Source organism: Streptomyces sp. NPDC004752 (assembly GCF_053601275.1).
In genome coordinates this window covers 56,403-171,745 of sequence record NZ_JBSGBN010000001.1, presented here as the reverse complement: position 1 = coordinate 171,745, position 115,343 = coordinate 56,403, and the positions used below count along the sequence as shown (strand labels likewise).

At 70.5% G+C, this 115,343-nt stretch carries 86 protein-coding genes and 5 pseudogenes (1 of these 91 only partly in view); 51 read left to right on the top strand and 40 right to left on the bottom strand.

Annotated elements, in window-relative coordinates; genetic code table 11:
• From ACWEKM_RS00720 to ACWEKM_RS00710, 3 genes are all read right to left on the bottom strand, one after another.
• On the bottom strand, window positions 1–576 hold the 5' portion of the coding sequence (locus tag ACWEKM_RS00720; protein ID WP_451618952.1) for a CoA transferase. It extends 1,725 nt beyond the left edge of the window; 576 of the gene's 2,301 nt are visible here — the first part of the coding sequence; the start codon lies at window positions 574–576; the stop codon falls past the left edge of the window.
• A 78-nt stretch (window positions 577–654) separates the two neighbouring features.
• On the bottom strand, window positions 655–1,446 hold the full coding sequence (locus ACWEKM_RS00715) for an IclR family transcriptional regulator (protein ID WP_451618951.1): 792 nt from the start codon (window positions 1,444–1,446) through the stop codon (window positions 655–657).
• A 376-nt stretch (window positions 1,447–1,822) separates the two neighbouring features.
• Window positions 1,823–3,796 carry a BTAD domain-containing putative transcriptional regulator gene (locus ACWEKM_RS00710; protein ID WP_451618950.1) on the bottom strand — a complete coding sequence of 658 codons (1,974 nt, stop codon included), beginning with the start codon at window positions 3,794–3,796 and terminating at the stop codon, window positions 1,823–1,825.
• A gap of 119 nt (window positions 3,797–3,915) precedes the next feature.
• Between ACWEKM_RS00710 and ACWEKM_RS00705 the strand changes: the two genes are divergently transcribed.
• From ACWEKM_RS00705 to ACWEKM_RS00670, 8 genes and pseudogenes are all read left to right on the top strand, one after another.
• Complete coding sequence (locus tag ACWEKM_RS00705; protein ID WP_451618949.1) at window positions 3,916–4,794, top strand: alpha/beta fold hydrolase; 879 nt, start codon at window positions 3,916–3,918, stop codon at window positions 4,792–4,794.
• A 267-nt stretch (window positions 4,795–5,061) separates the two neighbouring features.
• Entirely contained in the window at window positions 5,062–6,570 is a 1,509-nt protein-coding gene (locus ACWEKM_RS00700; protein ID WP_451618948.1) for an AMP-binding protein, read from the top strand.
• A 100-nt stretch (window positions 6,571–6,670) separates the two neighbouring features.
• Window positions 6,671–7,696: a TauD/TfdA family dioxygenase gene (locus ACWEKM_RS00695; protein WP_451618947.1), complete on the top strand. Its 1,026-nt coding sequence runs from the start codon at window positions 6,671–6,673 to the stop codon at window positions 7,694–7,696.
• Window positions 7,697–8,014: 318 nt separating this feature from the next.
• Window positions 8,015–8,137, top strand: a pseudogene (locus ACWEKM_RS00690) (hypothetical protein); the annotation flags it as partial.
• Window positions 8,138–8,441: 304 nt separating this feature from the next.
• Complete coding sequence (locus ACWEKM_RS00685; protein ID WP_451618946.1) at window positions 8,442–8,780, top strand: hypothetical protein; 339 nt, start codon at window positions 8,442–8,444, stop codon at window positions 8,778–8,780.
• A 19-nt stretch (window positions 8,781–8,799) separates the two neighbouring features.
• Window positions 8,800–10,551, top strand: coding sequence for an amino acid adenylation domain-containing protein (locus tag ACWEKM_RS00680; RefSeq protein ID WP_451618945.1), 1,752 nt, complete (start codon window positions 8,800–8,802; stop codon window positions 10,549–10,551).
• 167 nt (window positions 10,552–10,718) lie between these two features.
• The gene (locus ACWEKM_RS00675; protein ID WP_451618944.1) at window positions 10,719–12,461 is read left to right on the top strand and encodes an ABC transporter transmembrane domain-containing protein; all 1,743 of its coding nucleotides are present in this window, start codon (window positions 10,719–10,721) and stop codon (window positions 12,459–12,461) included.
• Window positions 12,458–14,269, top strand: a complete 1,812-nt coding sequence (locus ACWEKM_RS00670) for an ABC transporter ATP-binding protein (protein WP_451618943.1) — start codon at window positions 12,458–12,460, stop codon at window positions 14,267–14,269. The genes ACWEKM_RS00675 and ACWEKM_RS00670 overlap by 4 nt, the downstream gene beginning before the upstream one ends.
• A gap of 106 nt (window positions 14,270–14,375) precedes the next feature.
• On the opposite strand, the gene ACWEKM_RS00665 is transcribed toward ACWEKM_RS00670, so the two are convergent.
• Window positions 14,376–15,182 carry a TrmH family RNA methyltransferase gene (locus ACWEKM_RS00665; protein ID WP_451618942.1) on the bottom strand — a complete coding sequence of 269 codons (807 nt, stop codon included), beginning with the start codon at window positions 15,180–15,182 and terminating at the stop codon, window positions 14,376–14,378.
• Between the two features lie 227 nt (window positions 15,183–15,409).
• Here ACWEKM_RS00665 and ACWEKM_RS00660 point away from each other — a divergent pair, with 227 nt between their 5' ends.
• The 5 genes from ACWEKM_RS00660 (at window position 15,410) to ACWEKM_RS00640 (ending at window position 26,722) form a co-directional block, all read left to right on the top strand.
• Window positions 15,410–15,655, top strand: coding sequence for an acyl carrier protein (locus ACWEKM_RS00660; protein ID WP_451618941.1), 246 nt, complete (start codon window positions 15,410–15,412; stop codon window positions 15,653–15,655).
• Between the two features lie 96 nt (window positions 15,656–15,751).
• Window positions 15,752–17,533 (top strand): non-ribosomal peptide synthetase, encoded by a 1,782-nt coding sequence (locus tag ACWEKM_RS00655; protein WP_451618940.1) that lies wholly within the window; start codon window positions 15,752–15,754, stop codon window positions 17,531–17,533.
• Window positions 17,530–19,197 (top strand): condensation domain-containing protein, encoded by a 1,668-nt coding sequence (locus tag ACWEKM_RS00650; protein WP_451618939.1) that lies wholly within the window; start codon window positions 17,530–17,532, stop codon window positions 19,195–19,197. The genes ACWEKM_RS00655 and ACWEKM_RS00650 overlap by 4 nt, the downstream gene beginning before the upstream one ends.
• Window positions 19,194–25,022, top strand: a complete 5,829-nt coding sequence (locus ACWEKM_RS00645; protein WP_451618938.1) for an aminotransferase class III-fold pyridoxal phosphate-dependent enzyme — start codon at window positions 19,194–19,196, stop codon at window positions 25,020–25,022. The genes ACWEKM_RS00650 and ACWEKM_RS00645 overlap by 4 nt, the downstream gene beginning before the upstream one ends.
• 74 nt (window positions 25,023–25,096) lie before the next feature.
• Window positions 25,097–26,722 (top strand): amino acid adenylation domain-containing protein, encoded by a 1,626-nt coding sequence (locus tag ACWEKM_RS00640; protein WP_451618937.1) that lies wholly within the window; start codon window positions 25,097–25,099, stop codon window positions 26,720–26,722.
• Window positions 26,723–26,838: 116 nt separating this feature from the next.
• Here ACWEKM_RS00640 and ACWEKM_RS00635 read toward each other — a convergent pair whose 3' ends face one another.
• The 6 genes from ACWEKM_RS00635 to ACWEKM_RS00610 all read right to left on the bottom strand — a co-directional run bounded on the left by ACWEKM_RS00635 (window position 26,839) and on the right by ACWEKM_RS00610 (window position 33,587).
• Window positions 26,839–27,627, bottom strand: coding sequence for a thioesterase II family protein (locus tag ACWEKM_RS00635; RefSeq protein WP_451618936.1), 789 nt, complete (start codon window positions 27,625–27,627; stop codon window positions 26,839–26,841).
• 43 nt (window positions 27,628–27,670) lie between these two features.
• Window positions 27,671–27,916: an MbtH family protein gene (locus ACWEKM_RS00630; protein WP_451619017.1), complete on the bottom strand. Its 246-nt coding sequence runs from the start codon at window positions 27,914–27,916 to the stop codon at window positions 27,671–27,673.
• A 2-nt stretch (window positions 27,917–27,918) separates the two neighbouring features.
• The gene (locus ACWEKM_RS00625; RefSeq protein WP_451618935.1) at window positions 27,919–31,179 is read right to left on the bottom strand and encodes an amino acid adenylation domain-containing protein; all 3,261 of its coding nucleotides are present in this window, start codon (window positions 31,177–31,179) and stop codon (window positions 27,919–27,921) included.
• Between the two features lie 49 nt (window positions 31,180–31,228).
• Window positions 31,229–32,311 (bottom strand): amidinotransferase, encoded by a 1,083-nt coding sequence (locus ACWEKM_RS00620; RefSeq protein ID WP_451618934.1) that lies wholly within the window; start codon window positions 32,309–32,311, stop codon window positions 31,229–31,231.
• A gap of 67 nt (window positions 32,312–32,378) precedes the next feature.
• Window positions 32,379–32,582, bottom strand: a complete 204-nt coding sequence (locus ACWEKM_RS00615; RefSeq protein WP_451618933.1) for an MbtH family protein — start codon at window positions 32,580–32,582, stop codon at window positions 32,379–32,381.
• Between the two features lie 24 nt (window positions 32,583–32,606).
• Window positions 32,607–33,587 (bottom strand): fatty acid desaturase family protein, encoded by a 981-nt coding sequence (locus ACWEKM_RS00610; protein ID WP_451618932.1) that lies wholly within the window; start codon window positions 33,585–33,587, stop codon window positions 32,607–32,609.
• Between the two features lie 663 nt (window positions 33,588–34,250).
• Between ACWEKM_RS00610 and ACWEKM_RS00605 the strand changes: the two genes are divergently transcribed.
• A complete protein-coding gene (locus ACWEKM_RS00605; RefSeq protein ID WP_451618931.1) occupies window positions 34,251–35,276 on the top strand; it encodes a fatty acid desaturase in 1,026 nt (341 codons plus the stop codon).
• A 28-nt stretch (window positions 35,277–35,304) separates the two neighbouring features.
• Complete coding sequence (locus ACWEKM_RS00600; RefSeq protein WP_451618930.1) at window positions 35,305–37,746, top strand: condensation domain-containing protein; 2,442 nt, start codon at window positions 35,305–35,307, stop codon at window positions 37,744–37,746.
• Between the two features lie 88 nt (window positions 37,747–37,834).
• Here ACWEKM_RS00600 and ACWEKM_RS00595 read toward each other — a convergent pair whose 3' ends face one another.
• The 4 genes from ACWEKM_RS00595 to ACWEKM_RS00580 all read right to left on the bottom strand — a co-directional run bounded on the left by ACWEKM_RS00595 (window position 37,835) and on the right by ACWEKM_RS00580 (window position 44,794).
• Window positions 37,835–40,738 carry an FAD-binding and (Fe-S)-binding domain-containing protein gene (locus ACWEKM_RS00595; protein ID WP_451618929.1) on the bottom strand — a complete coding sequence of 968 codons (2,904 nt, stop codon included), beginning with the start codon at window positions 40,736–40,738 and terminating at the stop codon, window positions 37,835–37,837.
• A 35-nt stretch (window positions 40,739–40,773) separates the two neighbouring features.
• Window positions 40,774–41,988, bottom strand: coding sequence for an anhydro-N-acetylmuramic acid kinase (locus ACWEKM_RS00590; protein ID WP_451618928.1), 1,215 nt, complete (start codon window positions 41,986–41,988; stop codon window positions 40,774–40,776).
• 79 nt (window positions 41,989–42,067) lie between these two features.
• Window positions 42,068–43,651, bottom strand: coding sequence for a sodium:solute symporter (locus tag ACWEKM_RS00585; protein WP_451618927.1), 1,584 nt, complete (start codon window positions 43,649–43,651; stop codon window positions 42,068–42,070).
• Between the two features lie 171 nt (window positions 43,652–43,822).
• Window positions 43,823–44,794 (bottom strand): N-acetylglucosamine kinase, encoded by a 972-nt coding sequence (locus ACWEKM_RS00580; RefSeq protein ID WP_451618926.1) that lies wholly within the window; start codon window positions 44,792–44,794, stop codon window positions 43,823–43,825.
• A 199-nt stretch (window positions 44,795–44,993) separates the two neighbouring features.
• Between ACWEKM_RS00580 and ACWEKM_RS00575 the strand changes: the two genes are divergently transcribed.
• Both ACWEKM_RS00575 and murQ read left to right on the top strand, forming a co-directional pair.
• The gene (locus tag ACWEKM_RS00575; RefSeq protein WP_451618925.1) at window positions 44,994–45,938 is read left to right on the top strand and encodes a MurR/RpiR family transcriptional regulator; all 945 of its coding nucleotides are present in this window, start codon (window positions 44,994–44,996) and stop codon (window positions 45,936–45,938) included.
• Between the two features lie 36 nt (window positions 45,939–45,974).
• Window positions 45,975–46,898, top strand: coding sequence for an N-acetylmuramic acid 6-phosphate etherase (murQ, locus tag ACWEKM_RS00570; RefSeq protein ID WP_451618924.1), 924 nt, complete (start codon window positions 45,975–45,977; stop codon window positions 46,896–46,898).
• A gap of 121 nt (window positions 46,899–47,019) precedes the next feature.
• Here murQ and ACWEKM_RS00565 read toward each other — a convergent pair whose 3' ends face one another.
• From ACWEKM_RS00565 to ACWEKM_RS00555, 3 genes are all read right to left on the bottom strand, one after another.
• Complete coding sequence (locus tag ACWEKM_RS00565) at window positions 47,020–47,409, bottom strand: RidA family protein (RefSeq protein WP_451618923.1); 390 nt, start codon at window positions 47,407–47,409, stop codon at window positions 47,020–47,022.
• Window positions 47,406–48,533 (bottom strand): mandelate racemase/muconate lactonizing enzyme family protein, encoded by a 1,128-nt coding sequence (locus ACWEKM_RS00560; RefSeq protein ID WP_451618922.1) that lies wholly within the window; start codon window positions 48,531–48,533, stop codon window positions 47,406–47,408. The genes ACWEKM_RS00565 and ACWEKM_RS00560 overlap by 4 nt, the downstream gene beginning before the upstream one ends.
• Window positions 48,534–48,702: 169 nt before the next feature.
• Window positions 48,703–49,467 carry a creatininase family protein gene (locus tag ACWEKM_RS00555; protein ID WP_451618921.1) on the bottom strand — a complete coding sequence of 255 codons (765 nt, stop codon included), beginning with the start codon at window positions 49,465–49,467 and terminating at the stop codon, window positions 48,703–48,705.
• A 41-nt stretch (window positions 49,468–49,508) separates the two neighbouring features.
• Between ACWEKM_RS00555 and ACWEKM_RS00550 the strand changes: the two genes are divergently transcribed.
• The gene (locus tag ACWEKM_RS00550) at window positions 49,509–50,468 is read left to right on the top strand and encodes an ROK family protein (protein ID WP_451618920.1); all 960 of its coding nucleotides are present in this window, start codon (window positions 49,509–49,511) and stop codon (window positions 50,466–50,468) included.
• A gap of 38 nt (window positions 50,469–50,506) precedes the next feature.
• Here the strand turns inward: ACWEKM_RS00550 and ACWEKM_RS00545 are convergent, their stop codons facing one another.
• From ACWEKM_RS00545 to ACWEKM_RS00525, 5 genes are read right to left on the bottom strand one after another with little or no spacing between them, the layout of a single operon-like run.
• Window positions 50,507–51,439, bottom strand: coding sequence for an ATP-binding cassette domain-containing protein (locus tag ACWEKM_RS00545; RefSeq protein WP_451618919.1), 933 nt, complete (start codon window positions 51,437–51,439; stop codon window positions 50,507–50,509).
• Window positions 51,436–52,275 carry an ATP-binding cassette domain-containing protein gene (locus ACWEKM_RS00540; protein ID WP_451618918.1) on the bottom strand — a complete coding sequence of 280 codons (840 nt, stop codon included), beginning with the start codon at window positions 52,273–52,275 and terminating at the stop codon, window positions 51,436–51,438. The genes ACWEKM_RS00545 and ACWEKM_RS00540 overlap by 4 nt, the downstream gene beginning before the upstream one ends.
• The gene (locus ACWEKM_RS00535; protein ID WP_451618917.1) at window positions 52,272–53,186 is read right to left on the bottom strand and encodes an ABC transporter permease; all 915 of its coding nucleotides are present in this window, start codon (window positions 53,184–53,186) and stop codon (window positions 52,272–52,274) included. The genes ACWEKM_RS00540 and ACWEKM_RS00535 overlap by 4 nt, the downstream gene beginning before the upstream one ends.
• Window positions 53,183–54,175: an ABC transporter permease gene (locus ACWEKM_RS00530; protein WP_451618916.1), complete on the bottom strand. Its 993-nt coding sequence runs from the start codon at window positions 54,173–54,175 to the stop codon at window positions 53,183–53,185. The genes ACWEKM_RS00535 and ACWEKM_RS00530 overlap by 4 nt, the downstream gene beginning before the upstream one ends.
• A complete protein-coding gene (locus ACWEKM_RS00525) occupies window positions 54,172–55,710 on the bottom strand; it encodes an ABC transporter substrate-binding protein (RefSeq protein WP_451618915.1) in 1,539 nt (512 codons plus the stop codon). The genes ACWEKM_RS00530 and ACWEKM_RS00525 overlap by 4 nt, the downstream gene beginning before the upstream one ends.
• 87 nt (window positions 55,711–55,797) lie before the next feature.
• On the opposite strand from ACWEKM_RS00525, the gene ACWEKM_RS00520 reads away from it, so the two are divergent.
• From ACWEKM_RS00520 to ACWEKM_RS00500, 5 genes are all read left to right on the top strand, one after another.
• Window positions 55,798–56,721 carry an IclR family transcriptional regulator gene (locus ACWEKM_RS00520; RefSeq protein ID WP_451618914.1) on the top strand — a complete coding sequence of 308 codons (924 nt, stop codon included), beginning with the start codon at window positions 55,798–55,800 and terminating at the stop codon, window positions 56,719–56,721.
• Entirely contained in the window at window positions 56,718–57,776 is a 1,059-nt protein-coding gene (locus tag ACWEKM_RS00515) for a serine hydrolase domain-containing protein (RefSeq protein ID WP_451618913.1), read from the top strand. The genes ACWEKM_RS00520 and ACWEKM_RS00515 overlap by 4 nt, the downstream gene beginning before the upstream one ends.
• Before the next feature lie 232 nt (window positions 57,777–58,008).
• The gene (locus tag ACWEKM_RS00510; RefSeq protein ID WP_451618912.1) at window positions 58,009–59,610 is read left to right on the top strand and encodes an FAD-binding oxidoreductase; all 1,602 of its coding nucleotides are present in this window, start codon (window positions 58,009–58,011) and stop codon (window positions 59,608–59,610) included.
• Between the two features lie 200 nt (window positions 59,611–59,810).
• The gene (locus ACWEKM_RS00505; protein ID WP_451618911.1) at window positions 59,811–61,019 is read left to right on the top strand and encodes a serine hydrolase domain-containing protein; all 1,209 of its coding nucleotides are present in this window, start codon (window positions 59,811–59,813) and stop codon (window positions 61,017–61,019) included.
• Window positions 61,016–62,596, top strand: coding sequence for an alpha/beta hydrolase (locus tag ACWEKM_RS00500; RefSeq protein ID WP_451618910.1), 1,581 nt, complete (start codon window positions 61,016–61,018; stop codon window positions 62,594–62,596). The genes ACWEKM_RS00505 and ACWEKM_RS00500 overlap by 4 nt, the downstream gene beginning before the upstream one ends.
• Window positions 62,597–62,839: 243 nt before the next feature.
• Here ACWEKM_RS00500 and ACWEKM_RS00495 read toward each other — a convergent pair whose 3' ends face one another.
• Together ACWEKM_RS00495 and ACWEKM_RS00490 are read right to left on the bottom strand one after the other, a co-directional pair.
• Entirely contained in the window at window positions 62,840–63,667 is an 828-nt protein-coding gene (locus tag ACWEKM_RS00495; protein ID WP_451618909.1) for a 3-hydroxybutyrate dehydrogenase, read from the bottom strand.
• Window positions 63,668–63,671: 4 nt separating this feature from the next.
• Window positions 63,672–64,406 (bottom strand): acetoacetate decarboxylase, encoded by a 735-nt coding sequence (locus tag ACWEKM_RS00490; protein ID WP_451618908.1) that lies wholly within the window; start codon window positions 64,404–64,406, stop codon window positions 63,672–63,674.
• 143 nt (window positions 64,407–64,549) lie between these two features.
• Here ACWEKM_RS00490 and ACWEKM_RS00485 point away from each other — a divergent pair, with 143 nt between their 5' ends.
• Both ACWEKM_RS00485 and ACWEKM_RS00480 read left to right on the top strand, forming a co-directional pair.
• The gene (locus ACWEKM_RS00485) at window positions 64,550–65,530 is read left to right on the top strand and encodes a LysR family transcriptional regulator (RefSeq protein WP_451618907.1); all 981 of its coding nucleotides are present in this window, start codon (window positions 64,550–64,552) and stop codon (window positions 65,528–65,530) included.
• Window positions 65,531–65,637: 107 nt separating this feature from the next.
• Window positions 65,638–66,894 carry an exo-beta-N-acetylmuramidase NamZ family protein gene (locus ACWEKM_RS00480; RefSeq protein ID WP_451618906.1) on the top strand — a complete coding sequence of 419 codons (1,257 nt, stop codon included), beginning with the start codon at window positions 65,638–65,640 and terminating at the stop codon, window positions 66,892–66,894.
• Between the two features lie 471 nt (window positions 66,895–67,365).
• Here the strand turns inward: ACWEKM_RS00480 and ACWEKM_RS00475 are convergent, their stop codons facing one another.
• Together ACWEKM_RS00475 and ACWEKM_RS00470 are read right to left on the bottom strand one after the other, a co-directional pair.
• Complete coding sequence (locus ACWEKM_RS00475) at window positions 67,366–67,569, bottom strand: winged helix-turn-helix transcriptional regulator (protein ID WP_451619016.1); 204 nt, start codon at window positions 67,567–67,569, stop codon at window positions 67,366–67,368.
• A 30-nt stretch (window positions 67,570–67,599) separates the two neighbouring features.
• A pseudogene (locus ACWEKM_RS00470) lies at window positions 67,600–67,962 on the bottom strand (LysR family transcriptional regulator); the annotation flags it as partial.
• A 72-nt stretch (window positions 67,963–68,034) separates the two neighbouring features.
• Between ACWEKM_RS00470 and ACWEKM_RS00465 the strand changes: the two are divergent.
• On the top strand, window positions 68,035–68,424 hold the full coding sequence (locus ACWEKM_RS00465) for a RidA family protein (RefSeq protein WP_451618905.1): 390 nt from the start codon (window positions 68,035–68,037) through the stop codon (window positions 68,422–68,424).
• 311 nt (window positions 68,425–68,735) lie between these two features.
• Here ACWEKM_RS00465 and ACWEKM_RS00460 read toward each other — a convergent pair whose 3' ends face one another.
• On the bottom strand, window positions 68,736–69,362 hold the full coding sequence (locus ACWEKM_RS00460; protein ID WP_451618904.1) for a TetR/AcrR family transcriptional regulator: 627 nt from the start codon (window positions 69,360–69,362) through the stop codon (window positions 68,736–68,738).
• A gap of 32 nt (window positions 69,363–69,394) precedes the next feature.
• Here ACWEKM_RS00460 and ACWEKM_RS00455 point away from each other — a divergent pair.
• The 10 genes and pseudogenes from ACWEKM_RS00455 to ACWEKM_RS00410 all read left to right on the top strand — a co-directional run.
• Window positions 69,395–70,183: pseudogene (locus tag ACWEKM_RS00455) on the top strand (xanthine dehydrogenase family protein molybdopterin-binding subunit); the annotation flags it as partial.
• A gap of 100 nt (window positions 70,184–70,283) precedes the next feature.
• Window positions 70,284–71,399 carry an FAD binding domain-containing protein gene (locus ACWEKM_RS00450; RefSeq protein WP_451619015.1) on the top strand — a complete coding sequence of 372 codons (1,116 nt, stop codon included), beginning with the start codon at window positions 70,284–70,286 and terminating at the stop codon, window positions 71,397–71,399.
• Entirely contained in the window at window positions 71,393–72,649 is a 1,257-nt protein-coding gene (locus ACWEKM_RS00445; protein ID WP_451618903.1) for an amidohydrolase family protein, read from the top strand. Before ACWEKM_RS00450 ends, ACWEKM_RS00445 begins: the two co-directional genes overlap by 7 nt.
• A 630-nt stretch (window positions 72,650–73,279) precedes the next feature.
• Window positions 73,280–74,128, top strand: a complete 849-nt coding sequence (locus ACWEKM_RS00440; RefSeq protein WP_451619014.1) for an NAD(P)H-binding protein — start codon at window positions 73,280–73,282, stop codon at window positions 74,126–74,128.
• Between the two features lie 122 nt (window positions 74,129–74,250).
• Window positions 74,251–74,823: a helix-turn-helix domain-containing protein gene (locus ACWEKM_RS00435; protein ID WP_451618902.1), complete on the top strand. Its 573-nt coding sequence runs from the start codon at window positions 74,251–74,253 to the stop codon at window positions 74,821–74,823.
• Between the two features lie 45 nt (window positions 74,824–74,868).
• Window positions 74,869–76,314, top strand: coding sequence for an NAD(P)/FAD-dependent oxidoreductase (locus ACWEKM_RS00430; RefSeq protein ID WP_451618901.1), 1,446 nt, complete (start codon window positions 74,869–74,871; stop codon window positions 76,312–76,314).
• A complete protein-coding gene (locus tag ACWEKM_RS00425) occupies window positions 76,311–77,819 on the top strand; it encodes a peptide MFS transporter (RefSeq protein ID WP_451618900.1) in 1,509 nt (502 codons plus the stop codon). The genes ACWEKM_RS00430 and ACWEKM_RS00425 overlap by 4 nt, the downstream gene beginning before the upstream one ends.
• 290 nt (window positions 77,820–78,109) lie before the next feature.
• The gene (locus ACWEKM_RS00420; protein ID WP_451618899.1) at window positions 78,110–78,874 is read left to right on the top strand and encodes a class I SAM-dependent methyltransferase; all 765 of its coding nucleotides are present in this window, start codon (window positions 78,110–78,112) and stop codon (window positions 78,872–78,874) included.
• 149 nt (window positions 78,875–79,023) lie between these two features.
• Window positions 79,024–79,713 (top strand): GntR family transcriptional regulator, encoded by a 690-nt coding sequence (locus ACWEKM_RS00415; protein WP_451618898.1) that lies wholly within the window; start codon window positions 79,024–79,026, stop codon window positions 79,711–79,713.
• 105 nt (window positions 79,714–79,818) lie between these two features.
• Window positions 79,819–82,782 carry an aminotransferase class III-fold pyridoxal phosphate-dependent enzyme gene (locus ACWEKM_RS00410; RefSeq protein ID WP_451618897.1) on the top strand — a complete coding sequence of 988 codons (2,964 nt, stop codon included), beginning with the start codon at window positions 79,819–79,821 and terminating at the stop codon, window positions 82,780–82,782.
• A 14-nt stretch (window positions 82,783–82,796) separates the two neighbouring features.
• Here the strand turns inward: ACWEKM_RS00410 and ACWEKM_RS00405 are convergent, their stop codons facing one another.
• Entirely contained in the window at window positions 82,797–84,680 is a 1,884-nt protein-coding gene (locus tag ACWEKM_RS00405) for a hypothetical protein (RefSeq protein ID WP_451618896.1), read from the bottom strand.
• Between the two features lie 257 nt (window positions 84,681–84,937).
• Window positions 84,938–86,947, bottom strand: a complete 2,010-nt coding sequence (locus tag ACWEKM_RS00400) for a beta-galactosidase (protein ID WP_451618895.1) — start codon at window positions 86,945–86,947, stop codon at window positions 84,938–84,940.
• 688 nt (window positions 86,948–87,635) lie between these two features.
• Between ACWEKM_RS00400 and ACWEKM_RS00395 the strand changes: the two genes are divergently transcribed.
• From ACWEKM_RS00395 to ACWEKM_RS00360, 8 genes are all read left to right on the top strand, one after another.
• Window positions 87,636–89,297 carry an ABC transporter substrate-binding protein gene (locus ACWEKM_RS00395; protein ID WP_451618894.1) on the top strand — a complete coding sequence of 554 codons (1,662 nt, stop codon included), beginning with the start codon at window positions 87,636–87,638 and terminating at the stop codon, window positions 89,295–89,297.
• Window positions 89,298–89,302: 5 nt separating this feature from the next.
• Window positions 89,303–90,346 carry an ABC transporter permease gene (locus tag ACWEKM_RS00390; protein WP_451619013.1) on the top strand — a complete coding sequence of 348 codons (1,044 nt, stop codon included), beginning with the start codon at window positions 89,303–89,305 and terminating at the stop codon, window positions 90,344–90,346.
• A gap of 6 nt (window positions 90,347–90,352) precedes the next feature.
• Complete coding sequence (locus tag ACWEKM_RS00385; protein ID WP_451618893.1) at window positions 90,353–91,252, top strand: ABC transporter permease; 900 nt, start codon at window positions 90,353–90,355, stop codon at window positions 91,250–91,252.
• Between the two features lie 58 nt (window positions 91,253–91,310).
• Entirely contained in the window at window positions 91,311–92,378 is a 1,068-nt protein-coding gene (locus ACWEKM_RS00380; protein ID WP_451618892.1) for an ABC transporter ATP-binding protein, read from the top strand.
• Window positions 92,375–93,481, top strand: coding sequence for an ABC transporter ATP-binding protein (locus tag ACWEKM_RS00375; protein WP_451618891.1), 1,107 nt, complete (start codon window positions 92,375–92,377; stop codon window positions 93,479–93,481). The genes ACWEKM_RS00380 and ACWEKM_RS00375 overlap by 4 nt, the downstream gene beginning before the upstream one ends.
• A complete protein-coding gene (locus ACWEKM_RS00370; RefSeq protein WP_451618890.1) occupies window positions 93,478–94,515 on the top strand; it encodes a LacI family DNA-binding transcriptional regulator in 1,038 nt (345 codons plus the stop codon). The genes ACWEKM_RS00375 and ACWEKM_RS00370 overlap by 4 nt, the downstream gene beginning before the upstream one ends.
• A 294-nt stretch (window positions 94,516–94,809) precedes the next feature.
• Entirely contained in the window at window positions 94,810–96,411 is a 1,602-nt protein-coding gene (locus ACWEKM_RS00365; protein WP_451618889.1) for an FAD-dependent oxidoreductase, read from the top strand.
• A 261-nt stretch (window positions 96,412–96,672) separates the two neighbouring features.
• Entirely contained in the window at window positions 96,673–98,376 is a 1,704-nt protein-coding gene (locus ACWEKM_RS00360; protein WP_451618888.1) for a right-handed parallel beta-helix repeat-containing protein, read from the top strand.
• Between the two features lie 152 nt (window positions 98,377–98,528).
• Here ACWEKM_RS00360 and ACWEKM_RS00355 read toward each other — a convergent pair whose 3' ends face one another.
• Complete coding sequence (locus ACWEKM_RS00355; RefSeq protein WP_451618887.1) at window positions 98,529–99,254, bottom strand: dienelactone hydrolase family protein; 726 nt, start codon at window positions 99,252–99,254, stop codon at window positions 98,529–98,531.
• Between the two features lie 156 nt (window positions 99,255–99,410).
• A pseudogene (locus ACWEKM_RS00350) lies at window positions 99,411–99,938 on the bottom strand (sigma factor-like helix-turn-helix DNA-binding protein); the annotation flags it as partial.
• A 128-nt stretch (window positions 99,939–100,066) separates the two neighbouring features.
• On the opposite strand from ACWEKM_RS00350, the gene ACWEKM_RS00345 reads away from it, so the two are divergent.
• A complete protein-coding gene (locus tag ACWEKM_RS00345; RefSeq protein ID WP_451618886.1) occupies window positions 100,067–100,948 on the top strand; it encodes an MFS transporter in 882 nt (293 codons plus the stop codon).
• A 175-nt stretch (window positions 100,949–101,123) separates the two neighbouring features.
• On the opposite strand, the gene ACWEKM_RS00340 is transcribed toward ACWEKM_RS00345, so the two are convergent.
• The gene (locus ACWEKM_RS00340) at window positions 101,124–101,966 is read right to left on the bottom strand and encodes an alpha/beta fold hydrolase (RefSeq protein WP_451618885.1); all 843 of its coding nucleotides are present in this window, start codon (window positions 101,964–101,966) and stop codon (window positions 101,124–101,126) included.
• 52 nt (window positions 101,967–102,018) lie between these two features.
• On the opposite strand from ACWEKM_RS00340, the gene ACWEKM_RS00335 reads away from it, so the two are divergent.
• The gene (locus tag ACWEKM_RS00335) at window positions 102,019–102,606 is read left to right on the top strand and encodes a TetR/AcrR family transcriptional regulator (protein WP_451618884.1); all 588 of its coding nucleotides are present in this window, start codon (window positions 102,019–102,021) and stop codon (window positions 102,604–102,606) included.
• Window positions 102,607–102,821: 215 nt separating this feature from the next.
• Here the strand turns inward: ACWEKM_RS00335 and ACWEKM_RS00330 are convergent, their stop codons facing one another.
• The 4 genes from ACWEKM_RS00330 to ACWEKM_RS00315 form a co-directional block, all read right to left on the bottom strand.
• Entirely contained in the window at window positions 102,822–103,241 is a 420-nt protein-coding gene (locus tag ACWEKM_RS00330; protein ID WP_451618883.1) for a hypothetical protein, read from the bottom strand.
• A 205-nt stretch (window positions 103,242–103,446) separates the two neighbouring features.
• Entirely contained in the window at window positions 103,447–103,815 is a 369-nt protein-coding gene (locus ACWEKM_RS00325) for a hypothetical protein (protein WP_451618882.1), read from the bottom strand.
• Between the two features lie 152 nt (window positions 103,816–103,967).
• The gene (locus tag ACWEKM_RS00320; protein ID WP_451618881.1) at window positions 103,968–104,750 is read right to left on the bottom strand and encodes a hypothetical protein; all 783 of its coding nucleotides are present in this window, start codon (window positions 104,748–104,750) and stop codon (window positions 103,968–103,970) included.
• Window positions 104,728–105,912, bottom strand: coding sequence for a hypothetical protein (locus ACWEKM_RS00315; RefSeq protein ID WP_451618880.1), 1,185 nt, complete (start codon window positions 105,910–105,912; stop codon window positions 104,728–104,730). Before ACWEKM_RS00315 ends, ACWEKM_RS00320 begins: the two co-directional genes overlap by 23 nt.
• 525 nt (window positions 105,913–106,437) lie before the next feature.
• Here ACWEKM_RS00315 and ACWEKM_RS00310 point away from each other — a divergent pair.
• Window positions 106,438–108,336 carry an NAD(P)-binding protein gene (locus ACWEKM_RS00310; RefSeq protein WP_451618879.1) on the top strand — a complete coding sequence of 633 codons (1,899 nt, stop codon included), beginning with the start codon at window positions 106,438–106,440 and terminating at the stop codon, window positions 108,334–108,336.
• Window positions 108,337–108,714: 378 nt separating this feature from the next.
• Entirely contained in the window at window positions 108,715–109,029 is a 315-nt protein-coding gene (locus tag ACWEKM_RS00305; protein WP_451618878.1) for a hypothetical protein, read from the top strand.
• 39 nt (window positions 109,030–109,068) lie between these two features.
• Here the strand turns inward: ACWEKM_RS00305 and ACWEKM_RS00300 are convergent, their stop codons facing one another.
• Genes ACWEKM_RS00300 through ACWEKM_RS00285 form a run of 4 tightly spaced genes read right to left on the bottom strand, consistent with a single transcriptional unit; the run spans window position 109,069 to window position 111,936 of the window.
• Entirely contained in the window at window positions 109,069–109,326 is a 258-nt protein-coding gene (locus ACWEKM_RS00300) for a nuclear transport factor 2 family protein (RefSeq protein WP_451618877.1), read from the bottom strand.
• Window positions 109,323–110,210, bottom strand: coding sequence for an NAD-dependent protein deacetylase of SIR2 family (locus ACWEKM_RS00295; protein WP_451618876.1), 888 nt, complete (start codon window positions 110,208–110,210; stop codon window positions 109,323–109,325). The genes ACWEKM_RS00300 and ACWEKM_RS00295 overlap by 4 nt, the downstream gene beginning before the upstream one ends.
• The gene (locus ACWEKM_RS00290) at window positions 110,207–111,142 is read right to left on the bottom strand and encodes a protein-ADP-ribose hydrolase (RefSeq protein WP_451618875.1); all 936 of its coding nucleotides are present in this window, start codon (window positions 111,140–111,142) and stop codon (window positions 110,207–110,209) included. Before ACWEKM_RS00290 ends, ACWEKM_RS00295 begins: the two co-directional genes overlap by 4 nt.
• A gap of 32 nt (window positions 111,143–111,174) precedes the next feature.
• The gene (locus ACWEKM_RS00285; protein WP_451618874.1) at window positions 111,175–111,936 is read right to left on the bottom strand and encodes a nuclear transport factor 2 family protein; all 762 of its coding nucleotides are present in this window, start codon (window positions 111,934–111,936) and stop codon (window positions 111,175–111,177) included.
• Between the two features lie 233 nt (window positions 111,937–112,169).
• Between ACWEKM_RS00285 and ACWEKM_RS00280 the strand changes: the two genes are divergently transcribed.
• The 3 genes and pseudogenes from ACWEKM_RS00280 to ACWEKM_RS00270 all read left to right on the top strand — a co-directional run bounded on the left by ACWEKM_RS00280 (window position 112,170) and on the right by ACWEKM_RS00270 (window position 115,291).
• Window positions 112,170–113,063: a helix-turn-helix transcriptional regulator gene (locus tag ACWEKM_RS00280; protein ID WP_451618873.1), complete on the top strand. Its 894-nt coding sequence runs from the start codon at window positions 112,170–112,172 to the stop codon at window positions 113,061–113,063.
• Window positions 113,064–113,326: 263 nt separating this feature from the next.
• Window positions 113,327–113,527 (top strand): annotated as a pseudogene (locus ACWEKM_RS00275) (Lrp/AsnC family transcriptional regulator); the annotation flags it as partial.
• A 315-nt stretch (window positions 113,528–113,842) separates the two neighbouring features.
• Window positions 113,843–115,291 (top strand): flavin monoamine oxidase family protein, encoded by a 1,449-nt coding sequence (locus ACWEKM_RS00270; protein ID WP_451619012.1) that lies wholly within the window; start codon window positions 113,843–113,845, stop codon window positions 115,289–115,291.
• Window positions 115,292–115,343 lie beyond the last annotated feature (52 nt).

Here is a 115,343-nt window from a genome sequence, read left to right as displayed (position 1 = left end):
GTGGATCCAGGCGAGGGCGGCGGTCTCAAGGGTGGCGGCGACGGCCTCCTGAACGGAGAGGTCGACCAGCTGTCCCCGCCCCGACACGACGCCGAGCAGCGCCCCGATCGCCGCCTGCGCTCCGGCCGTCTGCAGTGCCTGCTCGCGTGGCGGCGGCTTCGGCTGTCCGTCGGGCCGCCCGCCGAGCCAGGTCATCCCGCCCGCCGACGCCAGAACGAGGTCGTCGCCGACCCAGTCGCGCCGCGGGCCGGTCAGGCCGAAGGGTGTCACCACCACGTGCACGGCATGCGGCCACCGGGACGTGCCGTCGTCAGCACGCAGCCCGCGCAACCGTGCGGCGGGTCCGCTTTCGAGAATGACGTCGGCGCCTCGCGCCAGCTCGTCGAGCCCGTCCTCCCCGCACACCTCCACCCAGCGTTTCCCCGCGTGCCAGTGCACCTCGGCCGCGGGATCCAAGTCCGCGCCCGGCTCGATCCGTACCACGTCCGCTCCCAGGCCCACCAGCAACCGTGCACCCTGGTAGGCCAGTTCATCGGTCAGATCGAGCACGCGCAGCGGCGACGGGTCTGTTCCCACTTCGGCTCCTTCCCCTCCTCTGCGGGCGGAGCCTCACGATCACCTCCCCGGGGCCGGGCGGCCAGATACGTGTTCCGCTCACCGAACCCGCGGCTCCGGGTCTTGGGTGAGCCCCCTGGCGATGCCGGCCGCCGTAGTACGCAGCATGGGCAGCAGGCGCTCCACCGAGACCTCGGACACCGGCCCGGTGGCCGACACCGCCGCGTGCACGCCCCCATCGGGGTGCACCACGGGCACGGCGAGACTGGCGTACCCGGTCCTGACCTCCCCGACCTCGTGGGCGAAGCCCTGGCGCCGCACAGCGATCAACTGCCGGTCGAGCGCGCCCGCGGACTTCACCGACCGGTCGGTCAGCGTGGGAAGGTCGGCGCCGGCGGCGAGTCGCCCGATGTGCCGGTGGCCGTCCGGGCACAGGGCGAGCAGCACCTTTCCCGTCGCCGTGCAGGACGCCGGCAACCTGCCGCCGAGCTGCGAATGCGTGTGCACGTTCGCCCCTCCGGCGATCTTTTCGAGGAAGAGAACATGGGTTCCGTCGAGCACCGCGAGATGGATCGTGGCCCGGGTGCGGGTGAACAGGTCGGTGAGCAGTGGGCGCGCCACGGAGCGCAGCACCGCGGAGGCGGGAACGCGCTGGCCGAGCTGGAACAGCCGCATACCGAGCTGGTACGTCTCCTCCTGCCGGTCGAGCAGACCCCATTGCACCAGTTCCTGAGCGAGGCGGTAGGCCGACGCCTTCGGCACCCCCGACCGCCGGCTCAGCTCGCTCAGGCGCAGCCGGACCGCACCCGATTCGAACGCGGCGAGCAGCAGTTGTGCCTTGCCCAGCACGGAATTGGGAAGTGTGACGTCCTCGTCGGCGTACAACCCCATCAGCGTGCCTCCTTCTCCTGGCTAGGTGCCATTGGAAAGGCAGCATGGGCACGTTGCATAGAGGGATGACAGCGTGAACATCGGGAAACGGCACCGGCCGCCACCACCTGCCGGAGGCGTCCCTAGTGCCCCGGCAGGCAACGTTTGCCCGTTGAGGAGCGGCGTCTGGTGCGTGCTCTCGGCGTGCCGGGTGCAAGCCCTCGTACTGGACGTACTTGGGCTTGTGCCCGGTGCGGCGAGTGGGGGTGCCCCCTGCTCGAAGAGCTCGGGGGAGCGTGCCGGGCGTCGTGACGAAGCGAATGTTGCCTGTTGGGGCACTAGCACGCCGGGGCCGTGCGGCGGGCGCCACGGGCTCGGGGTTCGCGCATCGCTGTCGCTATCCCGCTCCGGCGCATGCCTCCGCCTCCGCCAGGTACCGCGCCACCGGGCCCAGGGTCAGCATTCCGCCGGCGGCGCCTGCGTGTTCTGCATGGGCATCGCGCAGGGCGGCCCCGGCGCGTGCGGCGATTTTGGGCTCGCCGAGGCGCACGGCGGCGCGGACGGTCAGGCACCACAGCGCCTCCTGCATATGGTCACGCGGTGGTTCGGGCACCGCGGCGAGGGCGGCACGGGCCTCCTCGCCCCGGTCCTGGGCGAGCAGCACGAGGGGTCGGGCCCAAGGGCGGTACGGGCCCCAGTCGAGGTGCGGGTCGGTGGGCGCGGGCCGGTCGTGCAGCAGGCGCAGCCCCAGCAGAGCGAGCGGGAACAGGCCACGGTGCAGCCCCGGCATTCCGGCCGTCCGCAGGGCGTCCTCGGCCGCGCGGTAGTGCGCTGCCGCCGTGGCGGCACTCGGTCCGCCGGGTTCGGTGCTGCGGGCGGCCGTGGCCCGGGCCCAAAACCACCCGGTGAGAACGGAGACAAGGGGCGCCTCGATGGTGGCGGCGAGCTGTTCGGCGGCCCGGGCGTGCGCGGTCGCGGCGTCGAGGTCGCCGAGGGCCGAGGCGGATTGCAGGCGGACGAGCCGGCCGAGTACGGCGAAGTTCGGCAGCTCGTGCCGGGTGGCCAGGTCGAGGATCTCGGCGCCGGTCCTGTCCCGTACCGCCGCGAGCCCGGGGCGGGTGAAGGAGTGCAGAAACACCCCGTTGAGGGCGAACGCCAGCAGCGCGGGTTCGGCCAGGTCCCGGGCCAGCGCCTCGGCCTGCCGTGCCGCCTGCTGCGCGCGCCTCAGCTCGGTCCCGGCCAGATCGGCGCTGCGGCTCTCGACGGCGACCGTGGCCAGGAGCCGGGCGCGTAGGTCGGCGGGGGCGTCGGGGCCGAGCGCGGTGAGCGTGCGCTCGGCAGCCGCGACGACGGCGCGGGACTGCTCGGGGTCGTCGGCCCGGCTCCAGAGAGCGGGCACGTCGTAGGCGCCGATGATCCGGGCGGTCAGGGAGAGGTCTCCCGTGCGTTCCGCCGCCCGGACCGCGGCGAGGCGATCGCGCCGCGAGTGGACGAGGGCGTCGCCACCCGCGAGCGCGAGGGTGCGGGCCAGATCCACGGTGGTGCGCGGGCCGAGCCGGACACCAGGGCCGGTCCACGCGGTACGTGCGCCTTCGCGGGGCGCGGACCTGTCGAGGACGGCGGACCCGCCCAGGATGTCCGTCTCCAGGCGCTGAAGGTCCGCGCCGGGGTCGAGCCCGAGTTGATCGGCGAGCATCGCGCGGGCGCGGCGGAGGGTGGCCAGCGCGTCGGCCTGGCGGCCCGCCCGGTACAGCGCGCGGGTAAGCAGCCCCCAGGCCGGCTCGCGCCACGGATGGTCGGCGACGTGGGCACCCAGTTCGGCGACGAGATCGGCCCCCTTCCCGGAGTCGAGGAGGATACGGGCGCGCAGCTCCACCCCCTCCAGCCTCAACTCCTCCAGCCGGGTCCGCTCGCGCTGCGCCCATGCGGAGCCGGGCACATCGGCGTAGGCGGGGCCGCGCCAGGCCGCGAGCGCCGCGCCGAGGTCGGTCGCCGCGTCGGGGTCGGTCGCCGCGTCGGGGGTGCGCCGGGCGCGGGCCAGGGTGTCCTGGAACCGATGGACGTCCACGTCCTCGCGCGGCAGGCGCAGCGCGTAGCCGGGACCTTCGGTGACGATGACGCGCGGCGGATCGCGAGGCGGCCGGTCGGGTTCGAGGGCACGGCGCAGCGCGGCGACGAACGTGCGCAAAGCGCCCACGGCGCGGGCCGGCGGATCGGTCCACAGGTCGTCCACAAGGGTGTCGGTGGTGACCATCCGTCCCTCGGCGGCGACGAGCCGGGCGAGTACCTCGCGATGGCGGGGCCCGCCCAGGTCAACCGGGCTGCCGTCGTCGCGGAGGGCCCGCACGGCACCGAGCACGTCGATTCGCATGCCCCCATCCTCCGTGCCGGAGGTCGGCTGCGCCCAACCGTACTGATCGGCTGCTGATCGCCGTCGCCCAGGCTGATCCCGTCAGTTCCCCACTCCCCACCCGACAAGGACGGCCTTTCATGACGCTCACCCTTCCCGGCTTCGATCACATCCGGCTGCCCGTCGCTGACGGTGTGGAGCTGGCCGCCGCTGTCGGTGGCGGCGGCAGTCCGGTCGTGCTGTTGCACGGTTTCCCCCAGACCCACCTGATGTGGCGACACGTCGCCGAGCGGCTCGCCGACGAGCACACGGTGATCTGTCCTGACCTGCGGGGCTACGGCGCCAGCGACAAGCCGGCGGCCACCGACCCCGCTGTGTACGCCAAGCGCACCATGGCCGCCGACATCGTGACCCTGGCGGCGGCGCTCGGCCACGAGCGCTTCGCCCTCGTCGGCCACGACCGGGGCGCCCTGGTCGCCTTCCGGGCGGGATTGGACCACCCCGAGACCATCACGCATCTGGGCATCCTCGACATCGTGCCGACGCTCGACATGTGGAACGTCCTGCACGGCACCTCGGCGGCGGTCGGCTACCACCTCTTCCTCATGGCGCAGCCGCCGGGCCTGCCGGAGGCGATGATCGCGGGCAGCGCGGACGCGTTCTTCGGCTCGTTCCTCGACGCCTGGGCCGACGATCCGACCACCATGCCGCAGGAGGTGCGTGCCGAGTACCTGCGAGCGAGCGCCGCGGCGGTGACATCGATCGTCGCGGACTACCGGGCCTCGGCGGGCATCGACGTCCTGCACGACCAAGCGGACCTGGACGCCGGGTCGCAGCTGGCCATGCCCGTGACGGTCGTCCAGCAGGACTGGGGCGCACAGCTGGGCTACGACGCCGCCGGGGTGTGGCAGGCGTGGGCGCCGGACCTGGACCACCGGCTGACCCGAGCGGGGCACTTCATGGCCGAGGAGGCACCCGACGAGATCGCGGCGGCGCTCCAGGACCTGCTGGCCCGCTGAGCCCGAGAGGCAGCCGCTGCCCGCATCGGGTGGAACCCGGGGCGCCCCGGACCATCACCCACCGACACGTCCCACACCTGTTTCCGGACTTCTCGGCGCCCGATCTGACGCGTATGTATCAGCCACCAACTCCCGTGGCTGCACGATACTTTGACGATCTGTATCATTTCGCAGTCTGTACGATCGGCACCTGGATCGCCTGACTGAACGTCATCTGCTGGCCGCTTCGGACGCCGCGGGTCATGCCCGCGGAGGGAGGGTGATTCCTTGCCCGCGAAGACCCTGCACTCCTGGTTCGCCGACACCGCCCGCCGCGTCCCCGATCAGGACGCGCTGGTCGTCGCCGGGCAACGGCTGAGCTACGGCCAACTGGACGCCGCTTCCAGTGCGCTGGCCGCCCGCGTGGTCGCGGCGACCGGGCCGCGGCCGGCCCGAGTGGGGCTACTCGCCGCAGGCAGCGTGGCCGCCTACGCCGGCTACCTCGGCGTGCTGCGTGGCGGTGGCACCGTGGTCCCGTTGAGCGAGGACTACCCGGCCGCCAGAAGCCGTGAGATCCTCGAACTCGCCCGGCTGGACGCCGTGCTGGCCGACGACGGCAAGGACACCTCGCTCGCGGACGGCACCGGAGTGCCGGTGATCACCGTCGGCGAGGACGACGTGCGGCGGGCCCTGCGGGCCGCTCCCACCACCCTCACCGCCCCGGCCGACGACGCGCTCGACCCGGACGGAGTCGCGTACATCCTCTTCACCTCGGGCTCCACCGGTGTTCCGAAGGGCGTGCCGATTCGGCACCGGAACCTGGACGCCTTCCTCCGCTTCAACCTCGACCGGTACCGGATCGGGCCCGGCTGCCGGATGTCCCAGAACTTCGGCCTGACCTTCGACCCGTCGGTCTTCGACATGTTCACCGCCTGGGGCGGCGGCGCGACGCTCGTGGTGCCCTCGCGCGGCGAACTGGTCGACCCGGTCGGCTTTGTGAACGACCACGCCCTGACCCACTGGTTCTCCGTGCCCTCGATCATCTCCATGGCGCGCGGCACCGGCTCGCTCGACCCCGGCAGCCTGCCGACGCTGCGCCGCAGCCTCTTCGCCGGGGACCGGCTGACCGTGGAACAGGCCCGGGTCTGGTCGGCCGCCGCCCCGGGGAGCATGGTGGAGAACCTGTACGGGCCCACCGAGATCGTCATCACGATGACGGCCTACCGCCTCCCGGCCGACCACTCCGCGTGGCCGAAGACCTCCAACGGCACGGTCCCGATCGGCCGCGTCTACCCGCATCTCGACCACCGGATCGATCCACGCACCGGCGAGCTGCAGGTCCGCGGACCGCAGCGGTTCGACGGCTATCTCGACCCGGCGGACAACGAGGGGCACTTTCAAGAGCCCGAGCCGAACGCCGGCCCGGCTCCCAGTACGCAGGCGTGGTACCGGACCGGCGACCGAGTGGCGGTCGAGGACGGCGAACTCGTGCACCTCGACCGGCTCGACCAGCAAGTCAAGATCATGGGCCGACGGCTCGAACTGGGCGACGTGGAGTCCGCGATCCGCCGGTGGGGCGGCCTGGACGAGGCGGTGGTCATCGCCGCGCCGGGTCCGGGCGGCGAGCTGTTGCTCACCGCGGTCTACAGCGGCGAGCGGGCCGCGCCCGCCGAACTCCGCGACCGGCTGTGCCCCCATCTGCCCCGCCATATGATCCCGACCCGATTCGTGCACCTCGACGCCCTGCCGCTCAACGCGAACGGCAAGGTGGACCGCAAAGCCTGCGGCGGGCTTTGACCAGCCGTTCGGACAGCCGTTCAGATCGTGGCAGGCCGTCGCCCCGCCCATGGCGACGTGAACCTGACAGCCTCAGTTGCGCGCGCGTGGAGGAGGAGCAATGAGTGCACCTACAGACGGACACACAGGACCGCTCGCCTGGCGACTGGCCCCGGGGAAGCCGGCCACGACACGAATCGACGGTGTGCGGGACATCGACGGGGCCTGCCGCCGGCTGACCGCGCTTCACCCTGACATCATCGACGCACTTCACGAACACGGCGCCCTGTACATTCGCGGTCTTCCCGTGCGCGGCGTGGACGATTTCGCCCGGGTGCGCGACGTGCTCATTCCCAGCAGTACTCCGTATCGGGAGAAGGCGACACCACGCAGCGACTACGGGGACGGGGTGTTCTCGTCCACCGACCTTCCACCGTCGCAATCCATCGCCATGCACAACGAGAACAGCTACACCCTTCGCTTTCCGGGGCTGTTGCTCTTCGGTTGTCTCCTCGCTCCGGCGGTCGGCGGGGCGACACCCGTCGCCGACTGCCGAAAGGTCCTCAGCAGTCTGCCGCCGCATCTCGCGGACAGGATGCGGTCCGTCGGCTGGCAGCTGAAGCGGTCGTACTCCGACCTGATATCGACCGACTGGCGCACCGCGTTCTCGGCCGAGACCGCGAAGGACGTGGAGCGGTACTGCGACGACAACCTCATCGCCTATGAATGGCAGCAGGACGGAAACCTCCGCACCAGCCAGCTGCGCCCCGGCGTCATCCGGCACCCGTCCACGGGGGCCGAGGTCTGGTTCAACCACCTGGCCTTCTGGAACGAATGGTCGCTGGACGACGAACTCCGGGAAACCCTGCTTGACGAGTTCGGACCGGACGGGCTGCCTTTCAACTCGGCCTTCGGGGACGGCGAACCGCCGGCGAGGGAGGACGTTCAGGCCGTCCGAGCCGCCTACGAGGCCGCCACCGTACGGGAGCGATGGGAGGCGGGCGATCTGCTGCTCGTCGACAACATCCTGGCCGCTCACGGACGTGACCCGTTCCGAGGAGAGCGGAAGATCGTCGTGGCGATGGGCAACCCCGTGGAGATCGACGCCTGTCGGCCGAGCATCCGACCCGCCGCGACCTCGGCGTAGACGAGAGGAACCGGACCGTGCGTCCCACCCCACAAGTGGAACGTTGCCGCTCCACGGGCGCTGCGACCGGCGCGTCGGCCGATCCGCCGAGCCGCTTCCAGCGGGCCGTGCGCGAACACGCCACCGTCCTTGAGGAGAACCTGGTGACGGTCCTGGATGTGACCCCCTCGCACGGGGAGCTGCTCCGCGGCCGTCTGCTGGCCCCCCTGTCCCACGGTCGCCGCCTCAGACTCCTCATCGGCGGCGAACCGGTGCCGGGGCACGTCTGGCGCGAGCTGGCAGCGGCGGCGGCCCGGAGGCGGCCCGGAGGCGGTAAATCTGTACGGGCCCACGGAATGCACCGTGGACTCGACCGCCGGGGGCGTCACCGGCGGCGGCCCACACCTGGGAACGGCCCTGCCGGGGACCGAACTGTACGTCCTCGACGCGGCGTTGCGGCCGACCCCGCGAGGAGAGGTGGGGGAACTGTTCATCGCCGGTCCCGGACTGGCGCACGGGTACGCGAACCGGCCCTCCCTGACGGCGTCGTGCTTCGTACCCGATCCCTTCGGCGAAGCCGGGGCCCGGATGTATCGCACGGGGGACCTGGTGCGCCGGTGCTCCGGTGACGTCCTCGAGTTCGTCGGCCGAGTCGACCGGCAGGTCGAACTCCGCGGCTTCCGCGTCGAACTCGGCGAAATCGAGGCCGTGTTGACCAGCCACCCGGGAGTCGACCACGCAGTGGTCGTCATCCACGGGACGGCCTTTGGCCGGCAGGCGGTCGCGTACTACCTCGCGGCCGGGGACACCGCCCCGACCCCAGAGCACCTCCCTCGCGCACGTCGATGCGTTCTTCCGGCAGCGCCCCGACGCCTTCGCCTGGCAGCCCCCGCGCGCCGGCACGGTCGCCTTCCCACGGCTGACGCTGCCCGTTCCGGCCGAGGAGTTCGTGAGCGACCTCGCCCGCGAGGAGAGCGTCCTGCTGCTGCCCGACAGCGTCTTCGACACCGACGACAACCGATTCCGCATCGGCCTCGGCCGCACCTCGCTCCCGCTCGCCCTGGACCGCCTGGACACGTTCCTCACCCGGCGAGCAGCCGGATGAGGCGGAAGGAGAGTCCGCAGTGACCCATGATGAGCCCGACCGGCTCGCGGCCCTGTTCCTGAAGTCCGCGCACGAGACACCCGACCGCGTGGCGATCCGGGACGGCGGCGGCTCGTGGACCTACGCCGAGACCGCCGCGGCGGCGGCGCAGCTGGCCGGCCGGCTCGCCGCCGAAGTGGCGCCCGGCGACCGGGTCGGCGTCATGGCGGCGCGCCGGGCCGGCGGCCCGGCGGCGATCCTGGGCGTGCTGTGGAGCGGGGCCACCTACGTGCCGGTCGACCCGGGCTGGCCGGCCGTGCGGCGGGCGGCGGTGCTGCGGGGCGCACAGGCGCGGATGGTGGTGGCCGTGGACACCGTGAACGACACGCCCGAGGACGTGCCGCGCCTGGACCTGACGACGCCCGAGCTGCTGCGGGCCCCGAGCGCCCCGCCGTCCTCCCCTCGCCCCCGCCCACACCCGGGCGCCGCCTACGTCATCTACACCTCCGGATCGACCGGCACGCCCAAGGGCGTCGAGATCCGGTCCGCCGCCGCGGCCGGGCTGGTCGAGTCGGTGGCGTCGCTGATCGGGATGGGCCCGGACTCCGTGTTCGTAGCCCTGTCCTCCTTCGCCTTCGACGTCTCGGTGTTCGAGATCTTCGCCCCGTGGTCGGTGGGCGGGGAACTGGTCGTCGTCGCCGAGCTGCAGATCCTGGCGAACCGGCTGGGAGCGCTGTTGGACACGCCTGGCCGGCGCACCTTCCTCCAGACGACACCGACCGTCCTGGAGCATCTCCTCCAGGCCGGGCTGGAGCTGCCGGCCCCTACCGTCCTGCTGCTCGCCGGGGAGCGCCTGCGGCGGTCGCTGGTGGCCCAGGTTGCGCACGTCGAGCAGCTGTGGAACCTGTACGGCCCCACCGAAGCCACTATCTACACGACCGCGCACCGCTGCCTTCCGCTGGCCCCCGACGACCCGGATCCGGACCTGCCGATCGGGGCCCCGGTCAACGGCGCGATACCGGAGATCCGGCCGCTCAAGGACACCACCGAAAAGGACACCACCGAAGACGTCGGCGAACTCCTGATCGGCGGACCCGGTGTCGCTCTCGGCTACCTGGGCCGGCCGGACCTGACCGCGGAGCGTTTCCTGGACGGCGGATCGCGCTACGCCACCGGTGACGTGGTACGGCGCAGGGCCGACGGCCTGCTGGTGCACGCCGGGCGGCTCGACCGCCAGGTGAAGGTCCGCGGCAACCGGGTCGAACTGGACGAGGTGGAGGCCGCGCTCGTCGACCTGGTCGGCCACGGCCGCGTCGTGGTCCGGATGGACGCACACCGTCTGGTGGGCCCGTACCTCGCGGCGTTCGTCGCCGATCCGCACTGCGACGTCGTGGAACTGCGGCGCCGACTGTCCGGCCGAATCCCGGCCTACATGGTGCCCACCCGGATCTACCGGGTACCGGAGATCCCGATGACCAGCAGCGGGAAGACGGACCACAGCGCCCTGCGGGCCCCGGAGGAAACCCGGGTCTGGGACGAAGCGGTGTTCGAGACGCTGTCGAAGCTGTGGGAGCAGCATTTGGGCGCGACGGCCGCGCCTGACGGCAACTTCTATGCGCTCGGCGGGAATCCGCACACCGCTCAGGAGATCGCGACCGGACTGGCACAGGCCCATGGCATCGAGGTGTATGTCGCGATGATCGAGCGGAACCCGGTGCTGTCCGACCTCGCCGCCGCGGTGACCGAAATTCTACGAACGTCGAAGCCACGTGACCAGAAACCATGTGACTAGCGGCGTGATCAGGCCACTCGGCCACAAAATCGAAAAGCGGCCAACACCGGTGAGCGACTTCAACTTCGTTGCAGCGCCGGACGGTTCGTCGTTACGCTGACCGGTGCCGTCCGACGGCTTCTCATGGATTCGACGTTTCGGCTATCGAAGGGATCGAACTCTCGATCATGCAACGGATTCCCGCGGTCGGCCCAGGAGAACTTGACCATCGAACGGCGGCCGGATTCATTCTCGCGCTCGTCGGCAAACAAAAGGCGGCCACGCTCTGGGGTGCGTTCACTTCCGCCGTATGGATGACCAGCCAGGCCCTGATCCCGTTCGCGATCGGCCGCGCGATCGACCAGGGCATCGCGCGTGACGACAGCGGCGCGGTGGTCCGCTGGTCGGTGGCCGTCCTACTGCTCGGCATCATCAGGGCGGCCACCGGTATCGCGTTCTACCGGCATTCGATCATCACGCGCACGGTGTCGGCGTCCTTGACGATCCGCGCGGTGACGCGACACGTCACGCGGCTCGGGGCTTCGCTCTCGCGACGACAGGACGCCGACGACCTGATCGCGACCAGCACGTCGGACGGCGCCACGATCGGAGTCGGCCTGCTCTACGCCGGCCGGATCCTGGGGGCCGTCGCGGCCGTCACGGCCGTCACCGTGGCCATGCTCACGGTCTCGGTCCCGCTGGGACTTCTCGTCCTTGTGATCGTCCCCGTCCTCAGCGGACTCAGCAGCCTGCTGCTGCGCCCACTGCACCGCCACCAGGACGACTACCGGTCGCAGCAGGGGCGACTGGCGGGACGCGCCGTCGACATCGCGTCGGGGCTGAGGGTGCTCCGAGGGGTGGGCGGCGAGCGCCAGTTCGCGGCGCGCTTCCGCTCCGATTCGGCACGGTTGCGGGTCGCGGACGTCGCTGTGGCGCGCGCCGAAGCGGACTTCGAGGTGACGCGGGTCCTCGTACCGGGTCTGGTCACCGTGATCGTCACATACGTGGCGGCCCTCCTCGCGCTCGATCAGCGGCTGACGATCGGCCAGGTCATCGCGTTCTACGGGTTCGCGACCTTCCTCGCCATGCCGCTCACCGACTTCATGGAAGGCATGAGCCAGGTGACCCGGGCGTTGGTGGCCGCCCGCCGGGTGACCAAGCTGCTGAACGTCGAACCGCGGACCGGGGACACACCCGCGGACGCCGCCGCCGTGCCGCCGACCCGGGGCAAGGTTCACCTGGCCGACAGCGCGTCGGGGCTGTCCGTTCCCCCGTCGACGTTCATGGCGGTCGCCTGTGCCGACCCCGCCGACGCCGATGCCCTGGCCCGACGCCTGACGCGCTTCGAGGACTCCGGCGATCCGACACTCGGCGGCGAGTCGCTGGCGGCGCTGCCGGTCGCGGAGGTGCGGTCACGGGTCCTGCTGGGTCTGAACAGCGACCGGTTCTTCGCGGGCACGATCCGAGAGGAGATCGCACCGGCCGGCCCGGTCGACACGGCGGACATCACCACCGCACTGCGGATTGCATGTGCGACGGACATCATCGACGCTCTGCCCGCCGGCGTCGACACCCGGATGTCAGGCCGCGGCCGGACCTTCTCGGGCGGTCAGCTGCAACGCCTGCGGCTCGCCCGGGCGCTGCTGGCGGATGCCGAGTTCACCGTGCTCGTGGAGCCGACCAACGCGGTCGACGCGTACACCGAGCACCGCGTGGCGGAGAATCTCGACCGGTTCCACAAGACCCTTGCCGAGGGACGGAGCACCGTCGTGCTCACCCTCAGTCCGCTCTTGCTGCAACGCGCGCACCGGGTCGCGTACGTGACGGACGGGCGGGTGGTCGCCGCAGGAACTCACGAGGAATTGCTGGAAAGTCACTCGACATACCGGATGCTGGTGGCGCGTGACGACGTTTCACGGGTGAGGAAATGACGGTTCGTACACTCCCGGTCGCCGATGTGAAGTTCGTACGCCGCTTTCTTCGGCAGACGGCGCGCGGACACAAGAAGGAATTGGCTCAGGTGCTGGCCCTGTACGGCGTCGCCGTGGCCAGCGGCCTGGTCGGCCCCCGACTGCTCGGCGCCCTCGTAGAGGACGTGCGGGACGGCACGACCGCAGGCCATGTGACGGTCATCGCGGCCGCGCTGGGCGGATTCATCCTGGTCCAGGCATTCCTGACCCGGGTCGCCTTCCGGGCGTCGGGCCGGCTTGCCGCGACGGTGCAGAGCGAGATCCGCGAGAAGTTCGTGGACGACGTGCTGGAGCTTCCGCTGGCCGTCGTCGAAGGGTCCGACGACGGCGACCTGGTGACGCGTGCCTCACAGGACGTGGACACGCTGCGGCGCGCCCTGCAACTGGCGGTACCCCAGGTCACCGAGGCACTGGTGTGGATCGTCCTCAGCTTCGTCGCCCTCGTCCTGGTGTCACCGTTGCTGTCGCTCGCCCTCCTGATCGTCCTGCCGCCTCTCGTGATGGTGAACCGGTGGTACCTGGCCCGGGCGCGCGACGCCTTTCTGCGTGAGGCCGCGGCCTCCTCCGGCATCACCGAGGGCCTGGACGCGACCATCCAGGGCGCGGCCACCGTCGAGGCGTACGGCCTGGAGGAGCACCGGGTCCGCCGCGTGGAGCGCGACACACAGACCGGGTACGAGGCGATGGGGAACACCCTGCGTCTGCGGACGGTCCTCTACTCCACCGAGGAGTTCCTCTTCACCCTGCCACTGGCCGTCGCCCTCCTCCTGGGCGGATACGCCTACACCCGGGGCTGGGTCGATCTGGGCCAGGTGACCGCGGCGACCCTGTACATCCTTCAGCTGATGTTTCCGCTGGAAACGCTGCTCGACTGGGTGGGAACGCTCCAGCAGGGCAGCGCGTCACTGGCCCGCCTGCTCGGTGTCGCGAACCAGTCCGAGCAGACGGGCGACCAGTCCGAGCGCAAGGACGACCGGCCCGGGTACAAGCCCGTCGAGCCCGTCGAGCGCGACGTCATCGCCTCCCCGGACCTCTGCGCTCGCGAGGTCCGGTTCGCGTACGACGGCGGGCCGGACGTCCTGCACGGCGTCGACCTGGAGGTGCGCCCCGGTGAGCGGCTCGCCGTCGTCGGGCCGACGGGGAGCGGCAAGTCGACGCTCGCCCGGATGCTGTCCGGGACCCACCCACCGCGCGAGGGCGACATAAGGCTGGCGGGCATCCCCCTCCACGAGCTGCCCCACCACGAACTGCGCAAGCACGTCGTGCTGGTGAGCCAGGACCAGTACGTCTTCGGCGGCACGCTTCGGCAGAACCTCGAACTGGCCGCCTCCGACGTCAAAGAGGACGCACCGGCCGAGGGCGACGACGCGGCACTCTGGAGAGCCCTGGAGACGGTCGGCGCGCACGCATGGGCCGATGCTCTCCCCGAGAAGCTGGACACCACGGTGGGCGTCGGTGGGGAGGAACTGACCGATGCGCAGACCCAGCAGCTCGCGCTGGCCCGGCTGCTGCTGGCGGATCCGAGCGTGCTGATCCTCGACGAGGCGACCTCCCAGATGGATCCGGGTTCCGCCCGCGAGCTGGAGCGGTCGTTCGCGGCCGTACTGGAGGGACGGACCGTGATCTCGATCGCACACCGGCTGCACACGGCCCGGGACGCGGATCGGATCGCCGTCGTGGAAGGCGGACGCATCGTCGAGGTCGGCTCCCACCAGGAACTGATCGACCAGAACGGCGCCTACGCCCGGCTCTGGTCCAGCTGGGTGTGAGCCGCCGCTCGTGGGCCGGGACGGGCCGGGCGGGGTGGAGCGGAGCGGGAACCTCCGCCGTCCGCCCCGACGGCTCGGTCCGCGGGCTGCTGCCCGGTACGGGGATCTACCAGCCGTTCTTGTGCGCCCGGGCCTCGTACAGCAGGACCGACGCGGACACCGACACGTTCAGCGAGTCCGCCGAGCCCAGCATCGGTATGCCCACCCGCTGGAATCCGGCGTCGTACCACGGCTGCGACACACCGAAGCGCTCACTGCCGACCACCAGGGCCGTCCGGTCGCGGTAGTCCAGCTTCCGGTAGTTGGTGCTGTCATCGGTATCCGCGATATAGATGCGGAACCGATTCCGTTCGAGCCACGTTATGGCGTCGCCGACCTCGTCGAACCCGAGGGACGGCACTTTGACGCTCATTCCCTGGCTGCTGCGAAGGACCTTCGGGTGCGTCATGCGCGTGCGCCGGTTCGTCATCACCAGACAGTCCGCATCGCAGGCGTCCAGGGTGCGCAGCAGTGTGCCCAGGTTTCCGGGGATCTCCAGCGCGTCCGCGACCAGCACCAGGGCGTCGTCACCGAACGGGAAGGTCGCGGGATCCCAGTCCGGTAACCGGGCGATCGAGACCAGCCCGTTCGAGCCCGGCCGCTCGCTCAGTCGCGCCAAGGTCTTCTCGGATATCTGATAGGCGTGCCGAGCGCGCTCCGCGAGCTGGGCCGCACGCTTCTTCGCCTCGTCCGAGTAAACCGCCGCGGGACACCAGAGGAAGGTGTCCACCTGGACGCCGGCTTCGAGGACGATGTTGTTCTCGAATAAACCTTCCACGACGAAAACGCGGCGAGGGATTCCGGTTCGGTTGTGCTGGATGTCCCGAACGAGGTGCGCCGCCGGATGCTGAAGCCCGATCTGCTGAAGTTCCATGCCACCGTCCGCATTTCTCCCGGTGAAAGTGTCGCCCCACGATACCGGGGTAACGGGCGTGTCAGGACAAGATTCTCCCGCACTTGAGGTCGCACCCTTGCGGCGGGTGCACTCCGCTCGCTATCGTCCAACTGCGGTTGTCTCAATGGGTCTTGTGCCGCGCAGAAACGCCTGTGTACGATTACGCGGACTCAGCGAACTGCCGAGACACGCGGAAGGTTTCCACCATGCCGGTGCACGTGCAGGACATCGCTCAGATATGGGCCGATGTGATCGGAATCCCGGAAGCGGACGTCGATACCAATTTCTTCGACCTCGGCGGTCATTCACTACAACTGATGGAACTCGCCAGTCGGCTCAACGAGCAACTGGGCATCGATACGGATGTCCTCACGTTGATGGAATATCCGACGGTGGCGGAGTTCACGGCTCATTGGATCAGCAGAGAAGCGCTCGTCGAGGGTGACGGCTGACGCCAGGCCGACTTCCGCGCCTGAGCATTTCCGCACGTATTCCCGGCCTTGCCGACGAGGTCGCGGTCCGCCCGGCTTGAGGAGGATGGACGGCTCATGGGCAGAGTGCAGGTACTCGAACGGATCCGCGACCTCGCCCGGCGCGAACCGGACCGGCCCGCGTTACGCGCCGACGGCCGGACGATCGCCTACGGCGAGTTGGTCGCGGCTGCCACGGACATCGGCGACCGACTGCGCCACGCGCACCGGGTCGGACCTGAAGACGTGGTAGCCACCCTCCTGCCGCGCGGCGGCAACGCGATCATCGCCATCCTCGGCATCTGGATGTCCGGAGCGGCCTATCTGCCCATCGACACGAGATGGCCCGAGCGCCGGCGCGATCTCGTCCTCGCCGCGTCGGCCACCCACCTCCTCCAGGTGGCGGACGCGGGCGACGCCGAGGTCGTCATGCCGGACGGCGCGGGGCTGCGGTTCAAGCGGCTGACGAGCGGGCCGACGCACTCCCAGGCCCCCGGTTCGGGCGCGCGTAACCTCGCCTACGTCCTCTACACCTCCGGATCGACGGGTACACCCAACGCGGTCGGCGTCGACTTCGGCGCGCTGGACAACTACGGCAACTACCTGCACGCACTGGTGCGGCAGCCGGGCCTGAACGCCGACGGGCCGATGACCGTGCTGCTGTCCGCGAACCTGGGCTTCGACGCCTCGCTCAGGCCGGTCCTCCTGCTCACCGCAGGGGCCACGCTCGTCGTCGCTCCGGACCTCATGGACGGGTCGTGGCACGAGCAGATCGACTGCATCGGCGACAACGGAGTCACCGTCCTCAGCGGAGTGTCCACCTGGTACTCCGGTCTGCTCGGCGCGGGCTACCGGCCGCGCGACTCCGGTCTCCGGCTCGCCTTCATCGGCGGTGAGGCGGTGCCCAACGGCGTGGTGCGAGAGCTGACCTCCCACGGGTGCGCCGTCGTGGTGCAGTACGGCCCCACGGAGACGGCGATCGCGGCGACAGGAGCCGTCCTGACCGGCGACGACTTCGCCGAACCGCCGATCGGTGAGGCCATACCCGGAGTCGGCGCCTACCTGTACCGGGACGAGAGTCTGGCGCGGACGGTCGAGGGCGAGCCCGGACAGCTGTACCTCGGCGGGGCGGGCGTCGCCCGCGGATACCTGGGCAATCCCCGCCTGACCGCCGAGCGATTCGTCCCGGACCCGGCCGGGCCGCCCGGCTCACGCATGTTCCGCAGCGGTGACCTCGCGCGCAGGCTTCCGCAGAAGGGATACAGCTTCCTCGGACGGCTCGACGGCCAGGTGAAGATCGGCGGTCGGCGCATCGAGCTGGGCGAGGTCTCCTCGGTCCTCAACCGGCACCGGGCCGTCGCCCAGTCGGTCGCCTTCGTCCAGCGAAGGGGCGCCCACCCTCGCCTGCTCGCCTGCTACGTGGCCGGCGGCGCGGCAGAGGAACGGGATACCGCCGACAGCATCCGGGCCCACCTGGCGGCCGAGTTGCCCGAGTATCTGGTCCCGGCCCTGATGCGGCAGGTGGAGCAGCTGCCGGTCACGGATCACGGCAAGGCCGACATCGCCGCGTTGGAGGAGTACATGCGTGTGGCCGAGGCCGAAGCGCAGCAGGACGACGTCACTGACGACGACGCCACTGTCGACGACATCGAACGGCGCCTGATCCTCATCGTGCGCGAGAAGCTGGCAGCCCCCTGCGCGCTCGACGACAACTTCTTCGCGCTCGGCGGCGGCTCCCTCGACGCGCTCGACGTCCTCGCCCGCATGCGCGAGGAGTTCGGGGTCCGCGTGAAACTGCGTGACTTCTTCCGGGCGGGCACCATGCGGGAAGTGCGCCGGCTGATCGGAGACGCGAGTTGACGACCGACAGCGCGGACCCGATACCGGACACGCTCCCGATCGGCCCGCTCCAGGAGGGCATCTGGCTCTTCTGGCGGCTGAATCCGACGAGCCCCGCCTACAGCATGCCGGAGATCTTCCACTACGACGGCGACTTCGACCTCAAGGCGGCGGAGTTCGCGTTCAACGAGGTCATCCGCCGCCACGAGGCCCTGCGTACGACGTTCCACGAAACGGACTCCGGCGTCGTCCAGGTCATCGACCCGGATCCGGACCCCGTCTCGGCCGACGTGGTGGACCTGCGCGAGCTGTCGGAGGCCGGGCGAGCCGAACGGCTGCGAACGGCCCTCGACACCGCGTCGAACCAGCCGTTCGACCTGTCGGCCGAGCCGGCGATCAGACTCACCGTCATCCAGGTGTCCGAAAGCCGTACCACGCTGGTCCTGGTCGCTCACCACATCGTGTGCGACGGCATCTCGATGACCGTCGTCCTGGACGAGTTCGGTCAGCTCTACCGCTCCGCGCGACGGGGAACTCCGCCCGAACCAGGGCCGGTTCCACCCGGCTACAGCACGTTCGTGAGAGGACAACTGGCCGCACTCGCCGACGGCACTCTCAGCGACGAGGCGGCCTACTGGCGGGAACGGCTCGCGGGAGTCACCGGCAGCGCGCTGCCCGGAGCCGACCGCGCCGCCACCCGGGCCCCGGGGGCGCTGGACACCCACATGGTGTCCCGCACCCTCGACGACGGGCTGACCGAGGCGCTCTCGGAGCACGCGCGCCATGCCGGTGCGACACCGTTCTCCATCCTGCTGTGCGCGATGAACGTCATGCTCGCGGCCGTCACCGGGAACGGCGACGGAGCGCTCGGCATGGCCACCAGCGGCCGCACGCCCCACTTCGCACGCACCGTGGGGATGCTCGCGAACATGATCGTCGTCCGCTCGCGGATCGACCTGTCCCAGACCTTCGCCGCCACGCTCGAAGAGGTGTCCCTGGACCTCATGGACGCCATCGACCACCAGGACCTGCCGTTCAGCAGGGTGGTCGCCGACCTGCACGACGCCGGACTGCAACCCGGCGCCGAATTCGTACGGACGCTGTTCTCCGCAGGGGCCATCGGTGGCCTGAAACTCGGCGAGGGGCGCCTGTCGGAGGTCGTGGCGCGCACCGTGCAGGGGCCCTTCGACCTGGTCGTGGACTGCGACATCAGCCCGTCCGGAATCGCCCTCGACTGGGAGTACGCGCTGCGCACGTACTCGCACGAGGTCGTACAGGGCTACAGCGCCGCGTACCAGGAGATCCTGGCGGCCCTGCTGCACCGGCCCGGTGTGCCGATGGACTCACTCGGCCTGACCGGAATACTGGCCCGAGTCGCCCCGCCGCCGTGCGGCGACGCACCTGCCCCCGGTGCCGTGTCCTTCGCCGCGGAGCCGGACCGAGCCGCGGACGCCCGGCTCACCGCGGTCGAGGAAGCGGTCGCCGCCATCTGGAGCGAGGTGATCGGCGTACCCGTCGCTTCGCCGCACGACGACTTCTTCCGACTGGGCGGTCACTCGCTGCTGGCGACCGAGGCCGTCGCAACGGTGCGCCAGCGGATCTCGCGCACCGCCTCCCTGCGCCTGCTCTTCGACCACCCGCGGTTGCGCGATTTCGCCTCCCGGCTGGATGCCGGAGCGGCATGACGGCGATCCCCGACAGCGGATGGCGGGTGCGGCGACACGACGACGCGCGCAGTGAGGAGCAGCAGATGCAGGAGCCGTTGGCCATCGTGGGCATGGCGTGCAGGGTTCCGGGTGCGGCCGACTACCGCGCACTGTGGGCCGACGCCGAGGCCGGGGCGACGGGCATGGTCGAAGTCGGCGAGCAGGACCGCCGACGTGAGGGTATCCGTCTGGACCCGGCGGTCCGCAACCGCTATGTGCCCGTCGCCGCACCGCTGGACGGATACGACGCGTTCGACAGCGCCGCGTTCGGTCTCAGCGCCGGCGAAGCCGACGGGCTCAACCTCAACCACCGCGTCATGATGGAAGTCGTGCTCGAAGCGCTGGAGGACGCCGGCTGCGACCCCCTGCGGTATCCCAAGAACATCGGGTTGTTCGCCGCAGGCGGGGGCGCCTCGCCGGTCTCGGTCGTCCAGCGCACCGGGGACGCCCGGTACGGGGACGCCGCCAGGCCCCTCAAACTGTCGGAAGCGATCAACTGGGTGGCGCTCCTCGACAACGACTTCCTGGCCACGCGGATCGCCTACCCGCTCGACCTGCGGGGGCCGTGCCTGACCGTCCAGAGCGCGTGCTCCAGCTCCCTCGTCGCCCTGCATCTCGCGAGCCGGAGCGTGCTCTGCGACGAGTCCGACATGGCCGTCGCCGGAGGTGTGAACATCGAACTCCCGCACCGGGCGGGCTACTACCACCAGGAGGGAAGCGTCTGGTCCCCCGACGGCTACTGCCGGCCGTTCGACAGTGCCGCCGACGGCACCATCACCGCGAGCGGCGCGGGCGCGGTGGTGATCAAGCGGCTGGACCGGGCGCTCGCCGACGGTGACGCCGTCCACGCCGTGATCCGCGGAAGCGCGATCAACAACGACGGCAACCGGAAGGTCGGCTTCACGGCGCCGAGCGTGAACCAGCAGAGCCTGGTCATCGGCGCGGCGCTGGCCGCCGCTGGAGTCGACAAGCGCGACATCGGCTACCTGGAGGCGCACGGCACCGCCACCGCGATCGGGGACGTCGTCGAATGGGCGGCCATCGAACGTGCCCTGGGCGCGGACGGTGTGCGGTGCGCGATCGGCGCGACCAAGGCGAACCTCGGTCATCTCGGCGCCGCCGCCGGCATCGTCGGCCTCATCAAGGCCGCACTCGTCGTCTCCCAGGGCCGGATTCCTCCGGTCGCGAACTTCGTGGAACTCAATCCGCGGATCAAACCGGCCGGTGACAGGCTCTTCGTGCCCGACCGCGGCAGCGTGTGGGAGGACGACGGGAGGCCGCGGCGGGCCGGGGTGAGTTCGATGGGGATCGGCGGAACCAATGCGCACGTCGTGCTGGAGCAGGCGCCGGTCGCCGAGCCGGCCGACGAACCGGGCGAGCAGGTCTGCATCCTGCCGGTGACCGCCGCCTCCCGGCGCAGCGTCGAGGACACCGCCGACCGCGTGGCGGAGTTCGCCGCGGAGCATCCGCAGCGTCTGCGGAGCCTCGCCCACACGATGAGGACGGGCCGGCGCGTCCTTCCGCACCGGGAGGCGATCGTCGTCGCCAGGTGCAACGGCGACGTCGCCACGTGGCGAACCGGCAGCCGACGCGCGAAGCGGAACCACACCAGCACCTTCGTCTTTCCCGGCCAGGGGAGGCCGGCGGGAGATCTGACGGCGGCCGAAGCCGGGATCGACGGTTTCGCGGACCTGCTCTCCGAGGCGCTTCAGTGCCTGTCGGCCGAGGACCGCCCGCTGGTACGAGAGCTCCTCACGGGGACCGCCGACACCGCGCCCGAACCACGGCTCACCGAACTCGCGGTGCTCGTGCAGTCCGTGACGATCGCCAGGTCGCTGCTCGCCGACGGCTTGCGGCCCCGCTCCCTGTGCGGCTTCAGCCTGGGCGAGGTCGCCGCCGGCGTGGTCGCCGGCGTGTTCGACCTGACCGAGGCCGCCGCGATCCTGACGGACCGGGCCCGGATCCTGAAGGACGCCCCGGCGGGCGGGATGATCCGCGTCCGGCTCTCGGCGGCGTCCATCACCCCGTACCTCGGCGCCGATATGTCGCCGGCGATCGTGCCCGGCGGCAGGGACTGCATGATCAGCGGTGCGCAGGACGCCGTCGACGCGCTCGCCGCCCGGCTGCGCGGCGACGGCATCGCCGGCGTCCGGGTCCCCGTCGCGCATCCGTACCACAGCGCGGTCCTTGAGGACGCCGTCCCCAAGTACACGGCGACCTGGTCCCAGGTCGGTCTGCGACCGCCGAGCATCCGGCTGATGTCACCGACGGCGGGCGACTGGCTGGACGAGGAGACGGCCTGTGACCCCGCGTTCTGGGCGAGCCACCTGGTCCGGACGGTCCGGTTCGGCGACGCCGTGAACGGGCTCCGCGCGGACGGTACGGACCTCGCCCATGTCCTGGACTCCGAGGCCGGTGTGACACCGTTCGTCAGGGAGGTGTTCGGCACGGACGCGGTGGCCATGACCACCGGCAAACAGGCGGGCTACGACGCGTTCTCCCGGGCCCGGCTGCTGGCGTCCGCATGGTCGGCCGACCAGGACCAGGTCGCGGTGGCGACCGACGAGACCGGCCGGGGGAGTGGCACGAACACCCCCGCCATGCTCGTCCACGCCCCCACCTATGCGTTCGACCGCAGTGCTCACCACGAGCAGCCGCCCCTGCGGACGGAAGCACAGCCGACTCCCGGTTCCGGCCGGCCGAGTACGACGACGGCGGATCCGGTGCCGGCGCAGTCTCCGGTGCCGACCCAGCCTCCGGCCCCGACCCAGCCGCCCGCCGACGGGGCGAGGATCGAGGCCGGGGTCCGGCAGATCGTCGCGCAGCTGGTGGGGTGCGCGCCGCACGAGGTGGATGCGGGCGCCTCCTTCATCGAGCTGGGCTACGACTCGTTCCTGCTCATCCAGCTCGCGGACGCCCTGTCGGCCGAGTTCCGGACCGACATCGACGTGCGCCTGCTGTTCTTCGACCTGGATTCGTGTGCCGGCGTGAGCGAGCACCTCAAAGGCGTTGTTCCGCCCAGCGACCACTCGGCGCCCGTCGGCCACACGGTGCCCGTCGGCGCCCCGGCGCCCAGCGCTCCCTCGGTGCCCGTCGCCGCCGCGGCAACGGAGCCGCTCCGAATCCCCGAACCCGCCCCGTCGCCTCCTCGGACACCCGAGGAACCCGCCGACGGCACGGAGCTGTTCCAGGCGGAGGTCGAGTGGGCCCGGCGGACCACGCTGTCGAAACGCATCACCGAGGAGGACCGGTTCGCACTGGCGGACCAGCGGAACCTGATCTCCTCCCGCAAAGGACGCCGTGAGGCGAGCTACCCGGTGGTCGGGGTCCGTGGTGCGGGCGCCCGCTTCACCGACGTCGACGGCCGGGAGTTCCTCGACCTCTGTATGGGCTTCGGCGTGGTCATGCTGGGCCACGCCGCGGAGCCGCTCAGCGCGGCCCTGCGCGGCTTCGACCCCTCCGACCTGCTGATCGGTCCGCAGTCGTGCACGGCAGGCGACGTCGCCCGCGGCATCGCGTCGATGACCGGCGTCGACCGGGTCGCCTTCACCTCTTCGGGGACCGAGGCGGTGATGGGCGCCGTGCGCGCCGCCCGCGCGAAGACCGGAAGGACGCTCGTCGCGCAGTTCGCCGGCTCGTACCACGGCACGTTCGACGGCGTGCTGGTCGCGCCCCGGGCGGGCGGTGAGCGGGGCGAGACGACACCCCTCGGCCGGGGCACGCCGGCCTCGATGGTGCAGGACGTCATCGTCCTGCCGTACGACGACTCCGCGATCCCCGTCCTGGAGTCCTACGGCGACCGACTGGCCGCGGTGCTGGTCGAGCCCGTCCAGAGCCGACGTCCGGGGCATCAGCCCGTCGAACTGCTGCACCGTCTGCGCGCGCTCACCGGCGCACACGGCGCCGCCCTCATCTTCGACGAGATCATCACCGGCTTCCGGTGCCACCCCGGCGGCGCGGCCGCGTACTTCGGCATCCGTCCCGACCTGGTGACCTACGGCAAGGTGATTGCCGGAGGGATGCCCATCGGGGTCATCGCGGGCGACGCGGAGTTCATGGCGCCCATCGACGGCGGGCGCTGGCGGGAGGGCGACATCGGGTTCCCGCAACGGCCGAGCATGGTGTTCGCCGGAACGTTCAGCAAACACCCGCTGACCATGGCGGTGACGCAACAGATGATCCGGCATCTCAAGAAGGAATCGCCCCGGCTGCAGAACACGCTGGCGGACCGCACCGCCGACGTGGCCAGGAGGATCAACGCCCACGCGTCGGCCAACGGACACCCCCTGGAAGTCGAGCACTTCTCCTCGCTCTTCCGCATCGACGTCGACGGCTCCCCGCTGGCCGAGGACATGTTCTTCCTCGGCCTCCTCAACCGTGGCATCTACGTGTGGGAGGGGCGCAGCTGCTTCCTCAGCGCCGCGCACACCGAGGCGGACTGTACGCGGATCGTGGAGGCCGTGGCCGACACAGCGGCGGAAGTCGCCTCGCGGGGCCTGTGGGAGAAGGCCCGCGCGCCACGCGTACCGGCTCCCGTGCTCCGGCCGTCGCCGCCGGCCGTCGTCGGCGAGGCCCCGTTGACCGACGGTCAGAAACTGCTGTGGCTGGCCGCCGAGCTGGGCGGTGAACTCGGTCAGTCGTATCAGATGTCCGAGGCGCTTCGTATCGAGGGCACCCTGGACGCGGAGCGGCTGCGGCGCGCTGTCGAGCGGGTCGCGGAGCGGCATGAGGTGATGAGGACCGGACTGGACGAGGACGGGGAATCCCAGACCTGCGTCGCACACGCCGTGCCGAGGCTGACCGTCAGCACCCTGAGCGACGCGTCGGCGGGCGATGTGGAGGCGCTGCTCAGCCGGTTCGCCCTCAGACCGGCGGACATGTCGGTGCCCTCGCTGTTCCGGTTCCACCTGGTCCAGACGGACGATGCCGCGTTCTTGCAGGCCACCGCGCCGCACGCGGTCGTCGACGGCTGGTCGTTCGAGGTCCTGTGGTCGGAGCTGTCCGCCTGCTACCTGGGCGGTGAGGCGGGCGACGCCCTGCCCGAACCGGCCGGCTTCCTGGAGTACGCGCGGTGGAAGCGCAAGGACGAGGACGCACGGTTCGAGGCACACGACGCGCTGTGGCGGGACCGGCTCGACTCGGTCTGGGAATCGGCCCGGCCGGTCACGGGCGCGGGGCCCTGGAAACCCGTCACCTGCGTGGAGCCCCTTCCTCCGGAGAGTCTCGCGGGCCTGCACGAGGTGGCCCGGTCCGGCGGATGCACGAAGCACACCGCGGCCCTGGCGACGCTGGCGGTGGCGTCGTCGCTGCTCACCGCCGACAGCCGGACCCTCATGATGGCCCACAGGACCGGACAGCCCCGGCACACCGGCAAGCCGCTCATGGGTTTCTGCGTGGACCTGCTGCCGCTGATCGTCGACCTCCCCGACGACAGCACCCTGATCGACGTGGCCAAAGCCGTCCAGGCGCAGCTCCTGGACGGCTCGGAGACCACCTCCGGCCTGTACCGCGTACTCCAGCACAAGCGGTACCGCCGACTGCCGAGCGGCCTCATCGCGTTCAACTACGAGGTTCAGGGCTCCGGACCGCTGTTCGGCACCACCGCCGCGCCGATGGTGCTGCCGCGCGAGACCACGCCGTGGCCCGCGATCGTGACCATCGAGGAATACGGCGACAAGGTCGAGATGATCACCGAGATCTCCGAGGCCAGCGACCTCGCACCGCTGAAGTCCCAGCTGGCGGACCGGGTCGGACAGGTCCTCTCCGCTCCCGCCGCGACGCTCGGGGAACTGCGCCGGCCGTGAGCGGGGCCGGTCGGCCCGGTCCGTTGCATCGCCGTCGGGGACAGCGCCCCGCTTTCGAACACGACAGGTGGGTCATGGAATCTCTTGTCCAACTCCTGCGCTCCCGGGTGTCCGCGACCCCCGACGCGACCGCCCTGCTCGCGGACGGCGTACGGCTGAGCTACGCCGACCTGGACCGGGCCGCCGATCTGGCCGCCGACCGTCTCGCCGCGGCCGGTGTGCGCTCGGGCGACCTGACCGGACTGCTGGTCGAACGGGACGCGGAGACGGTCGTCTGGCTGCTCGCGATCCTCAAGCGCGGCGCCGCCTACGTACCCCTGGACCCCGACTATCCGCCGGAACGGACCCGGTTCATCGCCGAGGACGCCCGGCTCTCCCGCATCGTCGGAGCGCGCTCCACCGCCGAGCGCCTCGGACTCTCGGACCATCGCCTCATCGACCCGGCGACGCCGACCACCGATCCCGTGCCCACCGCCGATCCCGTGCCCAATGCCGATCCCGTGTCCACCGCCGGGCGTGGGCCGGCGTCGGCGACGCCCGCGGACAGCCCGGCCTACGTCATCTACACCAGCGGCTCGACCGGCAGGCCCAAGGGGTGTGTGATCACGCACGGCAACGTGCTCGCGCTGCTGGACGGAGCCCTGCCGCTGTTCGCCTTCACGGCCGACGACCGGTGGGCGATCTTCCACTCCCTGTGCTTCGACTTCTCGGTCTGGGAGCTCTGGGGCGCGCTGGCGACCGGCGCGACCGCGGTCGTCGTCCCGCGGCAGACCGCCATGCTCTCCGCCGATCTCATCGACTTCCTGCGGGAGCAGCGGATCACCGTCCTGAACCAGGTGCCGTCGGTCTTCCGCTACACCGCCCAGGCGCACGCCGAAAGCGGTCGTCCCGAACTCCCCCTGCGCTACGTCGTGTTCGGCGGCGAGAGCGTGAACCTCGACGCCGTCAGGGATTTCGTCGCCGGGGCCGGACCGCGCGGCCCGCAGATGGTCAACATGTACGGGATCACCGAGAACACGGTGCACTCCACGTTCAAGGTGCTCGACGCCGAGACGCTTCGGTCGGGCCCCGCCGCCTCGCCCATCGGGCGTCCGCTCCCGCACGTCGGCGCCCACGTTCTCACCCCCGAGCGGACGCCGGTGACGGACGGCGCGGCAGGAGAACTGTGGCTGTCCGGTGCGAGCGTGTCCGCGGGCTATCTCCACCGTGACGACCTCACCAAAGAGCGGTTCGCCGAGTTGCCGGTGGGACCGGGCTCCGCGGCGGTCCGCTGCTATCGCACGGGAGACCTGGTACAGCGGCTGCCCGACGGCGAGTTCGGGTACCTGGGCCGCGACGACGACCAGGTCAAGCTCCGCGGCTTCCGGATCGAGCTGCGCGAGATCGAGACCGTCCTCGGCTCACACCCCGGCGTACGCGACGCCGCCGTCTGCGTGGTGGACACCGCTCTGGGGCCGGCGCTCGCCGCCTGCCTGGTGGCGGTGGACGCCGCTTCCGATGGCGACGCACTCACCCGGTCGGTCAAGGAGCTGCTGACGGCTTCGCTCCCCGCCTACATGGTGCCCCGGACGTATCTGACGGTCGAACGGCTGCCCCTGACGCCCTCGGGAAAGCTCGACCGGGCCGCCGTGGCGGGGCTGCTCTCCCACCGGAGGGCGGGACGGGCAAGCTCCACGTGGGGATCCACGTCCACCGGATGACGAGGGACGCTCCACCCGACCGGGAGCGCCGACGCGCCTCGTAGCACACGATCGCCGCGGCCACCCCAATGTTCAGCGCATCCACGGCGCCGACCACAGCAGGTCGGCGGCGCTGCTCATCGGGTCTGCCGGGAGGGCTCCCACTCGATGATCGCCCGCAGCGGGAGGTCCGACTCCAGCGGGAAGAAGTGTCCGCCGGCGTACGACCTGACCGCGAAACCGGAATCCGTGTAGTCGCGCCAGGCCGCGACCCTCTCCCTCGGGACCGCCGGGTCCAGCGCACCGGCCTGGGCCAGGATCGGGGAGGCGACCTTTCCCGCCCCGAAGGAGTCGAGGTACCGGGTACTGGCGCGGCAGTCCGCGCTCAGCGGGGGCAGGACGACAGCCGCCACCCTGTCGCCGAGCGGACCGCTGAAGTTCAGGCCGCCGAGGTTGCGGAGCGCCTCGGCGATCTCCCTGGGCGCCATCTCGTCGAAACGTACGGCCTGCGGCAGGTGTGGAGCGGCGCAGGCCGCGACCGCCAGCAGCGCCGGGGCCGGCGCGTGCATCCGGTCCAGCCTGCGCGCCGTTTCCAGCGCCACCAGGGCGCCGAAGCTGTGCCCGTACAGGGCGTAGTTGTCGACCCCCTCCTCGGCGATGGCCTCCGCGATGAGCGCGGCCATCTCCACAATGTCGTCCAGGCAGGGTTCGTCGAGCCGGTCCTCACGCCCCGGCAACTGCACCACCCGCAGGTTCGCGCGCAGCGACGAGCGTGCGAAGGGCACCAGGAAGCTCCGCGCCCCCGTGCCGGCCGCCGGTACGCAGTACACCGTCCGGCTCGGCGGAACCGATTCGTCCGTCCCGCTCGCGACCTTGCGGAAGCCTCTGAGGACCATGGGGTCCCCGAGACCGCCCCGGTCGTTCATTCAGCCCCTCCGTCGTACATCAGGACACCCGGGCGGAAGGCCGCTACTGGCTCGGGGGCCGGGCCAGGGCCCGGCGGACGCTCAAGGGCGTGATATCCGTCCACGCCTTCTCGATGTGGTCCAGCGCCTCTGACTTCGAGCCCCGGACACCCACGGTCGTCCATCCCGCCGGTACGGGCCGGCCCACCGGCCAGATCGAGTACTGCTCCTCGTGGTTGATCACCACGTCGTAGAGGAGATCCGCCTCGCCTTCGCCTTTGCCTTCGTCTAAGGATCCATCGACCAGCATGCTCACGAGCCTCCTGTTTTCTGCTTCGTGGACGAGCCTTCGGGGACGTCGTCCGCTGACCCGGGCTCAGCGGCCTCTTCGCCGGCCGGCATCGGCAGCTCGTCGATCCGCGCGCCGGGGTCGGCCAGGCCGCCGGTGAGCAGGGTCAACAGAGTGTGCTGCCAGATGCGCGCCGAGTCCGGGTCGAACCGGTCGGCGGCATACTCGACCTCGCCGACCAGCCCGGCGGCGTCCTGCCGTACGGACCAGGTCAGCGCGGCCTTCGCGGTGCCCTGGTGGATGAACTGCTCGGCGATGTCGAGCCCTTCGATGTCGCCGCCGTCGTCCAGCGGAGTGGACTGCAACGAGAAGATCGCGTGGAACAGCGAGTGCTGCCCCCCGTCGCGCCGCGGCAGGGATGCCACCAGGTCGGCCAGCGGCAGTTCCTGGTGGGTCAGGGCCTGTGCCAGCGCCTCGTCGGTGTCCGCGATCAGCTCGCGGAAGCTCATGCCCGTGGTGAAGCGCATCCGCAGCGGGACCGTGTTGACCAGATAGCCGATCAGATCCTCGGTGCCCGGCCGGTTCCGGCAGGCCACCGGCACCCCGACCACTGCTTGGTCGACGCCGCCCGTGCGGCGCAGCGTCGCGAAGAGGGCCGCGAGCAGCACGGCGGGGGCGGTGGTCGTGCAGGCGCGGGCGACGCGCTCGACGGCGGCCGGATCGACGGCGTCGGGCGGCATCCGGACGGCGAACCCCTCGGTGCCGAGCCGTCCCCCCGATCCGCGTGGGGACCTCGGTCCGCGCGGGGACCCCGGTCCGGTGGTCGGCAGGTCGCCGGCGAGCCGTGCGCGCCAGTAGGCCCGCTGCCCGTCCGCCTCCGCCCCGCGCAGCCAGCGTTCCTGCCAGGCGCAGTAGTCGGCGTACTGGGTGGTCGGCTCGGGCAGCGAACGACCGGTGTAGAGGATGGCGAACTCACGCCAGAACACGGCCAGGGACCAGGCGTCGAACACCGCGTGGTGCACAGTGAGCAGCCACAGGTGCTCCTCGGCGCCGACCCGGTAGACGGCCGAGCGCAGCAGCGGGCCGGTGCCCAGATCGAACGGGTGCCCGGCCTCCGCCTCGGCCCGGCGGGCCGCCTCGTCGGCATCGGCGACGGCCGTAACCTCCGTCCGTACCGGGCCGGCCGGCCGGATCCGCTGCCAGACCTTGCCGCTGTGCTCCTCGAAAACGGTACGCAGCGCCTCGTGACGGGCGACGATCCCGGTCAGTGCCGTGTCCAGGCGGTCGAGGTCGAGCGGACCCCTGATCCGATAGCCGACCGGTACCGCGTACGTCGGCGCCCCCCGGTGCACCCGGTCCAGGAACCACAGGGCCTGCTGCCCGCGCGAGGCGAGACGCCTCTCGCCGTGGTCGTGCGCCGGTAGGACCGCCCCCTCCGACGCGCCGCGGCCGTGTGCCTCCGCCACCAGGGCCGCGATCCCGGCCACTTGCGGAGCCGTCCGCAGCTGCGCGAACGACAGTGCCACGCCGGTCACTTCGGCGACCCGGCTGAGCAGTTGCAGACCCCGCAGGGAGTCGCCGCCGGCCGCGAAGAAGTCCTCGTCACGGGACGGGGGCGGGCCGTCGAGCACATCGCCGACGAGGGTGGCGACGACGCGCTCCAGCGTCGTCATGCCCGCCTTGCCGGTGCGGTCGGTGCGGTCGGTGCGGTCGGTGCGGTCGGTTCGGCCGGTGTGCTCGGTGTGGCCGGCTCGCGTGGGTGCGACCGGCGGAAGGGCCGAGCGGGTCACTTTGCCGTTCAGCGGCGAACGCGGGATGCGATCCAGCAGCAGGATGGTCTGGGGCACCATGGCCGCGGACAGCCGAGCGGCGACGTCGGCGCGGATCGCCGTCTCGGACACCCCCTCCTCGGCCTCCACGTAGGCGACGAGACGCGATCCGAACGGCGGATCGTCGACGCTGACGACCACCGTGTCCCGGACCCCGGCGCAGCGGTGCAGGGCGCTCTCCACCTGGCCGGGCTCGACGCGTTGCCCGCGGACCTTGACCTGGCGGTCGGAACGTCCGAGGAAAAGGAGGGTCCCGTCGCTCCGCCGGCTGCCGCGGTCGCCGGTGCGGTACATGCGCGCGCCGGGCGGCCCCTGGGGATCGGGAAGGAAGCGGTCGGCGGTGGCGGACGGGGCGCCGTGGTAACCGCGGGCGAGCGGCGGCCCGGCGAGCCAGATGTCACCCGGGGTACCGCTCGGCACCGGCCGCAGATCGCCGTCCAGGATGTGGACCACGGCCTTCGCGAACGGATGGCCGAGGGGCACCAGCGCGTAGTCGGACCGGTCGGGGCCGGACAGGTCGGCGTGGTCCGCACGGTGCAGCGCCACACTGATGGTGGCTTCGGTCGGCCCGTAGTCGCAGACCCAGTCGATGGACTCCGCTCCGGGTATCCGCGACCAGGCGGCGAGCTTGTCGACGAGAATCTTGTCGCCGCCGATGAACACGACGCGCAGGGCGGCGGGCAGGGCGACCAGTTCGGCGGTCAGATCGTTCACCCACTGGTGCCAGTAGGCGCTGGGCAGACTCACCACCGTCACCCCGAGGCGGTTGACGAGCGCGCTGAACTCCAGGCTGGTGAAGTGGCGTCGATCGGGCATGACGACAGCGGCCCCGGCGACCCACGCGGGGATGATCTCCTCCAGCGCGGAGTCGAAGGCGATCGCCGTGAACTGCAGGAACCGGTCGCTCGGCACCAGTTTGAGCTCGTCCCGGAGGGACACGGCATGGTTGGCGAGGCTGGCGTGCGCGACGGCGACGGGCTTGGGCTTGCCGGTGGAGCCGGAGGTGAAGACGCAGTAGGCGAGGTTGGCCGGGTCGACGGCGGTCCTCAAAGCGGTCTTCGGCCGGCTCGACGGGTCGACCCGGTCCACGTCGACCACCTGGACGCCGGAGGGCGTCAGGGCGACCGATCCGTCGCGGACGAGCAGGGCGGCACCGGCGTCGGTGAGCATCGCCTCCGCGACGCCACCGGGGAGTGACGGATCCACGGGCAGGTACACCCCGCCGGCCTTCCACACCGCCAGCATCGTGACCAACAGGTGCGGCGACGGCTCCATGACGACGCCTACCAGACGCTCGGGCCGGATACCGGCGTCGGCCAGCAGATGGGCGAATCGGTTGGCCCGTTCGTCGAGTTCGCGGTAGGTGAGGGTGCCGCCGTCCCAGACGACCGCGACGGCATGGGGCGCCAGCGCAGCTTGCGCCTCGAACAGGTGGTGAACGCAGGGACCGGGCATGAAACTCCTACCTACGGATCCGACGGTACGGGTCTGGCCATGCGCGCGTTCAGAAATAGGAGCGGAGCCCGCCGCGCCGTCGCACATCGACCGTCGCACAGTGGAAGGAGCCGCCGAAGCTGTTGAAATTCCGGAAGGGGCACGGGATCGCGGCCATCCCCCAGCTCTCGGCGAGGCGGCGCATCGGCTCGTCCTCCGCCTCCACGACCATCCTCTCCTCGTCGATCATGAGCACGTTCATATTGATCCACTTGCTGGTCATGTACAGCGGGTGCCCGTCGGGAATCACCGGCTGCGGCGCCGTGCGCACTTCCCAGTCCTTGAAGATCTCCGGCGCCTGGGGCACCCGGTCCGGGTGGATCAGCAGCTTGCCCGGGGCCAGCGGCATGAGGCTGGCGTCGATGTGCATGGGGTGGTCGTCGGCCAGTGTCAGCTCATGAACCCGGTACGCCTCGCCCAGGTGCCGGCGCAGCCACTCGATGCCCATCGCGTTGGTGACATGGCTGCGTTGGGCGAAGATGTCGCGGCCGCACCGGATGAAGTCGGCCGCGTCGAAGGTGGGCTCGAACTCGGTGATCACCGAGCGGAACGGCTCGCCTTCCGGCTGGTCGGTCCAGCCGTCGACGTACAGCTCGTTGGGGAGTTCGGGCTTGGGCGGAGAGTTCCAGCGGGCTCCCTGCTGGAAGTACTCCTTGAGGAGCGGCCGGTAGGCCGACGCCGCGTGGTGGCGCGAACGCCAGGCCATCGGCGCCTCGATGATGTCGTCGCCGACGACCAGCAGCAGGTCCCGGGGCATCGCGTCGTACAGGCCCGTGCTCGACCAGCCCGGCGCGCCGTAGGACCGGCCGTGGTCCCGTGGCTCGGGCCGGCGGACCTTGACTCCTTCGCCGGCCAGGATGTCGACCAGCTGGTCGAGTTCGTCGCGCGCGGCCGCGACGCGGTCCGCGGGGAACGGCTGCCCGGCGCGTTCCTGGAACACGGCCCGCTGCTCCGGGGAGAGCGGCGCGCCGACCGCGACATGCCACGGAGGGAAGTGAGCACCGTCGACGGCGCCGACGATCACTTCCTCCAGCGGATCCCACTCGTTGTAGGCGCTGACGGGGCACTCGGCCGGGGCCTCTGACTCACTCACTTCGCGTCCTTCGCTGGTCGGTGTCAAGGATGCTGTCGGGTCACACGCACGGCATGCGGCCCCGCCGTCAGCCGTCTCGGTCCATGAGCGCGCGCAGGCTCGCCGGACGCATGTCCGTCCAGAGCTCGTCGATCCGGTCCAGACAGGCGGGCCGCGCGGCCGGGGCGCCGACCGGCTCCCAGCCGGCGGGGATCTCTCGCCCCGCGGGCCAGACCGCGTACTGCTGCTCGTGGTTGCGCACAATGGTGTAGAGGTCGTCGGCCTCGGTCATGACTGCCTTCCGTCGTCGGGTCGGTCAACACGCCTCCGGCTCACCGGGCGTCCGCTCGACCGCCGGCGGCACGGCCATGCGGTGGATGTCCAGGAACCCGACCATCGCCGGGACCGGCGAGACGACGCGACCGTCCTCGCCGAACGCCTCGCCGTACTCCTCGGCGACCCGTGGCAGCCGGCTCCAGTGCGTGGCCGGGCGCAGGTGGTGCTCCTGGTGGTAACCGTCGTTGAAAGTCAGCCAGTTGTACACGCGACCGTAGTGGCTGACCGAGTTCGCGTACCGGCTCTCGGGGCGGGCGCCGTAGTGCCGGTAGTAGTTCTGCACGTTGACCATCGTGAAAGCCACCGCAATCGCCGGCAGGTAGCAGATCAGGAGCCACTGCCAGGACAGCACGGCGAGCAGGGCGATCAGCGCGAGATGGGCGAGGCGGTCGGCCTGCACCTGACGCAGTTCGGCCTTGCGTCGCTCGGGGTTGCGGGTGGCGAGCTCCAGCAACAGGGTCTCGTTCGCGCCGACCCGGCAGCCCCGGCGCAGGGCGGCGAAGGTGTCGAGGAACTCGCGGACCGATCCGGCGAGGCTGAAGAGCAGATAGCGCCACAGCGGCGCGTGTCCGTCGTCCCGGCTGTAGCGGAAGGTGGAGGTCACATCGCGCGTCGTGCCGTCCGGGCCCTTGCGATCATTGTTGTAGCGGTGGTGGTTGCGCACATGGCTGAGGCGGTACGCCTCGGTCGACTGGGCGATGTTCAGCGAGTTGATCAGCGACATGATCGCATTGAGGCGCGGTGAGACGAACCAGGGCTGGTGCACGAACAGATGCGACACAATGATCACGCTGTATGTCGTCAGGAAAGCCACCAGCGTGAACGACCCTAATTTCGGCCATAATCCGATGGGATCGGCCGCGGCGAGCGAGATCGTCACGGTGAACTGAGCGATGCTGAACAGAATCAGAACGGCGTCGGCAGGGCCGTGCCGAAACACCCGGGGCTGTCGAGTTTCCATGAGTTACACACCTCTGCTCGTCGTGTGCGCTGAACGCAGACGTGTCAGCGCACCCAGGTTCACCCCGGTCGTTTCACGATCACATGAGCGCGCGCCCGAGGACTCCGGAAACACGTGCGTATTCGCATGGCCGTCGAGTCGGCGTTCCGGGAGATGACGGCTCGTTTCCCGCGCAGTGACCTGGCCGGGGCCCCCGTGCGCTCTCGCACGCCGAGCGGGTCTTCCGATAGCAACGAGTTGACAGGCAACATCGAAACCGCATTCAACAGCGTCCGCTGTGACCGGTCAAGTCCTCACCATCCGTCCCCAGTTGAACGAATCGGCTGGTGGGAGGAGAGGGGCGGAAGTCGGCCACGAAGAAGTCCGAATCTACCCAGGTCGCCTCTTGACAGTGCAATTCCCACTCGAAAATACTGGCGGCCAGCCATGGGGTGGAGTGGCCGGAGACTCGGATCTCCCCGGGGTGCCGATAGCCGCCTCCTCCCAACCGCCGTCGACAGTGACCATTTCCATGTGGTGGAGCACGAAGCCGAGCGGGTCGCCGACATTGTGGAGCGGCAGTTCCATTCCGCCGGCACAGCAAGCGCATCGCTGGTAACCGGACCGTGGCGCAATGCCGGCGGAGTCTTGGCGTTCAGGATTCGCAGGGGGAGGGACAGGACTGTGGCCAGCGCTGATCGCGCCGAACGGTATCGGTTCTCGCCGGAGATCCTCGCGGCGGTGCGGGCCGCGTCGCGTCCGGACAACTGGCACGGACCGCTCGAAGCGGCCGAGCACTGGTTATGGATCGCGGTCTGGTGCGCGGCGTCCGTGCTGGCGTTTCAGCGCGCCCCGCTCTGGGCCGCGATCCTCGTGTACATCGTCGCCGTGTTCTTCATCGGCGGGCGCCAACGAGCCCTCGCCGGAGTGCTGCACATGGCCACCCACCGCGCGTTCATGACGCACCACCGCATCGGCGACGTCATCGGGGCGCTGCTCGGCGGATACCCGGTGCTCCAGAGCTTCACCGGCTACCGGGCCTCGCACCTCGGCGAACACCACGGCCGGCTGGGCGATCCGGACCGGGACCCCGACTACAAGCAGTACCAGGACAACGCGCTGTGCGGGGACAACCTCAGTCGGGCCGCGCTGCGCCGGTATCTGTGGACGGCCTTGAGCCCACGCGCCACCGCCTCGTACATCCTCTATCTGCTGCGGCACCGGATCGTGGCGGGCGGCGAGCGGACGTCCGAGCGGTGGCTGCGGGTCACCCTCCTCGCCGCGGTGCTGGCGTGGGCGGTGCTCGGCGGCTGGTGGGGCTGGCTTCTGCTGCTCTGGTTCGTGCCGCTGATCACCACGCAGGTGTGGATCGGCGCCGTAGCCGAACTCATGGAACACTTCCCGCTGATCGAGACCGCGCCGCGCGTGGACCTCTACATGTCCTGGAATCGGGTGTACGGCCTCGGATGGCGCTTCCTGCTCGGGGAGAAGGACGGCGAGGGCTTCCACCTGGTCCACCATCTGTTCCCGCGGACGCCGATATGGCGGTTGCGTGAGGTCGACGCCATCCTGCGGCGCGATCCGGTGTACGCGGCGCTGCCCCGCCTGGACGGTGTGCTCGGCGGGATGGGACACATCTACCGCTCGCTCCCGGCCACCGGCCGTGGGACCACGGACACGGCCCCGGCCACCCCGGTGCCCGGAACGTGACCATCCACTCACGAACGCGGGGAACGCGATGACTTCCGGCGCTGACGTCGACCACCACGCCCGAACGCGGCCCCAGGGGGCGCCCGTTGCGCCGACGGGGCTGGTGCCGACGTCGGTGGGACAGGAGGGGCTGTGGTTCGTCGATCAACTGGAGGGCGGGTCGCCCCAGTACTCGATGGTGTTCGCCTTCCGCTTCCGCGGGGAACTGGCCGTGCCCGCTCTGGAGTGGGCGATGAATCAGGTGGTGGCCCGGCACGGGGCGCTGCGCACGACCTTCGTGGACGCGGAGGGAAAACCTTTGCAGCGGATCGCCGACGAACTGCCCGTGCGCTGGGACATCGAGGACGTGTCGGGAAACGACGCGCTGCGACAGCGGCTGCTCCGGGCGGAGGAGCACGTTTTCGACCTGGAGACGGGCCCGTTATTCAGGTCGGGTCTGCTGAGACTGGCCGCGCGTGAGCATGTGTTGCTGCTGGTGGTGCACCACGCGGTCTTCGACGGTCAGTCACTCGATGTCCTGATGGACGAGCTGCGCGAGTTCTATACGGCGGCGGTCGACGACCGTGCGCCGGCCGTCGAGCCGTCGGTGGCGCAGTACGCGGACTTCGCGGTGGCGGAGCGCCGGTGGTTGCGGACCGGCGGGTGCCGGGAGCAACTGGATTACTGGCGGCGCACGCTGGACGGCGCCGAGCCGCTGAGGCTGCCGGCCGACCGACCGCGTCCGGCGGCCACGTCGGTCGCCGGCGACGTGGTCCTTTTCGAGGTGGATCAGGAGGCCACCGCCGGTCTGGAGCGCCTGCTGGCCGAGGAGCGGGCCACGCCGTACATGTTCCTGCTCGCGGTGCACCACCTGGCGTTCGCGCGCCTTGCCGGGCAGCGGGACGGGGTTGTCGGCAGTCCCATGGCGAACCGGCACGAAGCGGGGATGCGGGAAGCCATCGGCTACTTCGTCAACATGGTGCCGTTGCGCATCGATTCGAGGGGCGCCCGCAGTTTCCGGGACCTGTTGCGACGCGTACGGGGCGTGTCGCTGGACGCGTACGAGAACCAGGACTATCCGTTCGCGCAGCTGGTGGCCCAACTGGGCTCAGGACGTGGCGGGCGCCGGACGGAACTGTTCGAGACCGCCCTCGCATGGGAATACGGCTCATCGGATCCGGACGGGTGGCCCGGTGTCGAGGTAGAACCCGTGGACACCGGGGCCGGCACCGCGAAATTCGATGTGATGTTCTCGCTCTACTCGGCGGGCCGTGGCTTCGAGGGGGAGATCAGTTACCGCACCGCTGTGTTCGACCGGTCGACGGTCAAGTCGCTCGCCGAGGACTTCGTGGCGACTCTGGGCCGGGCCGTCGCGCATCCGGACATGGAGCTGGACGAGCTGCTGCGGCGGTCCGGCGAACGGCCGGACGGGCCGGATGTGTTGGCGGCCGAGGACCGGACCGACGGCTCGACCCCCGGGCTGCCCGACCGGCCGGCTTCGACGGCTCCAGGGACTGACCGACCGGTACCCGGCAGGCCGCCGCGCAACGCCCGGGAAGAGGTCCTGTGCGGGTTGTTCGCCGAGGTGCTCGAAGTCGAGGGCGTCGGGATCGACGACGACTTCTTCGACCTGGGCGGACACTCACTGTTGGCCGGACGGCTGGCGTCGCGGGTGCGATCGGTGCTCGGCGTGGAACTGGCCATGCAGCGGTTGTTCGAGTCTCCGACGGTGGCGGGTCTGGTCGGCCGACTGGACGACGGAACGCTCGATTCACTGGCCGCCCTGCTGCCGCTGCGCGCGGAGGGGAACCTCGCCCCGGTCTTCCTCCTGCCTCCGATCGGTGGGCTGAGCTGGTCCTATGCGAGATTCCTGCCGTACCTCCCGAAGGGAAGCCCGGTGTACGGCTTGCAGGCCACCCAGTTTGCCGGGGAAGCCGCTAGGCCGGCGTCGGTTCGAGAGCTGGCCGAAACATATCTCGAACAGATCAGGTCGGTGTGTCCGCAAGGCCGGTACTCCCTGATGGGGTGGTCGTTCGGCGGTGTCGTCGCGCAGGAGATCGCCGTGATGTCGGAGGCCGCCGGAATCAATGTCCGCAACCTGGTGTTGCTCGACGCGGTCCCCGCGGTGCACAGGCCGAAGGTGAGTCAGGAACTGTCCGAGGAAGAACTCGAGGCCATCACGGAATCGATCCATGGATCCGGCGGCGGTGCGTCCGGCGAACTGACGGAGTCCGTGTTCCGCGAACTGTCCGCGGTCGCGGAACACTGCCTCGGCCTCCTGCGCTGCCATCGCTCGCGGGTGTACGGCGGGAGTGCGGTGAGTTTCGAGACCGAGGAGACGGGACCGGAACGCGACCGGGTCGGGGTCCGCTGGGGCGATCTCGCCGGCCGCGGCGTCGAGACGCACCTGCTGGATTGCAGGCACGAGGAAGTCATGGATGCCGCAGTGGTTCGACGGACGGGACCCGTCATCGCAGAAGCCATGAAATGAGGCAAGCAGGGGGTCCGGTCCCTCATTCACGCCACAATGATTCACGCCACGATCCCGGACCTCCTGTTCGCGCTTTTCCGACGCACTGTCAGTCGACGGCGTCCGCGAGGATCTCCAGGATGTGGCGGTAGGGCTTGCCCGTCGCCCGGCTCATGCCGATCTCGCAGGTGAGGTTGCATGACGCGTAGGCGTCGTGGGAACTGCGGTTGATCTCGGCCGCCTGCGCGGACGTCGCCGATTCGGTGACCTCCGGGTGCAGCAGCCCGCGGTCTCCCGCGAACGCGCAGCAGCCCCAGGAGTCGGGCACGGTCACCTCGGCGGCCACCGCGTCGGCGAGTGCGCGCAGGTCGTCGGCGATCTGGAGGTGCACGGTGGAGCACGTCGGGTGCAGCGCCAGGGACTTCACCCGGCGCGGCTCGGGCAGCGACGGCAGCACATGCTCACGGGTGAAGGTCACGCTGTCCATGAACCGCAGCGCCTCGTAGCGTGCCCGGTCCTCCTCGGGCAGCGCCCCCGCCAGCTGCTCCAGGCCGTGTGTGCAGGAGGAGGCGTCGCAGACCACGGGGAGCCGCCCGTGATCTGCCACCTCCCACAGCACCTCCAGCGTCCGGGACGCCATCGCGCGGTGCCCCTGCGTGTAGCCCTTGGACTGCCACGGCGTACCGCAGCACAGACCGGACAGGCCCTCCGGGACGGTCACCGGCACGCCCGCGCGGTCGCACAGGTGCAGGAAGGCGGCGGCGGAACCAGCGGGCCTGGAACCGGCGCGGGCGCCGGTGTGCCCGCCGGTGAAGACGCTGCCGATGCACGCGGCGAAGAACACCGCTCGCGCCTCGGGCGCCTGCCGTGGCGCGGGCCGCGCCACGCCGGGACGGGGCACACCGGCAGCCCAGTCAGGGACGAGTTCACCGGCGCCGAGCCGACGCGCCGCCAAGGTGGCGGCGCGTACCACCGGTGCGGGCGTCGCGTGGGCCGCGCTCAGCCCGAGCCGTACGCCCTTGACGGCGGCGCCCCAATGGCGGGCGGTGGCGCGCCCCGCGGCCTGGGCGAATGCGCTGTGCCGGTCGCCGCGCAGCCGCTTCATCACCGCGCCGGTGTCGATGGTGACCGGGCAGGCGGTGACGCACAGGCTGTCGGCGGCGCAACTGTCGACGCCCGCGTACGCGTAGTCCTCCTCCAGCACCTTGCGCCGCTCGTCGTCGCCCGCGGCGACCGCCAGCGCGATCTCCCGCTGCAGGGCGATGCGCTGCCGCGGGGTGGTGGTGACATCGGCCGTCGGGCAGACCGGTTCGCAGTAGCCGCACTCCACGCAGCGGTCCACGGCCGCGTCCACGGCGGGTACGTCCTTGAGCCGCCGCAGATGGACGGCCGGGTCGTCGTCCAGCAGCACGCCGGGGTTGAGCACGCCCGACGGGTCGCACAGCCGTTTGAGCTCGCGCATCACCTCGTACAGGTCATCGCCGTACTGGCGGCGGACGAAGGGCGCCATGGCGCGGCCGGTGCCGTGCTCGGCCTTGAGTGTGCCGCCCTCCCGCAGCACGAGGTCGACCATGTCGTCGGTGAAGCGCGCGTAGCGGTCGACCTCCGCGGAGGTGTCGAACCGCTGGGTGAGCATGAAGTGCAGATTGCCGTCGCGGGCGTGACCGAAGATCACCGCGTCCTGGTAGTCGTGCCGGTCGAACAGGCCGGTCAACCCCTCGCAGGTCCCGGTGAGTCGCTCCATGGGGACGGCGATGTCCTCGAGCAGCGCGGTCGTTCCCACCGGGCGCGCCCCGGCCACGGCGGTGTACAGGCCCTTGCGGGCGTGCCACAGCGCGGCCCGCTCCCGGGCGTCGCGGGTCAGCGCCGTCCCCGTCACCGCGGGCAGCGCATCGAGCACCGGGCGGGCCGCGGCCAGGACCCGCTCCAGCTCCTCGGCCCGGTCCTCGGCGAACTCGACCAGCAGGGCGGCGTGTTCATCGACCCGCAGACCGCGCAGTGCGGGGCTCGCGTCGGGCGCGACCTGCGCCACGCGCAGCGAGGCCGCATCCAGCAGCTCCGCGGTGCGGGCGCCCGCGGCGAGCAGGGCGGGCAGGGCGTCGGTCGCCTCGGCAAGCCCGGGAAGGATCAGCAGCCCGGTCGCGGAGTGCGCAAGCACCGGGACGGTACGGAACACCGCCTCGCCCACGAAGCCGAGCGTGCCCTCGCTGCCCACCATCAGATGGGCGAGCACGTCGACGGGCGAGGAGTGGTCGAGGAAGGAGTTCAGGCCGTACCCCATGGTGTTCTTCATGGCGAACAGCCGCTCCACGGTCGCCCTGGCCCGCGGCGAGGACCGGATCCTCTCGCGCAGCCGCAGCAGGCCCGCGTGCAAGTCGGGCTCACGGTCGCGCAGCCGGTCGTCGGCGTCGCGGTCGGCCGAGTCGACCACGGTGCCGGACGGCAGCACGAACTGCAGGGACTCCAGGGTCCGGTAGGCGTTGTCCCGGGTCCCGCAGTTCATGCCGCTGGAGTTGTTGGCCACCATCCCGCCGACGGTGCACGCCGACTCGCTGGCCGGGTCCGGGCCGAGCCTGCGCCCGTACCGGGCCAGCCGCGCGTTGGCCTGACGGATCGTCAGTCCTGGTTGCAGGCGGATGCGGTGGCCGTCGTCGAGCACCTCCGCCTCACGCCAGTCGGTGCGCACGTCGACCAGCACGCCGTCGCCGCCGGCCTGGCCGGAGAGGCTGGTGCCACCAGAGCGCAGGGTGAGCGGTACGCCCGCCTCCCGGGCGCCGGCCATCAGCGCCGCCACCTCCTGGGCGGACGCCGCCCGGACCACGGCCTGCGGGGTCAGCAGGTACGGGGAGGCGTCGTGGGCCAGCGCGGCCCGGCGGGGCAACTCGGCCGAGACCCGCGCCGGGTCGGCGACACACGAGCGCAGCAGCGCCACCAGGCCGGCCGCGCCCTCGCCGTCCGCTGCGGCACCTCCAGGGGTGTGGGTGGCGGACGTATGTGCGGTGGGGCGGCTCATGCGGCTTCTCCGGGACGGCGTCGTGGGCGAGGGGTTCAGGAGGTTGCGTGGCCGGCCGCGCGGCCGTCGCCGGGGGCGCCGGGACCGGGCACCCGCAGGGCACGCGGCGGCACCTTCGCCGGTTCGGGGAGCCGGAGCGGGCCGCGGCCGGGTGTGATGCTGCCCAGCAGCGAGGCATGTCGGGCGCCGGTCGCCGACGGCAGGGTCCCCGGCAGGCCGTGCACGGTGAGGAAGCCCAGCACGGCGAACGCCAGCGCCTCCTTCGCGTCGGACGGCACCCCGAGGTCGTCGCTGGACAGCAGCCGCACGCCCGGCAGTTCCTCGGCGATCATGCGCATCATGACGGGATTGTGCGCACCGCCGCCGGAGACGGCCAGCTGCGTCACGCCGCGGTCCCGGCACGCGTCGGCCACGGTGACCGCGGTCAGCCGGGTGAGCGTGGCGAGCACGTCGTGCTGGTCGAGCGCGGGCACGTCGGCGAGCGCGGCCAGCAGGTACGGCAGATGGAACAGCTCCTTGCCGGTGCTCTTGGGCGCGGGCAGCCGGTAATAGGGCTCGTCCAGCAGCCTGCGCAGCAGGGCGGGGGAGACGGTGCCGGCCGCGGCGCCGCGGCCGGACTCGTCGTACGCGGCGGCGCCCGACGTGAAGTGCCGGACGGCCGCGTCGAGCAGGGCGTTGGCGGGCCCGGTGTCGAAGGCGACCGGGTCGGCGTCGGGGGCGACCACCGTGATGTTGGCGATGCCGCCCAGATTGAGGGCCGCCGGGATTCCGGGCAGCCCGCGCAGCAGCAGCGTGTCGGTCAGACCGACCAGCGGGGCGCCCTGCCCGCCCGCGGCCACGTCACGGCTGCGCAGGTCGGACACGACCGGCAGCCCGGTGGCCTCCGCGATCCAGGCGGGCTGGCCGAGTTGCAGGGTGCCGCGCACCACGCCGTCCTGCACCCAGTGGTGCATGGTCTGGCCGTGCGAGACGACGAGGTCGGCCCGGCCGTCGCACAGCTCGGTCCGGGCGCGTACGGCGGCGTCGGCGAACGCCTGCCCGATGCCGGTGTCCAGGGCGCAGACCGCCTCCGTCGCCGTCGTCGACGGAGGCAGGGCCGCGGTGATCGCGCCGCGCAGCGCCTCGGAGTACTGCGTGCTGACCCTGCCCAGGGGCCGCATCACGAGGACATCTGCCTCCAGCGTGATGTCGGCCGCCGCGGCCTCGATCGCGTCGTAGGAAGTGCCGGACATCAGGCCGATGACACGCATGGTGCTCCAGTAGTTGGGAGGGGACGGACGTGGAACCGGGCGGGGCACGCCGGATCGCGGCGGCCCCGCCCGGAGTCGGTCAGGACCTGTCGGCCGCCGCGTCGACCGGGTCGGCGCCGACGCCGGGGTCCTTGGCGGGACCGGTACCCGGATCCACGGCGGGGGCCGCGGCCGGGGCGCCGTGGAACAGGCTCATCACACCGCCGACGGCGAGCGTCACCACGACGCCGATCGGCACCAGCCATTGCGCGGCGATCGCGGTGGGCACGGTCGCTCCCGCCACGGTCACGTCGATCTTCACGCCGCGCACGATGTACGTCATGACGGCCACGGTCACCACGAACGCGACCACCGCGTCGATCTCGTTGGCCCGCTTGACCAGTCGGCCCAGCAGGAACGCGCCGAGCAGCGCGCCGTAGGTGTATCCGGCGATGGTCAGGCCGGTCAGATAGACATTGCCGGAGCTGGTGCTGAAGGCGCAGGCGAACAGCGCCATGAGCACCGCCCACACCAGGGTCATGACCCTGGCCAGTTTCAGCAGCGTCTCGTCGGAGGGCGTCCGCTTGAACAGGTTGTGTGTGATGTCGGAGACGGTGGAGTTCGACATCGAGTTCAGCGCGGAGGACAGCGAGCCCATCGCGGCGCCCAGGATGCCGGCCACCAGCAGGCCCGAGATGCCGACCGGCAGGCTGTGCAGGATGAACTGCGGGTAGAGGTTGTCGGAGCTGCTCAGGCCGAGCTCCTTGAAGCTGCGGCCCTTGTTGTACGACCACAGCAGGGCGCCGACCAGGGAGAAGGCGGCGAACTGGATCGTGACGAAGACACCGGAGGCGATCATCGCCTTCTGGCCGTCCCGCAGGGTGCGGGTGGCCAGGATGCGCTGCACGATCAGCTGGTCGGAACCGTGGCTGGCCATGGCGAAGATCGCGCCGCCGAGGATCGCGGTGGGCAGCGCGAACGAGCTGGTGAGCACGTGCTCCAGGCCGAAGTCGGTGTCGAACAGCCTGAACTGCCCGGCGTGCAGGGCGTCGGAGAAGCCGCTGCCGCCGACGTGTCCGGTGAGCACCGCGATCGCGAGGATGGCGCCGCCGAGGTAGAGGCCCATCTGGATGGCGTCGGTCCAGATGACCGCCTTGATGCCGCCGAGGTAGGTGTAGACGACGGTGATCAGGGTCAGCACCAGGATGATGACCTTGTAACCGGTGTGCACGCCGAGTTCGTCGAGCAGCAGCTTGATGGGGATGGCCGACGCGAACAGCCGCACGCCTTCGGCGAGCAGCCGGGTGAACACGAAGGTGACCGACGCCAGGCCCTGCAGCTTCAACCCGAAGCGGTGCCCGAGGTACTGGTAGGCGCTGACGAAACCGCCCCGCTTGTACAGCGGGATCAGTACGGTGGCCACCACGATGCGGCCGATGACATAGCCGAGGGCGAGCTCGACGTTGCCGAAGCCCTGGCCGCTGTACGCGCCGCCGGGGACGCTGATGACGGTCAGGACGCTGGTCTCGGTGGCGACCACCGAGAACGAGACGGTCCACCAGGGCATGTGCCCCTCGCCGACGAAGTAGTCCTTGGCGGACTTCTGTCGTCCGGCAAGACGCAGGCCGATCCATGCGATGGCGACGAGGTAGACGGCGATCACCACGAGGTCGAGTTGACGCACGCTCACTCCTTACAACTGGCCGGTGGTGTCACCGGGGACGATGGGGTCGGCGGGGCCGCGTCGGCCGGAGGGGTGGTCCGGCCCGAGCGGTACGGCCCCGGCCACTCAGAGCTCCGAACGGAATGGGCGCCCGGCGTGCGGCTGATCGGACTCTCATTCTGTTCGGAGCTCTCAGGGCGATGTCGCGCGAACGGACGGGCGGCCGACGCGGACGAGGAAGGGTTCGTGGGAGGCGCAGCCGCCGAGGGCCAGGCGCCGCGCGCCGTCGAGCGGGTCACCGAGCGCCGGCCGGATCTCCAGCCGCGGCGTGGACCGCGCGAGCAGCGCGTGCAGGGGGTCGGTCAGGGGCGCGCCCAGATGGGTCAGGCCGCCGGTGAGCGCGACGGGCACCGGCCCGTCGCCGGCCACGGTCCGTGCCGCCGCGACGACTGCTTCGGCCAGCGCGGCGGCCGCCTCGCGCAGGACGGCGGCGGCGATCGCGTCGCCGGCGGTCGCCGCCTGGGCGACGCGGGGGGCGAAGGACGCCGCGGCCCGCGCCGGGTTGCCCGTGCCGCCGACGGCGTGGGGCAACTGGTCCAGCGGTCCGAACATGCTCGCGGCCGCCTCGGTGAGGGCGGTCGCGGGGCCGCGGCCGTCGTGGGCGCGCAGCGCGGCGCGCAGGCCCGCGCGGCCGATCCACGCGCCGCTGCCCTCGTCGCCGAGCCAGGGGCCCCAGCCGTCGACACGGGTGAAGGTCTTGCCGCCGAGGCCGATGGTGACGGCGCCGGTGCCCGCGGCCAGCACGACACCGGTGGACCCGCCGAGGGCGCCGGCGTGCGCGGTCACCGCGTCGCTGGTGACCGCGGTCCGGTCGGTGGGCAGCGCGTCCTGGAGCAGTCCGGCGAGCTCGCGGGCGGCGGCGGGAGCCGAGGCGGCACCGGCCGCGCCCACACAGACGCAGGCCAGACGGTCCCCGCCGAGGTGCGCCAGCAGCGGACGGGCCGCGCCGAGCACCGACGACACGGCCGCCGCAACCCCGCCGGACTCGGCCAGACCCGGGGCGCCGGGCGCCTCGCCCGCCGCCACGGCCTTGCCTGCCGTGCCGTCCCAGATCTGGGCGCGACAGCCGGTCTTGCCGAGATCCACGGCCAGTACCGCCGACATCTCCCCTGCCTTTCCCTTGCCGTTTCGGACCGCGGTGCGTGCGCCGTGACCTGTGGCGACGGCATGCAGTGCGGTCGAGCGAGTATCGGAGCAACATCCTCCGGCTGTCAATAAGTAACTTTGAACCACAAGGTACGTAACTTTTTGCCATCCGGTGCCCTGGGAGACTACGCTGACGCCGACCCACCCAGGAGGATCCATGGCCCGCCAGGTCTCACGTCGCACACCGGCGGAGGCGTCGCACGACCCCGCCGCGGTAGACGTCCTCAAGCGCATCCGCACCGCGCTGCCCGACCTGGCACCGTCCGAGCGGCGCGTGGCCGACGCCGTGCTGGCCGACCCGGCCCAGGCGGCGGGCCTGGCCATCAGCGCGCTGGCCGAGCGGGCCACCACCTCGGCGGCCACGGTCATGCGCTTCTGCCGGGCGGTCGGCCTGACCCACTATCCCCAACTGCGGCTGGCCCTGGCCGCGGCGGCGGCGCACGAGAACGCCCTGGGCGGCGACCGCCCCGCGCTCGGCACCGACATAGGTCTCGGCGACCGACTGGAAGACGTCGTCCGCAAGATCATCTACAACGAGGTCCGGGCGCTGGAGGAGTCCTGCGCCGGCCTCGACGTCGCCGAACTGGGCCGCGCGGTGGACGCCGTCGCCAGCGCCCGCAGGATCGACATCTTCGGCGTCGGCGCGAGCGCGTTCGTCGGTCAGGACCTGCGGCAGAAGCTGCACCGCATGGGGCTGATCGCCTTCATCTGGACCGATGTGCACGCGGCGCTGACGGCGGCGGCCCTGCTCGGCCCCGGCGACGTGGCCGTGGCGATCTCCCACTCCGGCGAGACCGTCGACGCCGTCGAGCCCCTGGAGGCGGCGGGCGAACTCGGCGCCACCACCGTGGCCCTCACCAACTTCCCCCGATCGAGCCTGGCCGAGAGCGCCGACATCGTGCTGACCACCTGCGCCCGCGAGACCCCGTTCCGGTCCGGCGCCACGGTCAGCCGCATCGCCCAACTCGCAGTCGTGGACTGCCTGTTCGTCGGGGTGGCGCAGCGCTCCTTCGACGTCACGGCCACCGCCCTGCAGCGGACCTACGGCGCGGTGCAACGGCGCAAGCGCCCGGCCGGCCGCCGCACCCAGTCCGGCGGCTGACCGCCGCCCGCACCACCCGGAAAGGAACCACCCCACGTGGACCTCAGCACGCTGGGCGGCCTCGGCACCGAGAGCCGCAACGAGCGCACCGCCGACCTCGACGCCATGCCGGTGACGGACCTGCTCACCGCCATGAACGACGAGGACCAGACCGTCGCCCTCGCGGTGCGCCGGGCGCTGCCGAAGATCACCGAGGCTGTGGCGGCCGCCGAGGCGTCGCTGCGGCAGGGCGGCCGGCTGATCTACCTCGGTGCCGGCACCAGCGGCCGGGTCGGCCTGCTGGACGCCGTCGAGTGCCCGCCGACCTTCGGCACCGCGCCGGAGCAGGTCATGGGCCTGCTCGCGGGCGGCCCCGGCGCGTTCATCACCGCCGTCGAGGGCGCCGAGGACGACCCGCAGGGCGCGGTGGCCGATCTTGGGGCCGTCGGGCTCCGCGCCGCCGACATCCTCGTCGGCCTGGCCGCGAGCGGCCGCACGCCCTACGTGGTGGGCGGCCTGCGGTACGCGCGCGAGATCGGTGCCGCCACCGTGTCCGTCGCCTGCAACGCCGACGCCGAGGTGAGCCGGCACGCCGACATCGCCATCGAGGTCGTCACCGGACCCGAGGTGCTGACCGGCTCCACCCGTCTGAAGGCCGGCACCGCGCAGAAGCTCGTCTGCAACATGCTCTCCACGGCCACGATGGTCCGGCTGGGCAAGGTCTACCGGAACCTCATGGTCGACGTGCGCGCCACCAACGCCAAGCTGGTCGACCGGGCCCGGCGGATCGTCGTCCAGGCCACCGGGGCCGCTCCCGAGGACGCGGAGCGGGCCCTGACGGAAGCCGACGGCCACGCCAAGACCGCGATCGTGATGCTGCTGGGCGGCCTGACCCGCGACGAGGCGGCCGAGGCGCTGCGGCGCGCCGACGGCAGCATCCGGTCCGCGGTGGGAACCGGCACGGTGACCCAGCCCGGATGAGGCGCGCGGGCCGACCCGGCCCGGACCTGCGGCCACCGTCCGTCGCCACCAGAGGAGTCGAGCGGCAACGAGACGGTGGCCGCGGCCGGGCGTCGGCCGCCCCTGCCGGGCGGCCACCGCCTCAGCGGGGGAGTGCGGCAACGACGTCGATCTCCACGAGGATGTCCATCAGGTCCGACCCGACCGTGGTGCGCACCGGGTACGGCTCGGTGAAGAACCTCCGGTAGACCGCATCGTAGGCCGCGAAGTCGCGGCGCAGATGCTGGAGATGGACCGTCACCTTGACCACGTCGTCCGTGCTGAGCCCGCGCGCCGCGAGCACCGCCCGCACATTGCGCAGGACCTGCGCCGTCTGCTCCTGAACCGTCTCGGGCACCGCACCCGTCCTCGGGTCCTGCGGGCCGAACCCGGCCGTGAAGAGCAGCCCTGCCGCCACCACGCCCTGGCTGTACGCCCCCGCGGGGCGCGGTGCGTCCTCGGTCCGCACCGCCTGCTTGCCGTGCCCGCTCATCGCGTCAGGTCTCCCTCGCGCTCGTTGACCGCGGCGAAGTGCCGCAGCTTGTCCTCGTCCACGGTGACGCCGAGGCCGGGTCCTTCCGGTACCCGCAGCCGCCCGTTCTCCAGTTGCAGCGGCTCGATGATGTCGTCGGCGTGCAGGTAGTACATGCTGTCGATGGCGCGCGAGAGCACCGGCGTGCCGGCGACGACCGCGAGGTGCGCCGCGGTCGCGATGCCCAACTCCCCGCCGCTGTGCAGGTTCATGCCGAGCCCGAAGGTCTCGCAGTGTGCGGCGAGCGCCTTGGTGGCCGCGATGCCGCCCCACTTGTAGACGTCACCGTGGATGACGTCGACGGCGTTCAGCCGTACCGCGGGAGCGAACTCCTCGAACCGCACCACGCACATGTTGGTGCACAGCGGGATCCGGACCTTCGCCTTCACCTGGCTCATGCCCTCGATGCCCGAGCAGGGGTCCTCCAGGTACTCCAGGTCCAGCTCCTCCAGGGCGATGCCCGCCCGCACCGAGTCCGGCACCGACCAGGCCGCGTTGGGGTCGACCCGCAGGTTCACCTCGGGAAGCACCGCCCGCAGCGCCCGCAGGATGGCCACGTCCCCTCGGACGTCCCTGGTGCCCTTGAGCTTGACGGCGTCGAAGCCGCCCTCCTCGACCACCCGCACCGCGTGCTCGGCGAGCGCCCCGGCCAGCGCGGTGCCGCTCGCCCCGGCGGCGTCCGCGCGGGTGATCAGGGCCGTGATCGGGACCTCGTCGCGCACCCGGCCGCCCAGCAGGTCGGTCACCGGCAGGCCGGTCGCCTTGCCCATCGCGTCCCAGCACGCCACGTCGAGGGCGGCGAGCGCCGCGTAGCCGAGGTAGCCGTGGAAGAAGGGCACCATGTGGTGCCTGCGGTGGAAGCTCTCCAGCGCGAACGGGCTGGTGCCGATCAGGTCCTTCCCCAGCGACTCGACGATCGCGGCGACCGGCCGCCCCCACATCGTCTCGCCCCAGCCCTCGACGCCGCTGTCGGTACGGATGCGGACCACCGTGCGGGTCTCTCCCGTCTTCGTCTCGAAAGAGCTGGTGAACGGGTTGACCAGCGGGAGGTTGACCACCCACACGTCAACATCGACGATCTTCATGCTTCTTCTCTCCAACTCGATGGTGCTCGGTGGTGCCGGGCCCAGTGGTCCCGGGCTCGGTGGTGCCGGGTTCAGTGGTGACAGGCGCGGTGGTGACAGGCGCGGTGGTGTCGGGCTCAGTAGTTGCAGGCGCGGCGGTGTCGGGCTCTGGGGTGGCAGTGGCCGGGGCTCAGCGAGTGGCCGCATCGAACGCCCGGATCGCGTGGGCCAGCCCGGCGGCCCGCGCCTCCAGCAGCCGGTGGCCGCGCGCCGCGTCGGCCGCCGAGGCGTCGTCGGTCGCCCCGCCGACCCTGGCCCACTCGCCGTGGCGCTCCACGGTCAGGCCCGGATGGGGCGGGTTGTCGAACAGCGGCGGCGGCTCCACCGGCGCGCGCGGCGGGATGGGGGTACGGACGAGGCGCGGATGGGCCGCCAGCATCAGCGACGTCTCGAACCAGCCGGCGTGCCCCGGCGTGACCTCGGGACGCTCGTCGTCGTCCTCCCCGGCAGTCACCGTCCAGTACGAGCAGGCCGCGGCGGTCACATCGTGGCGCAGCGCGAACCGCTTGACGGCCAGCCGCATGATCTCGTCGTTCCCGCCGTGCCCGTTGACCACCATGACCCGGCGGTAGCCGGAGGTGGCCAGCGAGTCCAGGACGTCGTCGAGAACCGCCCCCAGGGTGGCCGCACCGAGCGACACCGCGGCCGCGAACAGGTGGTGCGGGCTGTGGCCGAAGGGCAGCGCGGGCAGCCGCACCAGCTCCGGGGCGTCGTCGTCCTGCGCGAGCAGGGCAGTGGCTCCGTCGAGCACCGCTTCCGCGAGCAGGGTGTCGGTGCCCATCGGCAGGTGGGCGGCGTGCTGCTCCTGGGACCCGATGGGGAGCAGCGCGATTCCCCGGGCCCCGGCCGCCCGCACCTCCTGCCAGGTCGACTCGGCCAGTTTCCAATGGATCACGGCTCTACCTTCCTGAATGCCGGTCGTGGCAGAGTCGGGCCATGACCGATGAACGTTTCCCCCTGCGACTGGTGCCCGAGCTCGAACCGCAACCGGTCGCACCGCGTGCTCCGCGCAGGCTGGGGGCGGTCGAGCTGGTGCCCGGACGGATCAGGGCCGCGGTCCTGGACATGTCCGGCGCGGTGCTGGAGCGGACCGAGACCGGGTACGACGCGGCCACCGCGCTGCCCGCCGACCTCGACGCGGCGCTGGCCCGCGCCGCCCGGGTGTTCGCCGACGGCCCGCCGCAGGGCATCGGTGTGGCGGCGGCCGGGCTGGTCGACCCCGACGCGGGGCTGATCACCGAGGTCAACGACGTGCCGGCGCTGCGCGGTTATCCGGTGGTGGAGCGGCTGCGGGCGCTGACCGGGGTGCCGGTCAGGGTGGAGCACCACGCCAGGCTTCAGGTGCTCGGCGACCGGTGGTTCGGTCCCGGCCGCGGCCGGCGTACGTTCGCGTCGGTCTCGACCGGGGAAGTTCTGGGCGTGGGCATCCTCTACGCCGGCCGGGTGCTCGCCCCGCCCGGCGGTCGCAGCGGCGCCCATATGACCGTCTCGGCCAGCGGGGAGCGCTGCACCTGCGGCAGCCGCGGCTGCTGGAAGACCGTCGCCACCACCCGCTGGCTGCAGGCCAGGGCGCGGACCGCCGGCCTGGGCCAGGCGATGTCGCTCGCCACCCTGGTGGCACGCGAGGACGAAGCGGCGCGGCAGGTGCTGGCCGAGTACGCGGAGAACGTCGTGCTGGGCCTGGTGAACATTCAGCAGCTCTTCGCACCCGGCCTGTTCGTGCTGCACGGCGAGGCGCGTGAGGGCGGCGAGCGGTTCCGCGGACTGATCGAGCAGCGGCTGCGTTCGGATGTGGTGTGGGCGGGCGCGGAGCAGCCGCGGGTCGTGGTGAGCACGGCCGCCGTCGACGATGTGGCGCTGCTCGGCGGCGCCGGGATGGTGCTCTCGCAGATGTAGCGAAGGCGCCGCCGAGTGGCGGCCCCGCTCGTCCCCGGTCATCGCCCGTCCCTCGCGGATGCCGGGCCGCCGCCGTCGCCCGCCTCGCCGACACCGGCACCGGTGTTGGTGCTCGTCGCGGTGGCGGTCGCGGTGGCGCGGGCCCGGCGGCCCCGGCGCGGATCGGGCACCGGAACCGCGTCCAGCAGTTGCCGGGTGTACGGGTGCCGGGGGTGGCGCAGCACCTGCGCGGCCTCGCCGACCTCGACCAGCCGGCCCTGCCGCATCACGGCGATCCGGTCGGCCACCTGCTGCACGACCGCGAGGTTGTGGGAGACGAAGAAGTAGGTGAGCCCGCGCCGCTGCTGGAGTTCGGCGAGCAGATCGAGGATGCGGGCCTGCACCGACACATCCAGGGCGCTGGTCGGCTCGTCCAGCACGATCAGCCGGGGTTCGACGGCCAGGGCGCGCGCGATGGAGATGCGCTGGCGCTGCCCGCCGGAGAACTCGTGCGGGTAGCGGTCCTGGATGTCGGCGTCCAGGCCGACGGACTCCAGCAGCGCGCCGACCCGTTCCCGGACGTATCGCCGGCCGCTGCGACCGCGGGCCTCGGGATCGTGGGTGACCATCGGCTCCGCCACGATGCCGGCGATGTTCAGACGCGGGTTCATGCTGGAGTACGGGTCCTGTAGGACGACCTGGAACTGGCGGCGCAGGCGGCGCAGTTCGGCCGGGGCGAGGGCGGCGAGGTCCTGCCCGTCGAAGTGCACGCTGCCGGCGGTGGGTTCCTCCAGCCGCAGCAGCAGCCGGGTCAGCGTGGTCTTGCCGCAGCCCGACTCGCCGACCAGCGCGAGCGTCTCGCCCTCACCGACCGTCAGCGACACGTCGTCCACCGCGACGCTTGCGTGCCGCCCGCCGAACTCCTTGCGCAGTTCTGCCAGTTCCAGGAGCGGCCGGCGGGTCTCGGGTGCCGTTGCGGCTTTGGTCGTCATGCCGGCTCCAGTCGGGGGGTGGCGGCCAGCAGCCGGCGCGTGTAGTCGTCGGAGGGGCGGTGGAAGACGTCGAGTACGTCGCCGGTCTCCACGACGCGGCCCTGGTGCATGACGGCCAGCCGGTCGGCGGTCTCCGCGACCACGCCGAGGTCATGGGTGATCAGCAGGACGGCCATGCCGTGCCGCTCTTGCAGGGAGACGAGCAGATCGAGGATCTGCCGCTGCACGGTGACGTCCAGTGCGGTGGTCGGCTCGTCGGCGATGAGCACGCGGGGCCGGCCCACCAGGGCGCCGGCGATCATCACGCGCTGCCGCAGGCCGCCGGAGAGCTCGTGCGGGTACTGCCGGAACCGGCGTTCGGGGTCGGGGATCCCGACCTCGTCCAGCGCCTCGACGGCCGCCGCGTCGGCCGCCGCGCGGGACAGGCCCTGGTGGTGGCGGAGCACCTCGGCGACCTGGGTGCCGACCCGGCGCAGCGGGTCGAGGCTGGTCATCGGGTCCTGGAAGACCATGGCGATGTCCTGTCCCCTGATCCTGCCGAGTTCCTTCTCGGAGACGGTGAGCAGATCGCGCCCGTCGAAGAGGATCCGGCCGCCCGCGTAGACGCAGGGGGGCTGCGGGTTGAGCCGCAGCACGGACAGCGAGGTGGCCGTCTTGCCGCTGCCGGACTCGCCGACGACGGCGAGCGTCTCGCCCTGCGCGAGGCGCAGGTTCACGCCGCGGACGGCGTGCACGGTGGTGGTGTCCAGCCGGAAGTCGACGCTCAGGTCGGCGATCTCCAGGACCGGCTCGGTGGTCGGCTTGCCGCCGATGGTCATCGGCTTGTCAGTGGTCATCGGCGGTACGCCTTCGGGTCCGCGACGTCCCGCAGGGCGTCGCCGGTGATGTTGACGGCGAGCGAGGTGAGCATCAGGGCGATGCCGGGAAAGACCGCGACCCACCACGACGTGCCGAGGTACAGCTGGCCGTCGGCGAGCATCGACCCCCAGGTGACGGTCTCCTTGGGCACGCCCAGTCCCAGGTAGCTCAGGGACGCCTCGGCGACGATCGCGGCGGCGACGTGCAGCGTCCCGATGGTGGCCAGCGGCGCCAGCACGTTGGGCAGCAGATGGCGGCGCATGATGGCCACGTCGGTGACGCCGATCGCCCGTGCCTCGGTGACGAAGTCGCGGGAGCGCAGCGACATCACCTCCGAGCGGATCACCCGGGCGTACGACACCCAGCCGGTGATGCCCAGCACGAGGATGACGTACCACAGGCCGGAGCCGAAGAACCCGACGACGGCCAGCGCCAGCAGGATCGAAGGGAAGGCGAGCTGGACGTCCGCCAGCCGCATCAGCACCCGGTCCGGCCAGCCGCCGAAGTACCCGGCGGCCAGCCCGACCACGGTGCCGATCACGCCGGCGAGCAGTGCCGCTCCGGCGCCGACAAGCAGCGAGACGCGGGTGCCGTGGACGACCCGGGAGAGCATGTCACGGCCGAGCTGGTCGGTGCCCAGCAGATGGGCGGCACTGCCGCCGTGCTGCCAGGCGGGCGGCTTCAGCCGCATCAGCAGGTCCTGCGCGTTCGGGTCGGCAGGCGCGAGCAGCGGGGCGAACACCGCGGCGACCAGGAGGACCGCCAGGACGACGAGCGCCGCCACGGCGAGTCTGTTGCGCAGCAGGGTGCCCAGCGCGGCGGGGCGCCGGCCGCGCTTCGCCTCGGCTGCGGGGCCCGCGGTGGGCGCGGCTTGCGAGGTCAGGGTCATCGGGAGGTCCTCACCCTCGGGTCGAGGAGGCTGTAGGAGAGGTCGACCAGCAGGTTGACCACGACGAACGTGGCCGCGAAGAACAGCACGGCCGCCTGGACCAGGGGGAAGTCGCGGTTGGAGATGGCCTCGATGGTCAGCTGGCCGACGCCGGGCCAGGAGAAGACCCGTTCGGTGAGGATCGCGCCGCCCAGCAGGCTGCCGACCTCCAGTCCGATCACGGTGACCACCGGCAGCGACGCGTTGCGCAGGCCGTGCGTGAGCACCGTCTTCACTGGGCCGAAGCCCTTGGCGCGGGCGGTGCGGATGTGGTCGGACGAGAGCACGTCGATCAGCGACGAGCGCAGCAGCCGGGCGACGACCGCGACGGAGTAGACGGACAGGGTGACGGCGGGCAGCACGAGGTGGGCGAAGGTGCCGTACCCGGAGGCGGGCAGGGCGTGCAGTCCCACGGCGAACACCAGGATCAGCAGGATGCCCACCCAGAACGGCGGGGTGGACTGCCCGAGCAGGACGCCGGTCATGATGCCGCGGTCCGAGGCGCGGCCGCGGCGCATGGCCGCCACGATGCCGGCCGGCAGGGCGATGACGAGCGTCACCAGCAGGGCCGCGGCGGCGAGTTCCAGGGTGGCCGGCAGCCGCTCGGCCAGCACCTGGCCGACGGGCTCGTTGTAGGAGATGGAGTTGCCGAAGTCGAAGCGGAGCAGGCCCCACAGGAAGTCGAGGTACTGCGTGATCAGGGGCCGGTCGAGGCCGAGGCCGGCCCGCAGGACCGACTCCTGTTGGGCCGTGGCGTCCGGCGGGAGCAGCTGCTTGACCGGGTCGCCGGACAGCCGGACGAGGAAGAAGGAGACGGTCGCCGTGCACAGCAGCACGAGCAGCGCGGTGCCGATCCGGACCAGGACGGCGCGCAGCAGTCCGGCGCGGGCGGCCGGCCCCGGCCGGCTCGTCCCCGTCGCGCGCGGCGGCCGGAGGGTGAGGTCGCTCATCGGGAGATCTCCGCACTCTGCATGGCCAGCACACCGGCGGACCCCGGCTTCCAGCGGGGGCGGTTGTTGCGGGCGTAGATGTTGTCGATCTGGTAGAGGGGGACGAACGGGGCCTCCCGCTGGATCAGCCGCTGGAGGTCGAAGAAGGCGCGCTTGCGTTCCGCGGGGTCCTCGGAGAGTTCCTCGATGTCGACGAGGCGGTCCGCGTCCTTGTCGTGCCATCTGCTCTGGCGGCGGTCGCTGCGGACGTTGGACTGGAGCATGCTCTCCCCGTCCAGCGTCCAGACGGTGCTCGCGGCCAGGTACATCGGTCCCAGTGCGCCGTGGTCGTCGGAGGTGAGCCGGTCGGCGTAGGTCCCGGGGTCCAGGAGCCGGACCTTGGCGTGCACACCGGCCCGGGACAGCAGGCCGGAGAGCGCCTCCGCGACGTTGGAGTCGACGTTGGAGGCGGTCAGCGTGGTCGAGAAGCCGTGCGGGTGTCCGGCCTCGGCGAGGAGCCTTCGGGCGGTGTCCACGGAGCGGGTGAACGGCTTGAGTGAGGGGTCGAAGCCGAACGCCCCGCGCGGGATCATCGCGGGCACCTCGGTGGCCTTGCCGCCGAGCACCGCCTTGATCAGCAGCGGGACGTCCACGGCGTGGTTGAGCGCCTGGCGCACCCGGCGGTCCTTCAGGGGCCCGTTCTCCAGGGTGTTCAGCGACAGGTAGGAGGTCCTGATGCCGGTGTGGCCGTCCAGCCGGACGCCGCCGTAGCCGTCCAACTGCTGTGCCGCGTCAGGGGTGAGGCCGGCCACGAGGTCGACCTGGCCGCTCTGGAGCGAGGCGAGCGAGGACGAGGGGTTGGGCTGGGGTCTGAACACCAGCTCGTCCACGTGCGGGCGCCCCTGCCAGTGGCCGGGGAAGGCGCGCATCCGCAGCTCGTGGTCTCGCTGCCAGCGGACGAAGGTGAAGGGCCCGGTGCCGACGGGGTGTTCGGCGAACCCCGTGTCCCCGACGGAGGCCAGGTAGCGCGGGGGAACGACCACGCCGCCGAAGAGCGAGAGCTTGTCCGGCAGGATCGGGTCGTGCACGGTCGTGTGCACGTCCACGGTGAGCGGGTCGACGACCAAGACGTCCTTCACGTAGCGGAGTTCGACGATGGGCGACTTGGTCGCTGGGTCGAGAACGCGCTCGATGCTGAACTTGACGGCTGCCGCGTCGCACGGCTCGCCGTTGTGGAAGGTGACGCCGGGGCGCAGCGTGAAGCGCCAGGTTCTCGCCCCGCTGGCCGTCCAGGACAGGGCGAGCCGCGGCTGCAGGAGGTTGTCCATGCCCCGCGTGGTGAGCGTGTCGAACATGTTGATCAGGGCGTTCATGGAAAACATGTCGCCCTGTTTGTGCGGGTCCATGGTCTTGGGATCACTGGACTGGGACACCCGCAGGACGTTTCCCGCGCTGCTCGCGGGGCCGGTGCCGCACCCGGTGAGCATCGCGGGAGCCGCGAGGGCCGGGATCATCAGGCCGCCGAGCCGCAGGATGTCGCGCCGGGCCGGGCGCATGCGGTCCACGCTCCTCGCTTGACGAAGACGTTTCATTGGGCATCACATCCGTTCCGGCAGATGGAATGATGGGCTAAGCTAAGCGACATGGCGAAGACCGTCAACACTCGAATCACCGAGCAGGGCCGCGCGAAGGGCCCGATCGACAAGGCGATGGAGGTGCTCGAAGCGCTCGTCGAACCCGGCGGGCCCCACCGGCTGGGCGATCTGGCGCGGCGCACGGGCCTGTCGAAACCGACCGTCCACCGCCACCTGCAGACCATGGTGGAGTTCGGGTTCGCCCAGCCCGTCGAAGGCGGCTCCTACCAGGTGGGACCGCGGCTGCTCGGACTGGCCGCCGCGGCCCTGCACGACGACCAGGACCTGCGTCTTGCCCGTCCCGTGCTGGCGGAACTGCACGGGCGCACCGGCCAGTTCGCCCACTACGCCGTGCGGCACGGGGACGACGCGGTCCACCTGGAACACTCCGAGTCGCCCCCGGAGTTCCGGTTGGGCATGCCGCCCGGTGGCCGTACGCCCCTGTACCGCAGCGGCGTCGGCCTCGCCATGCTCTCCGCGCTGCCGCACGACGAGTGCGCCGAGGTGCTCGACGGCGTGCCGCCCAAGGCATGGGCCGCGCATCCGCTCGCCGGCGCGGCGGCGCTCCGTACGGCGCTGCGGGAGGCCGCCGAGCGCGGCTACGCCGTCGACGACGGCTACGGGGATCCGGACGTGCGCTCGGTCGCCGCGCCCGTACTCGACCGGGCGGGACGCGTGGTCGGCGCGATCGGCATCTCCGGGCTGACGTTCACCCTCGACCAGGAGAGCGTGCGGCTGTACGGCCCGATGGTGCGCGCGGCAGCCCGCACCGTCTCCGCGGGCCTCGGCGGGCGGGCCCCGGCCCCGGCCCTGGGCGTGGTCGGCCCGGCCGCGGGGGAGCGGGACGGCGGATGTGGCGGCGGACCTGACGGAGAGCGTGGCGGCGGACCTGACGGGGGTCGTGACGGGGGACGTGACGGAGGGCGGGCATGAGCCCGCTGGGTGAACTCCTCGCCGCCGGCCGCGATCGCGGGGTGTACTCCGCGGCGGCATGGTCCGTCGGCGACGCCGCCGCGACCGTGAACCGCGGCTGGACCGGCACCAGGAGCTGGGGCGGCCAGACGCTGGACGGCAGCGAGCTGTGGGACCTCGCCTCGGTCACCAAACCGGTGGTGGGGCTCGCGGTGATGGCTTTGGTCGACGAGGGCGCCCTGCGGCTGACCGACACCGTGGGCGACCATCTGCCGGAGTACCGGGGCGGCGACAAAGCAGAGTTGACGGTCCATCAGCTGCTCGCCCACACCTCCGGCATCCCCGGCCGGGTCCCCCTCTACCGCGAACACCCCACGCGCGCTTGTCTCCTGGAAGCGATCCGCCTGCTGCCGCTCACGGCGGAACCGGGCACGCGGGTCCAGTACTCCTCGCAGGGATTCATCATCCTGGGCCTGATCGCGGAGGCCGCCGCCGGGGAGACGCTGGACGTGCTGGTACGGCGACTGGTGTGCGACCCGCTCGGCATGACGGGCACCGGATTCCGCCCGGACGCCGAGGCCCGGCGGCGGGCCGTGGCCACCGAGGACTGCCCGTGGCGCGGCAGGGTCGTGGTCGGTGAGGTGCACGACGAGAACGCGGTGGTGCTCGGCGGAGTGGGCGGGCACGCCGGCCTGTTCGCGCCGCTGGCCGACATGGAGCGGCTCGGCAGGTCCCTGGCCGGCGGCGCACGCGAACTGCTCCGCCCAGATACCTTCGCGCAGATGACGGCCGTCCACACCGAGGGCCTGGGGCTACGGCGCGGCCTCGCCTGGCAGGGCCAGGACCCGACGGACTCCCCGGTCGGCCAGTCCTTCGGCCCCCGCGCGTACGGGCACACCGGCTTCACCGGCACCAGCATCTGGGTCGACCCCGAGACAGGCCGCTACGCCGTTCTGCTGACGAACCGCGTCCACCCGTCGAGGGCCGGTGACGGCATCACGGCCGTCCGCCGCGCCTTCCACGACAAGGCCGCGACGCCGACCCGCGCGGACGGAGCGGCGCAGCGCTCACCGTGACTCCTCCACGCCTCCACGCCCCGGCGCCCAGGGGCCCGGGCCTTTGCGAGGTCCCAGGGGTGTGAGTGCCTCGGCACCACGGTGGTGAGGGTCGCGCCCGTCACCGGTGGGTTGAACCCCCGGGCAGTGGTGTCACCCGGTACACCCCGGACCCGCCACTCAGCCCTCCTGCCGTGTCGGCCGCTCCGGCCTAGCGTCGACCGTACGGCACTCCAACCCGCAAGGAGGCAGCATGAGTTCGACTGGTTCGGCGGACGGGCCCGGCAGGCGCGCCGTCTTCCGTGTGGCGGCGGCCACGGGCGCAGGGGCGGCGCTGATGGCGCCCTCGGTGGCCTCGGCGGCGGTCCCGGAGGGTGGCAGCGCCGCCTCCGCGTGGCTGCCTGAAGGGCCCCTTCGGGTCTCACCCGAGGACCCCCGCTACGCGTATCTGGTCGCCCGGGGAGCGAGCAACCGTTTCCGGGGGACTCCGGAGCGCGTCTGTCTGGTCGGCTCGACGGGGGACGTCGTGCGCGCCGTACGCGAGACGGTGGCCTCCGGCGCGCGACTCGCGGTCCGCAGCGGCGGGCACTGCTTCGAGGACTTCGTCGACCACCCCGACATCACCACCGTCATCGACATGTCACCCATGCGGGAGGTGACGTTCGACGAGCAGCGCCGGGCGTACGCCGTCGAGGCAGGGGCCACACTGGGCGAGGTGTACCAGAAGCTCTACCTCGGCTGGGGGGTCACCGTACCGGCCGGATACCACGCCGAGGTCGGCGCGGGCGGCCATGTGCCCGGCGGCGGATACGGGCCGTTGTGCAGGCTGTTCGGCCTGGTCAGCGACTACCTCTACGCCGTCGAGGTGGTGGTCGTCGACCGCGAGGGCGCCGTTCGCGCCGTGGTCGCCACGCGGGAGCGGGACGACCCCCATCGCGACCTCTGGTGGGCCCACACGGGAGGCGGAGGGGGCAACTTCGGCGTCGTCACCCGCTTCTGGTTCCGCTCGCTGCCCACTCCGCCGGCCACCGCGCTCACCTTCACCGCCGAGTGGAGCTGGGAGGGCATGGACGAGGAGCACTTCACGCGCATGGTGCGCAACCACGGGCGGTGGGCGGAGCGCCACGCCGCCGCCACCGACCCGAACGCGGCGCTCTACGCCGAGTTCGCCCTGACGCGCCGTGCGGCCGGCGCGCACCTGCTCCTCGGCCAGGTCGCGGCCGAGCCCGGCCGGGACCGCCGTCTGCTGGACGGGTTCCTCCGCTCGGTGAGTGAAGGCACCACCCACCCCGCCCGTCTGACCACTCGACGCCTGCCCTGGCTGGACGCCGCCCTGCGCGGCTCCGGTGAAGCCGTCGGCGACTGGCACATCAAGATCAAGTCGGCGTTTCTGCGCCGACGGCTCACGGACCGCCAGATCGCCGTGGCCTACCACCACCTGACCCGCCAGGACACCCGCGTGCTCGCCGGCAGCGTCGTCGTCAACACCTACGGCGGAGCAGTCAACGCCCTCCCGCCCGACGCCACGGCCATGCCCCACCGCGACTCCGTGCTGAAGCTCTCCTGCCTCGCGTCCTGGGCCCAACCGGGGCAGGCGCCCGAGTACCTGGCCTGGATACGCGAGTGCTACCGCGACCTCTTCGCCGACACCGGCGGAGTCCCCGTCCCGGGCAAGACCGCCGACGGGGCCTTCATCAACTACCCCGACACCGACCTCGCCGACCCGCACTGGAACACCTCGGGCACGCCGTGGGAAACCCTCTACTACAAGGACAACCACGCCCGCCTGCGCGAGGTCAAACAGCGCTGGGACCCACGCGACGTCTTCCGGCACGCCCTCTCGATCAGAGCGTGACACTCCAGCGATGGTGGGCCTCGGCGGCTCGATGCTGTTGGTGGCGGCGTCGCCAGGTGGACCAGCGGAGAAGGGCCGGATGCGGTTGCCGCACATGGGCGTGGGGCAACCAGGTGTCCTGGGGCGGGGGTTGTCCCCCATAACAGGACACCGGGCTGCACGAGTGAGGATTCGGCGTCCGCCGCCTACGGTCGGTGCGCATGAAGGTATCAGCAGCCATCAGGCGTGCGGGTGTCGTGGCCTCGGCCGTCGCGCTCCTTCTGACCGCCGCTCCAGCGGCGTTCCCGCGTCCTCAGCCCTCCGCGTCACCGGTGGGCGCGCACTGCGGCGCCCACCGTGAACTGCGCCACGCCCTGCGGACCCTGGTCACCCGCGACCGCATCGCCGGAGCCGCCGTAGTGGTCACCGACTCGGTGGGTGAGGCGGGACCGTCGTGCGGGCGCTGGACGCAGACCGCCGGCACGGCCGACCTGCGCTCCGGGCGCCCCATGAACGCCACCGACCGCCTCCGTATCGGCAGCGTCACCAAGACGTTCACCGCAGCCGTCGTCCTCCAACTCGCCGCCGAACACCGTGTGCTGCTCGACGCCCCGGTGGACCGCTACCTCCCCGGCCTGATCCGGTCGCACGGCTTCGACGGCCGCCGGATCACCGTGCGGCACCTCCTGCGGCACACCAGCAAACTGCCCGACTACCTCGACGCCCCGGAGTGGGAACACCCCGAACGCATGCGGCGGCGCCACTTCGAGCCGCGCGAACTCGTCGCCCGCGCCCTCGAACTGCCGCACCCGCAGTCCGCCTGGCACTACGCGACCACGAACTACCTGATCGCGGGCCTGATCATCCAGCAGGTCACCGGCAACACCCCCGAGACGGAGATCACCCGCCGCATCCTGCGTCCGCTCGGGCTGCGCGACAGCTACTGGCCCGGCGACGACGTCCGTATCCGGGGGACGCACTCGCGCAGCTACTTCACCGACGAGGACGGCCACCGCGTCGACGGCACCGACTGGAACATGACCTTCGGCGGCGTGGGAGGCGCGCTCGTCTCCACGCCGGACGACGTCGCGCACTTCGTCTCCGCCCTGATGTCCGGCCGCCTCCTGCCCCCGGCGCAACTGGCCGCGATGCGGCAGACCGTGACGGCCGACCCGGACCGCCTGTGGCCCGGAGCCCGTTACGGGCTCGGCCTGATCTCCACCCCGCTGCGCTGCGGGGGCCTGTGGTGGGGGCACGCAGGGACCGTGCCGGGCGGCCACCGAGCGCTCACGGCCGTAGGTCCCGGCGGGCGAAGCATCTCCGTGGCGCTCAACGGGGTGCCCGACTCGCTACCGGCCGAACAGGTTTTCCACGACGTCGTCCAGGCCGCGTTCTGCGACGGCCGGCCCTTTGAAAGGACGCACACATGATCCGCCGCATCGCACTGCGCACGGCGGCCGTACTGGCCGCCCTCCCGCTGGCAGCGCCGGCCGTTGCCGCGCCGGCCACGGGCACCGGCGATCCCCTGGCCCGCTTTCACCACCAGCGCCTCACCTGGCAGAGTTGCCTCCAGGGCCCGGACGACGACATCGGCAAGGACCTCCAGGAGGCGGGCGCCCGGTGCGCCGACGTCACCGTCCCGCTGAACTACGACGACCCGGGCGGCCGAACCATCACCGTCGCGATCTCCCGGATCCGGGCCACCGACACCGCATATCGCGTCGGCCCGCTGCTGCTCAACAGCGGCGGGCCCGGCGGCCAGACGCTCGGCGACCCCCCGTGGGTACGCCAGGCGATGAGGGACGTCGGCGCACGGTACGACGTCGTAGGGGTGGACCCCCGTTTTGTGGGCCGCAGCACCCCGCTGGACTGTCACTGGCCGACGGGCAGTTGGATCCGCGGCGCGGGCGTCGACCGGGCCGGCTTCGACCGTATGGCGGCGTTCGCCCGCGATCTCGCGGAGCGCTGCCGGAGGTACGAGGACTCGGTGCTGCCGTACGCCACCACGCGCAACACCGCCCGCGACCTGGACGTCATCCGCGCCGCGCTCGGCGAGCGCAGAATCTCCTACCTGGGCTACTCCTACGGCAGTTATCTCGGCGAGGTGTACACCACGATGTTCCCGCGCCGACTCGACCGCATGGTCCTCGACGGGGTGATCGACCCCGGCCGGTACTCGCCCCGGCTGCTGCGGGGCGCCGAGGCGGCCAACCGGCACGCGATCGAGGACTGGGCCGCGTGGGCCGCCGCGCGAGACGCCACGTACGGGCTGGGCCGCACACGCGAGGCCGTACTCGCCGCCGTGGACCGCATCCAGGCCGCAGCGGCCCGCAAGCCGCTGCGACTGGGCTCCTACCGGCTGGACGACCACTCCGTGCCGGTCATCCTCCTCAACGGCCTCTCACAGGACAACGACGAGGCGTACGGGGCCTTCGCGCGGGCCGTGCGCGATATGAACCGGGCCGCCCAGGGCCGACGTGTCGACCCCGACCCGGCCTTCGCCGACATGCTGAAGTTCCAGCTCACCGGCTCCGAATCGGCCTACGGAAGCGTGCAGGCGGCGATCCTGTGCGGTGACGTGCCCGCGCCGCGGGACCCGGAGGTGTACTGGCGCGACATCCGCAGCGCCCCGGACCGGCTCTTCGGTTCCGTCGCCCAGAACATCGGCCCCTGCGCCTTCTGGGACCCGCCGCGCGAGCGCCCGACCACCGTCAGGAAGGACAGCTTCCCGGCGCTGCTCGTCAACGCCACCGGGGACCCCCGCACCATCTACGAGGGCGCCGCCGCCCAGCACCGGAGGTGGCCCGGCTCCCGGCTGGTCACCCTGCGCGGCGCCGACCAGCACGCCGTGTTCGGGGTGTTCGGCAGCGCCTGCGTCGACGGACGCGTCAATGCCTACCTGGCGACGGGCCGCCTGCCCGCAAAGGACGTGACCTGCGCCCGCGACCAGGGCACGGCCCCGCCCTCCTCCGCGCGGAGCGTGCGCGCCACCTCGGTGGCCCGGTAGCCGAGGGCGCCGCGGGCGTCGGTGTGCTCGATGCCGGTCTGCATCTCGATGACCGCCCGGTCGCGGCCCGGTCCATCTCGGCTGCGGCCCCGGTCATCGAGTGCTCGCCGGAGGTCCGGTACGCGGCCACCGGCACACCGACCGCGCCCCACGACCCCGGCCGGCACGCCGAGACAGGGCCCGACAACCCGTGCCGAACTCGGGTTCCGTGGTGCATCGGACGCCCGTCTCTCAGGCTTGCTCTCAGCGGGCCGTCCAGCCCCCGTCGATGACGATGTCGGTGCCGGTCATGGCGGCTGCCTGGGGACTGCACAGGAAGGCCACCGCCTCGGCCACCTCTTCGGGCTCGACAAGACGCTTGAGAGCGGCGGACTCCAGCAGGACCGAGTCCACGACCTCGGCCTCGCTGATGTGGTGGGCGCGGGCCTGGTCGGCGATCTGCCGGTCCACCAAGGGGGTACGCACATAACCGGGGTTGACGCAGTTGGACGTGACCCCGTGGGGGCCGCCTTCCAGGGCGACGACCTTGGACAGCCCCTCCAGTCCGTGCTTGGCCGCCACGTACGCGCTCTTGAACTCGGAGGCCCGCAGCCCGTGGACGGACGAGATGTTGACGATGCGTCCCCACTGCTGGGCGTACATGGCGGGCAGTGTCTTGCGGATGATCCTGAAGGGAGCCTCCAGCATGATGCGCAGCATCAGCGAGAACCGCGCCGGGTCGAACTCATGGACCGGAGCGACCTGCTGGATGCCCGCGCAGTTGACGACGATGTCGGCCTGCGGAATCAGTGCGTCGAGCGCGTCGAGGTCGGACAGGTCCGCGGTGATCGCTGCTCCGCCGGTCTCGCCTGCGAGGTCCCGTACCGCCTGCTCGTTCAGGTCGAGCCCGATGACATGGGCACCCGACCGGGCGAGCCGCACGGCGGTGGCCCGGCCGATGCCGCTGCCCGCACCCGTGACGAGTGCCCGGCGCCCGGTGAGGACGGGGAACACCGGCGTGTCGGTTCGATCGGGATGAGTGCTCACTGAAGCACCTTTCGAGGGAAGACAGATGTGTTCGCGCGGGGCCATGTGACTACGAAAGGTAGTCGTGCGCGATCTCGGCGCGCGGCAGGGTGAGGTCGGTCAGTATGTGTGTCGCCTTGACGATGCCGAGCACGGGCAGGTCGGCCAGCGGGGCAAGCGCATGCTCGAAGAGCTGGAGGCGTGCGGGCCCCGTCCAGGCGCCCCGGACGGTCAGGTCGGTGATCTGGGAACGCGCCAGTTCGCAGATCCGAGGAGTGCCGTCGTAGCCCGGAAGGATCTTCAACATGTAGGTGGGCGCGGCGATCTCTGTGCGCGCCTCCTCCTCGCTGAGCGTGGCGTGCTTGAAGCCCATGGTCGCGGTCGCCACCCGGAGCGATCCATGGTCCAGGGTGCCGACCAGTGTGTCGGAGTCGGTGTACAGGCGCGGCTTGCCCAGCTTCTTGGGGTACGCGCTCGCCTCGCGGCCCAGGGAGATCGCGGGTCCGTTGTCCAGATACATGCAGTGCAGGTAGTCCGCAGGCTCGCCCTGGTGCCGGACCCGCAGCACCTGCCCGGCCTCGGTGTAGTCACCGAGGCCGCTGCTGTCGGGCATGCGGATCACCTCGAACCGCACCAGCGGCTCGTCGACCTCCAGCGGTTCGGGAACCACCGCCCGCATGGCGTCGGGGTCGGTGCGATAGGTGATGTTCAGATACTCCCGGCCGACGAAGCGGTACGGGCCGTGCGGGTAGGCCGGTTGGCCCACCGGGGTGGCGGAGGTGCGGAGAATACTGCCGATGTCCATGGGGTCGCCTGTTCATGCGGCGCGATCCTGTCTGCTGCCGGGCGGTCTCGCGCCGCAGGCCGTCCGACGTGCTCGCCTTCGACGTTAGGCACCGAGCGGCGGTGACGGAAATGCGCAGGCGACAGGTTTTATACAGTTGACGTATGAATGTGGAACTCCGGGATCTGCGTTGGTTTCTCGTCCTGGCCGAGGAAGAACACTTCTCCCGTGCCGCAGACAGGTGCAGGGTCACCCAGCCCACGCTGACCCGGTCGCTGGCCCGTCTGGAATCGGCACTGGGGGTCCGTCTGGTCGACCGGACCACCCGAAGCGTGAGTGTGACCGAGGCCGGACACCGGCTCCGCACGCAGCTGGCCGCGCTGCTCCCGCAACTGGACTCCGCCCTCCGGTCCGTGAGCTCTGGGCCGGTGCTGCGCCTGGGTTTCACCTGGCTGCTGCCCAGCGGTCTGGCACGGCACCTCATCACCGAGTTCGAGCAGGTGACCGGGGGAGCACTCGAACTCGTCCGCCGCGACGAACGGGCGGCCGGTGTGGCCACCGGACACACCGACGCCGCGGTGATCTACGGCAAACCCTCTTCCGGTGGCCGCCTGCACATCGTCGAACTCGGCACCGAGGACCGAGTGGCGGCAGTGGGCCGCCACCACCCTCTCGCGCGCCGAAGGCGCCTGCACTGGGCGGAAGTCGCCGATCACGCCCTGGTGGTCAACAAGCTCAGCGGCACGGTGGGCCCTGCCATGTGGCCGGCCGGCGCGAGGCCCGAGGTGGCCGTCGCCTGCCGCACCTACGACGAGTGGATCGAGATGGTCGCCGCGGACCGGGGCGTCGGAGTCCTGCCGGAGTCGGCACGTGCTCATCCCCATCCCGGAGTCCGGTACATCGCCATCGCCGACGCACCACCCGTCCCCCTGGTCTTCGTCCGGCCCGCCCGTACCCCCCACCCGCTCGTCGATCACCTGGAACGCATCGCCACCCGCGCGGCGGCCAACCCACAGCGCCGCGAACCGCGTTCACCGGAGGTGGACCCGAAGCGGGCACGCCGACTGTCCGAAAGCCGGCGTCCCGGTACTGGGGCAGCGCCCCCGGCAACCGGACCCCGACGTCCCCGGGTGGGCAAAAAGTAACGACCCGCAAAGCATGCTGGTTACTTATTGACGTCCGCGCCTGCTCTTCGGATACTCGACACCCAACAGGAGTTCATCGCGGTCGCGGAGCGCACGGAGGTCACACCATGAACCTGTCCAGACGAAATCTGCTGGCCGCCGGCTCCGCCACGGGGGCCGTGACCGTCATGGGTGTGGGCGCCGCCGCACCGGCCGCCGCGGCACGGGGCAACGGCCACCGACTGCGTACCGGCTTCGAACGCCTCGCCGAGGACGGATACGCACTCCTTGACGGCCAGCGCGTCGGCATCGTCACCAACCCGACGGGTGTGACCCGCGACGTGCGCCACATCGTCGACGTGATGCACGGTGACGACCGCGTGAGCCTGGTCGCCGTCTTCGGACCCGAGCACGGTTTCCGCGGAACCGCGCAGGCGGGCGGCTCGGAGGGCCGCTACGACGACCCGGCGACGGGCCTGCCGGTGTACGACACCTACCTCAAGAACGGCCGACCGCTGGCCGACATCTTCACCGCCTCCGGCGTCGACACCGTGGTGTTCGACATCCAGGATGTGGGCGCGCGCTTCTACACGTACATCTGGACGCTCTACGACTGCATGGAGGCCGCACAGCTCGCGGGCAAGCGCGTCGTGGTACTGGACCGGCCCAACCCGGTGACGGGACGCGGCGCGCTCGGCCCCGTGCTGCACAAGGAGTTCGCGTCTTTCGTCGGCCGGCAGCCCATCGCCCAGGCGCACGGCATGACGGTCACGGAACTGGCCCGGCTGTTCAACGGCGAGTTCCTGCAGACCCCGGTGCACCTGGAGACGGTGTCCATGACCGGTTGGCGGCGCTCGGACTTCTACGACGCCTCCGGTCTGCCCTGGGTGCCGCCGAGCCCGAACATGCCGACACCCGACACCGCCCTCGTCTACTCCGGGACGTGTCTCTTCGAGGGCACCAACCTGTCGGAGGGGCGCGGCACGACCCGTCCCTTCGAACTGCTCGGTGCCGAGGGCATCGACGCCCGGTGGGCCGAGGCCGCCGGCGCCCTCGGCCTGCCGGGGGTGGAGTTCCGTGAGGCGTACTTCGCCCCCACCTTCTCGAAGTTCCAGGGAACGACGGTGGGCGGCGTGCAGATCCACATCAACGACCGCGACGTGTTCGACCCCGTGCACACGGGAGTGGCGCTGCTGGTGACGGCGAAGTGCGTGTGGAGCGACTTCGCCTGGCGGCCCGACCACAGCATCGACCGGCTGACGGGCAGCGCGCGGGTCCGCACGATGATCGACGCGGGCGCCGGGGCGGACGAGGTGGCGGCGGCCTGGAAGAGTGAGCTGGCGGCGTTCCGCGACATCCGCCGCCACTACCTCCGCTACCGCTGACCGCCCGGCCGCCGCGGCGTCGAAGAACCGGACACCGCCGTCGTTCAGCAGGCCGACCCCGCCGCCCGTATGCACACACCGTGGGTTGCTGAGCGGGCCTCGGGCACCGATCCGGCACGACAGCGCGCACAGCGGAGCGGGGCGACGCCGTGGCGCGACCGGCGTCGCCCCGGCCGGTGGACCCGCCGGAGCCACCGAGGCCACCGCGGGGCTGGTCGCAACACAGCGTAGTTCGGGGTTTGTTGACTTCGTCAAGGGTGCGGCAGCGCCGTGGCTGCTGTTGCAGGGCAGGGTCACGCTTCGGCCCGGCCGGCGCCTTCCGAAGCAACGGCCGCGAAGCCGAAGTCGCAGGTGCCAAGGGCTCCGCGTCCCGGCCGGACTGCGCCCTGTTCGGGAGCACGAGCCCGCGGCGATGCGGTTCTGCTGAGCCCCGTGCCCTGAGCCCCGCCCCGAGCCCCGCGCCCCCGGCCGTCAGCCCGCGGCGTCGTAGGCGGCGCGGGCGGCGCGTACCTCGGCCATGTGCTCCTCCGCCCAGCCCTTGATCGCGCGCATGACCGGCAGCAGCGAGCGGCCGAGGGGGGTCAGTTCGTATTCGACGCGGACCGGGACCGCGGGGATCACGGTCCGCGACACCAGCCCGTCGCGTTCCAGATGACGCAGAGTCTGCGTGAGCATCTTCTGGCTCACGCTCGCCAGCCTGCGTTGCCGCTGCCGGAAGGTGCGCAGCAGGCCGGGCAGGACGGTCAGGGCGAGGGAGGCGGCAAAACCGATCCGCAGGCGTCCGGTCCGGCCGCTGCCGACGGCCCGGGCCGCGGCCAGCCCGGACGCAAGGTCGGTGAGGGCCCGCCGTGCGGCGGGCAGCAGTTCGCGTCCGGCTGGAGTGAGCGTGACCCGTCCTGGTGCGCGGCTGAACAGCTCATGGCCGACCTTGTCCTCCAGGCGGCGGATCTGCTGGCTCAGCGGCGGTTGGGCAATGCCCAGACGGGCGGCGGCGTGGCCGAAGTGGAGTTCCTCGGCGAGGACGACGAAGGCGTGCAGCTGTGGAAGGGGAAGTTCGGGACGCTCCATACGCGTAGAGATATCAGACCATGCCTTTCACTGTATTAGACGTATCCGAGCTGGTCACTTAGCGTTCGACCCATGACAGAGCGACGTGCGATCCTCAGCGGCTCGACCTTTGAGGAGCAGATCGGTTATGCCCGCGCCGTGGTGGACGGCGACTGGGTGCATGTGTCCGGGACGACCGGGTTCGACTACACCACCATGACGATCTCCGACGACGTGGTGGAGCAGGCCGAGCAGTGCCTGCGGAACATAGAGGCCGCGCTGACCGAGGCGGGGTGCACCTTCGCCGATGTGGTGCGGGTGCGCTACCTGCTGCCCGACCGCGAGGACTTCGAGCCCTGCTGGCCGGTCCTGCGCCGCCGCTTCGGCGACGTGCGGCCGGCCGCCACGATGCTGATGTGCGGTCTCGCCGACCCCCGGATGAAGATCGAGATAGAGGTGTACGCGCGCCGGGCCACGGCGTAACAGCCTGATCTGTGCTCGGGGAACAGGGGTGCCGTGCCGGACGGCGGGCGGAGCGTCCGGACCTCGTGAGGCACACTTCCCCAGCCGTCACCGAGCCGCTGTCGGCCCGCCGATCGGCCGTACAGGCCACCGCCGGTTCGTCGGCCGACGACCGATGCCCCGCCGGTGGCCGAGTCTGCCACGCCAGTCGCACACGACCAGGGCCGTGCAATGTCGGCTGCGGGATGCACACATGTGGTCGGCCGAACCGGGCGCGGAATCGCGCCGCTGCCCGCCGGTGGCGCCGGTCGGACCGGGAGGAAGCACCCGGGTCACGCGCTTGTGGTGCGGCCGTCGGCCGGGTGATCGGATTCGGGCTCGGGGGCGCCCTCGATCCCCTGGAGGACCCGCTCCACGAGGTCGAGGGTCTCCGTGTGCCCGGCGGTCATGCCGAGAGATTTCTCCATGACGAGGACGCGGGCGAGCGCCGTGGTCACCACGAGCAGCGCGACGGGAGGCACGTCGGGCAGGGAGAGCCCGCCCTCGGCGGCCTTGCGGACGATGATCTCCTCCTGCGCCTGGCGGTAGCGTTCCGCGTGCTCGGCGAGTTCGGCGTGGATGGCCTTGCGGTGGTTGGCCAGCGCCATGAACTCCGTGATCAGGGCGGCTCCGGGCTGGCTGCTGAGATCCCACAGGGCGCGCAGCGGCTGCGGGGAGTCGAGCACCCGCGCCGAGATCTCCAGTTCCTGCTCCGCCCGCCGCCGCAGCACCGCGAGGAACAGGTCGTCGAGCGTGCGGAAGTAGTAGAGAACCAGCGCGGGCGCGACCTCGGCCTCCCGTGCCACCCGGCGGATGCCGACGGAGGCGTATCCCTCCTTGAGCATCAGCCGCTCGGTGATGTCCAGCAGCCGCAAGCGCGTTCTGGAGTTCTCGGTACCCATACGGCGAGGCGCAGTCATGGGGCCATTGTCCTTGACGGGTCCGGAGGCCGATGTTAAACAGTTGTTCAGCGCGTCTGTTAAACAGTCGTTCAGCACCGGGTGTTTTCGGGCTGATCCACCCATCTCCGGCGCTTGGGCCGGGTGAACGGAGGGCGAGGCCGATGGCAGGGACCACGGACGAGGCGGCGCCGGCCGACTCTTCCCGGGCTCTCCGCTCCGATCGAGCAGGAAAGACCCCCTACACGGGCACCCGCACCCCCCGCGTCGAGGACCCGCGGCTGCTGACCGGCACCGGCACCTACGTCGACGACGTCGTCCGGCCCGGGATGCTGCACGCCTGCTTCATCCGCAGTCCCGTCGCGCGGGCACGCATCACCGGGGTGGACGTCTCGGAGGCGCTGACCCTTCCGGGTGTCCACGCCGTCCTCGTCGCGGACGACCTCAATCCCGGCGTACACGAGCAGTGGTACTCACTCAACGGGCGGGACGACCCCGACACCCCCCGCCCGCCGCTCGCCGAGGGCGAAGTGCGGTTCGTCGGAGACCCCGTGGCGATGGTCGTCGCCGTGGACCGCTACATCGCCGAGGACGCGGCCGAGCTGGTCGTGGTCGACTACGAGCCCCTCCCGCCCGTCGTCGACTACACCACCGCCCTTCAGTCGGCCGAATCGGTCCACGCCACCCACCCGGACAACCTGGTGGGCCGGCTCGGCGGGCGTCCGATGGACCAGCTCGCGCCCGTCTTCGACAGCGCGGCACACGTGGTGAGCACCACCGTCCACCAGCAGTCACACGGGCCGGTGCCGATGGAGACCCGTGGGATCGTCGCCGAATGGTCGGCGCCCGCCGGGGAGTTGACGATCTGGGCGTCGACCCAGTCCCCGCACGAGGTCCGCGTTCGAGTACCACGCCCCCGCCGACGCGGAGGAGGCGGTCGCGCTGCTCGCCGACCTGGGCGACGAGGCGAAGGCCATCGCCGGCGGGCAGAGCCTCGTTCCCATGCTGGCGCTGCGCCTCGCGTCCTTCGGGCATCTGGTCGACCTGCGCCGTCTGGACGGACTGCGGGGCATCGAGCACCGTGACGGGGCGGTGCGGATCGGCGCGACCACGACCCAGGCCACCGTGGAGCGATCGCAGGAGGCACGGACCGCCGTACCCCTCCTCGCCCGTGCCACTTCGCTGATCGGCCACTTCCAGATCCGCAGCCGCGGCACCGTCGGAGGCTCGCTCGCCCACGCCGACGCCGCAGCCGAGTATCCCGCGGTGGCACTGACCCTGGACGCCGAACTGGAGGCCCTGTCGGTGCGCGGACGCCGCACCATCCCCGCCGCGCGGTTCTTCACCGGCATGTGGAGCACCGCCCTGGACGAGGACGAACTGCTGACGGCCGTCGTCTTCCCCGTCTGGCACCGCCCCTGCGGATTCGCCGTCGCGGAATTCGCCCACAGGAGCGGCGACTTCGCCCTCGCCGGGGCCACCGTCGCGGTGGGCCTCGACCCCGGCGGGCGGATCGACCGGTGCGCCATCGCTCTGTTCGGCCTCGGCCCGGCCCCCTGCCGTGCCGAGGCGGCTCAGACGGCGCTGATCGGGTCCGAACCCGCCGAGGAGAAGGCCGACGACATCGCGGACCTCGCCCTGTCGGACCTCGACTCGGTTCCGTCCGATCTGCACGGATCGGCCGGCTATCGCAAGCGTCTGGGCGCGGCCATGGTGGCCCGTGCCTGGCGGCGCGCCGTACGGGAGGCGGTCCAGGTGCACGCCGAGGAGTTCCTGGCCGCGCGCCCCGGACGGGTCTGGGTCGGCATCACCGGGTACGGCCGCGGCGACGACCGGATCGCCTTCGGCGACGACGCGGCGGTCGCCGGCGGCCTGACGGGCCGCGACGCGCAGGGTGCACCCGTGTTCCTGGGTGACGCGCTCGCCGATCCGGTCACCGGCCTGTACGCCGCCCAGGCCGTCGTACGGTCCCTCGCCGCAGGCGGCGGAGAACTCCTGTGCGTGTCCATGGCGGCCTGCGCCGCCGCGCTCGCCGGCTCCCGGGTACGGCCGTGCTGATCAGGAACGTCGAGGTCGAGGGACGCGCCGCGACGGACGTGCGGATCGGCGCGGGCGGACGGATCACGGAGATCGGTCATCGGCTGGCCGGGGGCGCCGACGTCGACGGCCGGGGCGGGGCCTTGCTGCCCGGCCTGCACGACCATCACCTCCACCTGACGGCGCTGGCCGCCGAGGCCGCCTCGGTCCGGGTCGGCCCCACCGACGTGCGCGGACGCGACGGATTCGCGGCGGCGTTGCGGGGCGGGGCACCGGGCCAGTGGGTGCGGGCCGTCGGCTACCACGAGAGCGTCGCGGGAGAGCTGGGCCGGCAGGCACTGGACGCACTGGTCGCGGACCGGCCGGTGCGGGTGCAGCACCGCAGCGGGGCGATGTGGTTCCTCAACAGCGCGGCGCTGCGGACAGCCGGGCTGGACGGCGACGGCCGGTTGTGGCGACAGGACCAGCGGCTGCGACGGGCCCTGCCCCCCGTGCGGCTGGATCTGGAGCGGGTGGGGCGACGAGCGGCGCGGCTGGGCGTCACCGGGTTCACCAACGCCGACCCGTATCCCGCGCCCGGTCTGCCGCGCACCCTGTCGGTGCTGCCGCAGAGACTCCTCGTCATGGGCGCCGGCGCACTGGTGAAGCTGGTGCTCGACGATCCGACGCTGCCCACGCGGGCCGAGCTGGCCGCCACGGTGGCCGGGACACGTCCCCGGCCGGTCGCGGTTCATTGCGTCACCCGCGTGCAGTTGCTCGTCACCCTGCTCGCCCTTGAGGAGGCCGGTCCCGTCGCCGGCGACCGCATCGAGCACGGGTCGGTGATCCCGGCGGAGACCGTCCCCTGGATCCGGCGGCTCGGCCTGACGGTCGTCACCCAGCAGCACTTCCCGGTGGAGCGGGGCCGCGAGTACGCCGCCGAGGTGCATCCCGACGACCGGGGCCACCTCTACCGCTGCCGCAGCCTGGCCGAGGCGGGCGTGCCGCTCGTCGCCGGGACCGACGCGCCCTACGGCACCCACGACCCGTGGGCGGTGATGCGGGCCGCCGTCGGCCGCGACGACGGTGAGGGCGTGTCACCGGACGCGGCCCTGCGGCTCTTCCTCGGCAGACCCCAACGGCCCGCTCACGTCCGCCGGTTGACGGTCGGCTCGGCGGCCGACCTGTGCCTGCTCCAGGTGCCCCTGCGCGAGGCGCTCGACGTGCTGTCCGCCGAGGTCGTACGGGCCGCGTACGTCGGCGGCCGGGCGATCACCCCGCAGGTCGCGTGAGCCGTACGGTCAGACGCTGTCCACGACATGCGGCCCGCCGAGCCAGGTCCCAGGCGTGCTTCCCCTGTGGCGACCACCGGATCTTTTCCGACCCCGATGGGAGGGGAAGCCGACGCCGGCTCAGGCGACGAGGGCATGCCGCCCCAGCCGCGCACCGTGGTGGTGGGGGCGGCGGGCGCCCCTGTGATCGATGGATCTCCAGCCGGCGCCGGCACGCCGACATCCAGGCGCTGCGGGTCATCCACCCCGGACTGCGCACCCTGGCGGACTGGCTCGCCGAATCCGGCGCCGCCGCACTGCGCACCCGGCTGCTCGGTGCCCCACAGCAGTAGACCGCGCCCGGCCCCTCCGGCCCGCAGCACCCGCCGCTGCTCTCCCAGTGGGGCAGGGGCTGAAGGCCGGGGGCGTCTTCGGGGTGCACCAGCACTGTGCCTCGGACGCCCGCCCAGACGACGAAGCCCTCGTCACGGCAGACCGGAGGACCGCGGGACTGAGCCGACGGGCACGCGGAGGAACGTGCCCGGGCTTGCGACACCTGTCGACTCTTCTTGACCGGAGGTTTGGTTGAGGTTTTAACGTCACGGCATGTCGATCACCGTCGATCACCGCCTGATGACAGGAGAAGACCTCATGATCCTCGTGACCGGAGCCACCGGAAATGTAGGAAGCGCCCTCTTGCAAGAACTCCAGGCGTGCGGCGCCGGACCGCTGAGGGGGCTCACCCGTGACATCGAACGGGCCGCGTTCCCGGAAGGGGTCGAAGCCGTTGCGGGTGACTTCGCCGAGACAGCCTCGTTGAAGCCCGCGTTGGAGAAGGTCCGATCGCTGTTTCTGGTGTCACGCATGGGCTCGGACGCCGAGATCATCGAGGCGGCCCGGCGGGCAGGCGTGGACCACGTAGTGCTCGTCTCGTCCATCACCGTCCAGACTCATCCGCACCTGGGCCCCGCCGCCGAGAACCTGACTGTCGAGCGGCTGCTCAAGGACAGCGGCATGACGTGGACGGTCCTGCGGCCGACGCAGTTCGCCTCGAATGCCCTGTGGTGGGCGGGAGCGATCCGCGAGCACGAAACGGTCCGGGTGCCCTATCCGGACATCGGTCTCCCCACGATTCACCCTGCGGACATCGCATCGGTGGCTCGGGCGGCGCTGACCGAGTCCGGCCACCAAGAACGAACGTATGCGCTGACGGGTCCGGAGAGGGTCACGGCCCGGCAGCAGGTCGGGGCCATAGCGGCAGTACTGGGGCGGAACGTGCCGTTCGCCGAGATCAGCCGACAGGAAGCTCATCGTCGGATGGCCATCTTCCTGGGCGACGAAGCCGCTGACGCAGTGCTCGACCTGACGGGCGGCGACGTCAACGACGAACTGCTCATGGTGCGTGACACGGTGTCCCGGATCACCGGTGCGCCGGCCAGGACGTTTCAGCAATGGGCCGCCGAGAATGCCACCGCCTTCCGCCGGGCCGTCCGACCCTGATCACGTTCGCTTGCTCATCGCCAGCAGGGGAAGTCAGGCCCCGCCAGGCCCCGCAGTAAAAAAAACTATGATTTCAGCAAGGTTCATTGTGGCTTGGTCAAACCCCTGTTAAGTTTCCCGCCATGTCGAATGAGCAACCCGACGTCCGGGCGGGCGTTGGCACTCGCCTGCGTCGGCGCAGGCGCGCCCTGCATCTGACCCTCAGTGATGTGGCCAGGCAGACAGGGCTTACCGAGGGGTATCTCTCCCAGGTCGAACGAGACCAGGCCAACGCGAGTGTGCGAACGCTCCAGCGGCTGTGCGAGATCCTCAAACTCACCGTGGGTGACCTCTTCGACCAGAGCGAGAGCGCCGCCAGCCCGGTGCTTCGCTTCCGCGACACCCATGGCATGTCATTCGGGGAGGGCGCCACGAAGATCAAGCTCACCCCCGGGTCCTTCGACCATCTTGAGGTGCTCCTCGGCCACTTCACCCCGGGCGGCTCCACCGGTGTGGAGCCCTATACCCATGGCAGCTCGGAAGAACTGCTCCTGGTCCTGTCGGGCGAGGTGGAGGTATGGGTCCGGGAGCAGCACCACACGCTCTCGGCCCTGGACTCGATCCACTACCACAGCAGTGACCCGCATCGAATCGTCGAGGCCACCGGCACACAAGAGGCACGTGTCCTGTGGGCAATGGCACCTCCCACGTACTGACAGTCCCCACCCGCCACATCACCGCACGTCCTGCTGGAGTTACTGATGACCGCGTATCGCAACGGCGAGATATCCCATTGGATGAGTGCCCGGCGTGAGGAGGACGGTCCGGCCGCCGGACCGTCCCGGAACCGGACAGGGAGCCCGTCCGATGAGAAACAGGACCTCGTCATCGTCGGTGGCGGCCTGACCGGGCTCTGGGCCGCCTATCACGCCATCCTGGAACGCCCCGGAGCGAAGATCACCATCCTGGAGGCCGAGGAAGTCGGTTACGGTGCCTCCGGCCGCAACGGCGGCTGGCTCTCCCCCCTCATCCCGGGCAACCGGGCGGTGTACGCCAAGGCCGTGCGCAAACGGGGACAGGACGGCGCCGCGGCCGTCGCCTCCTTCCAACAGGAGATGGACGCAGCCATCGGCGACACACTCCGCCTGCTTCAGGAGGAGGGCATCGAAGCAGACCAGTACCAGGGCGGACACCTGCGCGTGGCCACGACCCCGGCCGCGATGAAGCGCCTCGAACTGTCCTACGCCGCAGACCTTGCGGGCGGCTACCGCGCCGAGGATCTCGAACTCCTCGATGCCGACGCTGTCAAGAAGCGGATCGCCATCGGCCCGGCGCTGGGCGGCCTGCTGACCCGGACCACCGCGCGCGTCGACCCAGCCAAGCTGGTCCGCGGGCTCGCTGCGGTCGTAGAGGCAAAGGGGGTGCGCATCCTGGAAGGTACGCGCGCCACCCGTATCGCACCCGGCGTGGTGACCACTTCCCGTGGGACCGTACGCGCCGCAACGATTCTGACGTGTCTGGAGGCATACTCGGGACAGGTCGAGAGCGACGCCCGAGGACTGGGCAAGCGGGACGTCATCCCCGTCAACTCTTCCATGATCGTCACCAATCAGCTCCCCGAACACGTATGGGAGCGGATCGGCTGGCAGGGGCGGGAGTGTCTGGGCGACGCCGCACACACCTTTGTCTACGCCCAGCGCACAGAAGATGGACGTATCGCCATCGGCGGACGAGGCACTCCCTACGCTTTCAACTCCGGCACTCCTGGCCAAGGCAAGGTGGACGCCCGCACTGTGCGCACCCTGAGCGAGCGCCTCCAACTGTTCTTCCCCGACGTTCGGTTCAGTATTGAGCACGCCTGGCGAGGCGCTATCGGAGTGACCCGCGACTGGTGCGCCGGGATCACCTTCGATCCGCACACCGGGATCGGCGTCGTGCGCGGTTTCGCCGGACACGGCGTGACAGCCACCAATCTCGCAGCCCGAACGCTCCTGGACCGGGCCGCCGGGCGCGACACCGCACTGACCCGGCTGCCGTGGAACGACCATGATTCGGGCCGCTGGGAGCCGGAGCCGCTGCGCTGGATCGGCGTACATGCCATGTACCGGCTCTTCGGCTTCGCCGACCGGTGGGAGGAGAGCAGGCACTCCCAGAACACCTCCCTCATCGCCCGTTTCGGCTCGCGATTGGCAGGACTCAGCGAATGAGCACAACACCGTCCAAGACCGCCACGGCAACCGACCGCGACACACGCGAGGCAACGGCGGCAACACCTGGACGTGCCCTGCGAAGCGGCCTGTGGGGCATCGCTTTCACCGAGCTGTGGGAGCGCTACTCCTTCTACGGACTCCAGGGCATCCTGTCGTTCTACCTGCTCTATGCGGTGGCCGACGGCGGGCTGGCCGTGGATCCGGCCGTCGCGGCGGGCATTGTCGGCGCCTACGGCGGCGCGGTGTACCTGTCCCAGATCCTCGGGGCCTGGCTGGGCGACCGGCTGGTCAGCCCCCAGCGCATGGTGCTGTACGGTGCCGTCGTCATCACGGCCGGGCACGTGGTGCTCGCCTTCGCCCCCGGCCGGACCGGGCTGGGCGTCGGCCTGCTGTGCATCGTCCTGGGCACCGGCGCTCTGAAGACGAACATCACCTCGATCGTCGGCTTCGTCCTGGACCAGAACCCGGACGAACGTTACCGGGACGCCAGCTTTTCCTACTTCTACATGGCGATCAACATCGGTGCGGTGGTAGGCCCGCTCACCACGGGACTCGCGCAGAACGAACTGGGTTTCCACTACGGATTCGGCCTGGCGGCCATCGGTATGGGTGCCGCGCTCGTCCAGTACGTCACCTCGATGAAGCACCTGCCCGACCGCGCCCGGATCATCAACAACCCCCTGCCCGCACGGCGCCGCCCGCTGGTCGCCGCGCTGGCCCTCCTCGTCCCCGCCACTGTGGGTGCGGCCGTCGCCACCGGACTGCTCCGGGCGGGGAACCTGTCCACCGTGGTGACCATCGCCGCGCTGGTGGCCGCCGCCTCCTACTTCCTCACCATGACCACCTCGTCGGCCGTCAGCCGCGACGAACGCCGCCGTATCCTGGGCTACCTTCCCCTCTTCCTGGCGTCCGGGGTCTACTACGGCTTCCTGTTCCAGAAGTTCACGGCGATATCGATCCTCATCACCGAACGCATCGACCTGCACATCGGCGGATGGAAGTTCCCGGTCGCCTGGATCACCACCGTCAGCCCCCTGGCAGCCGTTCTCATCACCCCACTCATCGCCAGGCTGTGGAACACGTTGGGGGAGCGCCAACCCGGGCCGGTGACCAAGATAGCCATCGGGCTGACCCAGATCGGCTGCGCCTACCTGTTCCTGCTCATCGTCTCCGAAGCGACCGGAGACGCCGCGATCCCGCTGCTCCTCATCCTGGTGTTCATGATGGCGGCCGGATCCTCCGAGGTCTTCGTCGGGCCGATCGGACTGTCCCTGGCGACGAGGATCGGCCCGCAGAAGTTCCGCTCCCAGATGGTCGGCCTGAACTTCCTCACCCTCGCCCTGGGTTCGTCCCTGGCGGGTCTGCTGGGGCAGTTGTTCACCGCGATCGACAACGCCTCCTACCTCACCCTCACCGCCGTGTGCGGCATCGGGATCGGCCTGACACTCATCGCCACCCGCGGACCGGTGGAGCGTCACCTCGGGGCAGGCATCAAGCGCTGACCGATGCCAAAGGCTCAGCTCGGCAGTCTCATCGTCGTCCCCGCGCCGGGTCGCCCTCTCGGGACGGGCCCGAGGGGTCGCCTCACCGTGCGAATCGGCGCGCTCGCGGTGCCGTCGGCGCCACCGCGTCGGCGGTGAGGGCTCTGGCCCGGTGGGCGGCGAGACAGCTCGCGGCGCCGTGTCGTGCACGTCGGCGCCGGGATCAGCGCCGCACTTCGCCGCGCCCGCTTGGCGCCGTAACTCGAAAAAGCAGTGGCCGCGCGGGCTCGGGGCCACATACGTTCGCCTCCATGGGTGATGCAACTTTCGGGCATCCGCGCCTCGCCGCCATCTACGATCCACTCGATCCGGACCGCAGCGATCTTGACGCGTATCTCGCGATGGTGGAGGAGTTCGGCGCGCGGTCCGTGCTGGACATCGGGTGCGGTACGGGCGTGTTCGCGCTGCTGCTCGCCGAGCGCGGGATTGCGGTCACCGGGATCGATCCCGCGCGGGCGTCCGTCGACGTCGCGCGTGGCAAGCCGGGCGCGGAGCGGGTGCGCTGGCTCGACGGCGACGCAGGGGACCTGCCGCCCCTGCAGATCGACCTGGTGACGATGACCGGGAACGTCGCCCAGGCGATCGCCGACCCGCAGGCGTGGCGTACGACGCTGCGCGGCGCGTACGAGGCGCTGCGGCCCGGCGGGCGGCTTGTCCTCGAGACGCGCGATCCGGCCCACCGCGTGTGGGAGGAGTGGGCGGAGTGGACGCGCGAGACCACGTACCGCATGACGGACATCCCGGGCGTCGGCCGCGTCGAGACCTGGGCCGAGCTGACGGACGTGAGCCTGCCCCTGGTGAGCTTCCGGGGTACGCACGTGTTCGCTGCGGACGGGGCCGTACTGACCTCGGAATCGACACTTCGCTTCCGCGAACGTACGCAGATCGAGGGGGACTTGCACGAACACGGCTTCGTCGTCGAGGACGTACGCGACGCACCCGACCGACCGGGCAAGGAGTTCGTGTTCGTGGCGCAGCGCAGTACCGCGGAGCCCGTCCCTCCCGGAATGCCCTAGGGGAGCGGGCTGCGCTACTACGCCGAGGCCCGGCACCGGGCCGCCGAGCCGGACAAGCCGGTCGGCCGTGCAAGCGACGAGGACGTGGTGACCGCCGGACCTCGATACCAGCCGTTGTGTCATTGGTGAACAATTGCTAGTGTCGCGTCATGACCGCCGCAAGAGCCATCGAGCGTCCGCCCGGCAATGTTGTCCGGCACACGGTCGTCGACTCGGTGGTGGAGCTCATCCGCAACGACATCCTCGACGGCGTCCTGCCGCCGGGCACGGAACTGCCAGAGGTCCGGCTCGCCGAGCGGTACGGGGTCTCCCGTCGCACCGCACGCCAGGCCATCGACGTCCTCGACCGCATCGGCCTGGTCCGTCACGAGCAGCACAAGCGCACGACCGTAACGGAGTTGACCCCGAGCACCGTCCGCGACCTCTACGAGGTGCGGCGCACCCTGGAGTCGGCCGGAGCAGAGGCGTGCGCCCACTGCCCGGACGCAGCCCTGGCCAACCTCACCCGGGACTTCACAGCGCTCGAACAAGCCACCGACCTGGGTGGCCCCCGCGAGGTGATACAGGCAGATCTCCGCTTCCACCAGGCAGTGGTGCGGCTGATCGGCAGCCGGCGCATCGACCGGTTCTTCGAAGAGATCGCCGGAGAGATGCTGTTCGCCATCGCCGTGCTGGAGTCGGTGCACCACGAGACGTCGGCGCGGCCCGCGGATGCGCTGGCCGAGCACCGCGCGATTCTCGACGCGCTCCTCGCCCGCGACCCGAAGACAGCCCGGGCGTTGCTGGTGGAGCACGCCGACGTCAATGAACGTCTCCTCCTGGAGATCGTCCAGCCCTGACCCCGAGCGGATCCGGTGCCTCGCGCGAGACACCGGTCCGTTCGTCCATGTTTGTTCGCCATGTTTGTTCACCAATAGAGCAATGAGGCAGTTGGAGGTCCTTCCATGAGCCCGGATGCCACCGTACGCATACCCGAGCGCGTACGCGTTCCAGAAGCAGCCGTCGTCGAAGTCCTGCGAACTCGCTATGGCCTGAAGGCCACCGCCGTGGAGTCCCTGCACGGCGAGATCGACCACAACCTGCGCGTCCGCCTCGCCGACGACACCTCTGTCCTCGTCAAGGTCGGTCGCAGCGCCGCAGCCGGCGCGGGCGAGGCGTGGCGCTGGCAGCAGCGGCTGATCCAGGAGACCGTCAAGCGCGAGCCGGGCATCCCCGTACCGGAAGTCATTCCCGCGGTGGACGGCGAGACGATCATCGACTTCGCGGTGGCGGGGGAGAACTACGCTCTCCAGGTGGGTCGTTGGCTCGACGGCCGCATCCTCGCCGACATTCCCCGGCACTCGCCCGCTCTGCTACGGGAACTCGGTGGCACCGCCGCACGCCTGGCCACCGCGCTCAGCGACCTGCCCGCCCACGATGCCCCCAGCACGCACGAATGGCACCTGCTCACCGCCCCGGCCGCCATCCGAGCACAACTCCCTTCCGTGCCGGACCCGGAACACCACCGCATCGTGGAAACGGTCCTGAACTGGTTCGAGGCGGAGGTGACACCCCGCCTGGAGACGCTCCCACTCGGAATCGTTCACCAGGACCTCAACGACTTCAACGTCCTTGCCACCGCCCCCGCCTTCGGCGAGCAGCGCATCAGCGGCGTCGTCGACTTCGGCGACGCCCTGCACACCGCACGGATCAGCGAACTCGCCGTCGCCGGCGCCTACGCGATGCTGCGCAAGGACGACCCCCTGCGCGCCCTGGCCGACGTCGTGGGTGGCTGGTCAGAAGTGATCGAGAGCGAGCCCGGCGAACTCGATGTCGTCTACCCGCTGGCCGCCCTGCGGCTCGTACTCAACGCCGTCACCTGGACCCACCGGTCGCCCGACGCCACCGACGCCTATGCGCGGTCGCGGTCGCGCCACACCTGGCCGACGCTGCGCCGCCTCGTCGCGATCTTGCCGGCCCGCGCCCGGGCCGTGCTGCACTCGGTGGCCCGCAGGCCCGCACCGCCCCAGGTCGCCGGTCTCGCGGCGTGGCTCTCGCGTGCCGAGCCGCAGCCAGTGGTCGAGCGCCCCGCTGTCGCCGTCGATCTCACCGTGAACTCGCCCGTGTTCGACGACGTACAGCTCGGCGACGTGCCGGCGGCGCGGCGGGCGATGCGGGACGCGGCGGCCGACGGTGTGCCGGTCGGCCCGCACCTTCGCTCTCGCTTCACCCGGCTGGCCAGGCGGCGGACCGACGCGGCGGAACCGGCCACCCTGCACCTCGGCCGCGAACTGCACCTCGCCGAGGGCGATGTCGTCCGCCTGCCGTTCGACGGCACCGTCGAAGACCGCACCGACACGCAACTGATCATCCGTCATATGCCTGCCGACGGAGCACCCTTCTGGGCCCGCTGGACCGGACTGCTCTCCCCGGCCGCGCAGGGCACTGCCCTGACGGCAGGCGACGTCCTCGGGCAGGCCGGAACCCGGCCCGTCGCCGTCAGCCTGTTCACCGACGAGGCGACCGCGCTCGCCGCCGACGGCGACTACGTACCACGCTGGCAGGTGCCCGCCTGGTCCCGCATCAGCCCGGACCCGGGCCCCTACCTCGGTGTCGCGGCCGACGAGGACGCCGACCGCTGGGACATCCACCGTGTACAGAGCACGCGAGACGCCCACTTCGGCCGCTCCCAGCGCAGCTACTACGCGCGCCCCATGAACCTGGTGCGCGGCCAAGACACCTGGCTGTACGACGAGGACGGCCTCGGCTACCTCGACCCGATCAACAACGTCACCCACGTCGGCCACGCCAACCCCCGTGTGACTCGGGCCGCGACGCGACAGATGAGTCGCCTGAACACAAACAGCCGCTTCGTCTACGACGGCATCGCCCGCTACGCGCAGCGCCTCGCCGCCACCCTCCCCGACCCCCTTGAGGTCGTCTTCCTCGTCTGCAGCGGCAGCGAGGCCAACGACCTCGCGCTCCGCATCGCCCGCCAGGTGACGGGCCGACAGGATGTGCTGGTCATCGACGGCGCCTACCACGGAAACACCGGCGCGGTCACCGCCATCAGCCCCAACCGCTACAAGGGCCCGGGCGGCAGCGGCACCCCGCTCACCACCCATGAGGTCCCCTTCCCCGACCGCTACCGGGGCCCATACGGATACGACGACCCCCAGGCCGGTCCCCGCTATGCGCGCCATGTCGCCGAGGCCGCCCAGTCCCTCACCGCCCAAGGCCGACCGCCCGCCGCGTTCTTCGCCGAGTCGCTGATGGGGACCGCCGGCAATATCCGCCACCCCGACGGCTACCTGCGCGAAGCCTTCGCCGCCGTACGAGCACAGGGCGGCTTCGCCGTCTCCGACGAGGTGCAGGTCGGCTTCGGCCGCACCGGGGACACCTTCTGGTGCTTCGAGTCGCACGGCGTCGTGCCGGACATCGTCACCATGGGAAAGCCGATCGGCAACGGCCACCCGCTGGCGGCGCTCGTCACCACCCGCGAGATCGCTGACGCCTTCGACACCGGCATGAAGTACTTCAACACCTTCGGCGGCAACCCCGTCTCCTGCGAGATCGGCCTCGCCGTCCTCGACGAGATCGAGGAACGCGGACTGCAGCACAACGCGGCCACCGTCGGAGGCCGCTTCCTCGAGCGGCTCCACGGACTCGCCGACCACCACCCGATCATCGGCGACGTCCGCGGCCACGGCCTCTACCTCGGCGTGGAACTCGTACGCGACCGCAGCACCCGCGAACCAGCCGCCGCCGAGGCGATGGAGATCAGCGAACGCCTCAAGGACGAGGGCGTCATCAGCTACCCCACCGGCGTCCACAACAACGTACTGAAGCTCAAGCCCCCCATGACCATCACGGACAAGGACACCGACGTCTTCGTCACCACCCTGGACGGAGTGCTTCGCCAGGGCTGACACCTCAGTGTCTGTCAGTGGGCGTCGGATGGTGTGTCGGCCACGGTGAAGGAGTACGACAGCGCGAACGGTCCATGGCCGTATGTCACGGTGATCACATCGCGAGGTGCGGCGTTCAGCGCCGCCAGGCTGAGGGTCGCATTGAGCGTCTTCGAGTTCTTCCCCGTCTGTGTGACGGTCAAGGGCTTGGTGCCGCGGTCGCCCACTCGCACCTCGACCGTGCCCTGGTCGAGGGTGTCGGCGTCCAGGTTCAAGGGCGCGGCCAGGTCGACTCGCACCTTCGCATCCCGCTGCACGACATGTGCGGGGGCACGGTCATGGGTGCTTACCTTGAGATGTGTCTGGTCGGCCGCCCGCCAGGCCAGCGATTCGTTCCACGCGGTGTTGAAGGCGACCCAGCCCTCGGTGTGGCCGAGGTTGCCCTGCTCGGGATGGAAGGGATAGTGCCCGTTCTTCGGGCTCCCGTCGAGTACGCCAGGCACGTTCTCCAGCAGTCCCGCGCCGCCGTAGTATTCGGAGAACCAGCCGTGCTCCACGCCCTCGAATCCCACCTGCTCGTCGGGCGCGTCGTACGAAGCGTGCCGGCCTGTGGGGTTGCGGCCGAAGATGTTGTCGACCTGCGCCGTGGCGATCTCCCGGAGTCTCCCGGCCAACGGATCGTTTCCCAACAGTCGCGCCGCGGCGAGTGCCGGCGCGGAGAAACCAGCGACGTTCCCGACCTCGTTGGGGTCGTCGGCGCCGCCCCCGTTGAAGGCCGGGATCGTCCAGCGGTCGTCGGAGTACCGGCGGAAGTCCCAGAGATTGTCCGAGCGGTCGACCACAAGGTGAGCCCAGTCCCGGACGAACTGCTTGATGCCCTCGGGAGCCTCGCGCGGGTACGACTCGGCGAACTGCACCAGGCCGGTGATCAGTACATACTCACTCTGCCGCTGTCCCTTGGTGACGCGCGGATCCGAGAGGTCCAGGTGGTCGATCAGCCAGTCGGCCTGGTCCTGAGCGGCATTGAGATAACGGCCGGCATCATCACGGCCCTCGCGTTTCGCCACCTCGTACATCATCAGGTTCGGCCACACCGAGTGGCCCGGCGCGAGTTCCCCCTTTCCGGTTCCCACCTCCTTGTACACCTGGAACAGGTCCCCTGTGTGGGGCGTGAATGCCTGCCAGTAGTACCGATCGCGAGCGGGGTCACCCCAGGAGGCGAAAAGGTGATCGCAGGCCCGCCGGTAGACCGAGGCCGGGATGTACTTGTCGAGCTGCGGGTAGGCATAGACGAACGCGGCCAACTGTTCCTTGAGTTGGGGATCGTTGACGTCTCCTTGCAGTAGCAGCTCGACGCCCCAGTAGATGAGACGCACGATGTCCGGGGTGCCTCCCGGCAGGGTCACCGGAAGCCCCCCATAGTCGGCACCGTCCACATGTATCTGATCGAACGCACTTGGGTTGGCCAGATACATGTCGACGAGGGTCTGGATCTCTCGCGAGTAGTGTGCCGCGTCGCGCCAGGCCACACCTTTCATGCAGTCGCGCGGGCCGTACTCGTCGCTGACCGGCTCGGCTGTCTTGCGTGTGTAGTCACCGAAGTAGCACCGGCTGCCCGCCATGAACTCAAGGGCGCGCCGATAGGACACTCGGTCGATCCAGTACGCACCGATCCCGAAGGGCACCGAGGCGCCCACCCCGGCCACTCCTGTGACGGTGACGACGAAGTTGCCTGTGTCGCGCGGGTCGAACGCGGTGAACTCTCCTACGCCGCCCTTGACCTTGCCCCGGTATCTGACCCTGCCGGATGTGTCGGTGACCGTGAATGTCGCGCCGTCCTCGGCCCGTGGCGCGGTGAACCGCTTGGACTCGCCGAGGCCGAAGCCGCTTTGGTTGAGCAGCACTGGCTGGGCGGCCATGGGATCACCTCCCGCCACTTTGACGGAAGCTCGATCGGCCACCGCAGAGGCGGTGCCTGGGACAACTCCCAGGACCAGTGCACCTATAGCCACGAACAAGCGGGCCTTCATGGATCACCTCACGGTTTGACGCAACTGAATTTCTCGGGACGCAGGCTTTTGTCGAATTGCGCATGCGGCATGGCTGGTTGCCGGAAAACTGGTGTCGGAGCGCGCGACGACGCCGAGGGATTTGTTGGTGACTCGTTGTGGCAAGGTCACTGAAGGGACTCGGCCAGCACGACGACTTCCCCTGCCGGAATGGTGACCTCGCCCGACGAGCGGGTGCCGGACATGAGGTCGATTCCTGTTGCGGCCACCTGCGCGGGGTGGCTGGTGTGGTTGACGGCGAAGAGCCAGATCCTGCCGTTGGGCGCGATGCGGCGGATCACTTCGACCCCATGGCCGGCTCCCTGGACCGGAGGAGCACAGCCGGCGTGTGCCGCCCACTGCGGAAGCAGGCGCAGCAGGGAGGAGTGTTCCGGGCGGGTGGCCAGGTATCGGGTGGTGCCGCGACGGAGGACGGCTGGGCCTCCCTCCGCAGGGCCGTCGGTGAATCGCAGCTCCACCTCCGTACCCGGGTCGGGCAGGACACGCTCGGCCCACAGACGGCCGGTCGAGCCGTCGTCCAGGCCGACCGTCCCTCCGGCAGCGAGCGGAAGGTACTCGTCCACCCGCAGGCCGAGCAGGTCACGCAGCGCGCCGGGATACGGGCCGGGGTGCATACGGTCGTGCGGGTCGACCAAACCGCTGAAGGGGCCAACGACCAGGTGGCCGCCGCGTGCCGCATACTCCTCCAACGCCCGGGCCGTGTCGGTGGACAGGGCGTGGAGTGAGGGCACCAGCAGAAGGCGCTGTTCGCCGGGGGCGGGAACCAGGTCGCAGGACAGCCCCAAGGTCCACAGTGCACGGTGCCAGTCACGGAGCACATCGGAATACGTCATGTCACCGCTGGGCCGGTGGGGCAGTTGCAGGGCCCACATGGCTTCGTAGTCCAGCAGCAGGGCAATGTCGGCCGGCGGGCAGGTGCTGCCGGCGATGTCGGCGAGACCGGCCACGGTGTTGCCGAGGGCTTTGGCCTCCCGCCAGATCCTGGTGTCCTCTCCACCGTGGGGGACCATGGCCGAGTGCCACTTCTCCGGGCCGTAGGCGGACTGGCGCCACTGGAAGAACAGGGCACCATCGGCGCCTCGCGCGAGATGGGTCAGGGTGTTACGGGCCATTTCCCCGGGAACCTTGGCGAGGTTGCGGGGCTGCCACTGCACTGCGGAGGTGGAGTGCTCCATGAGCATCCAGGGCTGTCCGCCGGCCAGAGAACGCGTGAGGTCGGCGGCGAAGGCGAGGCCGGCGGCACGGTCGGGGTCCTCGGACATGAGGTAGTGGTCGTTCGAGACGATGTCGACCTCGCGCGCCCAGCGCCAGTAGTCGCTCCAGCGGAGCGCGCCGGCCATGAAGTTGGTGGTGATGGCGCGTCCGGGGGAGTGAGCGCGTACGATGTCACGCTCGGCGCGGAAGCAATCCAGATGTTCGGCGTCGCTGAAACGGTAGAAATCCAACCACAGCCCCGGCGAGAGGCTGCTGGTGCTGGTGCGCGGCGGAATGACCTGTTCCCAGTCGCTGTACCGCATGCCCCAAAGCGTCGTTCCCCAGCGGTCGTTGAGGGCGTCCAGGTCGTCGCCGTACGTGGTGCGCAGCCAGTCACGGAACGCGTCGGCCGAGGCCGCGCACCAGCAGTGGGCGTTGGCGTTGGCGTACTCGTTGTTGATGTGCCACATCACCACGGCCGGGTGGTCGCCGTAGCGTTCGGCGAGGCGGCGGGTGACCAGCGCGGCGCGTTCCCGATAGGCAGAGGACGAGGGGCAGTACGCCTGACGGGAGCCGGGCGCCAGCGTTCGCCCGTCCGCTGTCACAGGCAGCGATTCGGGGTGAGCGTGGGAGAACCACAGCGGGGGCGCAGCGGTCGGTGTGGCCAGATCGACGGCGATGCCCGACTCGTGCATCAGGGCGATGACCTCGTCGAGGCCGGAGAAGTCGAAGGCGTCCGGCCTGGGTTCGATCCAGGACCAGGCGAAGACGCCGAGGGTCACCAGGTTGACGTCGGCCTCGCGCATCAGGCGGACATCGTCCTTCCAGGTTGCTCTGTCCCATTGCTCCGCGTTGTAGTCGGCGCCGTAGGCGGGTCGCGGAATACGGCTCCATGCGGGGTTCGGATGGTCGGATCGCGGCATGGGAGTACTCCTGAGTCCTGAGCTTCGAAGTGTCGGATCGGTGGGGTGGCTGCCCAGGTGGGCAGGTGGGCAGGTGGGGGAGCGGGGCGAGGCACTGGGTCGACATCAGGGAGCACCCATCCGACACCGGTCAGAGCGGTGGGCGCCTTGCTCACGAGGACGTGCGGGATCGGCAGGCCGGACGTCAGAGGGAGGAGGGGGCGCGCACGACGTCCCGTCATGCTGCTCAATGCGGGATCTGTGAGGCGGCAAGCGATGCTGCGCGCCCCAAGCACCCCGAGCACCCCAAGCACGCTCAACGTAGGCGGGCCGTGTCGGGGTGTCAATGCGTGGGCGGGCGTCGGCAGTGACGCGTCGGAACAGCCTCCCGTCTGCCGCCAACCGAATCCCGGGGCCGACCGGCTACGCGATGCTGCTTCGGTCGCGGTCCAGGAACGGGTCTTTCACCTGGGGCTTCCCGCGACGAATGAGGCAAGTCGACCGCGCTGGTGGCCCGTTGCGGCCCGCTACCGGCTGGCGTTGGCTCAAAAAAACCTTCACGTCACACTCTTGACGCCATGTTGCAACGTCCGTACGTTCCCTGGTCATACGTAGAAGCAGAGCTGAGGAGTCCCCGACGTCAGTGCTCATACGTATGAGCACTTCGTATGCGCCCCGCACCGCCCTCACGAGGAGCCAGGAGTCAGCCATGTCCACGAGAAGAGCTTTCCTAGCGCGCACCGCGGCAGCGGCCGTCGTGATCCCCCTCGGAGCGGGCGCCTGCACGGCCGGTACCGGCGGAACCGGGGCGGGCGGGAACAGCAAGCGGGCGCTCGTGTTCGGCAAGACCGACGGCGGGACGACGTTCGTCCGCAACTACAACATGTTCGGCCCCGCCGTTCAGAAGTCGCCCAACAGCGAGTTGATCTATGAGCCGCTGGCGCGGATCGACTACAGCGACGGCGCGAAGATCAAGCCCTGGCTGGCCAAGAGCCTGGAGTTCGACGCCTCCGGCACCACGCTCACGGTGCAGCTGCGCGACGATGTGACGTTCTCCGACGGCCGGCCCATGACCGCCGATGACGTGGTCTTCTCACTGGGCATCCCGCTCAAGGGCCCCGAGTTCAACACCGGTGGCACCACCTACGCCCGCGTCGCCAAGAAGGACGCCGGCACCGTCACCGTCCACTGGAAGCAACCGGCCTTCAGTGAATTGGGTCAGCTCGCATCGCCGCAGGTGCCGGTCGTGCCCCAACACATCTGGGAGGGGAAGGACCTCAAGAGCTGGACCAACCCCGACCCGGTGGGCACCGGCCCCTTCACCCTGGAGCGGTTCGCGTCCCAGCAGGTCACCCTCGGCGCCAGGGACGACTACTGGGGCGGCAGGTTTGCCCTGAAGCAGCTCAAAATCATCCCGACCAGCGGCGACTCCGTACGAGCCCAGCTGCTGCGCGGCGAGGTGGACTGGGCGCTCATCGCCTGGAACGGAGCGGAGAAGGAGTACGAGGCGAAGGACCCCAAGCACCACCTGTATCAGAAGTACGCAACCGGCGGTTCCTACGCCCTCTTCTTCAACACCGCCAAGGCCCCCTTCGACAACGTCCATCTGCGGCGGGCGCTGGCGATGACGATTCCGCGCAAGGACATCGTCACCACGCTTCAGCGTCCCGGCACGGAGGCGGGCCCCACCGGACTGGTCGACGAGGTCTTCGGCGACGCGATCCTGCCCGAGTACCGGCACAAGGTGCAGCCGGTGGACGCCGCCGGAGCGCAGCAGGAGCTGGCGCTGAGCGGCTTCAGGGTTCAGGGCGGCAAGCTGGTCAAGGACGGCAAGTCCTACGCTCCGAAACTCTCGTTCAACCAGGAATACGGCTGGGACCCGTATGCCAACATCATGATCCGCAGCTGGCAGAAGCACCTGGGGATCGAGGTGAAGTCGGTCGGCGCCCCCGCTGCCAATCTCTACGAGCAGCAGCAGACCGGCGACTTCGACCTCACCATCAACTTCACCCTCGGTGCCGGCATCGGCGGCATCTACAGCGCGCTGAGCAGCCGGGCCTACCGCCCGCTCGGTGCGAAGGCCGCCACCAACTTCGGGCGCTGGAAGGACAAGGCCACCGATGACGCGCTCGGAAAGCTCCTGGGGACGAACGAACCCGCGGTGACGAGGAGCGCGGGGCACGAGCTCCAGAAGATCCTCGTCGAACAGGTGCCGTACAGCCCCATCTACAACAGCTACTGGTTCATAGCCATCAACGCCGGTCACTGGGCCGGCTGGCCCACCCCCGAGCGCTTCTCCCATGTGCCGTTCCCCGGTCTGGGACCCGACACCACGCTCACCCTCCTGAACCTGAAGCAGGCCGCCAAGTGACCGCAGTGAGCGCTCCGCCGGCGCTTGCCGCGCGGCCGGCCGGGGTGTTTCGGCGCTGGAGGTTCCTCGCGCGTCGCCTCGGCTTCTATCTGGCCGCCGCCTGGTCGGCGATCACCTTGAACTTCTTTCTGCCCCGGCTGATGCCGGGCGACCCGTCCGCCGGTATCGTCGACAAACTCCAGCGGGTCAGCGGCCAGCAACTGTCGCCGAGCGCCCTGGAGTCGATCCAGAAGGTCTTCGGCGAGCCGGACGCCAACCTCGGCCGCCAGTACCTCGACTACCTGGGCCAGCTGGCGCACTTCGACCTCGGTGTCTCGGTCAGCAACTTCCCCACGCCCGTGAGCGACCTGGTGTGGCAGGGCCTGCCCTGGACCCTGCTGCTCGTCGGCACCACCACGGTGATCGCGTTCGTGCTGGGCACGGGCATCGGCGCGGTGGCCGGCTGGAAGGCGGGCGGCCGTTTCGACACCGTCGTCAGCCCGCTCACCACCTTCGCCTCGTCCATCCCGTACTTCTGGATGGCGCTGCTCGGACTGTGGCTGTTCGGCTTCCTGCTGGGCTGGTCCCCGCTGTCCGGGGGATACGACGCCGACCTGCCGATCGGCGTCTCCCCGTCGTTCCTGCTGAGCGTGCTGCACTACGGGGCGCTGCCCGCGGCGACCATTGTGTTCTCGGCCTTCGGCGGCTGGCTGCTCGGCATGCGCAACATGACGGTGACCACCGTCCGCGAGGACTACGTCCTGCTTGCCCAGGCCAAGGGCCTGTCCGGCCGAAGGGTGATGCTCCGCTACGCGGCCCGCAACGCCGTCCTGCCGAACTTCACGGGCTTCGCCCTCGCCCTCGGCCACGTCGTCGGCGGCGCCCTGCTCACCGAAGTCGTCTTCAACTACCCGGGCATCGGCTACCTGCTCTACACCTCCCTCCAGCAGCGCGACTATCCGGTCATGCAGGGAGTCTTCTTCCTCATCATGCTGACCGTACTGCTGGCCAACCTGCTGGCCGACTCGGTGTACGCCCTGCTCGACCCGCGCATCAGAGAAGGCGGGTGACGGGCGTTGAGCACCGCATTCCTCACCAGTTGGAAGGTCCGCGCCGGTCTCGTCATCATGGCCTTCTTCTGCCTCCTGGCGGCGCTCGGCCCCTGGCTGACGCACACCCTGCTGGGCATCGACCCGCGGGCCAACGACATCAGCCTCATCGCCCAGCCGCCCAGCGCCGAACACCTGCTGGGCACCAACCAGTTCGGGCAGGACGTCCTCGCCCAGGTCATCGCAGGCGCCCGCGGCTCGATGTACGTCGGGTTGCTCGGCGCGGCGGTCGGCACGGCGATGGCGATCCTGGTCGGCGTACCGTCCGGGTACTACGGCGGCAAGGTGGACGCCGCCCTGAACTTCCTGACAAACCTGTTCCTCGTCCTTCCGGTGCTGCCGCTCATCCTGATCGTGGCCGGCTATCTGCAGGGCACCGGGCTCACCACCATCGCCCTGATCATCGGCTTCTTCGGCTGGTCGGGCGGGGCACGCACGCTGCGCGCCCAGGCCCTCAGCATCGCCAACCGTGACTTCGTACGGGCCATGCGGATGCTCGGCGAGCGCGGCCGACGACTGGTCTTCGCCGAAGTGCTGCCCCATCTGACCGGCCTCATCGCGTCGATGTTCCTGCACGCGATGATCGGCGCGGTGATGGCCGAGGCGGGACTCGCCTTCCTCGGTATCTCCGACTCCTCGGCGATCAGCTGGGGAACGATGATCCAGTCGGCGCAGCAGCAGAGCGCCGTACTGCGCGGCCTGTGGTGGTGGTTCGTACCGCCCGGCCTGTGCATCGCCCTGATCGGTACGGCCGCGGCCCTGGTCAACTTCGGCGTCGACGAAATCGCCAACCCCAAGCTGCGGGTCGCCCGGCCCGCGTCGGTACGGCGCGCCAAGCGGCTCGTGCGAGCGGGCGGTGGGGCGTGATGACCGGATGCCCCGTGCCGCCACGTTCGATGACCTTTCCGCCCGGAGGTGGATCCCGATGACCGTACAGGCCGAGCAGTACAGCCCGTCCGTGGCCCCCGCCGGGCAGGCCGTCCTTGAGGTCCGTGGCCTGACCGTCGAGTACGCCACCGACGGCGTCCCCGTACGCGCCTGCTCCGACGTGTCCTTCGCGCTGCGCCGGGGCGAGATCCTCGGCGTTGCCGGGGAGTCGGGCTCCGGGAAATCCACTTTGATCACCGCCCTGACCCGGCTGCAGCGTCCGCCCGCCCTCACCACCGCCGGGGAGATCCTCTTCCACAGCCGCGACGGCGCCCCACCCGTCGATCTCGTCGCGCTGGACAGCAAGCAGCTGCGCCGCTACCGGTGGACAGCACTGTCCATCGTGCTGCAGTCGGCGATGGACGCGCTGAATCCGGTGATGCGGATCGGCGCCCAGTTCGCCGACGTCCTGCGGGCCCGCGACCGCTCGCTGAACAAGCGGGACGCCTGGACGCGGGCGGCGGAACTGCTCGCCCTCGTCGGTATCTCCGCCGACCGGGTCCGCGACTTTCCGCACCAGCTCTCCGGCGGGATGCGGCAGCGCGCCGCCATCGCCCTGGCCCTGGCCTGCGGCCCCGAACTGGTGGTGATGGACGAGCCGACGACGGCGGTCGACGTCGTGATGCAGCGGCAGATCCTTGCTCAAGTGCTGCGACTGCGCCGGGAGTTGGGCTTCGCGGTCATTTTTGTCACGCACGATCTGACGCTGCTGCTCGAACTGGCCGACCGCATCGCCATCATGTACGCCGGCCGGATCGTCGAGGTGGGCGAGGCGGCAGCCCTCTACAGCACCCCGAAACACCCTTACACCCAGAGCCTGCGGGATTCCTTCCCGCCGTTGCATGCCCCGCTGCGCACCCTGCGCGGCATCCCCGGCACCCCGCCCGACCTGCGCCGCCCACCGGCGGGCTGTCCCTTTCACCCGCGCTGCGCGCGGCGGACCAGTGGTTGTGACCGTCGGCTGCCGGCCCTGTTGCCGGTAGGGCCGCAACCGGGGCACGAGGCGGCGTGCCTGCTGAACGAGACCGAGAACGACAGCGGCGAGACGGGAGGCGGGATCCGATGAGCAAGGTCCTGGACGAGAAGGCAGCCACGGCGGCAGAGGAGCCGGAGTACGTTCTGGAGGCACGGAACGTCTCCAAGCACTTCACCGTCCGCGGTCCACTCGGCCGCACCTCCGTCGTCCGGGCCGTCGAGGACGCCACCGTACGACTGAGACCCGGTCAGATCCTGGCGCTGGTGGGGGAGAGCGGCAGCGGCAAGACGACCCTCGCCCGGCTGCTGGCCCGCTTCCACGAACCGACCCAGGGCGAGATCGTGCTGCGCGGTGAGCCCTTGAGCGGCAGCCGGCGGGTCCGGCGCGCCTACCATTCCGAGGTGCAGCTGATCTTCCAGGACCCCTTCGGGTCACTGAACCCGCTGCACCGCGTCCGCTACAACCTCGACCGCGCGCTGTGCCTGCACCAGCCGCAGCTGACCGCCGCCGGGCGCGAACAGCGGATCACGGAGCTGCTGGAACGGGTCAGCCTCACCCCGGCCGCGGACTTCGCGGCGAAGTTCCCGCACGAGCTCTCCGGCGGGCAGCGCCAGCGCGTCGTGATCGCCCGCGCGCTCGCCGTGGAACCCAAGGTCCTGCTCGGGGACGAACCGATCTCCATGCTGGACGTGTCGATCCGGCTGGACATGCTCAACCTGCTCCAGCGGCTGCGCACCGAGGACGGCCTGGCCCTGCTGTACATCACGCACGACATCGCCAGCGCCCGTTACCTGTGCGACGAGATCGCCGTGATGTACGCCGGGCACATGGTGGAGTCGGGCCCCAAGGAGGACCTGATCGCCTCTCCGCAACACCCGTACACCAAACTGCTCATAGAGTCCTCCCCGGACCCCGAGCGCGGAGTGGGGGACCGTGCCACGCTCTTCGCGGGGGCCGACGAGTTGGGTGAGCCGCCCAGCCTGATCGACCCGCCGACGGGCTGCCGGTTCCACCCCCGTTGCCCGTTCGCGATGGCGGAATGCCGCAGCGAGGCACCGCCGCGCACGGAGCTGGGCGACGGGCACTGGACGACGTGCTGGCTGCACGTCAAGGGCAGGGCCGGGGAACTGGCCGAGACGACACACGCCGCGGCGACCGCCGCCCGGCGCGAGACGCTGCAGGGGGCATCGTGACAGCACGACGGCGTGACAGGGCGCCCAGCCAGGCGGACGTGGCACGGCTGGCCGGCGTGTCCCAGTCGGCGGTGTCCCGGGTGATCAGCGGAAACGCGGCGACCGCACGGATCCCGGAGGAGACGCGGCAGCGGGTCTTCGAGGCGGTGCGCAAGCTCGGATACGTCGCCAACCCCGCCGCGCGGGCCATGCGCAAGCAACGCAACAACCTGCTGGGCGTGCACACCTTCGAACGCGTCTTCCCACGCGTCCACGAGGACTTCTACTTCGAATTCCTGCTCGGGATCGAGGAACGGGCCGAGGAGACCGGCTTCGACCTGGTGCTGTTCACCTCGACCGGGTCCGGCAACGACGGCGAGCGCAGCATCTACCGCAATGGCACCAACCGGCTCAACCTGGCCGACGGCAGCATCCTGCTCGGTGTCGCCACCGACCGCGGCGAGCTGGCCCGGCTCTGGTACGAGGGCTACCCCTTCGTCCACATCGGCCGCCGTGACGTACCCGGCGCGGAGATCCCCCAGATCATCCCCGACTACCGGTCGGCGAGCGCGAAGATCGTGCAAAGGCTCGCGGAACACGGCCACCGGCGGCTCGGCTACGTACGCGAGTGGCTGCAGATGGAGCCGTACGACGACCGCCGCAACGGCTACGCGGAGGCCGTCGAGCGGCATGGGCTGACCGACACCTCCCCCGGTTTCCACGGCACACACGGCATCGAGGGTGCCTGGCTCGACGAGGTGGCGCGCGGCACGGTGACCGCGATCGTGGTGGAGAGCCAGCGGCTCGCCGAGTCCCTGCGCGAGCAACTGGCCGACCGTGGACGGAAGATACCGGATGATGTGTCCGTAGCCGTGCTGGAGGCGGCGCCCGCGGATCTGTCCGGACAGTGGGACTCCCTGGTGATCCCCCGCATCGAGATCGGCCGCATCGCCGTGGACCGGCTCCAGGCCATGCTCGACGCCCCCGAGCAGCGGACCGGGAGCCTGCTGGTGCCCTGCCCGCTGATCGCGGGCACGACCATCGCCACGGCCTGAGCGCTCCGCCGGGCCGACACTCCGCTGGGTGTGCCGCGATCCGCCGTCGGTCGTGTGCGGCATCGTCGTGGCTGGTCGCGCAGTTCCCCGCGCCCCTTGAGGGGGCTGGCGAACCGCGAGCGCGCCGCCCGTCGGTCCCGGCTGCCCTCAAACCGACGAACGGCGGGCCACAGCCGCCCGCACGCCGACCGTGCGGGTGCCCGACACCGCCCCCACAACCACCCGGTACGCCCGCCATCCGCACGCGACCTCGCACTCCGACCGGCAGAACCGGCAGAAGGAGCCCCAGGCCCCATGACAGACATACGAACCGAGATCCTCGTCGTCGGCGGCGGGCTGGGCGGCGTCGCCGCAGCACTCACCGCCGCCCGGCTCGGCCGCACGGTCGTGCTCACCGAAGCCACCGACTGGCTCGGCGGACAGCTCACCGCACAGGCCGTACCGCCCGACGAGCATCCCTGGATCGAGGGCCCGGCCGCCCCGCCCGGCTACGCCGAACTACGCCGTCGGGTACGCGACTACTACCGCCGCAACTACCCCCTCGGACCCCATGCCGCGCAGGACCCGCTCCTCGATCCCGGGCTCGGCGTCGTGAGCCGGATGTGCCACGAGCCGCGCGTGGCCGTGGCCGTCATCGAGGAAATGCTCGCTCCGTGGCGGTCCTTGGGCGCGATCACCGTCCTCACGGGCTACGAGCCCGTCGCCGCGCACACCGACGGCGACCGCATCGAGGCGGTCACGCTGGCCCACCGGCACGACGGCCCCGAGATCACCGTCCATGCCTCCTACGTCGCCGACGCCACCGAACTCGGCGACCTGCTGGAACTGGCCGACGTGGAGCACGTCATCGGCGCCGAGGGCCGCGACGAGACCGGGGAGCCGCACGCGCCCGAGACCGCCGACCCCCACGACCAGCAGGCCGTGTCCTGGTGCTTCGCCCTGGACCACCGGCCCGGCGAGAACCATGTGATCGACCGGCCCGCCACCTACGAGCACTGGCGCACCACCGTCGCCCCGTTCTGGCCCGGCCCGCAACTCTCCTTCACCGACATCGTCCCGATCACCCTCCAGCGGCGCACCTGGGCACTGATGGAAGCCGACCGGGAAGCCGGCGAGCACTTCGACCTGTGGCGGTTCCGCCGCATCCTGGCCCGCGAGAACTTCACCGCCGGGGGGTTCGCCTCCGACCTCACCGTCGTCAACTGGCCGCAGATCGACTACTGGGAGACGCCGCTGCTCGGCGTCGACGGCGAGCAGCGTCAGGCGGCGCTCGCGGCCAGCCGCGAACTGTCCCTGTCCTTCCTGTACTGGCTGCAGACCGAGGCGCCGCGCCCCGACGGCGGCACCGGCTGGCCGGGACTGCGGCTGCGCCCCGATGTCACCGGCACCGCGGACGGCCTCGCCAAGACCCCGTACATCCGTGAATCGCGCCGTATCAAGGCCGAGTTCACCGTTCTCGAACAACACGTGGGTGTCGAGGCCCGCCCGCCGGGCTCCGGGAGCGAACTGTTCCAAGACAGCGTGGGCCTTGGCAGCTACCGCATCGACCTGCACCCCAGCACCGGTGGCCGCACCTACATCGACATCGAGTCCTACCCGTTCCAGATCCCGTTGGGCGCCCTGATCCCCGTACGCGTCGACAACCTCCTGCCCGCCAACAAGAACATCGGCACCACGCACATCACCAACGGCTGCTACCGACTGCACCCCGTGGAGTGGTCCATCGGCGAGGCCGCCGGGGCCCTCGCCGCATTCTGCCTCGACCGGACCCTGCCGCCCCGCAAGGTCCGCTCCGACCAGGCCCAACTGGCCGACTACCAGCGGCTGCTCAGCCACACCCTCGGCATCCGGCTGGCCTGGCCGAAGGAGATCCACAGCCGACCGCACCACTACTGAGGCTCAGCTCCGGACGCCACCGGCGCGCCGCCGGTCGGCAGTCGGGCCGCGCCGCCGTGCCGCCCTCCACCCCCGTTTGCGGCGGCACACCCCTCCGGCTGAAGGAAGTGATACGCAAAGGAGAAGTCAGCAGTCGCTCTTCGATACATGTCGCCTGACACCACGTCCGCTGTGCCGGACGTGGTTCGTCGAGGCATGCCTCATCCACGAGTCGTCAACCGCGTGTCCATGCGTCGTCATGGGCGCGCGATGGGGAGAAGCATGAGAGCAGGACTATGCGCGGCCATGGTGGCCCAGGGAATGCTGGGTCTGCTGCTGGCGGGCGCCGCAACGGGAACGGCGCACGCCGCCACCACCACGTACTACGTGTCGCCGAACGGCAGCGACAGCAACAGCGGTCTGTCGCCGGACCAGCCGTGGAAGTCGATCGGGAAGGTCAACGGTTTCACCTTCCCGCAGGGCAGTGTCGTCTCGTTCCAGGGCGGGCAGACCTTCTCCGGCTGCCTGGTCTTCGACGGAGACAATGTGCCCGCCTCGTCGGCGTCGACGCCGTTCAAGGTGACCTCGTACGGCACCGGGCAGGCCACCATCACCTCCAACTGCACGGGGGACTACTCGGCGGCGGTCACCGCGGACCATGTGAGCGGCTTCCAACTGGTCAACATGAAACTGGTCAACGGCGCAACGACCGCGGCCGGTGTGCTGTTGCAGAACCAGAAGTCGTCGACAGCGACCAAAGGTCTGAAGGTGACCGGCTCGGACATCTCCGGGTTCGCGACACCGAGCGGCAGCAGCAGTACGTTCGGCGGGCAGATCATGGTGCTCGGCTATGCGGTGAACGGCAACACCGGGCCGCTGGACGATGTGCAGATCCTCAACAACCGGCTGCACGGTGCCAACGTGACCTCCAATGCCGGTCCCGGTATCTACGGCTGGGGCTCCGGGGTCAACATCACCGACGTCCGCGTCGAAGGCAACACCGTGTACAACCTCGGCATGTCCGCCAACAACACCGGCGCCGCTCTGACCGCGAACGGCTGGGACGGCGCGGTCGTCCAGCACAACGTGGTGCACGACATCGGTGCGAACGTGACCTCCTGCGGAGGCGCCAGCGGCATCATGACGTACACCTCCAATGACGTGGCGATCCGCCACAACGAGGTCTACAACGTGCAGCCCGTCCCCGACTACACGGCCGGCTGCGACTGGGACGGGATCGATCTCGACGGCGGTACCACCAACTCGGTCGTGGAGTACAACTACACCCACCACAACGCGGGCAGCGGCCTGCTGGCGTACACCTCGACCGCGGCGTCGCGAGTGTGGGGGCCGAACACCTTCCGCTACAACATTTCCGAGAACGACGACTGGGCGAACGCGCAGGGCGGCCTGTTCGACGTGGTGCCCAACGCTCCGAAGAACGCGCTGTCGATCTACGGCAACACCTTCTTCACCAACAAGGACCAGAGCACGAACAAGAAGGCGGGCGCCAGCGCGTGCTTCATGTTCGGCTACAGCTCCGGGACCTGGGCCGGCGGTTCGCAGATCAAGGACAACATCTGCTACATGGCCAACAAGGGCACCTACGGCAAGACCGGTCAGCTCTACTACAACCCGTACGGGCAGACCGGCATGACGCTGTCGAACAACCTGTACTACGGAACGAACACCGGCGGTTGGCGCTGGAGCGGCACGACCTACAGCGACTTCGCCGTCTGGAAGGCGGCCGGACTGGAGTCGGGCGCTGTGTGGGGCGACCCGCTGTTCACCTCTCCCGGCACCGGCGGCACCTGTACGTGGTCGCCCACCTCGGGCACCGGACCGCAGCCGTGCCCGCAGGCGTACACGCTCAAGTCGGGTTCCCCGGCGATGGGTACAGGTGTGACGGTGTCCGGCAACGGTGGTGCGGACTACTACGGGGCCACCATTCCGAGCACGCCGAACATCGGGGCTGACGCCGGATAGGCCCTCGACCGTCCTCCCACCCGTGGCGGGCGGCATCGGTCTCCTGCAACGACGGAGACCGATGCCGCCCGGGCCACCGGACAGGCGCTCGCTGCCGCTCGCCACCGGGAAGGGCCTTGAACCGTCTCGCCGACTGTGGTGTGGATGGCGGCTCACTGGGTTACAGGCAGGCACTCGGTGAGCAGATCGACGATGTCGCGCCAGGCCCGCTGCGCGTGCTGCGGGTGGTAGCCGACGCCGGGGAGCACGGTCTGATCGACCGATGGGTGGTGGAAGGCGTGCAGGGCTCCGCCGTAGACCACCAGGCGCCAGTCGACGCCCGCGGCCTGCATCTCAGCGGTGAACGCGTCCCGTTGCGCGGGCGGCATGATCGGGTCTTCCGACCCGACCCCGGCCCACACCGGGCAGCGAATGCGTGCCGCCTCGCCCGGTCGGCCCGTGGTGAGTGCGTTGACTGTCCCGATCGCGCGCAGGTTGACGCCGTCGCGCCCGAGTTCCAGCACGATTGCGCCCCCGGTGCCGTAGCCGATGGCGGCGATCCGGTCGGGGTCGGTCCGCGGTTCGGCACGCAGTACATCGAGTGCCGCATGGCCGATGCCCCGCATCCGGTCGGGGTCGGCGAGCAGGGGGATTGCGCGCGCCAGCATCTCCTGCGGGTCGGTGAACCAGCGCCCGCCGTTGATGTCGAAGGCCAGCGCCACGTACCCCAGTTCGGCGAGGGCGTCGGCCCGGTGGCGCTGGAAGTCGTTCAGGCCCGGACCTTCGGGCCCGATCAGGACTGCGGGCCGGCGGTCGACACCGGCGGGGAGCGCGAGGTGCCCGATCATCGTCAGGCCGTCGGCCGGGTATTCGACCGTGCGCGTGGTGACTGTCGTCATGAGACTGGACTGTAGTGATGGTCGAGGCCGGTCGGGCCGGTCTTCACCGTCGGCAGAACAGCGCGGGTCACCAGCCCACACAGCCGATCATGAAGGAAGGTGTCTGAGGTTGTCGGGGCCGCCGTCCATCGCCGCGGTCGTCATCGCGCCACGGCCTCAGCGGCGCACGGTGGTCGCCCGGTCCACACGCGACAGCTTCTCGGGGTTGCGCACGTGGTAGGCGCCAGTGATGTAGCCGTTCTCGACCCGTACCGCCACCACGCCGTCGATCTCCCCGTTGACTCGGACGAGCAGCCCCGGGCCACCGTTGATCTGCACCACCTCGACCGACCTTTCGGCGTCGCGCCTCCACCAGCCGGCGGCCAGCAAGCGAGCCACCTTGTCGGCCCCCACGATGGGCCGAAGCAGGGCATGCTTGATTCCGCCGCCGTCGCTGAGGGCGATCACATCCGGCGCCAGGATGTCGATCAGGCGCTGCAGGTCGCCGGTTTCCACCGCGCACTGGAATGCCTCGAGTGCGGCTCGGGTCTCGGCCGGGGAGACGATGCCGCGTGGGCGGCGCGCGGCGACGTGCGACCGCGCCCGGTAGGCGATCTGGCGCACCGCGGCCGGGCTCTTGTCGACGGCCTCGGCGATCTCGTTGTAGTCCAGGTCGAACACCTCGCGCAGCACGAACACCGCCCGTGAAGCCGAGCAGCCCGATCAGGAAGGTCCGCCTGCGGCCGGTGTAGTCGGCGATCCGGCCGCCGACCAGCAGCAGGCTCATCAACTTCATTAAGTATCCCTAGTGTTGTGCATGTATATTTGCGTGCATGGAGTTGCTGCGCATGTCCAAGGCTGCGAAGCGTCTCGGGATACACCCGATGACGCTTCGCCAGTGGGCATTGGACGGCAAGATCCCGTTCACCGTCCTGGGTCCGCTGGCCGCGGGGCTGGTGCTGCTCGCCGCGTTCGCCTTCGTCGAGAGCCGGGTGTCGCAGCCCATGCTGCCACCGCGCCTGATCGCCGACCGAACCCGCGGCAGCGCCTATCTGAGCGCGGGACTGGCCATGGTCGCAATGTTCGGGGCGTTCCTCTTCATGACCTACTACTTGCAGGTCGTCAAGGGATACTCGCCGATCAGGACGGGCGTGGCCTTCCTCCCGATGACCGTGGCGGTCCTGATGTCGGCCGGCGGGCTCGCCGCCCGGCTGCTGCCCAGGGTTCCGCCGCGGACGCTGATCGTGCCGGGTATGTTGCTCATCGCCTTCGGCATGTTGTGGCTGCGCACCTTGGAGACCGACACCGGCTATGTCGACGGCGTGCTGGTCTCGGGACTCCTGCTCGGCTTCGGGGCAGGCATGATCATGCCTGTGGCCTTCAACTACGCCACCCGCGGTGTCGACCAGCGCGACGCGGGCATCGCCTCGGCCAGTGTCAACACCGCGCAGCAGATCAGCAGCTCGATCGGAACCGCGCTGCTCAACACCATCGCCGCCGGCGCCACCGCGGACTACTTGGCCTCGCACGCCTCGCAGGGCAGGAGCCCGGTCTTCGCCAAGAAGGCGATGCTGGAAGGGTTCGCGACAGCCGGCACCTGGGCAGCGGGCATCCTCCTGGCCGGCGCACTGATCGTCGCTCTCCTGATGAACACCCAGCGCCCCACACACCAGGCCGTCACCGAGGACGCCGAGTCGGTGCTCGCTCACCCCTGATCCCTCCGCCGACTGTCCACCGCGGCCGTGGACAGCCGCGGGGACGTCGGCGGCCCTGGCCCGGACGGGTCGAGGCCACCGACGTCTGCGCTGCCGTTCCCGCCGCACCGCCGCCGACGCGGATTGAGCGCTTCGGCCGGCAGGCCTGTGTGCTGAGCGCCCGGTCCGGGGCACGCTACCGGGCAGCGGGAGAGGTGAAGAACCGGCCCAGTTCACGCGCCACGGTCTCGGGCTCGTCCAGCATCGAAAGCACGTATGCGTTGGGTACTTCGGCATACTGACCTGCCGGCAGCAGCTGCGCCAGGCGGTGGCCGTGCTCGGGCGGCATCACGCGGTTGCCGGGTGACCACAGGACGAGCGCCTGCCCGGTGAACCGGCGCAGTGCCTCGGTGTCGCGAACGAGTTCCTCCTTTTCGAACGGCCCGTTGCAGTAGGCGTGCAGATCACGCCGAATGCGGGGGTCGCCGAGGAGGGGTTCGGTCCAGCGGCGGATGAGCTCGTCCGGCACCGGCCGCCGAGCCATCTGCCCGAACAGCATCGGTAGCCGGCGCAGCGAGCCGATGCGCAGTTGGCGAGCGGCGAACCACAGTCCGCCGGGCACTCGGGCGGCGAGGGTCACCATCTTGCCGGGCAGCCCGGGCGGGAAGTTGTCGAACGCCTCGCACGGGAGGATCACCTGCCGGGCCACGCGCCGGTCGCGGCCGTAGGCGGTGAGGAACAGGGCTCCGCCCCAGTCGGTGTGTACCAGGGTGACGGCATCCAGGCCGAGCGCGTCAAGGAAGTCGGCCACCAGATGAACCTGTCCGCGCAGCGTGAGGTCGGCGTCCGGCTTCATCGGCCGCCGATGGGCCCCCAGGGGCAGAACAGGGCGTAGATACGTGAACCCCTGCGGCAGCAGCGGCAGTACCCGGTCCCACACCGTGTGGTCCATCAGCAGCCCGTGCAGCAGGACGACTGGCGGCCCTGATCCGGTCACCTCGTATTCGATGACACCCGCCGGTACCTCGACTTCCCGCATGGCAGCCTCCGCTAGAACGGTCTCTCTAGAGGGACCGTTCTAGCATGGGGGCATGAAGACCGACGAGCGAATCGCGCTGGCGATGGCGGAACTGCTGCGCAAGCAGGGGTACGCCGCCACGGGAATCAACCAACTCGCCCGTGCCTCCGGTGCCCCCACCGGCTCCATCTACCACCACTTCAAGGGGGGCAAGCGCGACGTCGCGGCGGCCGCGCTGCGGCAGACCGGGGCCGCCTACCTCCAGCTCCTGCCCTTGCTGCTCGACGCTCACGCCGATCTTGCGGTCGGGATCGAGGCGGCGTTCACCGCGGCCGCCGAGGACATGCGGAACACCGGTTGGGCCAACATGTGCCCGGTCGGCACCGTCACCGCCGAGATCGCCGACACCGAGCCAGTACTGCGCGAAGTTGCCGCGGAGGTGATGCGAACCTGGGTCGACGAGGGCAGCCGGTACCTCACCGCCCGCGGGCTGTCCGAGACGGACTCCCGTACCGTCATCCACGCCCTACTGACCTCGCTCGAAGGAGCGTTCGTCCTCGCCCGCGGGTTGCGGTCCGCTGAGCCGTTCCTGGCCGCAGGGCGCACACTTGCGGCCTACGTCGCTTCGCTGAACGACTCCCGGATGAAGACCGCCCCGTGAGAACAAACCGCAGCGGACAGCTCGCTCCCGCCTCCGTGAAGCCGGGCCGAGCCGGCCGCGGTCTGTACACCGCGGCCTCCGGTCCGCTGGGCCTGGCCCAAGGGCGCCTTCGACCCCGGCAAGGGCCGCGGGGGCCACTCAGCCGAGCCAGGCGTCGAGGTGTTCCTTCACGAACGCGTCGTCCGTCAGCCACGGGTACGCCTCTGCCACCCGGGTCAACTCCTCCGTCTGCCCCGGCGACAGCGTCTGGCCCGGGTCCAGGCACCAGGTGCCCGCCAACAGGCCCTGGCGGCGGAGTACTTCGTGCGCCCCGGCGATGCAGCCGCTGCCTGGTTGGCATCGGTCAGCTCGCGCCGTCGGGCCAGACAGCGCACCATCGCCTCGTGGTCCCCGGCCCGCGCTGCGCGCACGTCGTCCAGGAGCGCGACCGCCGACCGGGTCCACACGGCCCACTGGCCGAGGAGTCCGCCCGCGAACCAGCGCCGGCCGTCCGCGGTGTCGTACGGCGTGAGCAGGTCGCCGATGATGTCGTCGTCGTTGCCCGTGTACAGAGTCACCGCGGCGGCCCGGTCCGCCGCGCCGACCGCCCGGATCACGTCCGCGGTGCGGTACCGGTCGAATGGGGCGATCTTCACGGCGACGGTGCGACCTGGGGTTCGCGGATCTCGAACTACGGGGTGTGCACTGCGACCGCGATGCCGGCCCGCGCCGGACGCCAGGTAATAGCGGGTCAAGGCTCTTTGGCGGCGCTCGTCCAACCGGCGGTCGGCGTCGAGCGCGAGAAGATGGGCGGGGATGACGGCGCCCCGTGACAGCACCTCAAGGGGAGTCATGTGCGGCTCAGAACCTTCCGTCGCGGACCTGGAACTTGGTGGGCTTGCGGGACAGCGGCTGACCCCGGCGCAGCCAGTCGGCCTGCCACGCCACGAGCCTGCGCAGCGGGACGTCCGGATAGCCGAACAGGGCATGGCAGCGCGAAGCGTCGGACAGCAGCGCCGTCGCGGCCTCGACGCCCTCGAAGGACGGCTCCTTTCCGAACTCGGCGCCGAACCAGCGCGCGAGACGGCGCACCGAGGCCGTCTCCGGGCCGGTGAGGTTCACGGTGAAACCCTCGCCGTCGGCGGCGTGCAGCAGTGAACGCAACGCGACCTCGTTGGCGTACCCCTGCCGCCGGGAACCCACATCACCGGTTCCCGCACGCCGGCGCACCTTTGACGCCTCCTTGCCGCGACGACTTGAAGCCGCCCACGTCCGCATCCGGCGCCTCACCGAGGAGAACCAGCGACTTCGCGAGCAATTTCGCCCGTACGTTCGCCGAAAAGCGCGCTGTGGCGACTCGCACCGGCCCGCCGCAGATCCGGCTAAGATCTGCGGCTTCCGACGGCCCAGGCGAGCAGCCTCCGCAGGAGTTCCCCCAGCCCGCCAAGCGGGCCACGGGAAGACATGGTCGGCTCTCCCTTCCCTGCGGAGCCCACATCGTTCGCGGGGGCGGCCGATACACCTCCGGGCGGCACCGAGTTGGTCGACCTGCCGCCGACGGGCCGCACGGGTGCCGGCCGGGCGGAGTCGCCGGACCGTACGGTCGTCGGCCGGGCGGAGCCGCCGGGGCGGAAGGGCTCCAGCCGTTCCCACCCGATGGCGCGGCCGGCCCGTCGGTCCATACGGAACGCCGCCGTGGCCGTCGTTCCGGTCCAGGCATCCCCCGCTTCCCAGAAGCCGGAGAACAGCGGCCCGCATACGGTTCGTCCGGCGCGCAGCGGGCCGTCACCGGTGTCTGACGCGAAGCGCTCGCCACGTTCCACGACGCCTTCGATCAGTGGGATCTGCCGCGAGTGCTCGTCCAACAGCGGTGTGCCGGGCGCGGTCTGCCCGAGTGCCGAGGAATCCGCCAGCCGTACCGTGAACATGACGAGGAGGTGGCCGACCGGGGTGTCGACGGCCAGTCGGTACCGCGCCCGGTCCGGTCCGGTGGGGCTGCCGCCCGCGAGGTCGAAGAGGAGGCCGGAGAGCCGGGCGGCGACGAGAAAGTCGGGCGCCGCAATCACCCGGTACCCCACCCGGTGTCCGCGGGTGATCAGGAAGGGCCAGAAGAGGGCCTCTGCTCCGGTGGGTGCGTGGTGGTCAGCTGAGCAGGCTTCCGTCATTCTCTGAGCTCTCCTCGAACTCCTGGAGCACGCCGACGAGTTGATGCAGGATGAAGTGCGCCGCCGATACATCGTCCTTTACGGCGTTGATGCTGCGCTTCAGGATCGATCGCTGGAGTCGTCTGGCGCGGCGCAGCTCCCCTTTGGGGAGTTCGACGCCGACGGCCCTACGCCATCCGAATGTCAGGAAGGCTGAGAAGAGGCTGGCGGGGATGTGGATGGCGGGGAGGGACAGGAGCGTGGAGATCTGCGTCGTGGCGCCTTGGAGCAGGGCGGCCGTGAATTGGCCGACGGCGCCGTGGCCGGCCGCCCGCTCCTGTCTGCGGTTCCTGACAGCGACCTGATGTGCGCGGACGACCAGGTCGGGCAGCACCGTGGCGAAGACCACCTCGACGTTGAACGGCCGGGGCCGGGCGTTCGCCTTCTTGCGCATCGTGCCTTCGCTGTCGAGGAAGGCGAAGTCGAGGCCGACCGAGCTGACAGGGATCAGCCTGACTCGCCCCGGGGGCACCGGCATTCGTCCGGCGTCCCACCTCCTCCGGCTGTCGGCCAGGGATCTGAAGTCGGGATGCTCCAGCAGCCGCTCCTTGATCTGCCGGAGGCTGTAGTGACCGGCCAGCAGGTCCCATTTCGTGATGACGAAGTGGATCGGACCTTGGCAGTTCTGCATCAGTGAGAAGACGTGCGGCATGTCCTCGTCCAGAAAGCGGGTGTCGCCGCGCATCAGGTCGAGCACCTTGCGCCCGTCGAGCAGTCCCAGGAGCGCGTCTGCGTTGCGGAGTGTCTCCTCCAGACGCTCCTGTTCTGCGCTGCCTTCTTGGGGGTGCGTCAGGCGTTCGCCGGCGTAGTCGATGTACCGGACGCGGATGGGATCGAACCGGCCGTGTGGGCTGTTGACCCGGCAGGAGAAGACCCACTCGGGGATGGTCAGACCGTCCGTCGGCAGCGGCCATCTGTCGGTTGGTGAGGCGACCTCCTGGAAGACCTTGGTCAGCTTGTCCTCCTGCAGACGGTCGTCGAGCCGGAGGTGAAAGTTGAACTTCGGATGTTCCAGCCGTAGCGCCTGCCACAGTGCCGCGAGATAGACCGTCTTCCCGGCTCCGGACGGGCCGAGGGTAACCACCGTATAGGTGGCCGCATCCGGCGTGACCGGCTCTGGCACCGCTGCCGCATCCATCTGAAGGTCCCCCTGTTACATCGGCTCTCACCTGTACCGCCGGACCATGCTAGAGCCGTTGCCGCCTCGCCCGAGGAAGTCCCGTAAATGATCTCCGGCCTGGGCGTGGACGCGGCCCGTTGTCGTGCAGCCTGACGTGCCTACCCGTGGGTGCCAGGTCGGTGACGGTCGGCCCGTGTCGAACGCGCGGAAACGCAGAGGCACCACGTGTGCGACGGCCATCGCGCTGAAGCAGCGCGCGCTCCTGGGTCGCTCGTCGTGCCTACGTGTCGGACCTGCACGGACCCGTTTCCCAACGGTGGGAGCGCGCAGAACAAGCCGCCGACAAGTCGTCTCTTACCGCATCATGTGGCTACGAATTCCGTACTCAAATCGCCTGTTTGCAACGAAATCCGTTCTTTACTGCACGTCCATGACTGGTTAGCGTAACGATCACGTGCTCCATCTCCGAAATCCGCAAACTATTGTGGGGGGTATGGCATGCCCAGATTCAGCGATCAAGAGCTCGGCATGGGACGGAAGATCACACGCCGCGACTTCCTGGACGGCGTGGCAGTCACTGCGGCCGGGGTGGCGGCCGCCACGGCCCTTCCGGGTGCCGCGCAGGCCGCGCCCGCCGCACACGGCCACGGCCGGCACAGCCGGAAGCCACCGTACCCGCCTACCCAGACCGGACTGAGAGGGCAGCAGCCGGGCGCCTACGACGTCGCGCACGCCGTCCGTGACGGCGACTTCGAGGCAGGACCCATCGCCGACACCCACGAGTCCTACGACCTGGTGGTGGTCGGTGGCGGCCTCAGCGGTCTCGCAGCGGCCTACCTCTACCGCAAACACGCAGGCCCTGGCGCCCGCGTCCTGATCCTGGATGCCCTGGACGACTTCGGCGGGCATGCCCGGCGCAACGAGTTCCACGTCGGCCGCACCCTGCTGCTGTCCAACGGCGGCACCGTCAACATCGACACTCCCAGCACCTGGTCGCGCGAGGCCCGCGATCTGCTGACCAAGGATCTCGGCGTCGACCTCAAGGCACTTGAAGCCACGGTCAAGGACAACGCCTACGCCCCCTACTCCCTGCGCAGCGCCACCCTGTTCACCGCCGAACGGTGGGGCAAGGACCATCTGGTCACCCGAGAACCGGGGGAATCCTGGGCGTCGTACGCCGCCAAGCTGCCGATGAGCGAGGCAAGCCGGTCGGCCCTGGTGCGCCTGCACACCACGACCGAGGACTTCTATCCCGGCCTGACCGACGCCCAGAAGAAGGAGATCCTCGCGCGCACTCCGTACGAGACCTACCTGCGGGAGAAGATCGGCCTGGACGACGACGCCCTGGAGGTCGTCAAGCGTGGCACGAACGGCCTGTGGGGCGTCAACGCCGACCGGGTTGCCGCGGCCGACGCGTGGGCGACCGGGCAGCCGGGTTTCGGGGGACTCGGACTCACCGACGCTCCGTGGCCGGGCGCCGGCTTCACGCCGTTGATGCACCTGAAGGAAACAGAGGAGGACGGCAACTTCTACTTCCCCGAGGGAAACGCATCGATCGCCCGCCTGCTCGTCAGCAAGCTCGTCCCGCACGCCTTCGATGTGCGCCGCCCCGACTGGCGGGAGATCGTCACCGCAAAGGCCGACTACAGCAGACTCGACCACCCAGGCAACCGAGTCCGCGTCCGGCTGTCCAGCACGGCGTTCGAGGTACGCAATGACGGCCGGCACGGAGTGGTCGTCGGCTACTCGAAGGGCGGCCGCAGCTACCGGGTGAAGGCCAAGGGCGCCGTCATGGCCTGCTGGAACTCCGTCACCTCCTATCTCGTCCCCGAGTTGCCCGACGAACAGGTGACCGCGATGCGCTACGGCGTCAAGGTGCCTTTGGTGTACGCGCGGGTCGCGCTGAAGAACTGGCGGCCCTTCGCCGCGGCCCGGGTCTCCCGCGTCAGCACGCCCTCCGGTTTCTTCAGCGGCTTCGGCCTGCCGACGGTCACCGAGATCGGCGACTTCGCTATGCCGCACCGGCCCGAACTGCCCACCGTCGTCTCCCTGTCGGCCACTCCCAATGCCCCCGGCCTGGTCTGCCGCGAGCAGCACAAAGCCGGCCGCCGACAGCTCATCAGGATGCCTTTCGAGAACTTCGAGCGTGAGATCCGCGACTCGATGGCCCGCTCCCTCACCGATCACGGCTTCGACCCGGCCCGCGACATCACCGCGATCACCGTCAACCGGTGGGCGCACGGCTATGCCTACGAATACAACTCCCTCGACGACCCCGCCCTGCTCCTGCCCGAGTCGGAGCGGCCCTACGTCAAAGCCCGCAGGCCCGTCGGCCGGATCGCCATCGCCAACTCCGATGCGCAGGCATTCGGTTACACACATGCCGCCTTCGACGCCGCGTACCGTGCGGTGTCCGATCTCGTCTGACCTACCGTCGTCTGTTCTCTGTGGCTCCCGCCCGGCAGTGCCGGGCGGGGTGGGCTTCCCCCGCTGCGCGGGAGGTGCTGATCAGCTGGTCGGCGTGGGGTGAAGGGCTGTCAGGTTCCTTGCTGAAACCAGGCTGCGCGTCCGCCCCGGCCAGTGCCGCCACCAGCGTGCCCCAGACCCGGGCATAGCCCGTCACCACCCGCCGAGCCCGCGGACACCTCCACACCGCCCAACTTTGAGGACCCGCGTTACCGGCACGAACTCAACACGGCGAACATGGGTTTGAGCCGGATTCGCTGAGTCATGTTGAGCAGCGCAGCGCCGTGGGCATCTCCCGCTCGGGAGCCGTGGACGGGTGCGTACGAACGGGGTGGCTGAATGGAGAAGAGGTGCAGGTGCGGGCGGTACGGTGTCTGGAACGGTATCTCCTGGGACGACCATGATTGCGACTACAAGGAATCCGGACCCGAACGGCGAGAGAAACAGCGGCGGCGCAGCAAGCCATCTGACGAGATGGGCTCCTCCGCCGATGCGAGCACACGGCAGCAGAGTGGCTGCCTCGGGTGTCTCGGATTGCTGGTGATCATCGCGATCATCTGGGGCACCGACGGCTTCGCTTACCTCCTGAAGGTGGTGATCGCCGTCGTGACGGTGACGTTCCAGGCGCTGAGCAGCTGGATAGAGGGCCTATGACTGAGCGTGTCCAACCGCTCTCACGCGGGCCAACACCGGTCATCCGTAGGTCGAGTGCAGGATGACGTGGTCGCCTTCCGCGAAGGCGCGTTTGGATTCGACGTGTTTGCCGGGATACTCGGCGGCCATGCGGTCGAAGTAGTCGATGAATGCTTGCTTGCCGTCGGCGACGTGCGGGTTGTGCTGGATGTAGGTGTCGCCGACGTAGCGTTCGATCGCCTCGGCGGGTCGGCACTGGTTGAACATCAGGTCGTAGAACGCTTTGGCCGTGGCCTTGTTCTGCTGGAGGTCGCTCATGGGGTCACCGTAGGGTGGGGCGCCGGGTACGGCGCGAGTGCGTCGAGCAGGCGTTTGGCGCCGGTGGGGATTGGCAGGGCCCGGTCGGCGAGGTCGGCGGGGGTCTCCGGGTGGGTGGGGTTGACGCGTACGAGGCGCGCGCTGGGGAAGCGGCGGGTGAGGTGCTCGCCGGGCCACCGGATGACGCCGGGTGTGTTGAAGCCGGCGCCGAATTCCAGGATGAGCAGGTGGGTGTCGGCGGGGGTCGTGTTCAGCCAGTCCTGGAGACGGCCGCCGGCGGGGCGGTAGGGGGCGTCGATGAACTCGGGGCCGATACGGACATTGATCTCGACCTCGCCGCCACAGTTCGGGCAGTGGGGGAGGGCCTGGGGGTCGGTGACGGCGCCGGTGGCCGGGTCGTATGCGGCGAGGAGACGTTCGACGAGTGGGCTGCTGTCCCAGGTGGCCGGGGTACAGGGGGTGGTGCACTGGTAGCGGCCGTAGTCACCCTGCGGGGTGAAGATGCGGTCAGGGGCGAAGCCGTTGCGCGCAAACAGGGCGTCCACGTTGGAGGTCATCACCCAGTGGTCCGTGTCGCCCACGAGCGCGCGCAGTCTCTGGTAGAGGGGGTTGGGGGCGGGGTTGTAGCGGATGTCGTCGATGTGGACGGCCCAGTAGCCCCAGAGCAGGGCCGGGGGCAGTGGCACACCGACCAGGTAGCGGGAGCGCAGACCGAGCCGGTGCAGGGCCGGGAAGAGTTCCCGGAAGCGGTCGGCGTCGCCGTAGTCGTATCCGGCGGCGGCGCTCAGTCCGGCCCCGGCGGTGACCAGAACCCGGTCGGCCCTCTCGAGCCAGGTGCGGACCGTGTCGGCGGCGGCTTCCAGGTCGAATTCCGGTTGGTTCATCGGGGCGCGGTTCCTTCGGTCAGGGCGTGGAGGTAGGCAGCGCGGTCGTCGTCCGCGTACACGTTGAAGATCACGCGGTCGAGCCGCCCGGGGTGCTCTTCGAGCCATTCGGCCACGGTGTCCAGGGCGGTACGTGCGGCGGGCGCCTTGGGGTAGCCGAAGACCCCGGTGCTGATACCGCAGAACGCGATCGTGCGGAGGTGGTCCACCTCGGCCGCGAGGTCGAGGCAGGCGCGGTAGGAGGCCGCCAACGCCCGCTCGTGCTTTGGGCGCAGGGGGCCGTCGACGACGGGGCCGACGGTGTGCAGGACGTAGCGGGCGGGCAGGTGGTAGCCGCGAGTGATCTTGGCGGTCCCCGTCGGTTCCGCATGGCCGCCCTGCAGGGACATGACCGTACGGCAGTCCTCGCGCAGGCGCGGACCTGCGGCGCTGTGGATGGCGTTGTCGATGCACGGGTGCAGCGGGAGGAAGCAGCCGAGCAGGGCTCTGTTGGCGGCGTTCACGATCGCGTCCGCGCCGAGGGCGGTGATGTCGCCCTGCCAGAGCACGGTGTGTCCGGCCGCCGGATACGCCGTGCGCGGGAATTCCTCGGCGAGCAGGGGCAGCCGGGTCGCATCCATGAGGGGACGGGCGAGCCGCTCGCTGTCGAGCAGGGCGTCCAGCGCCCGGATCGTCTCCTCGGGAAACGGACCCGGGTCGCGGACGGTCAGCACCGCGCGCAGGAGCTGCCGCGCCCGTACGTCATCGACGCGGTCGGCGTCCTCGCCCTGCAACCCGACGCGGGCCCAGGCCGGGTCGTCGGCGAGCAGACGCAGCGCGTTGCGGACCAGGCCGGGCCACTCCGCGCGACCGGCAACCGTCGGGGCAGGCCGGAACGGCGCGTCCAGGGCGATCTGGGTGCGATAGGCGGTGAGGGGCGCGGCGGCGGGCACGGGTTTCTCCTGGGGGTGCGCAAGGGGGCCGGTCAGAACAGGCCGTTGCCGTGCGGCAGTTCGGCCGGGACGGGGGTGATGACGTCCCAGTGCTCGACGATCTTGCCGTCCTGGACACGGAACAGGTCGTAGTACGTCACCGGGACCCCGAAGGTGCCCTCGGACTGCAGCAGGACGAACTCGCCCTCGGCGATGACCTTGTGGACCTTCGTGTAGACCAGGTGCTTGCCCTGCTCGGCCCACTTCGCGGCAGCAGCACCGAACCCGTCCAGGCCGTCGGCGGCCTCCGGGTTGTGCTGGACGTAGGTCTCGGTGGAGATGTAATCAGTGAGCACGGAATAGTCGGCGCCGACCAGGACCTTCTGCGCGAACTCGGCGACCAGGGCGCGGTTGGCCTCGGTCCTGTCCGCGTCGGTGATCTCGGTGGGGCCGTCCGTCTGCGAGCGGCCCGAGACCGTGTTCTCGACCCGCGGGGTCAGGGCGTCCCAGTGCTCGGCCAGCTTGCCTTCGCCGTCGACGCGGAAGATGTCGAAGCCGACCAACGGCTCGGGCCCGAAACCGTGGTAGGTGCCGTGCAGGGCGACCAGGTCACCATCGGCAAGGACGCGGGAGCCGTCGTAGCGGAAGCCGTCGCCGAGGCCGGCGACCAGCTGGCGCAGGGCCTCGGGGCCATCGGCGGCCAGGGCGCTGTGCTGCGTGTAGTCGGCTGCCACCCAGCGGTCCACCGCGCTCGGGTCCTGCTTGCCGAACAGCCCGTCGGTGGCGGTCACAACGATGTGCTTGGCATTGCTCATGGAGATTCTCCTTGTGGATAACAGAGTGGGGAGGCGTGGGGTCAGGACGACGCGGTGGCCAGGTACTCATCGAGCGAGATGGTCGAATGCGTAGGTCAACTGGACCCGTTCCGCAACAGACACCACACTCCTCCCTTCATGACTGCTTTCCGACAGCTACGTCGTGCCGGAAGGGCAACACCTCCAAGCTAAGCGGGCTGAACAGCAGCAAACGGATACACTCGCGACTAGTGATGGCCAAAAACCGACATGATGACGTCCGGGAGATCCCCGAGATCCCCTTCGTCGCGCCAGTGGGAATCCCCGCGGGGGTCGAGGTGCTCTCCCTGGCCGACCTGCGCCACCGCGTGCCGACCAGATACCTCGCGTTCCCCCAGCGCCCGGACTTCCACCACCTACTCGCGCTCACCGACGGCACCCTGCGGCACACGGTCGACTTCGCCGCCTTCGCCCTCGATCCCGGTTCCTGGCTCTGGGTACGCCCCGGCCAGGTCCAGCAGTGGGGCGACCTCACCCACGCCGAGGGCACCCTGATCCTTTTCCGGCCGGACTTCCTCGACCCGGCCACCACCACCGCCGCCGAAAGGGACTCCCACCTGCCGGTCCTCCACCGCCCGCTGCCCGACGACGCCGCAGCCCTGGGGATGGCTGCCGACCACCTGACCGCCGAGTTCCACGCACTCGGACAGCTGCCGCTGGAGGTCCACACCGCGGCCCTGCGCCACCTGCTGTCCGTCCTCGTCCTGCGCCTCACCCACCTCACGGCGCCGGCCGGCCGCCCCGCCCCCGAACCCAGCTCCACCTACTTGAGCTTCCGTGACGCCGTCGAGAAGGACTTCACCCGCACCCGCCGCGTGGAGGACTACGCCAGCACCCTCGGCTACTCGGCCCGCACCCTCTCCCGCGCCACCCTCGCCACAGCCGGCCTCGGCGCCAAGGAGTTCATCGACCGCCGTGTCGTCCTCGAAGCCAAACGCCTGCTCGCCCACACCGACCAGACCGCCGCCCGCATCGCCGACCACCTCGGCTTCCCCAGCGCGACCCACTTCAGCAAGTACTTCCACCAGCGCACCGGACAGACCCCGATCGCCTTCCGCGACACGGTCCGTGGCCACACCTCACGCTGAACTGCACAGCGACCGACGGCGCCGAGTGCCAGGTCCTGCGACAGCCGACCAGTCATCTCATCGCCGTGCTCCCCGTGCTCGACCTCCTCCACGGCGACCGCCGCACCCTGCGCATCCACGACGGCGCGTTCTCCGCTGCTACCCCCGGGCGCTGCGCTTAGCTCGATTCTCTCGCTGAAACTGTTGATTCGAGCGCTGCTATCCGTCAATATGCTTGAAACTGTGGTGCTGCTTGCCGATTGCGTAGAAGAGGGAAGTACTTCATGGACGACATCGACCGGGCCATCCTGCGGGAGCCGCAGGTCGACGGTCGGATTTCCTATGCCGATCTGAGGCCGCAGGTGGGGTTGTCGCCTTCGGCTGCCAGGCTGCGGTTGCAGCGGATGCAGCGGTTGATCGACAGCAAAACGGTCCAAGTCCTCGGGGTGGCCGATCCGATGACCATGGGGCAGCGGACAATGGCGCGTTACGCCCTCTGACGTCGCACATCCGCAGGTCGGGGCCCGGCGGCGTACGCAGGGTCCGTCCAAGCCGCCGCACGCCGACGACCCGAGCCGATCACGCAGCACAGAAGGCGACTCTCGAGCCCAGCCTCCTCACACGCTCTGTGGCGTTGACACCCCTGACCTCACCGACTCGGCAGCGCCTTCCTCATCGGCGTGGATTCGCTGGTACTCGGCGCCGTCCTCATGCTCGTCCGGGCGATGCCCCCCGGCGCCCGTGACTACTTCCGCAAGCATTCCCTCAACCCTGACACCCAGGTGCTCGCGCCTGAATGAATAGCTTCGCCGTCGACGGCACACCTGCCTCCGACAGCCGACAGCCGACAGCCGACAGCCGACAGCCGACAGCCGACATGCAGATCCGACCTCAAGACCTGGAGAAGAGAGAAGATGATGGACACTATCGTCGTCGGCGCGGGAATCGCCGGCATCACCGCAGCGCGACTGCTTCACACCGCAGGACAACGTGTGGTCGTCCTTGAGGCGCGAGACCGCGTCGGTGGGCGGATGTGGACGGACCGCACGGCAGGGTTCTCCGTCGACCGTGGCGCCTCATGGATCCATGGCCTCACCGGCAACCCACTCACGGGACTTGTCGCCGAGCTCGGGATGGAGACGCGCGAGTTCACGGTGGGGAGCTTCCAGGCCGGCGGGCGGCCGATCGCCGACTACGACGAATCCCGGCGCCTGCTGGACGACGACGCGACACGACAATGGAACAGCGACGTCGACACGGCAGATGACCTTTTCCAGCTGACCGTCGCGGGGTCCGGTCACGACGAGAGTTACGCCACTGCGGCCGAGCGCGCCCTTGCCGCGACCGGATGGGAACCCGAACGCGCCGAACGGGTCCGCGCGTTCTATCGGCATCGCACGGAGGAACAATGCGGCGCAGAGGTCGAACAGGTCGCCGCACACGCCCTCGACGAGGACACCATCGAAGGTGACGAAGTGATCTTCCCGGGTGGCTACGATGTGCTTCCCCGGGCGCTCGCGGAGGGCCTCGACGTGCGTTTGGGAATGACCGTGACCGCCATCACCAGGTCGCCCACAGGGGTGCGAGTCGACACGGAGGACGAGTCCTTCGAGGCCGCCCACGTGATCGTCACAGTGCCGTTGGGCGTGCTCAAAGCAGGGGCGATCGACTTCACGCCCGCTCTGCCCGACGCCGTTGCGGGACCTGTCGCTCGACTTGGAATGGGCGTGTTCAACAAGGTCTTCCTTCAGTTTCCAGACCGGTTCTGGCAGGACGATGTCTATGCGATCCGGCAGCACGGCCAGGCCGGCGTCCCCTGGCATTCCTGGTACGACGTCTCCGTGGTGAGCGGCAAGCCGATGCTGCTGACCTTCGCCGGCGGTGCTTGGGGGCGGGAGATCGAGCAGAAGACCGACGAAGAGGTGGTCTCGTCGGTGCTCAACTCCCTCCGCAAGATCTACGGCGACTCCGTCCCCGGGCCCGTGGCGCACTGGATCACACGCTGGGGCATCGACCCTCTCGCCCTCGGCTCGTACTCCTACGTCGCCGTCGGCTCTTCGCACGACGATCACGATGCGATGGCAGGACCCGTCGACGGCGTTCTCCACTTTGCGGGAGAAGCGACCTGGGGGCGCGACCCAGCTACCGTCCACGGCGCGCTCAACTCAGGGCATCGCGCGGCCGAGCGGATCCTCGGTTCACCGATCTCCCTGGCCGAGCTCACACGGGGCGTAAGCCCTTCGAGGTGACATAGCCGGGTTCAACGGTGCAGCTTCTGCTCATGCCCCCGGTCCGCTTCTG

Excerpts from the sequence above, each read along its gene's own strand:
- ACWEKM_RS00715 (WP_451618951.1), bottom strand. The coding sequence starts at position 1,446 with ATGGGGTTGTACGCCGACGAGGACGTCACACTTCCCAATTCCGTGCTG.
- ACWEKM_RS00710 (WP_451618950.1), bottom strand. The coding sequence starts at position 3,796 with ATGCGAATCGACGTGCTCGGTGCCGTGCGGGCCCTCCGCGACGACGGC.
- ACWEKM_RS00705 (WP_451618949.1), top strand. The coding sequence starts at position 3,916 with ATGACGCTCACCCTTCCCGGCTTCGATCACATCCGGCTGCCCGTCGCT.
- ACWEKM_RS00695 (WP_451618947.1), top strand. The coding sequence starts at position 6,671 with ATGAGTGCACCTACAGACGGACACACAGGACCGCTCGCCTGGCGACTG.
- ACWEKM_RS00675 (WP_451618944.1), top strand. The coding sequence starts at position 10,719 with ATGCAACGGATTCCCGCGGTCGGCCCAGGAGAACTTGACCATCGAACG.
- ACWEKM_RS00670 (WP_451618943.1), top strand. The coding sequence starts at position 12,458 with ATGACGGTTCGTACACTCCCGGTCGCCGATGTGAAGTTCGTACGCCGC.
- ACWEKM_RS00665 (WP_451618942.1), bottom strand. The coding sequence starts at position 15,182 with ATGGAACTTCAGCAGATCGGGCTTCAGCATCCGGCGGCGCACCTCGTT.
- ACWEKM_RS00660 (WP_451618941.1), top strand. The coding sequence starts at position 15,410 with ATGCCGGTGCACGTGCAGGACATCGCTCAGATATGGGCCGATGTGATC.
- ACWEKM_RS00655 (WP_451618940.1), top strand. The coding sequence starts at position 15,752 with ATGGGCAGAGTGCAGGTACTCGAACGGATCCGCGACCTCGCCCGGCGC.
- ACWEKM_RS00645 (WP_451618938.1), top strand. The coding sequence starts at position 19,194 with ATGACGGCGATCCCCGACAGCGGATGGCGGGTGCGGCGACACGACGAC.
- ACWEKM_RS00640 (WP_451618937.1), top strand. The coding sequence starts at position 25,097 with ATGGAATCTCTTGTCCAACTCCTGCGCTCCCGGGTGTCCGCGACCCCC.
- ACWEKM_RS00635 (WP_451618936.1), bottom strand. The coding sequence starts at position 27,627 with ATGAACGACCGGGGCGGTCTCGGGGACCCCATGGTCCTCAGAGGCTTC.
- ACWEKM_RS00630 (WP_451619017.1), bottom strand. The coding sequence starts at position 27,916 with ATGCTGGTCGATGGATCCTTAGACGAAGGCAAAGGCGAAGGCGAGGCG.
- ACWEKM_RS00625 (WP_451618935.1), bottom strand. The coding sequence starts at position 31,179 with ATGCCCGGTCCCTGCGTTCACCACCTGTTCGAGGCGCAAGCTGCGCTG.
- ACWEKM_RS00615 (WP_451618933.1), bottom strand. The coding sequence starts at position 32,582 with ATGACCGAGGCCGACGACCTCTACACCATTGTGCGCAACCACGAGCAG.
- ACWEKM_RS00610 (WP_451618932.1), bottom strand. The coding sequence starts at position 33,587 with ATGGAAACTCGACAGCCCCGGGTGTTTCGGCACGGCCCTGCCGACGCC.
- ACWEKM_RS00600 (WP_451618930.1), top strand. The coding sequence starts at position 35,305 with ATGACTTCCGGCGCTGACGTCGACCACCACGCCCGAACGCGGCCCCAG.
- ACWEKM_RS00595 (WP_451618929.1), bottom strand. The coding sequence starts at position 40,738 with ATGAGCCGCCCCACCGCACATACGTCCGCCACCCACACCCCTGGAGGT.
- ACWEKM_RS00590 (WP_451618928.1), bottom strand. The coding sequence starts at position 41,988 with ATGCGTGTCATCGGCCTGATGTCCGGCACTTCCTACGACGCGATCGAG.
- ACWEKM_RS00580 (WP_451618926.1), bottom strand. The coding sequence starts at position 44,794 with ATGTCGGCGGTACTGGCCGTGGATCTCGGCAAGACCGGCTGTCGCGCC.
- ACWEKM_RS00575 (WP_451618925.1), top strand. The coding sequence starts at position 44,994 with ATGGCCCGCCAGGTCTCACGTCGCACACCGGCGGAGGCGTCGCACGAC.
- ACWEKM_RS00565 (WP_451618923.1), bottom strand. The coding sequence starts at position 47,409 with ATGAGCGGGCACGGCAAGCAGGCGGTGCGGACCGAGGACGCACCGCGC.
- ACWEKM_RS00560 (WP_451618922.1), bottom strand. The coding sequence starts at position 48,533 with ATGAAGATCGTCGATGTTGACGTGTGGGTGGTCAACCTCCCGCTGGTC.
- ACWEKM_RS00550 (WP_451618920.1), top strand. The coding sequence starts at position 49,509 with ATGACCGATGAACGTTTCCCCCTGCGACTGGTGCCCGAGCTCGAACCG.
- ACWEKM_RS00545 (WP_451618919.1), bottom strand. The coding sequence starts at position 51,439 with ATGACGACCAAAGCCGCAACGGCACCCGAGACCCGCCGGCCGCTCCTG.
- ACWEKM_RS00540 (WP_451618918.1), bottom strand. The coding sequence starts at position 52,275 with ATGACCACTGACAAGCCGATGACCATCGGCGGCAAGCCGACCACCGAG.
- ACWEKM_RS00535 (WP_451618917.1), bottom strand. The coding sequence starts at position 53,186 with ATGACCCTGACCTCGCAAGCCGCGCCCACCGCGGGCCCCGCAGCCGAG.
- ACWEKM_RS00530 (WP_451618916.1), bottom strand. The coding sequence starts at position 54,175 with ATGAGCGACCTCACCCTCCGGCCGCCGCGCGCGACGGGGACGAGCCGG.
- ACWEKM_RS00525 (WP_451618915.1), bottom strand. The coding sequence starts at position 55,710 with ATGCGCCCGGCCCGGCGCGACATCCTGCGGCTCGGCGGCCTGATGATC.
- ACWEKM_RS00520 (WP_451618914.1), top strand. The coding sequence starts at position 55,798 with ATGGCGAAGACCGTCAACACTCGAATCACCGAGCAGGGCCGCGCGAAG.
- ACWEKM_RS00515 (WP_451618913.1), top strand. The coding sequence starts at position 56,718 with ATGAGCCCGCTGGGTGAACTCCTCGCCGCCGGCCGCGATCGCGGGGTG.
- ACWEKM_RS00510 (WP_451618912.1), top strand. The coding sequence starts at position 58,009 with ATGAGTTCGACTGGTTCGGCGGACGGGCCCGGCAGGCGCGCCGTCTTC.
- ACWEKM_RS00505 (WP_451618911.1), top strand. The coding sequence starts at position 59,811 with ATGAAGGTATCAGCAGCCATCAGGCGTGCGGGTGTCGTGGCCTCGGCC.
- ACWEKM_RS00500 (WP_451618910.1), top strand. The coding sequence starts at position 61,016 with ATGATCCGCCGCATCGCACTGCGCACGGCGGCCGTACTGGCCGCCCTC.
- ACWEKM_RS00495 (WP_451618909.1), bottom strand. The coding sequence starts at position 63,667 with ATGGCCCCGCGCGAACACATCTGTCTTCCCTCGAAAGGTGCTTCAGTG.
- ACWEKM_RS00490 (WP_451618908.1), bottom strand. The coding sequence starts at position 64,406 with ATGGACATCGGCAGTATTCTCCGCACCTCCGCCACCCCGGTGGGCCAA.
- ACWEKM_RS00485 (WP_451618907.1), top strand. The coding sequence starts at position 64,550 with ATGAATGTGGAACTCCGGGATCTGCGTTGGTTTCTCGTCCTGGCCGAG.
- ACWEKM_RS00480 (WP_451618906.1), top strand. The coding sequence starts at position 65,638 with ATGAACCTGTCCAGACGAAATCTGCTGGCCGCCGGCTCCGCCACGGGG.
- ACWEKM_RS00475 (WP_451619016.1), bottom strand. The coding sequence starts at position 67,569 with ATGCTCACGCAGACTCTGCGTCATCTGGAACGCGACGGGCTGGTGTCG.
- ACWEKM_RS00465 (WP_451618905.1), top strand. The coding sequence starts at position 68,035 with ATGACAGAGCGACGTGCGATCCTCAGCGGCTCGACCTTTGAGGAGCAG.
- ACWEKM_RS00460 (WP_451618904.1), bottom strand. The coding sequence starts at position 69,362 with ATGACTGCGCCTCGCCGTATGGGTACCGAGAACTCCAGAACGCGCTTG.
- ACWEKM_RS00440 (WP_451619014.1), top strand. The coding sequence starts at position 73,280 with ATGATCCTCGTGACCGGAGCCACCGGAAATGTAGGAAGCGCCCTCTTG.
- ACWEKM_RS00435 (WP_451618902.1), top strand. The coding sequence starts at position 74,251 with ATGTCGAATGAGCAACCCGACGTCCGGGCGGGCGTTGGCACTCGCCTG.
- ACWEKM_RS00430 (WP_451618901.1), top strand. The coding sequence starts at position 74,869 with ATGACCGCGTATCGCAACGGCGAGATATCCCATTGGATGAGTGCCCGG.
- ACWEKM_RS00425 (WP_451618900.1), top strand. The coding sequence starts at position 76,311 with ATGAGCACAACACCGTCCAAGACCGCCACGGCAACCGACCGCGACACA.
- ACWEKM_RS00420 (WP_451618899.1), top strand. The coding sequence starts at position 78,110 with ATGGGTGATGCAACTTTCGGGCATCCGCGCCTCGCCGCCATCTACGAT.
- ACWEKM_RS00415 (WP_451618898.1), top strand. The coding sequence starts at position 79,024 with ATGACCGCCGCAAGAGCCATCGAGCGTCCGCCCGGCAATGTTGTCCGG.
- ACWEKM_RS00410 (WP_451618897.1), top strand. The coding sequence starts at position 79,819 with ATGAGCCCGGATGCCACCGTACGCATACCCGAGCGCGTACGCGTTCCA.
- ACWEKM_RS00405 (WP_451618896.1), bottom strand. The coding sequence starts at position 84,680 with ATGGCCGCCCAGCCAGTGCTGCTCAACCAAAGCGGCTTCGGCCTCGGC.
- ACWEKM_RS00400 (WP_451618895.1), bottom strand. The coding sequence starts at position 86,947 with ATGCCGCGATCCGACCATCCGAACCCCGCATGGAGCCGTATTCCGCGA.
- ACWEKM_RS00395 (WP_451618894.1), top strand. The coding sequence starts at position 87,636 with ATGTCCACGAGAAGAGCTTTCCTAGCGCGCACCGCGGCAGCGGCCGTC.
- ACWEKM_RS00380 (WP_451618892.1), top strand. The coding sequence starts at position 91,311 with ATGACCGTACAGGCCGAGCAGTACAGCCCGTCCGTGGCCCCCGCCGGG.
- ACWEKM_RS00375 (WP_451618891.1), top strand. The coding sequence starts at position 92,375 with ATGAGCAAGGTCCTGGACGAGAAGGCAGCCACGGCGGCAGAGGAGCCG.
- ACWEKM_RS00365 (WP_451618889.1), top strand. The coding sequence starts at position 94,810 with ATGACAGACATACGAACCGAGATCCTCGTCGTCGGCGGCGGGCTGGGC.
- ACWEKM_RS00360 (WP_451618888.1), top strand. The coding sequence starts at position 96,673 with ATGAGAGCAGGACTATGCGCGGCCATGGTGGCCCAGGGAATGCTGGGT.
- ACWEKM_RS00355 (WP_451618887.1), bottom strand. The coding sequence starts at position 99,254 with ATGACGACAGTCACCACGCGCACGGTCGAATACCCGGCCGACGGCCTG.
- ACWEKM_RS00345 (WP_451618886.1), top strand. The coding sequence starts at position 100,067 with ATGGAGTTGCTGCGCATGTCCAAGGCTGCGAAGCGTCTCGGGATACAC.
- ACWEKM_RS00340 (WP_451618885.1), bottom strand. The coding sequence starts at position 101,966 with ATGCGGGAAGTCGAGGTACCGGCGGGTGTCATCGAATACGAGGTGACC.
- ACWEKM_RS00335 (WP_451618884.1), top strand. The coding sequence starts at position 102,019 with ATGAAGACCGACGAGCGAATCGCGCTGGCGATGGCGGAACTGCTGCGC.
- ACWEKM_RS00320 (WP_451618881.1), bottom strand. The coding sequence starts at position 104,750 with ATGACGGAAGCCTGCTCAGCTGACCACCACGCACCCACCGGAGCAGAG.
- ACWEKM_RS00310 (WP_451618879.1), top strand. The coding sequence starts at position 106,438 with ATGGGACGGAAGATCACACGCCGCGACTTCCTGGACGGCGTGGCAGTC.
- ACWEKM_RS00305 (WP_451618878.1), top strand. The coding sequence starts at position 108,715 with ATGGAGAAGAGGTGCAGGTGCGGGCGGTACGGTGTCTGGAACGGTATC.
- ACWEKM_RS00300 (WP_451618877.1), bottom strand. The coding sequence starts at position 109,326 with ATGAGCGACCTCCAGCAGAACAAGGCCACGGCCAAAGCGTTCTACGAC.
- ACWEKM_RS00295 (WP_451618876.1), bottom strand. The coding sequence starts at position 110,210 with ATGAACCAACCGGAATTCGACCTGGAAGCCGCCGCCGACACGGTCCGC.
- ACWEKM_RS00285 (WP_451618874.1), bottom strand. The coding sequence starts at position 111,936 with ATGAGCAATGCCAAGCACATCGTTGTGACCGCCACCGACGGGCTGTTC.
- ACWEKM_RS00280 (WP_451618873.1), top strand. The coding sequence starts at position 112,170 with ATGGCCAAAAACCGACATGATGACGTCCGGGAGATCCCCGAGATCCCC.